Here is a 115,343-nt window from a genome sequence, read left to right as displayed (position 1 = left end):
CACCGCAGATGTTGCGGGCGGCCTGCCGGTCGACCCCCTCGTGCGCGTAAAGAATCTCCTCCTCCACCGTGCGGCGATCATCGAGGGTCTGGATGTTGGTCTGCTCGAAAAATCCCCTTGCTACGGACGGGTTGTATTGAATCTCACCGGCCCGGGGTTGCAGGCTTCCTGCCAGCAATTTCAGAAGCGTGGTTTTACCCTTACCGTTTTTGCCTATAACGCAAATGCGGTCCCCCGCATTGACCGACAGATTGAAACCGCTGATAAGGGGAACGCCCCCGTCGTAGGCAAAGGACACGTTCGTCGCCGCAAGCATGTGCTTGCCCCTGAAGGGTTCGCTGCGGAAAGAAAAATCCAGCGTGTTGATTTTGGCCAGTTTTTCTTTCTTCTCCAGCTTTTCCAAGGTCTTGATGCGCGACTGCACCAGATTGGCGAGACGCGCCTTGGCCCTGAAGCGTGAGATGAACTGCTGGATCTCCTTCTGGCGACGCTCGTCGTTGAGACGGGTCTTTTCGTAAATCTCCTCGTCCTGGGCTATCTGGGAATAATATTTGTGGGTGTCACCGGTGATTTTCCTTGCCTTTTGCCGATGGATGCCCACGGTGTGGGTGACCACTTTGTCCATGAAACCACGGTCGTGGGTAATCAGGATCAACTCGTGGGGCCAGCGTATCAGAAAACGCTCCACCCAGCGGATCGAGGTGATGTCCAGGTAATTGGTGGGTTCGTCCAGGAGCAGGAGATCGGGCTCGGCAACCAGGACCTTGGCCAGGTTCAACCGCACCTGAAAGCCGCCGGAAAACTCGTGCGGGCGGCGTTGCATGTCGTCCTGGGAAAAACCGAGCCCCGCCAGGACCTTCTCGACTTTCCAGTGGTGATCCCTTTCGGCCTCGGGAAGGCCCGTCATGCCTTCCTTCAGGACGGTATCTGCGGAAAAATCGAGCTGCTGACGGACGATGCCGATACGATAATTTTTAGGAATCGTCAGCGAACCGCCGTCGTAGGTCTCTTCGCCGGTGATGATGCGGAAAAGGGTCGTCTTGCCGTGACCGTTGCGTCCCACCAGCCCGACCCGTTCCCTGGCATTCAGCTTGAAGGCCAGGCCGTCGAAGAGGACCTGGCCGCCGAAACTCTTTTGTAAGTTCTCGATGTTGATCATAATAACGGCTGTCTTTCCTTATTTGAGCCATTGCCATCCAATCTAAGGTTGCCCGGGCATTTGCAAACGATGGGGGTGTTCACAGATGACAGCCGTTATGGAATTATACGCTTTTCCACGGGGGAGTCAATGGAGGAGAGAAATGAACCCCGGAGTTGCATAGGGTAAGCCTTTCCAGTTGATGAACCCCGTTGTGATTGAAGATTTTTCGATCAGTCTGTAAAAACCACGGCGGCCTCGAGCGGTTCGCTGAGCCTCTGCAGCCGCTCCGAAAGGTCCCTGTATCTGCGGACCAGATCCCGGCGGAAGTCCACGTGGAGGCTGTCGATCCTCTGCCGGATACGGTTCAACACCCGCTTTTTATGTCTCAGAAGCTGCACGATTTCCCGGCGCTTTTCCTGGTAGCTTCCCCTGGCCAAGGAGGAGTAGGTTTCCAAACGGGCGCACAGGTGGGCATAGGTTTCATCCAGGTAGGAAGCCACTTTCTCCGCCTCGATCATCTCGCTGGTAATGGTGTGGAAGTGGTGACCGATCACGCCGAGCCTGACCGCCTCGCTGAGAACCACACGGTTGCGGACAAGGCTCCTCGCCAGAAACTTGAGGTACTGTAAGCCGTAGGGCGACACCAGCTGGCGCGGAAGCGACGCGGCCAACCCCCTGATCTCGTCGAAGCGGATCTTCCTGGCGAACTGCGGTGTGTCCCCGATTCTGTCCAAGAGGCGGCTGCAGCGCTCAAAATAATTTTTCAGGCGCTTGTCGTATATGGTAGACAGAATCCGCCGGTACCCGTTTTTCAATTTTTTTTCATCCATGCGGGGGATGAAATTGATGGCATGACAGTGGGTGTTGTTGCCGTCGGCGGCATTCAGCAGCCGTCCCTGCGACAAGAGCCGCCGATGGAGCTCCGTCCCTGGGAGGGCGGTCAGCAGTCCAACCATGGCCTGGGGGATGCCCGTTTTCTGGATGAATTCGATCTGCCGGTCGAAGATGTCGTCCGTGTCGCTGTCGAAACCGACGATGAAACCGGCCATGACTTCCATGCCGTGACGCTGGATGGTCTCCACGGCCTCGGCCATATCCGTCTTCAGGTTCTGCTTTTTGCCGGTTTCGGCCAGACCTTCCCGCGAAGGGGTTTCGATGCCTATGAACACCTCATCGAACCCGGCGGCCCGCATGGCCTCCAACAGTTCGGGGTCAGTGGCCATGTTGATGCTCGCTTCGGTGAAAAAGCGGAAGGCAAATCCGTGTGAACGCTGCCACGTAAAAAGCGCCGGCAGCAGTTCATCGCGAACCTTTTTGCGGTTGCCGATGAAATTGTCGTCCACGATGAACACGGGGCCGCGCCAGCCCGATGCGTACAGCGTGTCCAGTTCGGATAGAACACCCGAGGGTGACTTAAGGCGCGGACGGTTACCGTAAACTTTCCAAATGTCACAGAATTCACACTTGAAAGGGCAGCCGCGGGAGTATTGAATGGCCATGGAAGCATAGGCCTTCAGCTTCAGCAGATCGAATCTGGGCACCTTTGCCGTTTTCATGGAGGGCCTGCCCGCCGGCGGATAAACCCGTTTCGCCCTACCCGTTTCCAGGGCGGCGATGATATCGGGCAGACAGTTTTCCACCTCCCCCAGCACGAAGCAATCCACGCCTTCGATCTCTTCGTGGCTGGAGGTGGGGTAGGGACCGCCCGCCACCACCGTTGTATTCAGGCGGTTACACGTCTCCACGACCCTGGCGAAGGAAGCCTTCTGGACAATCATGGCCGAAACATACACCTGATCGGCCCACAGGATATCGGCCTCTTTCAGGGGTTCGATGTTGAGATCCACCAGCTTGAGCCGGTAGTGAGCGGGAAAATAGGCCGCAATGGTAATCAGCCCAAGGGGGGGCATGGCACTCTTCTTTCCGGTGAACTGCAGGGCGTATTGAAAGCTCCAATAGGTGTTTTTAGGCACTTCGGGATAAACGAGCAGAACATTTTTCTCTTTTGCCATGGCGTAATCACTCCTGATGAGGGTCACGTTGATTTTGTTTCCTACCAGGTAAATTATTAGCCAAACCAATAGAAAAATGTACAGGGAACGTTTTGAATTTACAAAACTTTTACAATCATATATACATTTTCGAAGGTGGATTCACTGAAAACAATCGGAAGGCCTGCGCATGTTTGACCTTTGCGGGCGATGTATCAAACGCAGTCTTTGAAAATTTATTGCAGGAAAAACCCATGAATCGCAGCAGGTGGCTGTTTCACCCCATATTAATCCTGGTGTTTTCCATCCTGGCGCTGGGGACCTCGTTATTCCTCTACATCTACTGGTACATCGAAGCCAGCTCGGGCCTTAGAGCGATCGTAGAGCGATTCAACCTGGACGCGGGGCAGGTTCTCGCATCCCAGACCTGGGTGGTGATCCTCGTCCTTTCCCTCCTGGTGGGCATCATCTTCATGGGCATCTTCATCATTTTCGTCTACAACTTGAAGACCCTGCAGCTGTACCGGCTCCAACATAACTTCATCAACAACTTCACCCATGAACTGAAAACCCCGGTCACCGCCTTGAAGCTGTACCTGGAAACCTTCATCAAGCACGAGCTGTCCCGTGAGGACCAGATAAAATACATCCGGTATATGCTGAACGATGCCGGCCGGCTGTCCGATAACATCAACCGCATCCTCAACCTGGCTCAGATCGAGAGCAAGAGCTTCAGCGGCGAACTCGAACCCCATAACCTGGTCGATGTCGTCAAGCGTTTCCTGACTAAAAACGCCCACCATTTCCAGGATTACCGTGTCACCGTGTTCAACCCTTCCGGCGGGCCCTATCACTACTCCATCAATGCACCGCTGTTCGACATGTTTCTGATGAACATCCTCACCAATGCCGTCAAATACAATCAATCCGATAAACCCGAGGTCCAAATTTCTTTTGAAGCGCAGGGTAAAAAGCTGTATATTAACTTCAAGGACAACGGCATCGGCATCGAAAAAAAGGAAAGACGAAAAATATTCAGAAAATTTTACCAGATCGGCCGTGCCGACGATATGTCTGCGAAGGGCAGCGGTCTGGGGCTCTTTCTGGTTGAGCAGATTGCCAAAATTCACAAGGGCAAAATACGGGTATCCAGCCAGGGTTTGGGCAAAGGCTCGACCTTTTCCCTGATTCTGCCGCTGAAATATGCAGCATGACGGATAATACAAAAAAACGCATACTGATCGTCGAAGACGACCATCATATCGCGGAAGGGCTCAGGCTCAATCTTTCCCTGCAGGGCTACGACGTGATGACCGCCGAGAACGGCAACGCAGGCCTTAAAGCCTGGAAACACTGGCAACCCGACCTCATCGTGCTCGACATCATGCTCCCGGGGATCGACGGCCTCTCCGTACTCCGAAGCATACGCCTGGAAGATGAACGGCTTCCCATCCTCATTCTTTCCGCCAAGGCGGCAACCGATTACAAAGTCAAAGGCCTGTCGTACGGCGTGGACGACTATCTGACCAAACCCTTCAGCCTTGAGGAATTTCTGCTGCGGGTGGAGCGGCTTTTGACCCGTCTTTCCTGGTATGAAGAAAATGGAACGGGAAACACGCTCCTCAATCAGGTGGAAAGCGTTCATGTTTTCGGCAGCAACCGCATCGATTTCAACACACTGACGGCTCACAACCGCAAGGGGGAGATCCATCTGACCGAGCAGGAGGCCAAACTGCTGAAGTTGTTCGTGATGAATGAGGGGAAACCGCTCTCCCGAAAAAAACTCCTGGAAATCGGCTGGGGGTACACGCACGGTACGACAACCCGTACCGTGGACAATTTCATCGTCCGATTCAGAAAATACTTTGAAAAAAACCCTAAGAAACCGGCCCATTTTAAAAGTCTGCGGTCCATCGGGTATGTTTTCCACGCCGACCCCGAAGACCCTTGACCCAGAAGAGCGTTCCCGCCCAGGGCTGACGAACCCGAATCGAACCGGCCGCGCCCGGACCAGGCTTCCTTTTGACAAGCGGCAGACGGATGAATACGTTTTTACCGACAACCTATAGCGTTCGGAAAATTAAGGGATGGCGTTAGGCATACGGTTTGGGCTACGTTGAAGTAAACGCTTGAGGACCGCATAAAGACCATGAAAAATTCCCGCACCCAGAAGATGATTATCTACGAAAACGGAACCTTTCAACAGATAGAGCAGGCTTTTATTCTGGAAGAACCGCTGTCCATCCGCATCGAAGGCAAGCCCTATTCCGTTGTCATGCGAACCCCCGGCGATGAACTGGCACACGCCGCCGGGTTCTGCCTCGCCGAAGGACTCGTGGAAAGGCCCGAAGATTTTGCCACCCTCGGTTACTGTACGGAAGACGGCGTCAATGTGGTCACAGCCACCCTGGTGCCCGAGAGGCGCAAAAAGGTCCGCAACCTCCTGAACAGACAGGGCTTCATGAGTCAAACCAGTTGCGGCATCTGCGGCAAGGAGCTGCTGGCCGACCTGTATCAAATCGTGAAACCCGTCGGCAACACCGTTAAAATGACCATCGATCAAGCCAAGGAATGCGTACAGCGCCTCTCCGAGCACCAGGAGTTGTATGCCCTTACAGGCAGTTCCCACGCCGCCATGGTGTTCGACAGGCACGTGGAACCCATGACCTGGGCGGAAGATGTGGGGCGGCACAATGCCCTGGACAAGGCCATCGGAAAAGCGTTCATGAACAATGACCTCGCCAGCCTGCGCGTCGCCGCCATGTCATCGCGGCTCAGTTTCGAGCTTGTTCAGAAGGCCGCCCGGGCCGGCCTGGAAATCATGATCAGCATGTCGCGCCCGACGGCGCTGGCCGTGGAACTGGCCGCCAGCCTCAACATGACCCTGGCCTGTATAGGTAAAAAGAAGGGGTTCATGCTTTTCTGCGGCAGTGAGCGTTTTTCGATCCCGCACTCACTTCCTTCATACGTCACCGGCTGAGCCGGTGACGTATGAAGGAAGTTAAAACCAATCAGCGGCGTCGGCCGATCAGACCCCTTCTAAGGGCCCTTTTTCATACATCAGGCTCTGCAGGAGGTCGCTGATTTCCATGTCGTTTTTTTCTTGACAGACATTGCCACAATGTAGCAATATTCGGGACAAAATCAATAAAACAAGCGCTGGAGACATTATGGACGCTAACGAATTTTCGGTCCTCAGGAAACACCTCAAAAAAACACAAAAAGAGATCGCTCAGCTTCTAGGAACGTCTTTGAAGGCCATACACAGCTATGAGCAGGGATGGCGGAATATCCCTCCCGGTGTGGAGCGGCAGATGCTTTTCCTGCTGGCCAACAGGCGCGGCAACAAAATCCCCCGGAAATCCTGCTGGGTTGTCAATAACTGCCCCCCGAAGCATAAGGAAAAATGCCCTGCCTGGGAATTCCAGTGTGGAAAAATGTGCTGGTTCGTTTCAGGTACGATCTGCGGCGGTGAACCCGAGGAAAACTGGGAATCGAAGATGAAAAGGTGCCGCGCCTGTGATATCCTCAAAGAGATCATCGAGACCGTAGAAAGCGAATAAACTTCATAGTTGCATAAACAACATGTCAACACGTGTATAATGGATTGAGGTAAACAAATGGGGCCGCAGAAGACCGGACGCTGGAACGCCCCCGAAGCCTTCTTCTCTCCCGGTCCTTTTATTGGGTTCAACCATGAAAGCAAAAACCATGAAAATAGTATCCATCGCCGCCAGCAGGCACAAGGGTACCAGAAAAGCCACTGTCGACACCGCCGTGATCGTTCGCGATCATGGGCTTGAGGACGATGCGCATGCCGGAAACTGGCACAGACAGGTCAGTCTGCTGGCAGCCGAAAGTATCGACAAAGCGCGTCGGACGGGTCTGGATGTGACCTTTGGGGACTTTGCCGAAAACATCGCCACCACCGGCATCGACCTGCCGCATCTGCCGGTGGGAACCCGGCTGCAGCTCGGTGACACCGTCATCCTCGAAATTTCACAGATCGGAAAAGAGTGCCCTAAAAAATGCGCTATTTATTACCAGGCCGGGGATTGTATCATGCCGAGAGAAGGCGTTTTTGCCAGGGTCGTCCAGGGCGGAACGATTGCCCGTAACGACCCTATTAGAATATGCCGACAGGAAGAGACACCGACGTGCTGATAGACCGATTTTTCGAACGCGGGCAGGAGTTTCTCGGGTGCCGCTACCCCATCACATGCGGCGCCATGACCTGGATCAGCGATTACAAGCTGGTTGGCGATGTGGGGGAAGCCGGCGGGTTCGGCTTCCTGGCAGGCGGGAATACGCCGGTCGACCAGCTGGAAAAAGAGATCGAACGTCTGCACGAATACACGGACAAGCCCTTTGGCGTCAACCTGATCACGGTGTCTCCCATTTACAAGGAGCAGCTGCGCATGGTGTGCGACATGGCCTGTGACATGGTCATGTTCGCCGGTTCCATCCCCCGCGAACCGGAAATCAGGCTGGCCCAGGACGCCGGCGCCAAGGTTATCTGTTTTGCACCGACCGCTCCGCTGGCCCTCCGGCTGGTCAAAATGGGAACCGATGCCCTCATGCTGGAAGGGTCCGAGGCCGGCGGCCACATCGGTCCGGTCAGTCTGCTGGTTTTGCTTCAGCAAATCCTCTTCGAGATGGATGACGTCCCCATTTTCGCCGCCGGCGGCATAGCCACCGGAAGAATGATGGCCCACCTGTTGATGATGGGCGCCGCGGGAATCCAGATGGGCACCCGTTTTGTCATGTCTGAAGAGTGCAAAGCCCACCCGGATTTTAAAGAAAGCTTCAGGCGGGCCAAGGCGCGCGACGCTGTTGCGACCCCACAGTTCGACAGCCGGCTGCCGGTTATCCCGGTCCGAGCGCTCAAAAACAAGGGGACCGAAGCGTTCGGCAAGCTCCAGCTCGGCATCATGCAGAAACTGAAGGACAACAGCATAGACAACCGGCAAGCGCAGTATGAAGTCGAAAATTTCTGGGCGGGGGCGCTGCGCCGGGCCGCCATCGACGGCGATGTGGATGGGGGTTCCCTGATGGCCGGGCAATCCGTGGGGCTGGCCGACAGGATTCTGCCCATCAGCGGCATCATGGCTGAACTCGTCGGCGATGCAGAATCGGAACTGCAGCGTCTCAAGCAACTGCTGAATATTCCCGATGCATAGGGAGGTGCCATTTGTTTGCCGTCAACGAAATACTGGACATCGCCATCCGACTCGAAAAAAACAGCCGCAAGATATACCTCGAAGCAGCCGCCAAGACATCCGTTCCGGAAATAGAAACGGCCCTGGAATGGATTGCCGGCGAGGAATCCGCGCATGTTGACTGGTTCGAGGGCCTCAAAACGGAAGTTTCTCATCAAACGGATACACTCGCCCAGGAAAATCTGGACAGCAGTTTCCTGAATACGATTATCGGAAAAGAGGCCTTTTCGCTTGAAAATGTAGACTTTGCCGATATATGGCAGGTTTCCGAACTGATAGAGGTCTTTATCGAATCTGAAAAAGACGGGATCCTGTTTTATGAAATGCTCAAGGCGTTTGTCCTCGAAGAGGAGGCTCGCAACCTGCTGGACCGCATCATCGCCGAAGAAGACCACCACATAGAAACATTCAGGGCATTGAAGACCGCAGTTCCATCCCCATAAATACCCCCCGGTGATGCAACGGTGGCGTAACGGTGATCCGCCTGAATCCGATCTTTATAAGCTCCCCTGCTTTCTGTATAATAATAAATTATACAAATTATAATATTTATTACATTGACTTATAAAACAAGCGGTTCTATATGGCGTGCAGGCCGGCCCATACCGGATCGATTTTTTATGCTAATATTTTGATAACATTACTCATATAACTGCAAAAAACATACAACTGGAGGATCTGCAATGAACCGAGACCCAATGATCAGGAGAAAAACCTCGATCTCCTACAAAACGGAAGAAAAGACCGTCATGCGGGGATACAACCTGAGTGACCTGGCAGAGGAAGGCTACTCGTTTTACGACGCCATGTTCGTGCTCTTCCAAAACCGCATCCCGACAGAAAAGGAAGAAAAGATGCTCAAGTACGAAATGGGCGTTTTTCTCGAGCACTCCATGTCGCCGTCGGCGGTGGGCGCCATCGGGGTGAGTGCCGGCCGCCCGAATCTGCCCGTCTGCGTAGCTGCTGCAGTTTCCACCTTCGGCGGTGTCCACGGCCCGGGCGCGGCCCACGGCTACATGCTCAACAAGTATTTGAAGCGGGCCCGGGAGGAAGGTAAAACCGTAGACGAAATGGCCAAGACCCTGGTGGATGAATACATGGATGCCGGCCGCCCCGTCATGGGCATGGGCCAGCCCCAGCACATCGACAGCGACCCCAGGGCGGAACCGATCCATCTCCGGCAGGAAGAGCTGGAACTGGAAGGCGTGTATCTCGAATTTCAGCGGGCCCTGGAAAAGCACTTTCACGCCAGGCGCAAGGCCGAAGGGCGCTCCTATGTCGGCGTCAACGTCGTGGGGTCCGGCAACACGGCACTGATGGAAATCGGCTTCTCGCCCAATGCCGGGTGGTGCATCGGCAGCGTTGTGCGGGGGTTCAGCTGTGCGGCCCACGCCCTCTACAACATGAAAAAGGGACGCGCCTGGGGAGCATCCCGGAACGAACCCATGGTGCAGATGATCGACCTTTCCATGATCAAATACGTCGGTCCCGAAGACAGGATCGTTCCCAAAAAGGAAGAACAGCAGGAATACGCCAAAAAACAGAAGGAAGAGGGAGAATACAAACAATGGGTTATCTAGACAAGAAGAAAACAGACGCCCTGAACAAGGCCAAAAGGGAACGCGGGATCGGAAATCTTGGCAGCTCCAAGAATCCCTTCGACTACTATGACCGCGAGTACGGCACCGTGCCGAGAGACACCCAGAGAGCGCCTTTTCAGTGGGTTTCCGAAGTGGCCTATAAAAACGTGCACCGCATCGTCACCCGCGGGTACGACACCACCGAGATGATGGAGGAGGGCTACGGCGTCATCGAGGTTCTTTTCGTGGACTACCAGGCGCGCATCCCCACTGTCGAGGAGGGGCAGATGCTCAACTACGTCATGATCATGGCCCTGGAGGACGGGCTCTCCTCCCCGGCGGCCATCTCCAGGATAGTAGCCCGGTCCAAAACCTTCCTGACGCAGGCCTGCGGTGCTTCGATCATGGCCTTCGGACACGCCTACGGCGCCTATTCGGCCTTCGGCAATATGCTCGACAGCTATATGAAAATAGCCGTAGAACAGGATCTCTCCCTGGATGAGGCCGCCAGGATGCTGGTGGCGGACAAGCTGCATGACGAAGCCCTGGGAGTTTCGGACCTCATGCTCAAGGACCCCGCGGCCCAACGCATGATCGCCCGGGCTGAAAAACTCGGTGTGGCCGGAAAGTATATCGACTTCATCAAAGCGGTGGTCAAGGCGGCGCAGGAAGCTGCCGACACGCCGGTTGATCTGGACATGCTGGGCGCCACCGGTGCCACCATGCTGGATCTCGGCTTTACGCCCGAAGCCACCTGGGCCATCCTGGCGGTCACCCGCTCCTTTGCGGCCGGCGCCCACTATATCGAAGAGGTGGAGCGCCGGGGGACCTCACGCCTGGGCCAGCAGTTGACGCCCAAAGAGGACTATGACGGTCCTGAAGATCGACCGGTACCGCCCCTTTCCGAAAGGGCCGCCCATGCCAAGTCGTCCCTGTGCAAGACACCCGAAGAGTGGAAGGAACGTTTCGATAGCATGCAGGGCGTCAGGGGCAGCGGCTTCAGCATTGTCGAGGAGATTCAGGACCCCAGCAAAAAATCGGGTATCAAGAAAGTGGGGAAACTCTAACAGAAGGACGGAGGTAATCATGGAAGTCGTCAAACCCGTCAAGAGGAACGTACTGCTGAACCCGGGGCCGGCCACCACTAGCGACGCCGTGAAATACGCCCAGGTGGTGCCCGACATCTGTCCCCGGGAACAGGAATTCGTAGACGTCATGACCCGGGTCCGCCGCGACCTGGTGAAGGTGGTTCACGGAGATCCCGAGAAATACAGTGCCGTCATTTTTACCGGCTCCGGAACCATCGTGCAGGATGTGCTCGTGAACTCCCTGGTGCCGGAGGGCAAGAAAATCTGTGTTGTCAACAACGGTGCCTACGCGGCCAGAATGGTGGAAATTGCCGCTTACTACCACATCCCCTGCATCGACCTCAAGTTTCCCGCCACCGGTCTGCCGGATCTAACGGCCGTCGAAGAGGCCCTGGCAAAAGACAGGGACATTGCGGTCGTGGCTGCCGTTCACCACGAAACCGGCACGGGCGTCCTGAACCCCGTCGGGCAAATCGGCAGGCTGGCCCACGACAACGGCGCCGTGTTCGTGGTCGACACCATTTCCACATACGGCCTCATGCCCATAGACATCGAAAAAGAGAACATCGACTTTCTGATGTCTTCGGCCCAGAAGGGCCTGGCCGGCATGACCGGCGCATCGTGGACCGTTGGAAACATCGCCGAAATCGTAAAGTCCAAAGACTATCCGACGCGATCCTATTACTGCAACCTGTTCATGCAGTACGATTTTTTCGAACGGGTGGGTGAAATGCATTTCACCCCCCCGGTACAGACCATTTATGCGCTGCAGCAGGCCGCCAGGGAATATTTCGAGGAGGGCGAGCACGCACGCTGGGAACGGTTGACCAAGTGTTGGGAGGCGATTCACCGCGGGCTCGGGGAGATGGGCCTCAAATCGGTCATCGACCGGGAGATCCAGGGCCGCCTGGTGGTAACCGTGCAGGCTCCCGGGGACGGGCGCTTCGACTTCTTCAAGCTGCACGACTACTGCTATGAAAGGGGGTTTACCATCTATCCCGGCAAGATGTTCGGCCTGGAAACCTTCCGCCTGTGCAACCTCGGTTTGATCACCGAAAAGGACATCAGGAACTTTTTCGTGGTCGCCAAAGAAGCTTTTGAGGAAATGGGCTACGCCCTGCCGCTGAAGTAATGGTATCGGAACATGGCAATTGTCATTTTTGTGCCCTTTTTTGCCATTGTGATTTGATATTAAAACATATTTGAAAAACAGGAGAATGCATCATGGAAGACAATGTTCAAAAGATGTATGAACGTGCACGCAAGGCCTTCAAGGAGGTCGAATTCTGGCCCCAGGAAAAGGTCGACGAGATGGTCGAAGCCGTGGCATGGGAATTTCTGAAAGAAGACGTTCGCCACAAACTCGGTTACATGGCCGTGGAGGAGTCGGACATCGGCAACGCCGAAGATAAAAAGAACAAGATCAAAAACAAAACCCTGGGGACGCTTTATGACATGCGCGGCGCCAAGACCAGCGGCCTCATCGAAGAAAACAAGGCGCTGGGCATTCGCAAATACGCCAAGCCCATCGGCGTCATCGCCAACGTGGTGCCCTGCACCAACCCCGAATCGACCATCTGCTGCCTGGCCCTGAGCACGCTCAAAACCAGGAACGCCCAGATCGTGTCGCCGCACCCCAGAACCCAGAAAACATCCTACGAAACCGTGATGCATGCGCGCAAGGCCCTGGAAAAAATCGGCGCCCCCGCGGACTTGATGCAGTGCATCAAGAACACCAGCCATGCCAAAACCGCCGAGGTCATGGCCAACTGCGACTATGCCGTGGCGACCGGCGGCGCCGCCCTGGTCAAGGTGGTGTACGCCGCCGGGAAACCGGCCCAGACGGTTGGCGCCGGCAATGTGGTTTCCATTGTCGACGACAGCGCGGACCTGGAGGCTGCCGCCCACAAGATCAGGCTCTCCAAAATCGCCAACAACTCCGCTTCCTGTTCGTCCGAAAATGCCGTGGCCCTTTACGAAAGCATTTACGACGATATGCTCGAAGCCCTCAAGGCCGAAGGCGGCTACCTGTGCAGCACCGAGGAGCGCGAGACGCTGCGGAGCTACATGTGGCCGGACGGCAAGCACCTCAACCGCGACATCGTGGCCCGACCGGCCACCGTGATCGCCGAGAATGCCGGTATCGACGTACCCGCCGACACCCGCTTCCTGATGGTGATCGGTGAAAAGATCGGACCGGAGGACCGTTTCTCCGGCGAAAAAATTTCCCCGGTGCTCACCGTCTGGAAATGGTCCGATTTCGACGAAATGCTGGACCGCCTGGAAAAAATCCTCAAGTTCTCCGGCGAAGGCCACTCCGTGTCGATCCACTCGGAAAACGACGAACGCCGGGTGCAGTTGGCCCTGCGCGCCAATGTCGGCCGGGTGGTCTGCAACATGCCCCATGCCCATGCCAACAGCGGCGGATGGAACACGGGTCTGCCCACCACGGACACGCTGGGCTGCGGCACCTGGGCCGGAAACATCTTCAGCGGCAATGTCAACTGGCTCAACTTCATGAACTACACCCTGCTCTCCATCCCCAAGGAGGAGTATGTCCCCAGCGCGGAGGATCTCTGCGCCAATTACTTGAAAAAATGGGGAAATAATTGATTTTCAATGTGATGCATTGACGCTTTTAAGGACAGGGCGTTTCTAATGAAAGCCATATTGTTCGACTTCGGCCAGACCCTGGTCAACTCGGCCGACGGGTTCAAGGCCGCAGAAAAAGACGCCAAAGAAAAGCTGTATGCGGAATTAGACCCGGACGAGGTACCCTGGGATCGATTTCTCGGGGAATACCGCAAACGCCGCAAAGCCTTTCACCAGCAATCGAATTTCTCCCGGCCGGCCATCTGGCAGGCGGTCTGCGAACCGTTCGGCCTCACGCCGGACCGGGAGCGGCTGCAGGCCTGGGAAAGCGACTACTGGGAAACGGTCAAGTCCCTCACCACTCCCTTTCCCGAAACCATGACCGTTTTGGAAAAGCTGCGCGAACGCTTCCGCCTGGGGCTCGTCACCAACACCCAGGGGCAAAAAAACGCCGGCACCCACCGCCTTGCCCTCTTCCCCCGCCTGGAACGGTTTTTCGAGGTGGTGGTCGTTGCCGGCGAGGGAGGGGTGCCGCCCAAGCCCGATCCGGAACCATTCAACCAATGCCTGCAGCGAATGGACCTTGCGCCGCAAGAAACCCTCTACGTGGGCGACGACTGGCGCATCGATATCTGCGGCGCCCGGGATGCGGGCCTCCGCCCCGTCTGGCTCAAGCACCGCAGCGTCAAACGCAACTGGCCCGACGTAGAACCTTTCGAACCGACCATCACCGGCCTCGAACAGTTGTTAGACCTGCCGATAGATGACTGAAACCCATCCCGCCCCCACACATTTAGTATTTAAATTTTAGGGGACGTTCGTACCCCAAATGTATATGTTGTAATTATGTTAACCGCGCTAAATTAATTGGGCGTAAAGGTGAACTTTTGGCCGCCAATGGACGCTTCGAACATGAGGCCGCCTTTTGTGTGCACGAAAACGGCCATACCTTTGCGATAAACGGAGGGAGCCTGCTTGCCGGTGGCGGGTCCGGCGCTTACTCCGGCGGTCGTGCCCTCTGTTCCCGCCTTTGCCTGGACCCCCGCGGTGATGGCCACGGCCGACGCTGAGGCATCGAACTCGAAGTTGCCGCCGGTAAAATCATCGTACGCCCGTTTATCTTCAAAAAAGATGATTTCGCTGAAGACCTGGCCGCCCATCTGAAATCCGATGGTCGCCTTTACCAGCGAAACGCTGCCGGTAACCGTCCCCTTTCTATAAACCTGCCCTTTGCCAAAAGCGCCGCCGATACCGAAACCGCCTTTACCCACCGTTGGAAAAAGCGCATAGCCATAGGCATTTTCAAAAAACGGCTGCACGGATTCAGACGATTTAAACACATTGATTGTATCCTCATACTGGTCGGCCTTCACCGTACCCGTCAGTGCCAACAGAATAATTAACGATAACGTCGATATGAAATGTTTTTTACGCATGTATATCTCCCTTTTTCTACAATCAGCTGGATTCGTCGCTTCCGATAAGGCTCAAGAATCTACCCGCCCTTATATATCTCGTGAAAAACGGTGTGGTCAAGCACAAGGCTGCCGCCACTATATTATCGCTTAATTCAGGTAATGCCTCGTATAACGCGTAATGCCGAATTTTGACCGTTTCGCGACTTGCCAATACCGAGGCAACCTTGTATGATTTTTTTTTCGACCAACCTTAGAAACTGTCATGACAGCGATGGAGGGACGGCATGTTCGAATTGACAAAAGCACAGAAGCAGATTCAGAAGGCAGCTGCGGGATTTGCCAAAGGAGAGTTCGACAAGGAACTGGCCTATGAATATGAGAAGAACGGCAGGTTCCCGGAAAGCATCTGGAAGCAAGCCGCCGACCTGGGTTTTGTGGGTATCCACTTTCCCGAAAAATATTCCGGCGGCGGCATGGGCATGTTAGAGGCCGTTCTGGTTTCCGAAGCGTTCTGCCGCAAGGACGCGAGCATCGGCGGCGCGCTGGCCATGTCCACTTTTGGATCGGAAAGCATCCTCCGGTTCGGTTCGGATCATTTGAAGGAAACCTTTCTGCCGCCCGTTGCCGAAGGAGAAATGCTCCCAGCAGCGGCCTTTTCGGAAAGCCAGCGCGGCGGAAATTTCACATCCATCAAAACGACGGCCGACCGTAGAAAAGAGGAATGGGTCATCAGCGGATTGAAGATGAACGTGATCAACGGCCAGGGTGCCGGGTTTTATATCGTGCTTTGCCGGACCGGGGAGGAAACGGAAAATTCCGCAGATGGCATCAGTATGATCGTTGTGGAGGCCGACCGCCCCGGCATATCGACCGAAGCCGCCGGAAAAAAGCTGGGCGGGAATATGACGGCAACATCCCACGTGTCCTTCGACAACGTCGCGGTATCAGCCGACAACCTGGTGGGCGTCGCCGGGGCCGGCATTGCCCAACTGGAAACCTTCCTGTCGGAAAGCAGGGTTCTCAGCGCCGCCCAGTCCCTGGGCACGGCTCTTGGATCCCTGGACCGGGCCATGGACTACATCAAGGAACGGGTGCAGTTCCAGCGCAAACTGGCCGCTTTTCAGGTGACACAACACAAGATCGCCGACATGGCCACCAAAATCGAACTGGCCGAGCTGATCACCTACAAAGCCGCCTGGACCCGGGATCAGGGGCGCATGGACCACAAATTGAATTCCATGGCCAAATTGACGGCCGCCAGAACCGCTATGGAAGTGGGTGCGCAGTCTATCCAACTTTACGGCGGTTACGGTTATATGACCGAATACGAGGTCGAACGCTACTACAGGGAAGCCAAAGCCGCTGAGCTGCATCTGGGAGCCAGGGACGTTCAAAAGGATGTCATTGCCAGAGCAGTCATAGGTAAAATCAAATAGCAGGGGGACGCCATGAACATATTGAACTACACAGAGGATCATCACCGCTTTCGTAAAACGCTTGCCGAATTTCTCCAAAAGGAGCTCGTGCCCCAACGCGACCAGTGGGAGGAAGCGCACATCGTTCCCAAGGAAGCCTGGAAAAAGATGGGCGCAGCAGGATTTCTGGGCACCAGTGTCCCCGAAGCCTACGGAGGCCCCGGTCTGGATTTTCTTTATTCGGTCATCGTATCCGAAGAACTGGGCAAAGCGGACCTCAACGGATTGGCGGCAGGTTTGCACAGCGACATCGTCGTCCCCTACATCGTTTCCTTCGGCTCCGAGGAGCAGAAAAAAAAGTATCTGCCCGGCTGCGTTTCCGGCGACATCGTCACCGCCGTAGCCATGACCGAACCCGGCGCCGGCAGCGACGTCGCCTCCATCGAGATGACTGCCGAGCACGAGGGCGACGAGGTCGTGCTCAACGGATCCAAAACCTTCATTTCCAACGGCATCAACTGCGACCTGGTAATCGTGGCGGCTAAAGACCCGGGTGTGGAGGACCGGCACAAGGCCGTGTCCCTGTATCTCGTCGAGGACGGCACCCCCGGATTCACCAGGGGTCGCCAATTGGAAAAAATGGGGGGGTATTCCCAGGACACTGCCGAGCTCTTTTTTTCCAACTGCCGTATCCCCAAGGAGAACCTCCTGGGAGAGAAAGGCGCCGGATTTATCATGCTGATGCAGAAGCTTCAACAGGAGCGGTTGGTCTGCGCCTTCATGACGGTCATCGTTGCGGAGCTGATATTGGAAGAGGTCATCAATTACTGCCGTGCCACGGAGGTGGACGGAAAGCCTTTGGGCAAATACCAGCAGGTGCAGTTCACCATCGCGGAAATGGCCACCGAAACCAGAATGAACCGGGCCCTGCTGGATGCAACCATCAAGGGACACATGGAAGGTCGGGACGTGATCCGCGAGACCATGATGAGCAAGTATGCCAGTTCAGAAAGCCTGAATCAGATGATCGACCGGGTCTTGGACCTGTTCGGAGACTACGGCCTCCTGGAGGCCAATTTCCTGGTGAAGGTTTTCCGTGACGTGCGCGTGATCACCATCTTCGCCGGCACCACCGAAGTCATGAAAACCATCATCGCCAAATCGCTTGGGTTATAACAATACGCATGTTCTGTCGGCACAACGTGTGCCGACAGAACAGGTCTATTGCTCGGCCATGCGTTTTTCTTCGTCACGAATTTCCCGGCGCAGGAGTTTGCCCACCTTTGATTTCGGCAGCATGTCCCTGAATTCGATGTACTGCGGCACCTTGTAGGAAACCAGTGATTTGCGGCACCACTTGATCAGTTCGTAGCCGGTGATACCCTTGACATCTTCCTTGAGGACCACGAAGGCCTTGATGCGCTCGCCCACCATTTCGTCCGGCAGGCCCACCACACACGCTGCCACAACCGCGTGATGCTCCTGCAAAACCGCTTCGATTTCCGAAGCCGACACGCGGTAGCCCTTGTGTTTGATCGTGTCGACGGTCCGGTCGACGAAATAGAGATTGCCCTCCTCGTCCCTGGACACCACGTCGGCGGTCCGGTACCATGTCCGCCCCTCGAGTTCGACAAAGGCCGCCTCCGTTTCCTCGGGTTTGTTGATGTAGTGCCTGACCATGTGCTGTGACGACACCAAAAGCTCCCCGGGTTCCCCGGGTGCCACCGGCTCCAGAAGCACGGGGTCGACAACCTTGATGGCTTTGCTGGGAACGACGCGGCCGATGCTCTTGGGCGGGTTGGCCATGTCGGTGGGGCACATGGAAACACCCCCACAGGTCTCGGTGGCGCCGTATCCCTGGTAGATGGGTTTGCCGAACCTGTCCTCCCAGCGCTTGCCCACCTCGGTGGGCAGCACGTCGCCGGCACTGTACCAGTAGTCGACGGAATGCATATCATACTGGTCCAGACGGTCGTGTTCTAGAATCATCCGGTAGAGGGTGGGGACGCCGATCATGGTCTTTGCTTTGAAACGCTGGATCGATTCGAATGTGGCGTCCAGGTTGACCTTGGGTTGGACCAGCAGCGTACCGCCCACCAGCAGCGTTGCCAGACTGCACGTCTGTCCCAGGATGTGAAACAGCGGTGCGTTGGCCATGATCACGTTGTCCTCGGCCGGGAAGAGCGGCTCACTCACCCGGATCTGTTCCTCTGCGGAAGTTAAAAAGAGGTCGTGGGTGATGGGCACCCCTTTAGGATGTTTGGTCGTACCACCGGTGTAGAGAATCTCGGCTATGTCGCACCCCCTGCGTTCAGGGAGATCCAGATGGCTGCCTGAAGCGCCGGCATGGGTCCTGATGAGCTTGCCCATTTCGAAGGTGTTTTCATCGAGAATGGTTCTGCCCCGGGGCACGATATCGAAAAGGTAGCCGAAAAGGCGTTTCCAGGCCGGCAGCATCTCGGCCATGCGCGTGATGACCACCGTTTTCAATTTTGTTTCCGGCAACACCTTTTTGACGTAGCCGAAATTGGTGTCCGCACAAACGATGGCCTCGGCGTCGCTGTCGTTGGCGATGTATTCCAGATCGCTGGGCGTATAGATGGGCGTAACCGGGACGCAGACGCCGCCGGCCCGTTGAATCCCCAGCCAGGCGATCACCCACTGGATGCTGTTGGGCGCATAGATGATTACCCTCTGGCCGGAGGTAAGCCCCTCGTTCAGCATGGCGGCGGCAAAACCGTCCGCCAGTTCCCGGATGCGGCCGTAGGAGTAACGGGTACCCAGGTAGATAACCCCTGTGTGTCCGGCGCGCCTTTTGACCGTGGACATGAATCGCGTTGCTATGGTTTGGTTATCATGCATCTATCAGACCCCGAAATATGCGGCTTTGATTTCAGGATTGTTCATCAGTTCGGCCCCGGTTCCGGCGAGGGTCAGCATCCCGTTTTCCACGACATAGGCCCGGTCCACCACCGGCAGCACCGGTCTGGCGAACTGCTCACTCAACAAAACGGTGATGCCGTTTTCCCTGTTCAGCGCTACGATCGCATCCATTACGGCCTTCTGCATCATCGGGCTCAGGCCCAGCAGGGGTTCATCCAGCAGCAACAGCTCGGGTCGCACCACCAGGGCCATTCCGATGGCCAGCATCTGCTGCTCGCCGCCGCTCAGGAAACCGGCCCTGCGCTTCTGCAGCCTGGACAACGGCGGAAACATGTTGAAAACATACGCTATGGTTTCCTTAACTTCGGCCTTGGAACGCAGGTAGCCCGCTATTTTGAAATTTTCCAGGACGCTGCTCTCCGGAAAAACCGGATGCCGCTCCCGGGACAGCACGACGCCTCTTCGGACCCTATCGTCCGGCGGCATGTCGGTAATTTCCTCGCCTTTGTATGTGATGCTTCCGTAGATGGTGATGCGCTCGCCGCCCTTTCTCTTCTCCTTGATACGCATATCGATAATCAGGCCGGACACCGTATTCATCAGGGTGGTCTTACCGGCGCTGTTGGACCCGATCAGGCCCACGATCTCCCCCTCGCCCACCTCGAGACTCAACCCGTTCAGGGCCAGGGCGTTTTCGAAAAATACCATCAGGTTGTCGATGACCAGCATTGGAAACCCTTACTCGATCAAATTCATATTAGAGCGACGAAGTCGCGTTTCATAAAACCGCGGCACACGATTTTATTCGTTTTCCGTCCCCAAGTAGGCGCTCTTGACAGCCTCGTCTTCCATGACCTCCTCCGCCGGCCCATCGGCTATTTTTTCGCCGTAGTTCATGACGATCACGCGGTCGGCGATGCGAAAAAGCTCCTTGAGCCGGTGTTCGATCATGATGATGCTTTTTCCGGTCAGGCGAATCTTCTCGATGATGGGAACGATGCCGGCAACTTCGGCCAGGCTCAGTCCCGAAAATAGCTCGTCCAGGATGTACAGGTCCGGCTGCATGGCGATGGCCTTGGCGAGTTCCAGCCGCTTCAGGTACCCCTGGGGAAGGGATCCGGCGACCTTGTATGCCACCCGGGCGTCCCTCTCGAACCCCACCTCCTCCAAAAGGTCCAGAGCCACGGCGTCCCGGTCGCCGTAGCTGCCGCCGGCGAGCATCTTCATGCGGGGCGAGTACAGGGGAACGATCATGTTCTTGTAGGCCGGCAGCTGGTAGAACGGCTTGACCATCTGAAACGTCCTGGCAATCCCCATGCGCACAATCTTGTACGGCGGCAGGTTGCTGATTTTCGTCCCCTTGAAAAACACCTCGCCCGAGCTGGGCTTGACAAAACGGGTGATCAGGTTTACCAGGGTGGTCTTTCCGGAACCGTTGGGGCCGATGACACCTAAAAGCTCGCCCGGCATCAGATCGAAGCTGACCCTGTTCAGGGCGAGCACCCCTCCGAAATTCTTGCTGAGGTGGGAAACGCTGAGAATCGGTGCGGTCGTCATTCGGCCACCTCCGCCCAGCGTTCGAACTGGTGATACTTCCGCTGAATGTAGTGAAAAATGCCTTCCGGAAGGGCCACGATGAAAATAACCAGAAAGGCACCGTAAAAAACGATGCGCAGCCCGCCGAACCCGCGCAGCACCTCAGACAAGGGCACCAGGATGAAGGCACCGAAAGTGGCCCCTGCCAGCGTTCCGGGACCGCCGACCACTGCCGCCGCAATGGGCAGAATGGAATAGTCCAAAGCGAACACGGGCATGCCCACGAACATGTACACGTGCGTCATAAAGGCCCCGCAAAACGCACCGATGACCCCGGCGATAAAAAGCGATTGGGCTTTAAACCAGTAGATGTTGATGCCCGCATTGATGACCGACCGGTCATTGTCGTTGATGCCTTTGAGCACCAGGCCGTAGTCGGAATTCATCATTCTTCTGAAGCCGAAAAGGGCGCATAGCAGAACGATCACGATCAGGTAGAGTTCAACCCACTTGGAAGGCAACGGCGTCATGCCGCTCAGGCCTTCCGTGCCGCCGAAGATCTTGGTGGCCTCGACGATTCTGACCAGAATCAGCGGAATGATCAGGGTCACCATGGAAAAATAGATCCCCCTCAAGCGCAGCACCGGAAGCAAGATCACGGTGCATATCAACCCGCCCATGACGGAAGCGATGGGAATGGACAGCATGGGGGACAGACCCCAGTAGTGGTTCATGACGCCGGAGCAGTAAGCGCCGACACCGAAAAAGAGGGCCTGCCCGAGGGATACCATACCTGTCTGGGCGATAATATCCCAGCTGATGGCCAGAAGGGCGACGACGGCCACCGAAAGCAGCACCTTCTGCCAGTAGGGGTCCAGCAGTATGGGAAGCGCCATGCAAGCGACCACCGGCAGCACACGGGGTGCCGCAAGATAAAGCATTTCCCGCCAGGAGAGCAGCGCGAATATGTCCGATGATCGTACCTTGATACCCCGATCGATGCGCTCTTTGCGTTTCTTCACCGGCGCCTATATCCTTTCTTCCAATTCCTTTTGTTTTCCGAAAAGTCCCGAGGGTTTGATGACGAGAACCAACAGGATGGCCGCCAGGCTGACGATCATCGTCCAGTGGCTGCCGATGTAGGTATCCGTAAACCTTTCCGCAAATCCCACGATAAAGCTGGCGACAATGACACCACCGGTGCTGCCCAACCCCCCGATGATGCACACCGCAAGGGCTTTGATCAGTACGTCATAGCCCTCTCCGGGTGCGATGCTCCCCAAAGGGATGATAAAGAGAGCCGCCAGAGCGGCAATGCCGGCGCCGAAGGAAACGCTCAACATGGCGATCCAATCCGAGTCGATGCCGAAGGTCAAGGCCGTGCGTTCGTCCTGGGCGATCCCCCTGAAGGCCAGGCCGATGGCAGTGTGGTGGGTAAACCACCACAGGGCCATAATCAAAACGGCACTGAAACCCAATATGGCCAGACGCTGGAAATCGACGTAGGTTCCCGCGATGATGAAACTTTTATCCAGGAATACCGGAAGCGTGTACTCGAAACCAACCCAGCCGAAATAGCTGAACAGTTCCAGAATAGCCAGGCCGATGCCGAAAGTCGCAATCACTTCGGACAGAGCCTGCCCCCGCACGCGCAGCAGAACGAAGCGATAAATCAGGGCTCCGAGAAGCACATTGGCAATCACCGCCAGCGCCACGGCCACCGGGTAGGGAAAGTGGAGCAAGTTCAGCATGCCCCACAAGCCGTAGGCGGCTAAAACGTAAAAGGCCCCGTAGGCAAAATTGGCCACACCGCTGATGCCGAAAGTCAGGTTGAAACCAATGGCCATCAGGGCCAGGATGGCGGTGTTGATCAGGGCATACAAGGATGTGCCGATAAGCATGAAATAGTTCTCTCCCAATTTAAAACCCCCCGCGCTTTAAAAAGCGCGGGGGCATTTTAAATCTATTTAGCTGATTTCAAACCGGCCGGCAGCTGGATTTTGCCCTCGGCAATGGATGCCGGAAAAACAATGGTGCGTTTGCCGTCTGCCGTCCATTGAAACACCGTCGAAACACAGGTCTCTTTAGGATCGAACCCGTAGACGGCCTGATGCCCCTCGTCATACTTGACGCGGCCGATAACGCCCATGCGGTCGGTTTTCTCAAGCTCCGCCACGATTGCATCCGGGTCCAAGCTTTTGGCCCTCTCGATGGCTTCCTTCAGGATGTACACCGATTCATAGGCCGGCGCCGGACCGTGGCCGGCTTGCATCTCTTTACCGTATGTTTTCTTATACGCATCATAAAACACCTTGGAAGGCGGATACATGTCGGACGGCATGGCGCTGCCGAGCTCGAATATCGTGTTTATGGCGCCGGTAATTTTTCCGTCGAATGTTTTCCAGGCTTCGGAACCGGCCAGGGGGGAGATAAAACCGGCCAGAACCGCCGGGACCTTCATGGCGTTCCACTGTTTGACCAGCGTGCCACTCTGGGGCATATCGAAAATGGGCATGATGACCTGGGCACCCTTGGCTCTCGCTTTCATGAGGCTGGAGGAAAAATCGGATGTTCCGGTGGGAAACGCCTCCATCTCGAGCACATTCCAGCCTGCCTTGTCAAAGTACATTTTCTTGACAAACCCGGCCGTGGCCCTTGCCCAGGCAACATCCTGGTGCAGCACGTACACTTTGTCGAATCCAAATTCCTTATTGATCAGCGCCATCGTGCCGGCCAGGTATTTCACCAGGTGCACGGCATTGAGACAGGTCCGGAAGACATATTTGTATTTCTCGGGGTCTTTCTTGATTTTTGCCTCAGAGCCCGGGGACATGGCAATCGTACCCAACAACGGCACTTTGTATTTGGCGATGATGTCCATCCCCGCCATCAGGGCTTCGGAGCGAAAGGGCCCCACGAGCAGAGCCACCGGTTTTTTGGACAGGATGATTTTTTCGAGTCCCAGCAATGCCTCAGGCACCGGTACGCCGGGGGCTGCATCCCGTATATCCACTGACTCCACCGCAAACGGTCTTTTGGTGCCGCCGACATCGACACCACCCTTGGCGTTGATCTCGTCCACCGCCAGATTGACGGCCTTCAAGGCTTCCCTGCCTTCCAGAAACCCGGTTGACGTGGGAACGCCGATGACGACGGGCTCCGCGGCACCCGCACCCTGGACAGAAATCATCCCAACCGACACTGCCATTAACAAAACCAGAATCACGCTTACATACCGTTTCATGTCGTCCCTCCTTTTAATGAAAAGAAACACGCCGTTTGACGCCGGACACCGTGGTCAGTCACAGGGGGGTGAACAACCGGTGGCAAATGAATCATCCTCATTTATTGAGACAGTCATATGCTCATACGTAAACTATTTTTTCAACCCTTGAAAGAAAATTGTTTTGGGACCGGCCCATCCGGCAATAAAATGTCAAATGAAATCACCGGTCGCTCTTATTGTTGAAATTTACGTTCACCGTACATACGTTAATGAACAGTTCAGATAAATCCCGAACATTCCGGAGACAACCACGTCTTCCCGTCATCGAGACAGGCAAAGGAGAGCGAATGCAGTTGTTCAAGATAATGGCGGTTTTCATAACCATGCTTTTCCCCGTTGCCGTTTGGGGAGCGGAAATCACGGTCGTACTCGACGTCACTATCGACCCGGCCGCCGGGCACCTCTCGGGGAATGCCCACCTTTATGGCGCACCTTCCGGTCAGGTGCGGCTGGCAGTAGACAACCTGGAAAACGTCACGGTCGATGGGAATGAGGTCACACCGGCGCCCGATGATACTGTCGTGGTGGCAACGGCTGTCGGTAAATCCACCGTGATCCGCTACGAAGCGGCCTTCGACGCAGCGGTCGGGCAGCGGTCCGGCAATTACATGGATGCACGCAACGTCTTCCTGATGGCGGGTTGGTATCCGGCACCCAGGGAAATGGCGCGGTATACGCTCTCTGTGACCCTGCCGGAGGGGTTTGCAGCGGTGTCGGAAGCCGAAAGCGTGACAACCGCCTCAGCCGGAGGGCTGACCACGCACCTCTTTCGTTTCGACCACCCCCTGGACGGATTGCACCTGGCCGCGTCCGCAAATTATGTCGTCAACAAGGCCGAGCACGACGGCATTTCCATCGAGACCTATTTCTTCGAGAAGGACGCTGCCCTGGCAGACACCTACATCGACGCCACCAGGCAGTACCTCGATTTTTATAACAGCACCCTTACCCCCTATCCCTACCGGCGGTTCGCCATCGTGGAAAACATGCTGCCCACCGGTTATTCCATGCCCACCTTCACCCTGCTGGGAAAACAGGTGGTAAAGCTCCCTTTTATCGTCAAAACCTCCCTGGCCCATGAAATTGTGCACCAGTGGTTCGGCAACTACGTGTACATCGATCATAGCCAAGGCAACTGGGCCGAGGGGTTGACCACCTATCTGTCCGATTATCTCCTCGAGGAAAAAAAGGGTAGCGGCGAGGCCTACCGCAAACGGGTTCTTGTGGAATACGACGCTTACGTCCACGACGACAATGCCATGGCCGTACGCGATTTCCACTTTCGCGGGAACAAGGCGCAGGCGGCGGTCGGCTACGGCAGGGCCGCCATGTTTTTCCACGGGCTGCGCAAGCGTTACGGCGATGGCCTGTTCTTGGATGCCCTCAAAGACGTCATCCGCAGCAACCGCTTTAGGGCCGCCTCCTGGACCGACATCCGCAAATCTTTTGAAAAGAGATCCGGCGATACGCTTGCCGGCTATTTCAGCGCCTGGCTCGAACGGCCTGATATTCCCGTGCTGTCCGTATCCAAAGGCGGCGTGGAAATCAGGAACGGCGCCCCGGTACTTTCCTTTACCCTGCAGCAGCACACCGCACCTTTCCCGTTGAAGGTTCCCATTCAGGTCTACACGCAAACCGGCGTCGAGACCACGGCGGTCACCATGGACAAAAAACAGCAGGATTTCAGCCTGCGGTTGGAGGGACTGCCCGCAAAGGTCGTCCTCGATCAGGGAAATGACCTCATGCGGCGTCTCACGCCCGCGGAAATGCCCCCCGTGCTGGCTCACATCATGGGAAGTGACGAACTTGTCTTCGTAGTCGCCGCGGACAAGCTGCCCGTGTATCAACCACTCGTGCGCGCGCTGGGGAATCCGCACATCACCACGGTGGCACCCGATGCGCTCTCCTATGCCCGGCTAAAGGAACACTCGCTGGTTGTCTGCGGCCACGACAACCCCCTGGCAGCCTCCCTTTTCGGAAAAACGGCACACCCGGCGGACACCGGTTTGAGCCTGCAGGTCTTCAAGAATCCCTTCAGCCAATACAAACGGATACTCGTGGTGCACGCCGCCGGCAAAAAGGAAACCCTGGCTGTCATGAACAACCTGCACCATTACGGCCAATACAGCCGGCTGACCTTCCAAGGGGGCAGGGTCGTTGTAAAAAAAACCGATGAAAGCGCAAGCGGGATTGTAATACACCGGCAGCCTACCACCTTCGCGCTGAGGCCGGACCGGGAACCAACCTTGGGGCAGATTCTGGACCGGCTGACGGCAAGTCGCGTGGTGTACGTGGGCGAGCGGCACGATCGCCATGCCCACCATATGAACCAGCTGGAAATCATCCGTCACCTGTATGCCGCCGGGGTGGACCTGGCCGTGGGTATGGAGATGTTTCATCAGCCTTTTCAAGACGCCGTGAACAGGTACCTGGAAAACCGCACGGACGAACGCACCTTTCTGCGTGAATCCGGCTACTACCGGGAGTGGGGCTATGACTACGGCCTTTACAAACCCATCGTCGACTTTCTGAAAGAAAACCACATCCCCCTGGTGGCCCTGAACATACCCGGCGAGGTCAGCAAAAAAGTCGCCCGGGAGGGAATCGAGAGTCTGGACGACGATCAGCGGGCCTGGATACCCGCCGGCCTAGACTTTTCCAACCAGGACTACCGCAGGGATCTCAAGCAGGTATATGACCTGCACGGCCGGCAGGACGGCATTAACAACTTCGACACCTTTCTCCAGGCCCAGGTCCTCTGGGACGAAGGCATGGCGGACAGGGCGTATCGCTACCTCGAGGGGCACCCCCGGCGCACCTTGGTCGTTCTGGCCGGCAACGGTCACCTCCGGCATGGCTACGGCATTCCCCAAAGGCTTCACCGGAGGCTGGACGCACCCTTCACCGTCATTGTTCAGGACGAACCTCTGGAGGCGGGCATTGCCGACTATGTTCTCGTAACGAGCGACGTTAAAGGGAAAGAGGCACCCAAACTCGGTGTCACGGTGGCCGAAAAGGCGCAGGGGCTGACCATCACCGGCATCAGCAAAAACAGCCCCGCCGAAAAAGCGGGTCTCGAAAAGGGAGATTTGATCCGATCATTAGACGAACAGCCTGTCGAAAACCTGGCCGATCTGCGGCTGGTCCTCTTTTACTGTCAAAAGGATCAGACGACCTCTATTCAGGTTGAGAGGGGGGAACAGATGGTCGCAACGGAGATCACCCTGTTCGAATTCAATGCCTTCAGCATGCACGGGGGGAAATAGGTCTTGCCGGTGCCGAACACACACACCTGTACAGCGTCAATCGGGTTTTTCATTGTTGAACCCTTCAGCTGCCAATACCAGCCGATTGGCCGTATCATTCTATAATCGCTTCTAAATGCATGAAGGAAATAGTACCTAACGACCAAATTTAATTGTCTTCCATCAATTCACTGAATGTGCTTTCCAGGTCAGCCGCACTGATGGGAAACACGTAATCGTTGGGACTCAATTTTTCCTCGTAGAAAAACGCCGGCAAACGGTCGTCTTCATGGCTAAAGCCGGCCTTCCGGTTGAATGCCATCTCGGCCTTCAGCACCTGCATGCCCAGTGCCGCATAGGCCTGAGCATCGAATGGACGGCCCAGCAACATGCCGATCATTTTATAAAATGCCTCGCCGGCTTCACCACCGATGGCGCCCCCGGCCAGAAGACACATGCCTGTACAGTCAAGGGCGGCCATACCCACCTGTGCCTGGCGGCTGGCTTTTACCTGGGCCTGACGATCATCGTGCTCCAGCACTCCGGCCAGATACGAACCCACTAGATTGCCGGCCGTATGATCCGCCCCCATGGGCGACGTGGCATAGGTGACGCCGTTGGCAGGCATGGCCCGCGGGTCATAGGCCGCAATGCTCTGGTTCTTGACAACCGGCACACGGTGATGATTCAGGTGCCTCCCCACAGCTGCTGGGCCTTCGCCCAACACCCTGCCGAATTCGGTTCCGGATGCGATCTCCGCCATCATGTCCAGGGCGGCTCTTTTGTCGCCAAAGGCTTTATGGCCGGCATCCATGGCCACACCCATGGCCACGCCCGTGTTGATGCTGTCCAGACCGATATCATCCGCCAGAAAGTCGAGGCGGGCAATGGTGTCCAGATCATCGATGCCGGTCATACCGCCCATGGACCAGATGGTTTCATACTCCAGGGATGAGGTCATGTAGGCACCGGCTTCATCCACATATTCATTGGAGCAGTGGATGATGCACTGGGAGCAGCCCATGTGGCTGGTCTTGCCACCCCTCGCCTTAATGGTCTCCGCCATGGCCTCGCCGGTGATCTTTTCCCAGCCGTCCATGATCCCTTTGGTGGCATTGTAGCAGGGAAACCCGCCCACCGAGTTGACCGCGCCTACCAGGCCGGCGGTACCGACTTCCCGCAGGGTTTTCCCGGAGAAGGGATTTTTTTTCACCGCCGCGGCAAACACCATGGCCGCCGCCTTGAAGGCGTCGGGATCCTCCACCTTTTTTTTCACCTTTACCCGGGTATCCACAACAACAGCCTTCAACCCCTTGGCCCCCATGACGGCTCCCAGACCGCCCCGGCCGGCGGCCCTGCAGGGGCGGCCATCCACATCCGTTGTTTGAATGGAGGCGGAGGCCATCTTGAACTCACCGGCCGGGCCGATGCACATGATCCCGTTTTGATCCCCGTAAGTGTCCACGAGTTGATTCGCCAAGGCATAGGTGCGCAAGCCTTTACAACCATCAGCCGACTCAAGGGAGACATCACCGTCGGGACCGATGCGTAAAACATACAAGGCGCCTTCAGGCGCCGCACCGGTGACGACAATCGCATCGATGCCCATTTTGCCCAGGGCGGCCGCGACCGTTCCACCGGCATTGCTCTCCTTGATGCCGCCGGTCAGGGGGCTTTTGGCCCCGATGGAAATTCGGCTCGTGTTCACCAGCGGCGTACCACTCAAAAGCCCCGGGGCAAATACGAGCATATTTTCAGGTCCCAGCGGGTCGCACGCAGGCGGAACCTCATTGTTGATCATCGTGGACGTCAATCCCCTGCCGCCCAGATGCTTGTATTCGGCCGGCGTTGCCTCGACCACTGTCACCCCTTCGCTCATGTTTGCCTTTATGAACATTTAATTTCCCCCTTTCATAGTAGCGGACATCTAAAGATCACTTTTTCGGCACAATCTCTGCCTCGGTTCAAATTCAACGCCTCTACATACTTCTGTATTTCTTCAGGTTGAAACTCGAATACACTTTGTTCATGAACCAAACTCTTATTTTGAGGATGCTCGCATGTAAGCTTATGTAATCAAGTGTGCCGACGAGGTTTGAAGAAATGTTAAGCCAGGCTGCCCCCATCAACGGTGATCGTTGTACCCGTCGTAAAGGAAGCGGCAAAGGAAACGGGCGAGTCTTGGCAATCGTTTAGAAAACAGAAAGCGCTGCCCCAACACCGGACGCCTCAGTAGAGCTTGCGATACCCTAAACGGATTTCAGGGGTCAAGCCGCCACCATTTCCCTGACAGCCTTTAAGATCTTTTCCGTTGTGGGCAGAACCGTATCTTCGAGAGACGGCTCGAAGGGAACCGGAACACCGGGATTTCCCAAACGGCGGGGAGGCGCTTTGAGGTCCTGAAAAATATTTTCCGAAACCAGCGCGATGATTTCCCCCTGCATGCCGCAGGTTAGATAAGCCTCATCGACGACGAGAAGACGGCCTGTTTTTTTCACTGATTTAAGGATGGACCCTGTGTCGAGGGGTACCAGTGTGCGCGGGTCGATAACCTCGACAAAAATATTTTCTTTTGCCAGTAAATCAGCCGCTTCCAGTGCGTAGTGAACCATGACCAGGGTGGCAACAATGGTAATGTCGCTTCCCTCCCTTCTAACGGCGGATTGGCCGAAAGGGATCAAATAATCCTCGTCCTTGAATTCGTCAGGCACCGGCCAGCGGGTTCGATACAGCGCCTTGTGTTCGAAAAACAGGACGGGATTGTCGTCCCTGATGGCTGATTTCATCAAGCCCTTGGCGTCCAGGGCGGTTGACGGCAGCGCCACCTTGATACCCGGGGCGTGGGCAAACCACGAATATAGGGATTGAGAGTGCTGGGAGCCGCAGCGCTGCCCGCCCCCGCACGGAAGACGGACCACGATGGGGACACTGACCTGGCCGCCGGTCAGGTAGCGCAGCATGGCGGCCTGGTGGGTCAACTGATCGATGGCCACGGACATGAAATCCCCGAATTGAAACTCCATAATGGCGCGCATGCCTCCCAGTCCGGCCCCGATGGCGGCCCCCAGTACAGCGACTTCCGAGCAGGGCGTGTCGCGCAGACGCTCGGGTCCGAACTCCTTCACGAGGCCCGCGGTGACGCCGAAAGGCGATGCGCCGGCTATGTCTTCGCCCATCTGGAACACGTTTTCATCGCGACGCATTTCCTCCCGCATGGCTTCCTTGATGGCGCCCCTGAAATTGGGCCATTCACGCTTTTCAGGGCTTATTTTCCCTTCCGAACGAAACAGTCTTCTATCGATCATGACCAGACACCTTTCCCATGGTTACGCCCACAGATCTTCAAATGCCTCTCCCGATGCAGGCGGGGGGCTTTGTCTTGCAAACGCAACGGCCGCCTGCACCTCTTGTTTTATGCCTGCCTCCATCGCGGAAAAACTGCCGGCATCCAGCAGCCCTTCGCTCTGCAACTTGTTCCCGAAACCACGGATCGGGCATTGTTCCCAGGCGGATTCGACTTCTTCTTTAGAGCGGTATCGCTGCGGATCATGCACCAGGTGCCCGCTCAATCGATTGGTGATCGCCTCGATGAACGACGGGCCGTCTCCGGAACGCGCCCGTTTCACCGCTTTGGAAACCGTTTCGTAAACGGCGACAGGGTCGTTGCCGTCCACCCATTCACCCGGCATGCCGTATCCCGCCGCACGATCGGATATGTGGGTCGTGTTGATCTGCCGGGAAACGGGAAGCGAAATGCAGTAGCCGTTATTCTCACAGAGCATGATCAGCGGCAGGTTCCAGATGGCGGCCAGATTCGCCGTTTCGTGAACAGCGCCCTCGTTGCTGGCGCCGTCGCCGAAGAAACACAGGGAAACCCGGTCACTGCCCTTCATTTTGTGGGCCAGCGCCATGCCCCCGGCCACCGGTACCTGTCCGGCAACGATGCCGCCCATGCCCACCACGCCGCGGCTGAAGTCGGATACATGGTAGGACTTCCCCTTGTTGTAGCCCGCTTCTCGGCAGTACAACTCCGCCATGATTCTTTGGGGGTCCAGCCCCATGGCAACCTGCGGGGCCTGGCCACGATGGGTGGTGAAGACAAAGTCTCCTTTCTCCAGCGCCATGCACGCGCCTACCGACACGGCCTCCTGACCGGTACTCAGCGAAGGGGGGATACCGTCTATTTCCTCGTTTAAATAGGCGTCGCCCCATGCGTTTTCCAGGTGACGGATCATGAGCATTTTCCGCATCATCTCAATTTTCAGGTCGTTGTTGATCATCGATCGCCTCTCCTGTTGAAACGGGACCGTATTGCCGCCCTTCCAAAAAAAAGATTGCCGTTAGCAATATATGTCGATGCAAACGTCATGCCCAATTAAAGTAAATGGCAATATTCTCTTTATATCAACAGGTTGCAGATAAAATCATTTTTAACAACGGCCAATACCGCCGAAAATAACCATATATTGTTATTTATAACCATATTTGGTGATATATATATTTGACAAAAGGTCCTTTTCATGGTTGAACGGTGACGTTCAAACGTTCACGTCTGTACGTAAATATCCGCTCCCGGCACTGAAGCCGGAGAGGCTTCTATAGCGATGGCGCTTGGAAAAAATCTTCAGCCATCCTTTCTCGCTACTCTGTATCGCAACATAATGATGACGCCTGTTGTCAAAATGGGGTGACTGTGAACGCGTCCGTCATGCCGTCCAAATCTCCAAAAAATACGTATGAATTTTTCATTTCCGTCGCCGCCCTTTTCGAAGGCAGTTTTTCGATCGACTGGGTGCAGGAGCTCACCCAAAGCAAGGCGTCAGCGGTGCTTCAGGCTTTTGAAAAAGCGTCTCAGCAGGGGTTAATGCAGCGGGACCAAATCGGGTCCTTCACTTTCTCGGATTCACCCAAGCGCAGAGAATGGGCGGGTCAGTTAAAATCCTTTGAAAAAGAGAAAATGCATGGACAGATTGCCTCCATACTCACGGCTGAGCTGCCGGAAAGCGAGGCCAAGGCACTGCACATCGCAGCGCATCTCCTGCACATCCACAATGGCCTCAAAGGGTGCAAGCAGCTGATGGAAGCCGGAAATCATTACCAGTCGACATACCGAATCGAGGAAGCGATCCGGTGCTACCGCAAAATACTGGATGACCTGTCCGGTCGCTTCGAAGAAGGAACGGACCAGCTTTTTTGCGATGCCGCCATCAAATACTCGAAGCTGTCCACGGCCAAACACGACACCAAACGGGTGCTTTCCATCATCCAGGAAGCGATTATGCGCTCGAAAGCGCAGAAAAATTACCGGTACCTATCGATTCTGGAAATGCATTTTGCCAAAAACAAGTGGCTGCAGGCGCAGTACAAAAGCGCCTTGAAGCATTTCGAGCAGGCATGGACCATTGCCAGGGATTTGGATGACGAAAAAATTCTGCGTTCCGCCAAAACGTTCAACACCTTTTTTCTATACTGGCAGGGACGCTTCAAGGATGTTGTCGGCGAATACGAAAAATCCGTCTCCGATGTGGAAAAGTACCCTCAGGTGAAATTTCCCCTGCTGGCCGCCATGACCGTCGGGACTTGTTATGGGGAAATAGGGCAGGTAACCCAGGGTCTCGGCATGATCGACGCTGTCCGCAGCCTCTGTCTCGAGCGAGGGGACACCGGTATCGCAGCCCATTCCGGGACATGCATCGGGGCGATCCTGATGGATATCGGGCGTATCGACGAATCGCTGAGGCATCTTGAGCCCGCCGTGGAAGAAGCGCGAAAAGTCCACCGTGACTGGACGATGATCCAGGGTGAGCTGATGATGGCCTATGCCTATTATCTGAAGGATGAAGAGAAGCTATGCCTGGCGTACCTCCACAAATATTACCAGCACAGTCAACAGGTCAACGTATCCGTGCAGTCCTGGCCTTATCTTATGGAATTGTGCTGGGCCATGGAAAAAGGGCGGCTTGAGCCCCTCCCCGGCCTGTCGATCGAAAACGAAATCCGGAAAACCCTGGCGGGTGGAAATCTCTTTCTAAAAGGGGTCGCTTATCGCTTTAAAGCCATGCTGGAAAAAAAGACGGGAGTACCGCCCCTGAAAATTTTACAAATGCTCACCCGATCGATTGAGATGCTGGAGGCTTCGGGGCAGCGGATCGAATTGGCCAAAACGCGTTTTGAAGTGGCACGCGCCCATCTGTTGCTCGGCGATCGCAAACAAGGCCTCGAAGCGGCGGAAGCAGCTGCAAAACTTCTTTACGGCCTTAATGAATCCCTCATCCCGAATGATTTGAAACCCCTCTTGAAATCCTTTTCCCCCGATGACAACCTGCTTGAAGACATCCTTGAAATGAACCGTGGGTTGGCCGCTCTCAAAGACGGCAAGGACCGCATCCAGCACATCATGTCCACCGTAAACCGCATAACCGGTGCGGAAAGGGGGGCCATTTTTTTAGTGGAAAATGAGCCGAAAGGCCCTGCGTTATGCCTGCGGGCCTCTAAAAACTTGACTGCCGAGCAGGTGGAGCAACCGCCTTTCGAAGCGTCTTTGAAGATGATCGATGGGGTGGTTGCCAGCGGGAAAGGGCGGCTTTTGGGGCTGCCTCCCCGGAAGGAAGCCGCCGCCACGGATAAAAACGTTATCCGATCGCGAATATGTGTGCCGATCGTCGCACGCGATACTGTCATCGGTGCCCTCTATCACGACAACAGGATGCTGAACAACGCCTTTCACGCGTCTCAACTGGAACTGCTGCCCTGTTTTGCGACACTGGCCGCACTCACCCTGGAGAATATCGGCGCCGAAGAAAAAAATCACGTGTTGAACGAAAAACTCCGTGAACTGAGATGTTATTATGAAGAAAAAAATGAAGAGTGGGAAAACGCCCGATTAACGGGTTTTGTCGGTGAAAGCCCTCAAATCAAACACGTTCAGTCCCAGGTTGCTCAGGTTGCCCAGTCCGAAGCCACGGTGCTGATTCTTGGCGAGACGGGGGTCGGCAAAGAACTGGTGGCCAAAGCCATCCACATGCATTCTGCGCGTCGGCACAAGCCGTTCATCGCGGCAAACTGCGCTTCGCTTCCGGAGAGTCTGATTCACAGCGAACTGTTCGGTCACGAAAAAGGGGCTTTTACCGGCGCAAACAAACAGCGCATCGGCAGGTTTGAGAAGGCTGACCAAGGGACCCTCTTTCTGGACGAAATCGGTGACCTTCCATTGGATATACAGGTCCGGCTGCTCAGGGCTCTCGAGACCAAGGCGTTTGAAAGGGTGGGCGGAGCCGACACCATTCGCTCCGACTTTCGCCTCATAACAGCCACGAACCGCAATCTGGAAGACGCGCTCAAACAGAAGCGCTTTCGCGACGATCTCTTTTACCGCATCAACGTGTATCGCATTACCATCCCCCCCTTGAGGGAACGCAGGCAGGATATCCCGCTTCTCGTCAATCATTTCTTGAAAATCGAGTCGGCAAACAGGGGCAGGAAACTGCCTCGCATTCCCGAAAAGGAAATGCTGGTCCTGACACAATACGATTGGCCCGGCAATGTTCGTGAACTCAGCAATGTCATTCAGCGCTGGGCGATTTCAAGTGGTGACGCAGACGCGAAAATCGTATCGTTTTTGGATGCCGGCGCGGGCATGTCCACGCCCCCGCAGGCTACGATAACCTTGAAAGAAAACGAGCGCCGCCACATCCTGTGGGCCCTGGACAGAACCGGGGGGAAGATACACGGGCCGGACGGGGCGGCCAAGCTCCTGGATATCCATCCCAACACCCTTGCTTTCAGAATCAAAAAGCTGGAGATCAAGCGTCCCGCTTCCGTAAAAAAAAATCGTGCCCGACGGGTTCGATCCTGATTGTATTCCCAAAACCCGCAACCACCACCTCTACCGATTGCCACAAGCCTGTTCCGGTTGAAACTTGGCAAAAAGGCGGCGCCCGCATCGAAATATTTTTCCGACAACCACTCTGGATACCCACCGTTAAGGTAATCATCGGGAAAGGGGATCGATCCCCCCGGCATCAACCGAAGGCCGTCAACGTATCACCATATTTGGTTAGCAATAACGATATGTTGTTATTTATGGCCCCGCCGGCGATTTACGCGCATGGTTTTCATGTTTAACTATTTGAGTTAACATGATATTTTTATAAGAATGGGTCAGGCACGACATTTGCATTAATGGTAGAATACCCTAAAATCAGGAGAAAGCGGAATGAATCTACCCTTGACGCCAATACGTTTTCTGGAACGGACGCTGAAACTTTATGGGGGAAAAACCGGTGTGATCTGCGGAGAGAGACGCTTCAGCTACCACGAATTCGGCGAACGCGTCAACCGGCTTTCCAATGCCCTCACCGGGCTGGATATCGCCAAAGGCGACCGGGTGTCCTATCTCGGCTACAACTGCCACCGCCTTCTGGAAGCTTTTTTCGGCATTCCCCAGATCGGCGCTATCCTGCAACCCCTTAACATCCGTTTGCTGCCGGCCGATTTTGATTACATCCTCAATGAATCCAAACCGCGAATCCTTTTTCTCGACCGGGATTTCCTTGCCCAGATCGACTCGATCCGCTACCGGATCCCATCGGTGGAAAAATTCATCCTCTTAGGCAAAGGCGGCGACCTTCCGGACTGGATCCAAGGTACCTATGACCAACTGTTGGCCGACGCATCGCCCGAGGTTCCCTACCCGCCGGGTGCTTACCCTTTCGACGAAGACGACGTCGCCGAAATATTTTACACCTCCGGCACCACAGGCAAGCCCAAAGGTGTCATGCTGACCCACCGCAATCTCTTTATGCACGCCATGGCGCTGCTGGCTTCAGAATCCATGGACGAAACCGACATCCAGATCCACATGATACCCCTTTTCCACGTAAACGGCTGGGGTACCCCGCATTACCTGACCGCCGTGGGGGGCTGCCACGTGATGGTCCAGCGCTTCGATCCCCAGGAAACCATGGAAATCATCCAAAGGGAGAGGGTCACACGATTTTACCTCATTCCCACGATGATCAACGCGATCATGGCCGTTTCCAACTTCTCCGGCTATGACGTCTCCAGCGTCAGAAGAATTCTGGTGGGTGGCGCGCCGCCGCCCACCGGCATGATCGCACAGGTCGAAAAGGCCTTCGGCTGTCTCACCTCGACCGCTTTCGGCATGACCGAGGCCTGCCCCTTGATCGCGTGGCCCGAACTGAGTCCTTACCTGGACGAGGAAACCCGGGATTACCGCACTAAACAAACCTGGGGTTTCCCCATGGTGGGTGTGGAATTCCGAATAGTGGACGCCATGGAAAAAGACCTCCCGTGGGACGGCGAAGCCGTCGGGGAGCTTCTCGTACGGGGAGACATGGTTATGAAGGGGTACTACCACAGCCCCGAGGAGACCGCTCGTGCCCTTGCAGGGGGCTGGTATCACACGGGCGACCTCTGCGCCATCGGTCCGGACGGTTCTCTTTTCGTCAAGGACCGGCAAAAAGACATCATCATCAGCGGCGGCGAAAACATCTCTTCCCTCGAGGTCGAAGCGGTGCTATACTCCCATCCGGATATCCTGGAATGCGCCGTCATCTCAAAGCCCGATCAGAAGTGGGGTGAAATCCCCTTTGCTTTCGTGGTCCCGAAACCGCATTCACAAATCACCCCCGATGAGGTCATTGACTTTGCCAGAAAACGCCTGGCCCATTTCAAAGCACCCAAGGAAGTAAGGATCATCAGCGAGTTTCCCAGAGGAGGAACGGGAAAGATTCTTAAAGCCGTGTTACGCGAGGAGCTTCGATCGGCCTAAAACAACCTAACTTTCATAGAACTGGAGGAGGACACCATGAGAAAATGCATTTTCATAAGTCTGTTTGCAGTCCTGATGGCGCTCGCATTGACCCTGCCCGTTCAGGCGGAACAGCCCATCAAGATCGGCTTTATTCACAGTCTCAGCGGCGGCGTGGGACAGGTCTACGGTATACCCGACCAGGCCGGGGTCAAAATCGCCGTGGAAGAAATCAATGCAGCCGGTGGTATTCTGGGCCGCAAGCTGGAATTGATATCAAGGGACGACAAACTGAAACCCGAGGTCGGCGTGCGCGAAGCCAAGGACCTGATCCTGAATGAGAAGGTGGATTGGCTTCAGGGGACTGTCAGCAGTGCCGTGGCCTTGGCGATATCGGCGTACTGCCGGGGTGAAAAGGTCATTTTTGTAGACACCGTCGGCCAGTCGGCAGCACTCACGGGGGAAAAGGGGCACCGCTACGTTTTTCGCGTGTCGACCAACACCACCACCTATGCCCGCTCCACAGCCAATGGAGCGGCCAAGTTCTGGGGCGGCAAGAAGGTTTTCATCATTGGCCCCGACTATGAGTACGGCCACCGCTGCAAAAAGGACTTCATGGAGGCCTACACCAAGCTGGTTCCCGGCGCGGAAGTGGTGGGCGAATTGTGGCCCAAACTCGGCACCAAGGATTACACCCCCTACATCACCAAGATCATGGCCACCAATCCGGACTTCGTCTACTGCTCGCTCTGGGGAGGCGACGTCATCGCCTTCACCAAAACGGCCTGGCCTTTTGGCTACTTTGACAAGATCAAACACTGCGGACAGGACTGGGGCAACATGGAAGGCCTGGCCAAGATGACCAAAAGCGCCTACCCCAAGAATGTTCTAGGCGGCAGCCATTATCCCTGGTGGCAGCTCGACAATGCCAAAAGCAAGGCCTTCTACCCGAAGTTTAAAAAAGTGACCGGTATGGATGCCGGTTTGGGAGCCGTCGCAGGCTATTCGGCCGTGTATGCCATGAAGCAGGCGATCGAAAAAGCCGGCGCCATGAACACCGAAAAAGTTGTCGATGCCCTGGAGGGATCCGTGATCGACTCGCCTGTCGGGGACCTGAAGATCCGGGCCTGTGACCACCAGGCCATGTGGCCCTTCTGGATCGGTACCGTCACGTTTACGGACGAATTTCCTTGGCCCCACGTAATCAATGCCGTGGCCATCGATCCTCCGGACGACGGTTACCGCAGCTGTGAAGCGATCAGGGCAGTCCGGGGCAACTAACCCATCACCCGGTTTCCGGTCCGGCAGTAAAAGCCGGCCGGAAACCACCCTATCGGGTAGACACACAACAAGATGCACGCATGAACCTGCAAGGAATCATCATACAATTATTGAGCGGCCTGAGTGTGGGCATGGTTATCTTTCTCATTGCCGTAGGCTTGTCGCTCATCTTCGGCACGCTGAAAGTGCTTAATCTGGCCCACGCGGCCTTCTATATGCTGGGCGCCTACCTCTGCTTCTGGGTCAGCTCCCTGATCGGCCAATCCATCGGGTCCTTTTGGGTGAGCCTGCTGATCGCCCCCTTACTGGTCGCGCTGTTCGGCGGTATCGTGGAGATGTTGCTGCTGAGAAAAATTTACGACCGTGAAGTGTTGGATCAGTTTCTTCTGACCTTCGCGTTGATTTTGATCATCGGCGACCTGTGCAAGCTGGCCTGGGGCGTCGACTACCACACGGTCGACACCCCGTGGCCTTTGAATGCACCGGTTATTTTCAAAGGCCTGATCTTTCCGCGCTACAATCTCTTCATCATTTTATTCGCCCCGCTGCTCTGGGCCGGACTGTGGTCATTGATCCACAAAACGCGTCTGGGAAGCATCATTCGGGCCGTCACCCATAACCGTGAGATGGCCAGTGCCCTGGGCGTGAATGTATCCTATGTCTACACCGGCGTCTTCATGCTGGGGTGCTGGCTGGCCGGATTGGGCGGGGCCCTGGTAGCACCCATGTCCGCGGTCATGCCGGGCATGGATGCCGTCGTCCTCATCGACTGCTTCATCATCGTGGTGGTCGGGGGGCTGGGCAGCCTTTCCGGCGCCTTTCTGGGTTCCGTCATTTTCGGGCTGGTCACGGCCTTCGGGATTCTCATAGCCCCGCGTCTGGCCATTGCCTTCGGATTTATTCTGATGATCGTCGTCCTGATTATTCGACCCTGGGGCCTGATGGGAAAACCTGAATAATGGAAGATAAAAAAAGTCAAGCGGTTAAATCAAAACCAATAGCCATCGGTATGGCCTTCGCCTTGCTGGCCATCTTGCCTCAGATTTTGGGTCCGGGCGACCTGAGTCTGGTCAACGAAATGCTCATTTTAGGGGTAGCGGCCAGCGGGCTAAATCTCATGATGGGATACGCCGGCATGGTCTCCTTCGGGCCGGCGGGTCTCTACGTCGTCGGGGCGTATACCATGGCACTGCTGCTGTTTTACACGGAGCTTCCCTTCGGCATCGCCCTAGTGGCGGCACCGGTCATAGCGGGGATTGTTTCCCTGGTGGTGGGCTGGTTCTGCGTGCGGCTCACCCACGTGTATTTTTCGCTGCTGACCCTGGCCTTTTCCCAGATTATCCACACGATTATTTTCGAGTGGTACGGATTCACCAAGGGGGACGACGGCATCGTAGATATTCGCGTCCCGGGATTCATCGACTCGATTACGAATTACTACTATTTCACCCTCATAATCGCGGGCATCAGCCTGGCGCTTATCTGGATGATTGTCAAATCACCCTTCGGCAAGACCCTGCAGGCAATCAGGGAAAACCCGGACCGGACCGAATTCATCGGCATTCATGTACGGAGTTATCAACTGGCGGCCTTTGTACTGTCCGGTGTTTTCCTGGGTGTTGCCGGGGCGTTATACTGTGGCTTCAGCCACTCCGTATTCCCCGATTTCGGCGATATCATGAAATCCACGGAAATACTGGTGGTCTGCCTTCTTGGGGGCATTTACCATTTTCTGGGCCCGATGGTCGGAGCCGTTGTATACATGTTTCTGGACAAGACCATATCCAGCTACACCGAATACTGGCCACTGGTTCTGGGTGTCGTCATTGTATTGCTGGTGATCTTTCTGCGGGGCGGTATCGTCGGGTTTGTCACCGAAAAGATCGCCATGGCAAAACAGCGCAAGACAGCTGAGGCGGAAGATTATGTTTCTAGTTGAAAACCTGTCGAAGTCCTTTGGCGGCCTCAATGCGGTCAGCAACGTCTCCTTTGAGCTGAAGCAGGGGGAACTTATTTCCATCATCGGTCCCAACGGTGCAGGAAAAACCACCCTGTTCAATCTGTTGACCGGTCACATCAAACCCGACCGGGGGAAAATCACCTTCAGGGGGAAAAATATCACGGGAAAAGCGCCCCACCAAATCTGCAGACAAGGTATTGGGAGATCTTTCCAAAGAACCAACATTTTTCCCCGGCTCAGCACATTTGACAACGTGCATGTGTCCCTCATGGCCTGGCGACGGAAAAGCCGGAATATCTTTAACAGGTCCGACAAGCTATTTGGAAAGGAGACCGTCGAAATTCTTGAAAAAATAGGCCTGGAGGACAAGCAGGAAACGACTGCGGGCCTGCTGGCGCACGGAGACCAGAGACTCTTGGAAATCGGTATTGCGCTCGCCACCCACCCGAAACTCGTCCTTCTGGACGAACCCACGGCCGGCATGAGTCCGGAGGAGTCGAACAAAAGTATCAAATTGGTTCAACGCCTGGTGCGTGAACAGGATTTGACGCTTCTTTTTATCGAACACGACATGAACATCGTTTTCGACATATCCGAAAGAATCCTGGTGATGCACATGGGCACGATCATGACGGAAGGTAATCCGGAAGAAGTCAGAGCCAATGACGAGGTACAGCGGATCTACCTTGCTGAGGAACAATAATGTTATTAGAACTCAAGGGCGTCAACACCTACTACGGGATAAGCCACATTTTATTCGATGTGAGCCTTGAGATCGATCGAGGCGAGGTGGTGTGCATTCTAGGCAGAAATGGCGTGGGCAAGACCTCGACCATGCGCTGTATCATGGGGCTGAACCCGAGCCGCACAGGGGACATTCTGTTCGACGGCAAATCCATTCGCAAAAAGCGACCCTTTGAAATTGCCCGTATGGGAATCGGCTATGTGCCTGAAGAACGGGCCATCTTTCCGGACCTCACCGTGCGGGAAAACCTGGAAATGGGACTGAGCAGCGGCAGAAAAGGCCCCTGGACATTCGACAGGGTTTGCGAAATGTTCCCCATCCTGGCAAACCGGATTTCACAGGAAGGCGGCACGCTTTCGGGAGGGGAGCAGCAGATGCTCACCATTGCTCGGACCCTCATGGGAAACCCCAAGCTGCTCCTTCTGGACGAGCCATCGGAAGGACTGTCGCCCCTCATCGTCAAGGAACTGGAAGCCCAGGTGCGCACCTTGAGAGACGAAGGCATGCCCATACTGCTTTCCGAACAAAACTCAGGCTTCGTGATGAGACTCTCGGACCGGGCCTACATCCTGGAAAAAGGGACGATTCGCTGGAAGGGGGATACGGATACGCTGAACCAGAACCCGGACATTTTGCAAACCTATCTGGGCGTTTGAGGAGAAATCATGATCAAGGCGGTTTTTGTTATGCATCGCAAACCCGGACAGGATGTGGAGGAATTCCAAAATTACTGGCGCACCGCCCATGGAGATCTTGTCCGGAAGATACCGGGCCTCAGGCGCTACACGCAATGCCACACCCTGCTGTCGGGCTATGGAAGGCCGGTCCCGCCGCCCGCCGATGGGGTCGAAGAGCTCTGTTTCGATTCCCCGGCGGCCCTCGAGGCCCTGGAAACCTCTGCCGAGGGACGGTCGGCCGCCGCGGATCTGGAAACGTTTACGGATACGTCGCGGGTAATCCGCATCCTCACCGAAGAGATCGTCGTAAAGGAAGGGGCGACGCACGCCGATATGGTCAAGAATATCGAATTCGTGACGCGGAAGACCGGCATGCCGCTGGAGGCGTTCCGGAAATACTGGAAAGACGTTCACGGACCCATTGCGGCCAGGATCGAAGTGATCAGACGGTATGTCCAGTCCCGAGTCCTGATGAGCGAGTACGGGAAATCGCCGCGGCCTGCCTATGACGGTGTGGCGGAGACGTGGTTCGACAACACGGCCGCCATGCGCCACTCGGCAACGACACCTGAATATGCCGCTCACCATGCCGACATGCGCAACTTTCTCCCCGGAGCATTGCCCTTTATCATAACGAGGGCGATACATGTGATATAGAATCACTTCCAAGCAATCAGTTGAGGGAAAGCATTCACCTCACCGTTGCAGACGGTGGGTCTACCACGGCGTTGCAACGGTTGGGGTTACATTATCGAGGACACAAACCCGTCGACTTCGCTCGGGTATTTCCGTTTCTCCACTGGATCCAGAAAGGACGCCTGAAACGCATTGCGGGTATCGGCAATGGATTCGAATGGAATCGCTATACCGTTTTTGGCGGCAAGCTGCATCATCCGTTCCGGTTCGAGCGTTCCCTCGATATGGACGTGCGGTTCCGCCCTCTTCATCCCTGCCGCTGCCTGTGGCGAACAAAATCTCTATCAAAGCATCCTCCTTTTGACGGGAGGTTTGGCGTCGATTGATTCCCACCATGTTGCACCTCTTTGGGGTATGGTATGCTCCAGCCTCTTAACCCGCCGGAGTTGCTAAAAATACCATTCCTAACGGTAACACGGTAATATGAATTCGGGCTCACCGGTGAGATGCATGAAAAATTTCAGCCGCAAGGGGGATACGTCGGTAGCTGTTCAGCAGAAAACATCGGAGACGCCTCTTTTTCTTGACGGTTCGATCCGGCGGAAGGTGTTGTCATGCATAGAATAAGGCCGGTTCCCCAAAATTAAAGAATCCTGCCCCAGAGGACAAGGTTTTACATACTGGAATAAGGGGGTGTCTATAATTAGCGATCTCTGCAAACGGGAAGGGTCCTCGAAAAATCATACGCGGGTTTTCAATCCGATTGACAATACTACATTGTGGTATTATTTTTCGTCATGAAAAAATCAGCGACATACCGAAACATCGGGTTGGCAATCGCCCTCATGCTGTTGGTGCCGTTGGCTTGTCCGGCCGCCGGGGTATCATCCATTGAAAACATCAGCGCCAGTGCATCGGCCAACCTGATCGCACAAAACCGGGACAACCCCGATTTTATGATCCTGGACATCCGCACGCCCAGCGAGTTCGAGGCCGGACACATCGCCGGTGCCCGCATGCTGGACTTCTACTCTCAGTCCTTTGTCGACGATTTCAAGAAACTTGACCGCAACAAGACCTATCTCATATATTGCCGCAGCGGCAGCCGGAGCGGCCGGCTGATGCAGGCTATCGACAACCTGGGGTTTAAAAAAATATTCAACATGGAGCGCGGACTGAAGGACTGGGTCGGTCAGGGGTATGCGCTCGTCAAGCCTTGACCTCACCGTTGCAACGTTGAGGTTGATTCCATCGCGAAATCTCGCAAAAGCGAAAACATGAAAACCGGCTTTTTTCATGTTTTCGCTTTTGCATGTTTTTCTATCGCAAGGAGCGACCATGAATCTGTCCGAACAGTATGAAAAAATGAGAAGGCAGCGGGGACCCGGCTACAGACCGCACACACGCCACATCGACCGGGACGGCTGGGCCAGGTACACCAACCGGCTCTTCCTGGAGCCCAGCCCCTATCTGCTTCAGCACGCCCACAATCCGGTAGACTGGTATCCCTGGGGCGACGAGGCCTTTGAAACGGCCCGGAGAAAAAACCGGCCGGTGCTGCTCTCGGTGGGTTACTCCACCTGCCACTGGTGCCACGTCATGGAAGAGGAGTCCTTCGAGGACGAAGAGATCGCCGGGGTCATCAACGACAACTACGTCGCCATCAAGGTGGACCGGGAAGAACGGCCCGATGTGGACGCCGTCTACATGGCTGCCGTGCAGGCCTTGACGGGCGGCGGCGGCTGGCCCATGACCGTTTGGCTGACGCCCGATAAGAAGCCCTTTTACGCCGGCACCTATTTCCCCGCCAGGGACGGCGACCGCGGCGGCAGCGTCGGTTTCCTGACCCTGTTGCAAAAAATCAGCGAAAGCTTTGCCGGTCGCCGGGATATCGTGGAAAAGACGAGCGAACAGCTGACCAGCGCCGTTCGTCGCATGGTGCGCCCGGAAACCGGCAGCGGCCTGCCGGGCGACGACATCCTGCAACAGGCCGTGTACACCTTCCGGAATCGTTTCGACCACCTGGAAGGCGGCCTCCAGGGCGCGCCGAAATTTCCCAGCACCCTCTCGTCGAGACTGCTCTTCCGCTTCGAGCGCCGCAACCCGGGGGCCGGGGTGCTGGACATGGCCAGATTGTCATTGGACAAGATGGCCGACGGCGGGATATACGACCACGTCGGGGGCGGATTCCACCGCTATTCAACGGACGCCCGCTGGCTCGTTCCCCACTTTGAAAAAATGCTTTACGACAACGCCCTGTTGGTCATGGACTACATCGAAGGCTACCAGGTTTTCGGTGACGAACGCTACCGGCGTGTCGCCGGGGAAACCCTCGATTATGTGCGGCATGACATGACGTCCCCCGAAGGTGCTTTTTACGCTGCCACCGATGCGGACAGCCTCACCCCGGAAGGGCGCCGGGAGGAAGGATATTTTTTCACCTGGACCCCCGAGGAGCTGGAAGCGGTCCTGGGCAAGGAGCTCGCATCCGTGGCCAGAGCCTATTACGCCGTCGGCCCCGCCCCCAATTTCGAGGGCCGTCACATCCTGCACCGGCAGGCCTCCGTCGAAGCGGTTGCCGAACGCCTCGGCATCAGTGAAAAAAAGCTGGTCGAAGCCGTTGTGGAAATAAGGACACGGTTGAAAGCGGCAAGAGAGGTCCGGCCGTCTCCCGGCAGGGACGAGAAAGTACTGGTCGCCTGGAACGGCCTGATGATATCGGCGTTTGCCCGGGCCGGCTTCACCCTGCACCACGATGCCTATATCCGGTCGGCGGTGGACGCCGCCGGCTTCATCGTCGACCACATGCAGGTGGAGGGACGGCTCTACCGCAGCTACCAGGAGGGCCGGATTCGCCATTTAGCCTACCTGGACGACTACGCCTTTTTCACGGCATCTCTGCTGGACCTCTACGAAGCCACCGGCGACCTCGGGTGGTTTGCAAGGGCACGCGAACTTGAAAATGTTCTGGCCGAACACTATGAAGACCGGGAGGCGGGCGGTTTTTTCATGACCGGCGACAACCAGGAAACCCTGATCGCCAGGGAAAAACCCAATTTCGACGGAGCAATGCCCTCCGGCAATGCGGTCGCCGTGATGAACCTGCTGCGTCTGGCCGCCTTTACGTCGGACCCGTCCTACACCGCCAGGGCCGACAAGGCGTTCAAGTCGCTCTCCGGCCTGCTTGCCGCCAATCCCACCGGTTTTGCCGCGTTGCTGACGGCGCTGGATTTCCGCCTGGATCAGCCCAGGGAGATCATCATCGTCACCCCTGAAGGCCGGCCGGACCTGGCCGAGCCTTTTCTCGGGGTCCTGAGAAAACAGTTCACTCCCAACCGGGTATTGACCGTGGTGGAGGATGGCAAAAAGCGCAACGCCGTGGAAGCCGCCGTCCCAATTGTCCGCAACCGCCCGCTGCTGGAGGGAAAAGCGACGGCTTACGTGTGTGTAGGCAACGCCTGCAAACTACCAACCACGGATCCGAAAGCGTTTGGCGGACAACTGAAACCTTAGGACCATCTCACAAACAGTTAAAAGACAGACAGGCCAAGGTCAGGACTTTACTTGACAGCATGGTATTGCAGGCTCTCAGGGGAGACTTATTGCATTAGATAATTGGAGCCATCGCAAGTCTACTGGGAAGATGAATCATTTTCCTTTGAAATTATACAAACCCCTTCCGCTTCCAGGCGGCAAAAACCTCCTTGCATTTTGCCTCTGCCTGTTTGACAGCATCTTCCGGCCTCATTTCATTGGTGGCAGCTCGTTTGAACATGGTTGTAATCAGACCGGTACCAAAAATTTCGTCTATGGCGGCGTTGGTATGTCCGGGATAGCCCACATTGGCGGTCCAGTTTGTTACATCCCCAAGCACCGCATACTTATTAGGTGGTTCGGCCTTGACATCTTCGGCAATGAGCGTGTCGATATCTGGAACAGTGTCGGGAAAGCAAGGGAAATTGTAGAACTCATTTGCCAGAAACGCACTTCTGAAGTTACCGATATAGTCGACGAGGAACTGTTTGGCACCCTCGATATTCTCGGCAAACTTCCAGATAACATAAACGCTGATGATGTGTGCCAGACCTACGCGTCTCACAGGACCCGCGGGTGCCTTGGCCAGCCAAATTTTACCTTCAATTTCGTCATACTCCTCCTCTTTTTCTGCAGTGCGGCTGATGGAAATGGCGTTTACAACCAGAGAACCCTTGCCGTCCAGCATGAAGCTATTGTTGGAGGCGGAGTCCCAGTTCAAGACCTCGGCCGTCATCGCTTCTTCGAAAAGTGCGCGGACGAATTTAACTGCTTCCAGGGTCTGCTTAGAATTGAGAACCACATTTCCCTCTTCGTCCTGAACCGAACCTCCATGAGAGTACAAAATGGCTCTCATAGCCATGTTGGAGTCTATATCTTTGGAAAGACCAATACCGACCGGAATGCCGTATTTACGTTTTATCTTGGCACCACCGATGCGCACATCTTCCCAGGTATCGGGGTAAAAGCCTACCCCTTCCCAGAGATCCTTCCGGTAGTTAATCGGATCGGGGCCGTAGCTGTCGCAAAAGCCAAAATACTTTCCTGTCCTGGGGTTGTACGTACTTTTGAGGGCCAACGTAATCGCCTTGCCATATCTTTTTTCACATTTCCTGTAGATATCGCCGTGATCAATTACCTGTCCCTCGAAGGCTGGGGGCGGATCTACGAACATGAACAGATCGTGCCCTTCTTGTGCCTTGACTTCAGAAACCGCCTTATACTTCAAATGGGCGTAGCTTATGTGGTCCACGGAGACCTCTGTGCCATTCTTCTCTCCCCACTCCTTGACATATGTGTTGTCAAGCCAATCGTCGAAAGGGGAGACAAAGTGACTCCACTGAAGAATCTTCAGCCGCCTTTTGCCCGCGCGAACCCTTCTTGGACGGATGATGTCGTTTCCCAACCCGGTGGCAACCAATCCCGTACCAACCGTTTTTAAAAAATCTCTCCTGGATATGTTGTCTATATGCCTCCCCTGCCTCTTTTTGTTTCTTAATCGTTTCATGGGCTTATAACTCCTTGTTTTTAAATAACGGGTTGCGTTGGGGGTAAACGCTTGTCGTTATCCTCAGCCATTTCCAAGTTGGTGTAAAATGTCATAAGGCGTTTCCGGCAACCCTGCCTTTCGTAACCCATCAAGCAGGCGATCCCTGTCTTCGGAGCGCTTGTATCTGCCTGCCATGACTGGATGGCTTTCAAAATCAACGGATACGACTGGCAGGCACTCATTGAGCTTCTGAATGGCTGCTTTCGCATCTTGTTTACGACCTAGATGGGCGTAAGCGGCCGCGAGGTAAATTAGCGGGACATAGTTTACAGGATTTCGCTGAAGAGCTCTTTCAAGCACGCTAGCGGCCTTTTTGAATTGCTCACAGTTGAAGTGTGCCAACCCGAGGACAAACAGATAATAGGCGGGATAATTAGGATCGATTCGAATTGCGGTTTTGATGAAGTCGAACGCTTCTTCCGGTCTGCCTGCGTGTATCAGTGCATACGCCATATACAGGTAGCTATTGGCGTCATTGGGATCCATGGAGATGGCGCATTCCGCCTTGTTCAAGGCCTCTTTGTGTTTATGCAACCCGATCAATATTCTGGACTCGACCTGGTATACTAAAGCGGTAGGGTTCTTCATGGCTTTTTGCAAATAGGTCTGGGCTCTGATTCGCGCCCCGTACCACGGCACTCCCAGGCTCTGGTTCCAAAAATTATGGTGACTCTCCCAGTAGGTTAGCGCCAGCATGGCATAAGCCCGGCTATAGCCGGGATCCAGTTCAACGGCCTTTTTAAAGTATCTGACCGCCTCTGCGAAATCCTCCGGCGTGCGCCGCAGATAATGGGCTCGACCTTGCAGGAAGGCATCGTAAGCCGCAATGCTATCAGTATACTTGCGATCAACGGTTTCCTTTTCACCAACTGTCAGCTGTACAGCTAGAGCCGCGATGATCTTCTGGTTTATCTTGTCCTGCAGCTCGAATACATCGTCGATGTGGCCGTCATAGCGATCAGCCCAGAGGTGATGACCCGTGGTGGCGTCGACAAGTTGCGCGTTCACACGCAGCTTATCGCCCCCTCTTCTGACACTACCCTCCAGCACATATCGAACACCGAGTTCCTCCGCAACCTGCTGCACTTTGACGGGCTTTCCCTTGTAGGTGAAAACCGAATTACGGGCGATGACGAACAACCCTGAAACCTTGGAAAGATCGGTAATCAAGTCGTCTGTGATCCCGTCGCTAAAATAGTCCTGCTCGGGATCTGCTCCAACGTTCGCGAATGGAAGCACCGCAATAGATGGTTTGTCGGGTAAGGGGAAAGCCATTTTTTCAACCTTCGCAGGTTCAAAATCCGGCTTAGCCATCTTCTGATAAACTTGCCAGGCAACTGATGTGATAACAATCGCAGCAACCACGATGGTTGCCCATATCCAGTTTTTTACGACAGGTTTCGGCACATCACCGATTAACTTTCCAGCATCTTCATCAGCCATTAGGAGTTTGTATACTCTGACCGGCTTTTTAATATTCTTAACAGAATGCTCGCCAAGATACTTATATCCAAAATTTAGCTTGTCGCTAATGTGATCATATGCATTCCGTGATATGCACACGCCACCAGGTTCAGCCAAACCCTCTATTCTGGCAGCGACATTAACGCCGTTGCCATAAATACGGTCTCCATCCTGTACGACATCACCAATGTTGACCCCAATTCGAAACCTAACCTTTTTTTCCTCGACAAATTTAGAATTTTTTTGATCCAATTTTCTTTGGATTTTAACGGCACACCCAACGGCATCTACCGCACTCCTGAACTCAGCGAGGATATTATCACCGGGGTTGTCCACGACACGACCTGAATGCTCGGATATTAAATCTGAAATGATTTGCCGATATGCCTTCAAGGTCTGAATTGTGTGAACCTCATCGTCAGCCATCAGAATACTGTAGCCTTTGACATCGGCTGAAAGAATGGCACTCAGTTTACGTGTGACTTTTTCTTCAGGAGGCATGGAGATCACCTTCGTTTCAGCATTTAGAGATTAATAGAAGATGATACAAAAAAGAAAGGTGAGAACAGGTCAAGATTCTGATGAGCTCAGATTCAACTGCGGTGATTCGACTTCAAATCAGCTATGATTTAAGTGATTATTAGAAATATACATGATTTGTTAAGATGGGTCAAGAAATGGGATGTTTCAAATGTCTTGAACGGGGTGTTTTGTGTTTAATCCTGCCATGCCCTGACCGGTGATACAATGGAGGATATTCCCACTTTGGCAAAAAATGCAGATAGTGTCATACCGAAATGGCGGATCAAGTCTAGCTTACACAGTGACGATGTAGTGGATGGTCCATCCTACGATGGAAGTCCCGAAGGTGGCCCGCAATCTTTTTAGACAACCAGCGCGTCATGTTGATACGGGCTGCCATCAGGACACCACCCACACGGCCCTGTTTTCGAGTGAATCGATAATCCTGTCGCTGAAACGCCCCCTGAAGTGGGCCTCGAAAAATCCGGCGGCTTCACGGTGCCCCACGACGATGGTTCCGAAATCCCCTTTCAGCGCCACCCCGATGATCTTTTCGATGATATTGCCTCTGGTCAGAACGATTTCCCGGCTGATGTTCTCCGCGGCGATGCCGGCATCCACCAGACGCTGGGTGGCCTCGTCCATGTAGGGTTTGAACCGGCTTTCGTGGTAGGCCTGCCAGTCCTCTTCGGCAGCGTCGATATCCTGTGATTTTTCGTAAGAACGGAAAATCGTTTTGGGATACAGGCAGTGGCACAGGGTCACTGTCGGGTTGGACGCCCCAATCAAAGCGGCAACACTGCTGACGCCGCGCATGGATTCTATCGACTCGTCCAGCGCGATCAAAATCCTGCCCGGGGCCGGCTTGCCGTCCACGATCACCGACGGCATGTGTTTCACTTTGTTGGCCAGCCTTTTGGCCATGCTGCCGGCCAAAAGGTCCTTTATGCGACTCATACCCGTATTACCGATGACGATGGCGCCGTAATTCTGGTAGGTTTCCTGGATAATGTCTTTTACAACGCCGGTGCGTTTGGCACGGGTATTGACGCGAACGGCGTCCCGCCCGAAACCGGCATCAGCCAGTATCTTGAAGGCTTTTTCCTTGAACTCACCCATGACCAGCTGGCTGGTTGCCAACCAGCCCATGACCCCCACCTTCTTGGTGCGGTATAGCGGGTTTCCATTCATGTCCCAGAAAACTTCGGGAAATCCCGTGCCCACATAAAACAGGACGAATTCCGTCTGCTCGACCGGCATCATGGCACAGGCGTAGCGGATTGCTTCCAGAGCCTGGTCCGATCCGTCCACGGCCAAAAGTATTTTATTTTTGACCCTGCTTTCCACGAAGCCTCCTAAAATATGGTTGTCACCGATTACAGATCCCAGACAAATAGCGTATAAAATTCACCCCAGCATTGCAACCTTGAGGTTCGGGCATTAGCCTCTCCACTCCATGTCATCCACCGTGGTTTTGAACTCGGGCTCCACCACCTCCGGGAGTTCCTTGTCAGCTGTCTTTTCAATATCGTCCGCACTTGGCTTGCCCACGAACACCAGCCGGTGGCGTTTGCATTTTTCACAAGCCTCCAGCACTTCCAGCGGGCACTCGGCCGTGTAAGCGTCATAGTTGATGGTGGACAGGTTGTTTTCAAGCGTGAACAAGTCCGATTTTCGGGTACAGGCACCGCACCCGATGCAGCCCACCTTACAAACGGCCATGACGTCCTTGCCCTTGTCCTTGTTGGAGCAGGTCACCGCCAGCACCCGGTCGGACTTGAAGGGCGTCATCGTGATGATATTGCGCGGACAGGTCTTGGCGCAGGCGCCGCAGCCCACACATTTCTCATAATCCACCGTGGCCAGTCCGTCGACAACGTGCAGCGCATCGAAATTGCACGCCCGGGCGCAGTCACCGAACCCGAGGCATCCGTAAATGCATCCCTGGACATCCGTCACCAGATTGGCGGCCGTACATCGTTCCTCGCCGCGGTACGCGCTGCGTCCCAGGCGGTCGTCATAGTGGGCCCCGCAGTGAATAATGGGGCGAAAAGGCAGCATGGTGCCCACCTCCACGCCCATGATGCCGGCCACCGCCACGGCACAGTTCTGTCCCCCCACGGTGCACAGATTCACCGCCTCTTTTTCCAGCACGACGGCCTCGGCATATTCTCCGCACCCCACGTAACCGCACCCGCCGCAGTTGGCCCCGGGAAGCGCGTCGAGAACGGCCAACACCCTCTCGTCGACATCGACATAAAATTTTTTGTTGGCCCATCCCAGGATGCTCGTCAGCACGATGGCCATGCCGAAAAGGGTCCCGGCCGACAATCCAATGGTCACCCAGGTCATCGTGCCACCCCATGCGAGTGGTTCCCGCTATCTTCGTTCAGTCCGACTTGCATGCTTTTCATTATTCAGTGTAAATCCTGTGTGTGGTCAGTCGTCCATGAGGTTGGGAGTCAACTCAGCGGCCGTAGACACGCTTACCGACTCGCCTTCTGACCACCTGCGAACCCGATCACGGGGCACCGGTCACCGCCACCCGGATGCCGCTGTCGACCCCGGTGAACCCCATGAAGGCCATGGCCAGTATTCCCCCCACGATGAGGGTAATGGCCGTTCCCCGGAAAACCTTGGGGACATCGCACATATCGAGTTCCTCGCGTATTCCCGCCATGATTACGATGGCAATGGTGAACCCGACTCCGCCGAAAAATCCCAGGGCCAGCGCGCGCCCCAAATCCCAGGCCTCCTCCGGATTCTCAACGCCGACGATGTTGCTCATCACGGTCAGGCAGGCGAACAAAATGGCGCAGTTGGTGGTAATCAGCGGCAGGAACACACCGAAGGTCTTGTACAGCGACGGATAGAACTTGCGCACATACATCTCCACGAACTGCACCGAGGAGGCAATGGAAAATATATAAACAATGTAGGTCAGAATGGTCATATCGATAGCGGCTGCCTGCTCTGCCGGCAGGAAAAATCCCGCCACCCAGCTGGAGAGGGGTGCTCCCGGCACCAGAATGAGCGTGGTGATCGACCAGCTCAGGAATACCGCCACCGTCATGACAAAGGTGACCGCACTTCCCATGCCCACGGCCATGCCCACCTGCCTGGACACGCCGATAAAAGGGCAGATACCCACAAAATAGTAGAGTACGAAATTGTTTATCAACGCCGCGCTCAGGGAAATCAGCAGGATGTCGAACAAATAATCCATGGCCTATCCCCTCCTCTCGCTTTTACGACGGATGCTGTCGATCCAGTTGACCAGGGCCACCAGCAGGCCGAAGGTCATAAAAGCCCCGGGCGGCAGCACCATCACCACCCAGGCCGGCCAGCTGTCCGGCATCACCTGAAAACCGGCCAGCGTGCCGGTCCCCAGGATTTCCCGCACCGTGGCGATGCTGGCAAGGGCAAGCCCGAATCCGATGGATTGCCCGATGGCGTCCGCCGCGGCGGTGCCCACTGACTGCCGCGAAGCACACACTTCACAGCGGCAGATGATGATACAGTTTACGATGATCAGCGGGATGTAGGGACCCAGTGTCTTGCTCATCTGGTACATGTAGGCTGCCAGCACCCGGTCCACGACGGTGACAAAGGTAGCGATGGTCAGGGTAAAAACGACGATGCGCAGGTGCGGCTTCAACAGGTTGCGAATCAGGCTGACGATGGTGTTGGCGCACAGCAGGACGACGCCCACCGCCAGGGCCATGGTCATGGCCTGCTTCAGCCCGTTGGTCACCGCCAGTGTGGGGCAGAGCCCCAGAAACTGACGATATACCGGGTTTTCGGGCAGTATGCCCTGCACGAACCGCTCCATTGGGGTTGGAAGGTTTGCCATCATTGCGACCTTTCAGTGAGCTTCATCTGTTCGGGGGTGAGGAGGCCCCGCGTTTCCCCGATGGCCCGGTTGACGATGCCGGTCACGCTTCGCGATGAGATCGTGGCCCCGGTTATGGCATCGATAACCCCCGGCGCGGGCTCGCCGCCCTTTACCACTTTCAGGGGAGCGGCCGTCCGCTGCCCTGCAAACTGGGCCAGCCATTCGGGGGAGCTTATCTTGTTGCCCAGTCCCGGCGTTTCCGACTGCCCCAGTACGAACAGCCCGGTAATCTTGTCTCCGGCCGGATTCAGCCCCAGGAGAAGCTCGACTTTCCCGGCATACCCCTGCCCGGCGGCCTTGAGCACCCATCCTGCCAGTGCCCCTTCTGCATTCACCCGGAAAACAGGATAGTAGGTCGTGCGTTGGCCACTGGTTACCGCTATCCTCCCCGGGGCGATATCTATCGACGCTTGGTCAGGAGGGGCGCCTTGCTCCATACCGCCCCAGATCAGTTCGGGAATCTTTTCCAGGCTTTCGTTCAGCTTGTTATCGGAAATCCTGCCGCTCAGGCTGACATGCACGGCTGATAAACATGCACCGAAAATAACCGCAAGCAGCAACACCAGCCAGGCCTGGAAAAGATGTCCGCCTTTCCTCGGGGCCGGCATTTTACCGTTTTCCGATGTCTGCGCCTGCGTCACTTATGCACCTCCGAAGGGCCGTGGTATGTTCCACCGGTTGATCAGGGGCGTAAGCGCGTTCATCAGCAGTACCGCAAACATGACACCTTCGGGATAACCGGAAAACAGACGCAGCAGCATGATCACCGCGCCGATGCCGACTCCGTAAATCCACCGGCCCCTCGCGGTAAGCGGGCTCGTGACCGGATCGGTCGCAATGAAAAAAGCGCCGAACAGCAGGGACCCGCTGGCCATCTGATGCAGGACCGTCCAGTCGGACGTCAGGTTGACCAGGTTCACTATCCCGGCGAGAACCAACACGCTCGTCAAAATGCCGGCCGGTATTTCCCAGGCCGCCGCACGGCGCCAACAAAGATAGATGCCGCCCAAAAGACACGCCACCACGCTGGTTTCACCGAGAGAGCCGTTGACGCTACCCAGAACCAGTGACGCCAGCGGCATCACCATACCGGACTGCTTGAAAGCCGTCAGAGGCGTTGCCTGAGAAATAACATCCACGCTTTCACCGGGAAGAATATATCCGGAAGCCGCCATGCTGCCGGCAAAGGCGATCATCACAAACGCCCTTCCTACCATGGCCGGGTTGAAAATGTTCATGCCCAACCCGCCGAACACGATCTTGCCGATGCCGATAGCCACGATGGAGCCGATGCAGCCCACGTACCAGGGTGCCGTTGCCGGCAGGGAAAGCCCCAGAATGCAACCGGTGACGATGGCGGACAGGTCCGTCAAGGACAACTGTTTTCCCCGCATGTGGGTAAAAACGGCTTCGGCCGCAAGACACGCCGCAAGGCAGATTATCAGCTGCTTGGCTGCCAGCCACCCGAAGAAAAGAAATGCCGCTGCGGTTACGGGAACGAGGGCGATCAACACATCGCGCATCATCCCCCGGGTCGTCATGCCCATGTTCGACACGTGGGGCGACGGCGCCACGTGAATTTCCGGCGAAGCGGTGTCTGTCTTATCGATCATGGCGCTACGCTGCCTCTTTCGCCAACATGGCTTTACCGGTGCGGATAAGCTGCACCAACGGCAGGCCTGCAGGACAAATATGGGCACAGGAACCGCACTCGAAGCATGCCATAATATTATAGGTCCGTGCCACGTTCAGTTCCTGCAGGCGGGAAGCCATGGCCAGCTTGGTGGGCACCAGATTCATGGGACACACATCCACACACCGGCCGCACCGGATGCAAACCGTTTGATCCACCCGGCGGATTTCGGCGTGGGTCAGCACCGTGATGCCGCTCGTGCCTTTGGTGACGGGCATATTCAGGTTGCTGAAGGAGAAGCCCATCATGGGGCCTCCGGCCACCATCCTGGCGGCTGTTTTACGCAGGCCGCCGCAGAATTCGATCAAAGCCCCCATGGATATGCCGATGGGAACCAGCAGGTTTTTTGGCTGGGCAATGCCGCCGCCGGTGACACTGACAACCCGATGCGTCAGCGGTATACGCCGCATGACCGCCCGGGCAATGGATGTGACCGTGGCGACATTGGTCATGGCGACCCCTATATCCGAGGGAAGGCCGCCCAGAGGGACTTCGCGGTTCAGGACCGCCTTGATCAGGTGCTTTTCGCTGCCCTGTGGATATTTCGTTTTCAAGATGGCAATATTGATCCCTGCACCGGCGGCTGTCCGTCGCAGGGATGCAATGGCCTCCACCTTGTTGTCCTCGACGCCGATGTAGGCTTTCTTGGCACCCACCGCACGCAGTGCAAGCATGGCCCCGGCCACGATCGCTTCCGGCGCTTCCACCATCAACCGGTAATCCGTGGTCAGATACGGTTCGCACTCGCACCCGTTGACGATCAGCGTGTGGATGGGTTTTTTTTCATTCGGAGAGATTTTAACATGCGTGGGAAAAGCCGCACCGCCGAGTCCGACAATACCCGCGTCGTGAATGGCCGCACTGATTTTTTCCGGATCCATGGCCTGGTATGTTTTCTGGGGCCACTTGCCTCCGTACATCTGGTCCCACAGGTCCTGGCCGGAAGTCTGCTCTCCGTGGCTTCGAATGGCAATGGCCTGCACGTGCCTCCCGTTGGCCAGGGTGGCCACCTCCATTTTCTGGACGATCCCGTTCAACGGCGCATGCAGAGAAGCCGAAACAAAAGCCTCCCCCTTGCCGACCCTGTCACCGAAAAGGACCTCCTGCTTGGGCTTGACCACGGGGGTGCAGGGGCCCCCAATGTGCTGCAGCAGGGGTAAAACCACTTTTTCCGGGGTGGGTACGATCTCTATGGCGGCGTCACCGGAGAACGTTTTGCGTTCGGGAGGATGCACGCCCCGGTCGAAGGTTCCGTTGCCCGGAAACCAGCCGATCTCCTTGTTCGATTTGTAGGCCCTGCGGAACTTGGGCATCGTTAACACTCCTGGTAAAACTGGCTGATATTCGATCGTCTCGAAAAAACGTGTCAGCCTTTACCCAATGCCCCCCAAAAAAGCAAGCGTTTGTGGCGAAAATTGTCATTTTTAACCTCAGTGCTGCAAAAACCTGAGATTAAGGTGTTCCGTATGAAGCGCTTGGGGCTACATGGACCCGTAGCTGTGCAACCCGGGTAGGAAATTGACGCCGAAATAGGTAAACATCACAGCGCCGAATCCGATAATAGACAGATAGGCTATTTTCTTCCCGTACCACCCCCGCATCATGCGTGCGTGCAGCAGCGTGGCGTAGACAAACCAGGTGATCAGGGACCAGGTCTCCTTGGGGTCCCAGGACCAGTACGTGCCCCAGGCGGAATTGGCCCACACCGCACCGGTGATGATGCCCACGGAAAGAAACAGGAAACCGAACATGACCATCTGATGGGTAAGCTCGTCCAGTGCTTTCAACCCGGGAAGCCGTCCCAAAATCCCGCCCTCCCGGTCCGGCGCCCGGTGTTTGATCAGGTACATGAGGCTGATGCCGAAAGCCACGGCAAAGGACGAGTAGCCAAGAAAGCATGTCATCACATGGGCGATCAGCCAGTTGCTTTTCAGAACGGGAATCAGGGGCTGGATTTTGTCACTGGCGTGGGGCGACAGGGAAGCGTAGGCCATGGCCAGAAAAGCGATGGGGGTTGCAAAGGCACCCAACACGGGTGTTTTATAGCGAAACTCGATGAACAGGTAGATAGCTCCGATGGTCAGGGCGAAAAAGACCAGGGATTCGTACATGTTGGAAAGGGGCACATGGCCGTAGCCGATGGCATACGATTCTTTCCACCGCAGCAAAAATCCGGCGGCATTGGCAACGGCGCCGATCATGAGGGCCCATTTGGCAATCCGAGCCGGCGAAGCTTTTTTAAAGACCCAGGCCACGATATACAGCGTCGCGGCAAAACCATACGCGAACGTGACAAAGGACAATAATTGAGAGCTGTTCATCGGCTACCCCTTATTTTTTTCTGAAACACCCGGTTCATTTTTTTTGAGTTGCTCGGCGATGGCCGCCACCTTGCGCTGCATGCCGATCTTGTTTTTGTTGGCGACCCCCATGACCTCGATGCTGCTGCCGTGCTCGCTGCGCGTGACCTTTATGCAGAATTGCTGGTGCGACATGAAAAAAGTCACGAAGCACCCGACGATCATAATGACAAATCCGCTGTAAACCACCCAGACCCCCGGGTCCTTGTTCACCTCCAGTCCGGTATAGTAGCGGATATGTTCTTTTTTCGCCGGTGAAAAGGTTTCCTTTTTCTGATCGGCCACGGATATCACCACTGCGCCACGCCTCATTTTATCGAAATTTGGAAAGTGCAGCGGCAAAAGCACCTCCACCGGCGCTCCGTCCGACGGTGTCAGCACCCCTACCAGTGCCGCCCCGATGTTCTGCCCTCTGAAATCGGCCGAAGGTCTGAATTCCATCAGGGTAAAACGCCCCAACCCTTCAGGGATCTCTACCGGCTTGCCGATCTCCACCCTGCGCTTATATACCATCCCTGAGGATTTGACGGTAAAATTCAAGTGAATGTCGTCGGTGGAAAAGTCATGCCCCGGCATTTTTTCAGGCGCCATTTCCCCGTAACTGTACTGGAAGATGCTGATGCCCCGGTATCGAAGGGGGTGATTCATGATGACGTCTTTGGTCATCACCGGCTTGTCATTTTCCAGAATGGTCAAGCTGGAACGAAACTCCTTGGGAGCCCCGGTATCGTGAAAACTGACAAAGAAATCATCACAGCGAATCGTGAATCCCAACGGCTGCATGCGCCGGCTGTTTCTGATCTGAACCCGATCGACGGAATCCCCTTCGGGTATGGTGACAAACCCTTTAAAGCCGAACAGGTTGCCGATGATGGCGCCCACGATGAGCAAAATGACGCTGAAGTGTACGATATATACCCCGAACCGCGTCCAACGCCATTTTTCCGCAAAGACGAGGAAACCGTCCGTTGCCTTTTCCACCTGCGGGCGACCCATTTTTTTGGCGGCGAAGGAAGAATACGCGTTTTCCAGTTCACTCGGCGGGCGTTTTGTGGAAAAGGTTTGCTTTTCTTTAACCTTTTCAAAGCGGGTTGGGTTGAAGGTTTTCTTTTTAGGAAAAACCAGTTTCCATGTTGCCGTAAGCCGATCGATGGAGCAGACCACGACGTTGGCGATCAATAAAATCAACAGCAGCTGAAACCACCATGCATGGTACATGTCGAAAATGCCCAGCACATCGAACAGGCGGGAAAAAAACGGACCGAATTTATGAAAATAATAGTCCGGGGTGGCATTCTGTTTGATAACCGTCCCGATAACCGAGGTTGCGGCCAGGGAGAGCAGCAGGAAAACGGTCAGCTTTACCGACACGAATAATTTCCAGACCGGATGGTTGCTTTTCATGTATCTCCTCACGTTTGGAATATCTTTTCAAGATAGATATTACCTCGACCTATGTCAATTCCATAAATTCCAATATCCAAGAGATAATTTTGGCCTGCCTTGAGGGGTTGTCGAGGCTTACCCGCCTATGGCGGGGGTGCCGCCTATACTAGGTTGATACAGCTTTTTGTTGACATAAAGGGCTCGAGTGACCATTTAAATAAACAGCACCGCAACGCCAAACAGAGGAGGCCCCATGTATCTACCCAAAACATTCGAAAATTTTTCCAAGAGGTATCCCGAAATCACCGATCATTACAAAACGTTGGGCCGCATCTGCCGTGATGTAGGACCGTTGGACAACAAATCGCAGGATCTGATCAAACTCGGCATCGCCGTGGGGGTGAATTCCAGGGGTGCCGTCATGTCGGCCGTGCGCAAGGCGCTCGCATCGCAGGCGACCGAAGATGAAATTCGGCAAGCTATCCTTCTGTCTATCACCACCACCGGCTTCCCCAACATGATCGCCGCCATGGGATGGGCCCAGGAAGTGCTGGACAAACAACGGTGACGGGTGTCGGGCGTTGTGTCCTCTTGCCCGTAGCAACAGGTAGGGGGCGTATCAACATTCAGGAAGGTAGAATAGCTACTTATAAATCCGGGCCTATAGCCCAAAATAAGGCACAACGATTGCCGAGGAATAATACCGCACCGGCCGGCAGGCTTTTACCTTGTTAACGGTTATAGATTTGAAAAAATACCAAACGCTTTGCGAACGATTTATTAAAACCGCCGGTGTTTTGGAGTGAACGGCTATGCGCTGGAGTCAGGAGGCCGAACAGGCTTTAAAAAAGGTACCCTTCTTTGTTCGCAAAAAAGTTCGTACGCGGGTGGAGGCGGAGACTGCCGGGGCCGGGAAAAAGACCGTTTCCCTGGCCGACGTCAAGCGAACGCGGGAACGCTTTATGGCCGACATGGGCAAAGAGGTGAAGGGTTATCAGGTGAGCACCTGTTTTGGCGGGGCTGGATGCCCCAACCGGGTGTTGCAAACCGACCGTCTGCTGGAAAAAATCGAACGGATTTTCGAAAAAGCGGACATCCTGGCCTTTTTGAAAAACAAGGTCGGCACGGACCTGAAGTTCCACCATGAATTCAGGGTGGCCCTGGCGGAATGCCCCAATGCCTGTTCCCAGCCCCAGATCAAAGACATCGGTATTATCGGGGCGGCCGTACCGCAGGTGACCGATGAACCCTGCTCGGCCTGCCGCGCGTGTGTCGACGACTGTCCCGACGACTGCGCTGCACTGCCCGCCGAGGCCGACCGGCCGACGATCGACGTTAATGCCTGCATGCACTGCGGCAAATGTATCGCTGCCTGTCCAACCGGCACCATCGCCGAAGATAGGAGGGGGTTCAGGGTTCTTCTGGGGGGCAAACTGGGGCGGCATCCTCAACTGGCCAGGGAATTGCCCGGCATATTCGACGAAAGCGACGTACTTGCCATCGTGGATTACTGCATTAGTTTCTATAAGCGGCACAGCGAAAAAGGCCAACGATTTGCCAACCTGTTGCAACCTGCCGATTTTGAAAAATTGTCCGCTGAATTCGAAAAGGAAAGGAAAAAACCATGGAAAAGCAAGATCTAACCATACCCAATATATCCTGTGGCCACTGTGTGGCCGCCATCAAGAATGAATTGAGTGAAATGGAGGGTGTCGGCGCCGTTTCCGGAGACCCGGAATCCAAGGTCGTGCACGTGGAGTGGGACGCCCCGGCAAGCCTGGCCCTGATCAAGGAAAAACTGCAGGAAATCAATTATCCGGCAAAATAAAATCGTGTTTCACGATTTTATGAAACGCAACTACGTCGCTCCTGTTCGAAAGAACAAAATTCCTCTCCCTGCAGCAAACTGCAGGGTATTGGGGAATTTTGCCTAAATCCTGCGGATTCCGATATCGCTCTTCCACAAATAAATGCAATTTCTAGTTAAAATAATTCACTTCGCAAATTCGTAATTACAGTTTCCCGGTCTCGGCAAGTTCCTCCAGCCCCGCAGGGTCCAGCAGGTCGATACGGCCGCCCTCCACCCCTATCAACCGGCGGCCGCTCATTTTTGCCAGGATCCGGGACAGGGTTTCGGGGATGGTTCCCAGAAGACTGGCCAGTTGCCCCTTGGAAATGGGCAGGGAAACGACGTGCCCGTTCTCCTGTTCCCGCGCCAGGTAAAGGAGATAGGACGCAAGCCGGCCGGGAACCTCCTTGAGAGACAGATTCTCCACCTGGACGGTGAACTGCCGCAAACGCATGGAAAGCACCGCCAGCATATTCAGACAAAGGGATGGGTTGTTGGAAATCAACGTTATAAAGGACGTACGGGGAAAAAACAGAAGGTGGCTTTTCGAGAGGGTCTGGGCATTGGCCGGGAACCTTTTACCCGAAAACACCGGCACCTCGCCAAAGGGATTGCCCGGTCCATAAATATGCAGGATCTGCTCCTTGCCCTCCTGCGACATCTTGTAGATCTTCACCTTGCCCGCCGCCACGACGTAAAAGCCGTTTCCTTCGTCACCCTCTGAAAAAACGGTTTGCCCCTTGTTGTAAAACCTGTCCCTGGCTATCCGGCGCAGTTCTTTCAACTCCGCTTCGGACAAACCTTCGAAAATCGGAATCTGCGCTATGATTTCAAGTATTTTTTCCATAATTTTATCGCTGCGCGTTAAAATTGGATGCGGCTGCGCCGCAAAAAAAATTTTGTGGTGAATATTTTTTTGATTTAATTTTTACTATAGATATAAGCGGGTTGCATTATTTCACGCCTTATTTTCATGGTCAAGCGTTAAAAATTTTATTTGGTGTTGACTTAAGTCAAGGAAAAATTGTTCACGATCCCATAAACTGCACATCAACATCAGGCAATTGGTGCTTGAGTGCATGGATGAAAAAGCATCAAACAATAATTTTTAGCGTTAGAAATAAGGATAAACTCGGTATCACGTTTAAGGAAAAGCGTTGGCAAATTGGTAATGACCCTAAAAAAATAACTGAACGTTTCTAATGTAAAGGAGGCAACCATGTTTTGTTTTCAATGTGAGCAGACGGCAAAGGGCGAAGGGTGCACCAAAATAGGCGTTTGCGGGAAGCAGCCCGATACGGCCGCCCTGCAGGATCTTTTGATTCATGCGCTCAAAGGGCTCTCCCTCTATGCAGTGGAGGGTAGCAAGGTCGGTGTCAGGAGTAGCGAGGTCGACCGGTTTACCTGCGAAGCCATTTTTTCCACCCTGACCAACGTCAATTTCGATGCCGAACGCTTCGTCAAACTGATCAATCGAAGCGTCGAATTGAGGGAAGCGCTCAAGGTAAAAGTGGCCGCGGCAGGAGGCAAGGTCGATTTCACGGCGCCAGCCGCCGTTTTTCAGGCGGCTGCCACCAAGGACGAACTCGTCGCCCAGGGGGGAGGCGTGGGGGTCAAGGCCAATCCCGATCTCAACCCCGACATCCTTTCCTTGAGAGAACTTATCGTATACGGCATCAAGGGGCTGGCGGCCTATGCCGACCACGCCCGTATCCTCGGCCAGACGGACGATGCCATTTACGCCTTCATCTATGAAGGCCTGGCAGCCACCCTCAACGACGACATCGGTGTTGACGAACTCGTCGGGCTGGCGCTGAAATGCGGCGAGGTGAATCTCAAGGCCATGGAACTTCTGGATGCCGGCAACACGGGGACCTACGGCCATCCCGTCCCCACCAGTGTCCCCCTGGGGGCGAAGAAGGGCAAGGCCATCCTGGTCTCGGGTCACGACCTCAAGGACCTGGAAGAAGTACTGAAGCAAAGTCAGGGCAAGGGCATCAACGTGTACACCCACGGTGAGATGCTGCCCTGTCACGGTTATCCGGAGCTTAAAAAATACGACCACTTTTACGGCCATTACGGGACCGCCTGGCAGAATCAGGCCAGGGAGTTCGCCGCCTTCCCGGGGCCCATCCTGATGACCACCAACTGCATCCAGAAACCCAGAGATGAATACAAGGGCAATATCTATACGACCGGCCTGGTGGGTTGGCCCGGCGTGACGCACCTCGTCGATAAAGACTTCACCCCGCTTGTCGAAAAAGCGCTGGCCATGCCGGGGTTTGAGGAGGATGCCCCCGGTAAGTCCGTCATGGTGGGCTTTGCCCGCAATGCCGTCCTGGGCGTGGCCGACAAGGTCATCGAAGCCGTGAAAAACAAGGCTATCAGGCACTTCTTCCTGGTTGCCGGCTGCGACGGCGCCAAGCCCGGCCGCAACTACTACACCGAATTTGTCGAAAAGGTGCCCGCGGACAGTGTTGTATTGACCCTGGCCTGCGGCAAATTCCGTTTCTTCGACATGGATCTCGGGGACATCGGCGGCATTCCCAGGCTCCTGGACGTGGGCCAGTGCAACGACGCCTACTCCGCCGTGCAGATTGCGGTCGCCTTGGCCAACGCCTTCGAATGCGATGTCAACGACCTGCCGCTCTCCATGGTATTGTCATGGTATGAGCAGAAGGCCTGTGTCATCCTGCTCTCTCTGCTGCACCTGGGGATCAAGGACATCCGGCTCGGACCGAGCCTGCCGGCGTTTATTTCCCCCAACGTGCTTGACGTACTGGTTAAGAATTTCAATATTATGCCCATAACGACACCGGACGAGGATCTGAAGGCCATCCTCGGATAAAAATTGCTTCGTAATTTTTAGCAAACGCGGCTGCGCCGCTACTATAGGGATTCGAAAAACCAGGGGGGTAAGGGTTCGAAATCGGAAACCACTTGCCCCCTGGAATCCCTGGGCCCATTTTCAAGCTGCGTTGGAAAGCAAGGGAGCGGATATACCAAACACCAAATACTAAACACCAAAGGTTTCATCATGAAATGCCCAGGACAAGACAGCCGTTACTGGAAACCGGAAGCGATCTTCGATGAAAAGTGCCCCAAGTGCGGCAACAGCGTGGAGTTCTTCAAGGACGACACCGCCCGTAAATGCAGCCGATGCGGACACCGTTTCATCAATCCCAAAATGGATTTTGGCTGCGCCTCCTACTGCGAGTTCGCCGAGCAGTGCATGGGAACCCTGCCGCCGGAACTGTTGGCCGCCAAAGAAGATCTCTTGAAAGACCGCGTGGCCATCGAAATGAAGCGCTACTTCAAAGCCGACTTCAAACGGATCGGTCATGCCACCAAAGTGGCCCGCTATGCAGAGCGCATCGGAAAAAAAGAAGGCGGCAACCTGGCGGTGATATTGTGCGCCGCCTACCTCCACGACATCGGCATCCATGAAGCCGAGCGAAAGTACAACAGCACTGCCGCCCGGCACCAGGAAAAAGAAGGCCCCCCCATCGCCCGCGGAATTCTCGAAAAGCTGGGCGCCAAAGAGGAACTGATCGAAGAAGTCTGCGATATCGTCGGGCATCACCATCACCCCGGCAACGAGGAAAGCGTCAACTTCAGGGTACTTTATGATTCCGACATGATCGTAAATATTGAAACCAGTCACAAAGAAAACCCGAAATCCGACCAAAAACTGACGGAATTGATCGCCTGTGCGTTTCTGACCGAAAGCGGCAAGACGGAGGCACGGAAAGTGTTCAGGCTTTAATAGTCATGATCTGCTTGTCATAAATCACGAAAACACGAAATTCAAAAAGCACGAAATGTTAATTGTTTTTTTCGTGGTTTCCTGATGAAAATTTTTTTTGACTACTGTTTACAGAACACAATAAATTGAGGAAAACGACATGAAAGTCATGCGCAAGATAATCGAAATCGACGAAGAGCGCTGTGACGGCTGCGGGCAGTGTGTGCCCGGCTGCGCCGAAGGTGCGCTCAAAATAGTGGACGGCAAGGCCAAGGTGGTTGCCGAGATCTTCTGTGACGGCCTGGGCGCCTGCATCGGGGAGTGCCCCAATGACGCCCTGACCCTGGTGGAGCGTGAAGCCGATGAGTTTGACGAAGAGGCGGTGGAAGGACACCTGGCCGGCCTCGAAAAGAAGAAAAAAAGTGAAACGCTTGCCTGCGGCTGCCCTTCCAGCCAGGTTCAGTCTTTTGCTTCCACGGCCTGCGAGAGCGCCAACAAGCCCATGGCCATTGCCGGCCTTGAATCCGCCCTGGGCCACTGGCCGGTCCAGATCAACCTGGTGCCGCCCCACGCGCCGTTTCTAAACAACGCGGATCTGTTAGTGGTGGCGGACTGCGCCCCCCTGGCCATCCCCGATTTCCACAAGCGCTTTTTGAAAGGCAAAGCAGTCATGGTGGGATGCCCAAAATTCGACGATGTCCAGGGCTATATCGACAAATTCGCCCAAATTTTCGCCACGGCCAACATCAGGAGCATCACCACCGTGGTCATGGAGGTGCCCTGCTGCTCAGGGCTGCCCGTTATCATTACCAAAGGGCTGGAAAAGGCGGGCAAGAACATACCGCTGACCAAAGTGGTCGTCAGCACCCGCGGCAACATCCTGGAAGAAAAGGCCATTTCAACCTAAATGCCACCCGCTGCCGGCTGCGGGCGGCATTTAGGTTCAGCGCATGCGCGGCGGCAGGGCGAACACCTTTCGCAACCCCTCTTTGAGGGAAATGGCCTCCTCGGGGCAGAAGCGGGCACAGACGCCGCAGCCGATGCAGGTGTTCTCATCCGATACGGCGACACCATCATCGTTCAAGGCGATGGCATCCACGGGACACCAACCCACGCAGGTCTCGCAGCCACTGCAGGCACTGTCGTCGACAACGGCCAGATGGTAGGTGGAATTGATCATCGGCATGGTGCCGTTGCGCCACAGATTGAACGTGTCGCAGCAGTCCTTGCAGCAGTTGCAGATGCTGGTTTCCGGAGCGTTTTCCCTGGAACCCGGATGAAAGGCTTTGTGCACCAGCCCGGCCTTCTCGGCCTCCAGCATGATGTCGAAAGCCTCCTCGCGGGAAACCATCTTGGCGAATCCCTGGGCGGCCGTGTGCCGGGCGGACTTGCCGAAGGTAAAACAGTTCAACGTGGGCGCTTTTGTGGCGCAGGCGTCCCCCAAAAGTCCCCTTCGCTGGCGACAGAAACAGTGCCCCACGGCGATGTCGTCGAATTTTTCGATAATTTCCCGCACGGTCTGGCTGGGAACGATGAATTCATCCCCCGTTTCCACAGGCTGGTCCACGGGAATGGTCCTGATCGTGCCGCCGTCTTCGCCCACGCTCGACGGAACCGTCCGGTCCGTCGCCGGCGACGCCCTGAACAACGGCATTATGGTGTCATAGTTGTTCTGAATATCGTCCCTGAGGTCGCTCAAAAGCGTCTCGAAAAGCTCCGCCAGTTCGCGCTCCTCGTCGGTGCCTTCGAGCGGCACCATGAATTTGTACTCCATGACCCCCACCAGCATGAGCGGCAGCAGCCGGTAAACCATGACGCCCGAAGAACTGGGCTGGTTGAAGATCAGCCCTTTCCTGGCCAGGCTGGCGGCCAGTGCGTCCACCTTTTCCGCCGGCAGCCCGCTGGAAGCCGTCAGTTGCTCCACGCCCTGTGACGGTTTCTCACTGAATGCGCAGATGAAATCAAGCTCCTCTTCGACCGGCCCCACGACATTCTTGATGATGGCGACGGCCGTTTCACTCACCGGAAACTGGACCATGCCCTGTTTGCAGACCACTTCTGCCGCCGCCACGTACTTTTCCCTCAAACGATCTTCCACCATCTTCGTCTCCTTATACGTAGTCCCTGCCATAATATGGTTATGCTGTTCTAAATTGAGAACTGTATATGAATCACAATTGCATAAAGGACACAAAGGGTTTTGTCAACAAGGTGCCTTGCGGGAAAAGCGCCTGATTTGGCAACCAACCACTCGGGCGTTTTCTCAGCCTTGCAAATCGTAGGGCAGTTTGTTGTTCAGGCGAATGGTCGCCAGGTCGATGGCCACATCGTACACCAGGATTTCGACCCCGTTGCGGTGCGCCCGCCTGAGTTCCCGGCCGTAGGCCTGATCGATGTCGTCTGCAGGGTGAAAACGGTGCGCATCCATGCGCTGAACCAGGAAAAACATGGCCGCCCGGTACCCTTCCCGGACCAGGCGCTGCAGTTCCTTGAGGTGCTTACGCCCCCTTATGGTAACCGCATCCGGAAACCTGGCCACCCGATTTTCCACCAGCGTGCAGTTTTTGATCTCGACAAAACAGTCGGGGCCGTCCTGTTTTTCGAGCATGAGGTCGATACGGGATTTGTCACTGGTTTTTACCTCGGCAACCACCCGTTCGTATCCGCGGAGTTCCTCAACCTGCCCGTCTTCGATGGCCTTTCTAACCAGCCGGTTGGGAACCAGTGTGTTGACGCCTACCAGGGAGGCGGGCATGTCGATAATTTCCCAGGTGTATTTCAATTTGCGCTTGGGGTTGTCGTGGAAAGAGATGTAGACCGGCCTCCCGGGACGGGAACAGGCCATCATGGTTCCTGAATTGGGGCAGTGAGCCGTCACCAGGCTGCCGTCCTCCAATCGCACGTCGGCCAGAAAGCGCTTGTAACGCTTCACCAGGGTTCCCCGGAACAATCTGGGCCAGGAAAGCCCGTAGGCATCGATTCTTTTCACCGTATCCACGATCATGGGGTATTCATACCTCAGCGATTGTTGCAAGAAAACTTGTTTTAGCCTATCCTCGACCTTGAGGATAGGCTAAAACAGATTTGATCCGCCATCGCGGCGGCAGCCCGGAGAATCGTGGCAAAAGGTATCCGCCGCTCACGGATTCCAATGTTCAAGGACGCCGATTTTTTTGACAAAATCATTTCAATAATATATATGGCCATATCATGATCTTCAAAACGCTGGCAGACCGCAAGAGTCTCGAATACATTCTAAATAACCTCAAGGAGGGAATCCTGGCACATGACATCAACAGGAAAATCCTCTTCTTCAACGATGCCGCCGAGAATATCACCGGATTCAAGCGGGCGGACGTGCTCGGACGTGACTGCCACCAGGCTTTCGGCGAACCCTTTTGCGGCAATCGCTGCTCTTTTTGCGGCAACACCCCGAACCTCCAGAACATGTGCGAACACACCATCAACTTCACCACCCCCTCCGGGCAAAACCGCACCATCGAAATGTCGGTGATCATGATGAAGGATGAAGACGGTCAAGACGTTGGCGCACTGGCCACGTTACGCGACATGACCGAACTCATCGACCTCAAAATGGATTCCGGCAAACTGTTCAGTTTTTCCAATATCATCGGTCGCGACAGCAAGATGATTTCCGTTTTCCGTCAGATCCGCGATGTTACCGAATACGATTTTCCGGTGCACATTTTCGGTGAAACCGGGACCGGCAAGGAGCTCGTGGCCCACGCCATCCACAATGAAAGCCGTCGCGGAGGTGCTTCCTTCGTTCCCATCAACTGCGGCGCCCTGCCGGAAGGCCTCATCGAAAGCGAACTGTTCGGACACGTCAAAGGGGCGTTTTCCGGTGCCATCAGGGACAAAAGGGGCCGTTTTGAACTGGCGGACGGCGGCACGATATTTCTCGACGAAATATCCGAACTGCCCAAGCTCATGCAGGTAAAACTCCTGCGCTTCCTGCAGGAGGGCTCTTTCGAAAAAGTCGGCGGCGAAAAGACGACGTCCGTCAATGTAAGGGTGATCAGCGCGACCAACAAGGATATCAAAAAAGAGGTCCGTAACGGCAACTTCCGGGAAGACCTCTACTACAGGCTGAATGTCATCCCGATTACCGTCCCTCCCTTGAGAGAGAGAAAAAACGACATCCCCCTGCTTGTCGATCATTTCCTGAAACAGTTTCCAGGGGGGTCGGGCAGTGAGGTCCCGGTCTTCTCGGACGAGGCCCTGGCCACGATGATGGACTACCACTGGCCTGGAAACGTGAGGGAACTCCAGAATGCGGTCCAGTTTTCCATCGTCAGATCCCGTGGCGACATCATCAGGCCCGGTGACCTTCCCATGGAGTTGAGGGAGGTTGTCGTCGATAAACCCAGAAGAGGCCCGACCCGCAAATTGGATGCCGCCATGGTGGAGGAAGCCCTGATCAAAACCGGAGGCAACAAGGCCAAGGCCGCCAAGCTGCTGGGTGTCGGCCGCGCCACCCTGTACCGCTTTCTGGGCAGCCAGTCCCGTAATTCCTGATATTACAGGCGGCCGACGCACGCTTGAGATACCATTAACAAAATAGGGGACGTTCATAAATATATAAATAACTTGGCATCGCACCTGTAGTTATTTATATATTTATGAACGTCCCCTAAACGTCCCCTAAAAGAAGAGCGAAGACCGAATAGTGGTCCATGCGGGATAGCAGCTGACATTGAAAGAGGAGAACCATGGCCGGCAATGCCTCACCGGCCATGGTACAGTCGACGGTTATGCGGCGTCCAGCGCCCGGCGGTCGGCCATATCGATAAGCACGCGCTCCTTGCCCTTGTCGAGGCCCAGCGCCTGCCGTTTTTTATCGATGTGGGCAATCATCAGTCTCGCCATCTCGTAGGGGTCCGGGGTGAAGCCCCACTTGCCCATGCCCTGCTCTTCCAGGCCGCCGAAAAGCAGCTTGTGGAATTTGGTTTCCTCCACAATGGGAAACGTCACGCCGAATACCGTGTAAACGCCGGAAGCCACAAAATAGTGACCGATGCTGATGGCCTTTTCGCTCATCCACTCCGGTGCGGCGCCGGCCGCCGGCAGATCGGCAATGCTGTCGCCCAATCCACCCACCCGCACCATCTCCGATGCGGCGATCAGAATGCGGCTGTTGTCAACACAGGAGCCGATGCCCAGAACGGGCGGCATACCCACCGTTTCACAGACCTCCCGCAGCCCCTCTCCCGCCAGAACGGCGGCTTCCGGCGTGGTCAGCCCGGCCTTGGAAAGCGCGATCTGGGAACAGCCGGTCTGCAGCACCAGGACATCGTTCTTGATCAGCTCCTTGACCAGCTCCACATGGACATAGTCCTGTTTGACCCGGGGATTGGTGCAGCCGACCACACCGGCGACGCCCCGTATTCTTCCGTTGATGATGTTGTCGTTCAGCGGCCAGTAGGAGCCCCTGAAAGAGCCGCCCAGCATATACTTGATGTACTCGTGGGAGAATCCGTGGACCCCGACGTTTTTCTGCTTGGGGATTTCGATGACGGCGCTTCGGTTTTTGAATCTCGTAATGGCCTTGATCACGATTTCGTCCGTACAGCCGCGGGGCTCGTGTTCGTGAAATTCCACATGCTGAGCCCCTTCGATGTGGCAGCGGGGGTTGGTGGTTATCAAGGGAGTCTGGTAGCACTCGGCCACCTTGGCCAATCCCTGCTTGATGCACTGCACGTCGACGGTCATGGCGTCCACTGCTCCGGTGACCAGGATGGCTTCGGTGGACATGAAGTTGCCGGCATGCGGAATGCCGTGCCGCACCAGTACCTCGGCTCCGGAACAGCACATGCCCACCAGGTTGATGCCGTTGGCGCCGGCTTCTTTGGCGGCCGCCAGCAGCGTCGGCTCGTTCACCGAGGCAATCATGGATTCGAACAGGTTGGGCTCGTGGCCGTGAACGATGATGTTGACCTGGTCCTCCTTGAGCACTCCCATGTTGACTTCGATGCTGATGGGCGACGGCGTCCCGAAAAGAATGTCGGAAATTTCCGTGGCCACCATGGAACCGCCCCAGCCGTCCGCCAGAGCGGTCCGGCTGCACTGTTTGGTGATGTTTTCATAGTGCTGGTCCACCCCCATGTGGGTCCTGTGCATCAGTTCCATTATCTCGCGCATCGCCCCACGCGGAACAATACCGTGCTTGCGCCACATCTCAAGGGTTTTGGGGGGAACGCGTTTGGCAAAGGGAATTTCTCCCTCCACCTGGGTATAGGTGCGCTCGAGTTCGGCATACAGCTCCAGGGCGATCTCTTTTACGGATTTCCCCTCGGTCTCGATGCCCACGGACTCTGCAACCGCCTCCAGCTTGATGGTGTCCTTGATTTCATAATCGGTAATATTACCGTTGACCACCTCGCGGAACAGGTCCAGCATGCTCATGCCGTGGTCGGTATGCGCTGCGGCACCGGATGCCACCATCCTGGCAAAATTACGGGCCATGATGGTGTCGATGGTGGCCCCGCAGACCCCGACCTTGTCGTAAGGGGTTTTGGCGTTCAACCGGCAGGGGCCCATGGCGCAGTGTTTGCAGCAGGCCGAGTCCGCCCCGATCGGGCAGGCCTTCATGTTCAACGCCCGGTCAAAAGCGGTTTCGACACCGTCGCGTTTGGCCTTGAGAAGCATTTGCGCGGTTGCATCACAGGTTGTCACCTGGCTGATATCGAGTTCTTTTTTACTGGATGGTACTTTTTTCTTTTCCATTTTTTCTCCCTTCGTGGAAAGATTGTTATGGTTCAATGGAAACGTAATAAAATCTTACTATTGATATCTTAACAAGAATCATTACTAATAAAATATCAGGCGGAACTTAGGCTGTCAAGCGCTAAATTTTCATTTTACATTGATCTGTATACATGTCATACGTTGGGTGTCACTGCCGACACCAAAGTGGATGATGGCGGATCCTAAGCTGAAAACTCAGATTAGGAGGATGTAAAGACAACCACAGTGAACAGTAAGGAAAAGGATCTCTCATGGCTGAAAAAGACGTAAAACTCTACACCCTGAGCACATGCAGCCACTGCAAATCCACCAAAAGGCTGCTGTCCGAATGCACCATCGAATACGATTTCGTGGACGTGGACCTTTTGGAAGGTGAAGAACGCAAGGCCATTTTGGAGGATGTCAAAAAGGTCAATCCCAGATGCTCCTTTCCCACATTGATTATCGGGGACAAGGTGATCGTGGGATATAAGGAAAAAGAGATCAAGGAGGCATTGGGATTGTAATGGACGCTCAAGAGCTGTTCGAAAAGTTGAAAAAGGTTCAGGAGCCTAAAGGCTATTTCTTCAACAAAGACCGGGAACGGGTCTTCGACCTGCTCGAGGCCCTTTTGACCAACAAGGAGCGTTACGGCTACATGGTCTGCCCGTGCCGTCTGGCCGCCGGCGATAAAGAGGCCGACCGCGACATCATCTGCCCCTGTGTCTATCGCGAACCGGATGTGGCGGAGTTCGGCAGCTGCTACTGCAACCTGTACGTTTCGGAAGCGTGGAACCGGGGAGAAATCACCGAGGAATACGTTCCCGAACGCCGACCGCCCGAAAAAATGGCCTTTTAGTGTCTTGTCAGGAAAATTTGTCGAATTTAATCATCTCCGGTTCCACCCCCAGGCTGTCCAGCATATCCTCAATGGACTGAACCATGATGGGGGGGCCGCACAAATAGTACTCGATCTCGGTGGGATCTTCGTGGTCGGCTAAATAGTGATCGTGAAGATTCTGATGGATGTACCCGGTCATGCCCTTCCAGTTGTCCTCCGGCTGGGGGTCGGACAGGGCGACATAATAGGTGAAATTGTCAAATTTCTTTTCGAGCGCCCTGAATTCCTCCTCGAAAAAAAGTTCCTGCAGTGACCGCGCGCCGTACCAGAAAGTGAGCTTTCTTTTGGTGCCCACGGTATTGAGCTGGTGCAAGATCTGGCTGCGCAGCGGTGCCATGCCGGCTCCGCCCCCGATGAAGCACATTTCCCGTTCGGTGTCGTTGACAAAAAAATCGCCGTAGGGACCGCTCAAGGTCACCCGATCGCCTTCCTTCAGATTGAAGATGTATGACGAGCCCATCCCCGGCGGGACGGCCTTGGCCCCCGGCGGAGGAGTGGCTATCCTGACGGTGAACCGCAGAACCGATCTTTCCGACGGCGGGTTGGCCAGTGAATAGGCCCTGAATATCGGCTCCTCGTTCTTCGATTTCAATCCCCACAGGTTGAAACGGTCCCATGCCGGCCTGAATTTGGCCCCCACCCGTTTGCGCAATGCGGCAAAGGAAAGGGTGTATTCCGGAATGTCGATCTGAATGTAGGCGCCCGCATTGAAATCGAGGGTTTCGCCCGGGTCCAGCTCTATGGCCAGTTCCTTGATGAAAGTGGCCACGTTCTCGTTGGAAATAACCGTGGCGTTGTATTTTTTGACGTCCAGGATCTCCTCGGGGATCCGGATCATCAGGTCGTCTTTCACCTTGAGCTGGCAGGCCAGGTGGATGTTTTCCTGCTTTTCCTTCCTGCTGATATGCACGAGCTCCGTGGGCAGGTAGGTCTCCACCCCTTTTTCGACCCGGCACTTGCACATGCCGCAGGAACCGCCCCCCCCGCAGGCGGAAGGGATGAAAATGTCGTTGTTGGACAGGGCCTTCAACAGGGTGGTTCCCACCGGGATTTTGAGAGGTTTTTCCGCATCCTGATTGATGACCACCTGCGAGTTGCCCTTGCGAACCACCCTGGCCTCGACGAGCAGCAGCATGCCCACAAGCAGCAGGATGACCCCTGAAAAAACGATGATGGCGGCGACATAGATCATAGGGTGATCCCACTGAAAAGCATAAAACCCATTGCCATGAGGCCGGTTACGATCATGGTGATGCCGAAGCCCTGAAGGCCCTCCGGAACATCCGCATAGCGCAGTTTTATGCGGATGGCGGACATGGAGACGATGGCCAGCAGCCAGCCGGTCCCCGAGCCGACACCGAACACCAGCGACTCCGTGAAACTGTAATTGCGCTCGACCATGAAAAGGCTGGTCCCGAGAATGGCGCAGTTCACGGTGATAAGCGGCAGAAACACACCCAGGGCATTGTACAGAACCGGAGAGAACCGGTCGATGACCATCTCCACCGCCTGAACGATGCCCGCAATGACGGCAATGAAGGTGATGAATTTCAGGAAACTGAGGTCGACATCGGGCAGCCCGGCCCAGGAAAGTGCCCCGGGGGCCAGCAGGAAGCGGTAGATGATCCAGTTGACGGGAGCGGTGATGGACAGAACGAACACCACGGCGACCCCCAGCCCGATGGCCGTATCCATGTTCTTGGAGATAGCCACGAAGGAGCACATCCCCAGAAAATAGGCCAGGAGAATATTGCCCACAAAAACGGAATTTAGAAATATGCTTATAAGGTCTTCCATGAGCGCACGCTGTGGTTCATTCTTTTGACAGGGTTTTCTGCAGCCACACCAAAAGGCCGATGATGATGAAGGCGGCCGGGGCCAGCTGCATGAATCCCATGTTTTCATATCCCGCCCGGTAAACGAATTCCGGTACAATGGCCACTCCCAGAAACTTGCCCGCACCCAAGGTCTCCCGGATGAGGGCCACGGAAACCAGAACCGATCCATACCCGGCGCCGTTGCCCAGTCCGTCGAGAAAGGACAGCCCGGGCGGATTGCCCAGGGCGAAGGTTTCCGCCCGCCCCATGACGATGCAGTTGGTGATGATCAACCCCACGAATACGGACAGCTGTTTGCTGATATCGTAAAAAAAAGCCCTGAGAACCTGGTCGGCGATGATCACCAGCGTGGCGATCACGCTCAGTTCCACAATCATACGGATGTTGCGTGGAATGACCCGGCGCATGATCGATATGGCCAGGTTGGAAAACGCCAGCACAAAGGTGAGGGACAGGCCCATCACCACAGCGGTTTTCATCTGAACCGTCACCGCCAGAGCGGAGCAGATTCCCAGCATCTGCATGGAAATAGGGTTGTTCTGGATCAACGGTTCCGAAAATGTCTTGAAATGCTTCGTTTGAGTTAACTTCATTGACTCTCCCCGCATGCCGCCGACCCCTTAGGCACCCGCAGCATCTCCTTGCTGCGGAACCGGATGGAAACCGGTTCATACTCACTCAGAATCTTCTTGAGCCCCGCCGTCAGAAAGCGCCCCGTGAGGGTGGCGCCGCTGATGCCGTCCACATAGTTGATCTTTTCGGCCGCGTCCATAGCGGCGATCGCCGCCGGCTTGGCAATACCGATGGAGACGAAACGACCTTGCTGATCGACAATTTTCTTGCCTTTGAAATTTTTCTGAAACCACTCTTTTTCGATCTCGCCCCCCAACCCGGGTGTTTCGTTGTGCTGGTAAACCGTGAATCCGGACACCGTGGACCCGTCACTCTCTAAAGCCAGGTAGCCGTGAATCTTGCCCCAGAGCCCCCGGGTATTGATCGGCACCACATAGGCCACCACCTCGCCATCCCGCCGGTAGAGATATATGGGAAGCCCCTTTCCGCCCCCCGCCCCCTTTTCCATTACACGCCCTTCGGCATCCACCCGCATGCAGACGATGTTCTCGGCATACATGGCCTTGATCCCATCGTGGCTGTAAGCATGACCCTCTTCCAGAAGCCCGACGGCCTTGAGGATGTTCTTCTTGCGGTCCACCTCGATGTTTTCCTGCTGGAAAGGCCGCAAACCGCTGTAGGCCGCAGTCAGGAGAAGGCTGCAGACAAGGGCGGTGACGACGGCAAAGAAAATGGACCTGAGGTTGTCAGACATTGACCACCCTTTTTTTCAGCTTCATCTTGATTTCTAAATGATCGAACAGCGGTGAAAAAAGGTTCATGAACAATATGGCCAGCATGATGCCTTCCGGGTATGCCGGGTTGAAGATCCTTATCAGCACCGTCAGCATGCCGATAAGAAAGCCATAGACCCATTTGGATTTGTCCATACCCGGCGCCGTCACCGGATCGGTGGCCATGTAAGCGATGCCGAAAGCAAATCCGCCCATCACCAGATGGTAAAAAGGATTGAGCGTGAACCAGGCCGATGCGGTTCCCGAGGCAACGAAATTGAGGAAAAAACCCGTTGCCAGCGCCCCCAGGATCCCTCCGGCGATAATGCGGTAGCTGGCGATTCCCACGATCACCAGTAAAACCGCCCCCGCCAGGCACAAGAGCGCCGATGTCGCCCCGATGCTGCCCGGATAGTTCCCCAGGAGCAGTTTGATAAACGGATACCCGGCCGCGTCGAGAGCGGATTCGATCTTTTCCTGGGGGCCGGTGATGCCGGCAATGGCCAGGGGCGTGGCGCCGCTGACAACGTCCGCGAGGCCGGCCTTGGCCTTTTCCACGACCATCCAAACAGCGTCCCCGGACATGTTGCCGGGATAGGCAAAGAAAAGGAACGCCCTGCCGGTCAATGCCGGGTTGAGAATGTTTCTGCCGGTACCCCCGAAAACCTCCTTGCCGATCACCACCCCGAACGACATGCCCACGGCTGCCTGCCACAGCGGTATGGTCGGCGGCAGGGTAAGCGGAAAAAGCAAACCGGTAACCAGAAGCCCCTCACTGATGGGGTGCTTTCTGACCACGGCAAACAGGATCTCCCAGAAAAAGCCGACCCCGTATGAAATAATCACGAGCGGCAGGACGATCCAGATCCCTCTCAGGAATACCGCAATGGGCGCCGGGCTCAACCCCGATGCCAGGCTCGCCTGATGCCCGGCGTTGTAGACACCGAAAAGAAACGGCGGCAGCAACGCCAGGATGACAAAACTCATAAAGCGCTTGACATCCAGGCTGTCCCGCACGTGGGCATCTCTTTTGGTTGTCAGGCCTGGAATAAAAAAAAAGGATTCCGTGGCTTCAAACAGCGGGAACCATCTGGCCAGCTTACCTTCCTCCTCGAACAGGGGGCGGCTTTTTTCAAAAATGTCAGCTATCAGCTTCATATATCCTCGACCCTTGATCACCCCACCGCAGGGAAACGGCTCCCTGCGGCCGAGCGATCAGCCGATCTCTTTGTAATACCCGGCCTTTGCCGATTTCAGTGCGGCACAGATATCGATCTTTGATGGGCACACAAAGGTGCACAGGCCGCACTCTACGCAGTCCAGCAGTCCGTGTGCCAGGGAATCCTCCACCTCCCCTGCGAGCGTGCACTTCAAGGTAAACTGGGGCAGGATATCCACTGCGCAGACATCGTCACAGTAGCCGCAGTTGATACAGGCCCGCTCCTCACCGTGCATTCCGCAATCCACCGTAAAGGGCGACGTTTTGAGACTCGAGAGAAATGTCCGGGAGCGGCTGGGCTGGTGCAGCCCCGGCCGGATAAAGCCCAAAAACACCTTGTCATCGCCCTCGGGAAGGATGGTGAGGGACGTGGCGTACAAGTCCAGAAACGAGTCCTTGTCAGCCGTGTACCCTTTAAAAAGTCCGCCGACGATGTAGCGGTTGCGTCCGGATTCCCGGCTTGAATTTCCGGCAATATAGGCCAGCGGTGCCCCCATGCGCGTTTTCACGTGCAGCTGTTGCGGAGCCCGGCTGCCGCCTAGCACCACGGTTCTGTCGGTCGGATACGTTCCCGTCCCGATCAATTCGGCCAGCAGTAAAACGTCCTGCCCCTTGATGCACCAGGCCCGGTTGTCATCCGGGCTGTTTTTGATGCGATAATGCAGCACCCCGGCATCGCCGGCCGGATACGGCCCGCTCACACAGTGGGTCAGCATTCCATTCAGCCCCGCGGCAAGCGCCTCGTTCTCCTTGTGGATCGAAACCTGTACCGACGGGCATAATTTTTCAAGAATGCGGATGCCGAAAGCCAGTAAATCTTCCTTGCCCTTCAGGTAAACCGCCGGATTGGGTTGAAAAGGTTCTCGGGAATCGAGGCTCACGATGATGACCGGAGGCACCTCCTGCGGGTCCGGAATATCTCCGAAAGGAAGCTTTTTTAAAAGGCACCACAGCCCCCCCTGGAGGATGGCCTCCACCAGCTCCGTTCGCGACACCTCCGCCAGTTGCGGCTCGGAGTAGCTTGAAAATGATTCGTGCCGTTCTTCTCCGTCCAATTGCACGACCACTTTCCTGATAACCCGGCGGGGGCCGAAGGCAATCTCGGACACACGGCCGCAACCGGGGGACAAAAATCGAATGGCCGGATTGCGCTTGTCTTCGAACACCAGGGACCCGATGCGAACCCGAGTGCCCTCTTTCACCTTCAGCCTTGGTTTGACAAAAGGTATCTTTTCCGGCGTAAGCGCAACAAATTCAGGTATATCTCTCACCGATACCTGCGGCGATGGCTTCCCGGAAAGGTTTAAATCATAGCCTTTTCTATTGCGGAGGAATATCATCGGTCCATGCAGCTGCGACGAAATGATCAATTTAAAAATTTATTTCTATATGTTATACTGATTGTTTAAGACCCCGTTGGAAGTGGTGACATATTTTCTTTTTTAGCACGGAGTGGACAGAATCGAAACAATTTTTTGATTTTAATATTGAATCTTGGCCGCATTGCTGATTTAATTCAGTACTGATCGGCTTTCAACCGCATTGACAATAACTTTTCAGGAGTGTGCGATGAGTGAGACCGTAAAACAGATAAAACAGGTGTGCAAGTGCGAAAAGTGTGGCAGCGAGGCGGAAATGGTAGTGACCTGCACCCTGCCTGAAACCGACACCGCCGATGCCCCCCGAACCGCTTCCCAGAATTCGGCCCAATCCGGCCGCAAACAGCGCGTCAAGGGGATCGGCACCTGCAGCAGTTGCGGAAACGAAGCCGATATGTGGGTCGACCTGTAAAGAAAAAATAAGGCGCTTCTCCTGGCGGCCCAATGCCAAAAGGCCCCAAGAGGCGCAATGCGACGGTGACAGCAGTAGTGATGCAGTTACAGCCAAAAGAAAAAGCCCTGAGAACGACACGGCAGCGCATGGTCATCCTCGAAGAGTTGAGGAGCAGAAATGACCACCCCAGCGCGGATGAACTGTACGAGAGAGTCCGCAAGCGGCTGCCCAGAATCAGCCTGGGCACCGTCTACCGCAACCTGGAGGTGCTGTGCCAGCTTGGGGAAATTCAGAAACTCGAGCTCAGTGGGTCCCTGAAGCGCTATGATGGTGTTTGCAGCAAGCATTATCATATCCGCTGTGTTCAGTGCGATCGTGTGGACGATGCACCCATCGCACCGCTGAACCAGATCGAGGACGAGTTGTACGAGGCCACGGTTTATGAAATCATAGGCCACAATCTCGAATTTACCGGTCTTTGCCCGGAGTGTACGCGCAAAAGCCGCCAGACCGCGGTAAACGACTGACCACGCTCTTTTTTGTGCACGGGAACAACGCCCCCACTCGATCCATCGGCTTTTTTCCGAAGGGGCGGTTGCGGCGGACCCGCCGTGTGCACGCTTCCGGCAAGATGCCCCGCAAGGGCGGCCGCATTTCCTGTGAGCGGCACCTGTTTTCTTTTGTCGCATTGAACCGATGAGGTTGATACACATCTGTCTCAATACCCATAATTGTGAAACATTTTTTTGTCATCTTACACTTAAAAGGCCCGGCATCTGCACACCACTCCCCCCTGGAAACCCGTTGCAAAGGCAACATACAAAAAATATCTTAAAGAAACCCATTTTGTGGGCATTCTGGCATGGAATTTGGTAGTTGGTTATAACAAATGCTTCACTCCCAACCAGGCATGAGGTGAGAAATGGAAGAAAAAACGATCAACACTGGATTGAGGGGCGTTACGATCGCCAGCACAAAAATAAGTGATGTGGACGGGGCACTCGGCAAGCTCGTTTACCGCGGGTATCTTGTCAAGGATCTTGCAGGAAAAGTGTCCTTCGAAGAAATCGCTTATCTTCTGCTTTACGAAAAGCTGCCCGGCAAAAACGAACTCGCGGATTTCAAAAAGCGCCTGTCGGAACAAAGAGCGATCCCCGAACAACTCGTCGCTTTTCTCCAGGCAAGTCGCAAGGATGTGCTGCCCATGGATATTCTGCAGGCTTCCGTGGCCATCCTGGCACAATACGATCCGGACCTGGGCGATGAAACCCGGGATGGTTCCGTTCGCATGGCTCTCCGCATGATCGCCAAATTTGCCACCATCGTAGCAGCCTGGGACAGGATTCGCAACGGCCGGCAGCCCATAGCTCCTAATCCCGATTTGAGTCATGCCGCCAATTTCCTTTACATGCTCAAAGGCGAGGTACCGGATGAAGCGTTGGCCGGTTATTTCGACACCTGTCTTGTCCTGCATGCCGAACACTCGTTCAATGCGTCGACTTTCGCGGCCAGGGAGGTGGCCTCCACACGTGCCCACATGTACGCAGCTGTCGGGGCGGCCGTGGGCTCTCTTTCCGGAGCCCTCCACGGCGGCGCCAATACGCGGGTGATGCGGATGCTGCTCGAGATCGGTTCTGTCGACAACGTCGATGCCTATGTCCGCAAAACCCTTGAAGAAGGCGGTGTCATCATGGGACTCGGCCATGCCGTTTATCAAACCGACGATCCCCGGGCGCATATCCTGGCGCCCATGTCCAAAACCATGGGTGAACGCGTCGGTGACACACGCTGGTATGAACTTTCCAAGGCACTCGAAATCAAGGGCAAGGCCGCCTTCAAGGAAAAAAAGGGCAGGGATATCTATGTCAATGTCGACTTCTACAGCGCCTCGCTCTATTATTACATGGGCATCCCCACCGACCTCTTTACACCGGTATTCGCCGTTTCCAGGATTGCCGGATGGTGTGCCCATGTTCTGGAAGAGCAGTTCGCCGACGCAGCACCCAAACCGGCACTGTACCGGCCGGAATCGGATTATGTAGGGGAATATTGCGGGCCGGATGAGTGCGCCTTCGTGCCTATTAGCGACCGATAGCCTCCCAAACAAGGGAAACGGATGCCTGTGTTGACCGCAACATTATTTCCTAAATTGACATAGGTGTTTATAAAGACAGCATGTTGGAGGATATGAAACCATGGATATGGCAAACAATGACCCGGGAGCGTTTGACAACGCCGAAATGGAACGGGCTCAAATCGAACAGGCTCAAATCGAAAAAGCGCAGCGGGAAATAGCGCGCCTTTTCAAGGACATAAAGGAAGAAATTCCCATTTATCTTTTCGCCCAGCCCGGCGTAAACGATGTTTTTACCGATGCCGCCCGGCAGGCCATCCGCTTCTTCCGCCAGATGACCGACAAAATAACCATGCGGGAATATGATCTCGGCCATGAGCTGGCCCGTAAATGGGACATACAGGGTTCACCGACCATTCTCCTGGCGCCCGAAAAATACAATCTGAAATGGCTGGGAGCCCCCCTTGGAGAGGAGGGGCGCATATTCCTGGAGGCTCTTTTGCTGATCGGCACGGGGGAAAGCAATCTGAATCCCCAGGCACTGCAGGTCCTCCAAAGAATCGACCAACCCCGAAACGTCAAAGTGTTTGTCAGTGCCTCCTGTCCCTACTGCCCGCAACAGGCCTTGAACACCCTCAAAGCCGCCATCGAAAAACCTGGGCAGATATCCCTGGAAATCATCGACATCCAGGCCAACCCGGAACTGGCGAACCAGTACTCGGCACAATCCGTACCTCAGACCTATGCCAACGATGTGCTCATCGCCCAGGGCGCCCAATCGGAGGAGCTGTTCGTAGCCTCGCTTGACAAAATGGAGCAGCAAACCGTTTTTATTCCCGAAAGCCAGGAAAAGGAGATCCAAACCGACCTGGTCGTCATCGGCGGGGGACCGGCCGGCCTGAGCGCCGGCATCTATGCCGCCCGCAGCGGGTTGAAGACGGTCGTGGTGGAAAAAGGCGTTTTGGGAGGTCAGATTGCCCTGACCCCGGTGGTTGAAAATTACCCGGGCCTGAAGCAGGTAGGCGGTAAAACCCTGGTGGACATCATGGTCACCCATGCCTTGGAATATGTCCGCATCTTTCCCGGCGAGGAAGTGGTGGACATTCAGCCCGGTGAACCGGTTACGGTTCAGACCAGCCGTCGCAAGTTCCTCACCCGTTCCGTGTTGATGACCATGGGGGCGAGCCACCGCCACCTGGGTGTCCCCGGTGAACAGCGGCTGGGGGGCCACGGTGTCAGCTACTGCGCCACCTGCGACGGTCAGCTTTTCAAAGGGCGCAAGGTCATCATTATTGGCGGCGGCAACAGTGCCGCCACGGAAGCCCTCTACCTCAAGAATGTGGGTGTGGAGGTCACCATGGTCCACCGCAAAGACACGCTCAAAGCCCAGGAAGTACTGATCCAGAACCTCGTTCAAAACAACATCCCCATTCTTTTCAATACCGAGGTGGTGGGAATCAACGGAAGCCACAACGTTGAATCGGTCGTGCTCAAAAACAACCGGACCGGGGAGGAGTCAACGCTTGAGGTCAACGGCGTGTTCATGGCTATTGGCTATGATCCCTCCAACAGTCTGGCCGAAAAGCTCGGCATCCGACTCAGTGAAGAGGGGTACATCCAGCATGACAACTACCGCACCAACATTCCCGGCATATACGCGGCCGGAGACGTTGCCGGCGGATTCAAGCAGATCGTCACCGCCGCAGGCCAGGGGGCGGAAGCCGCCACCGTCATATTCGAAGATCTGATCGACCCCTACTGGAAATAACCGAATGGCCGCCGGGCCTTCAGAACCCGGCGGCCATTCGGTTATATGACGCGGCTTCCGCCTTCGCTGCTTTAGCTCCGCCGCGACGGGTCGCCGCTATTATACGATCGAACGTTACATTCTGGAGTAATTAGGATGGAAGCGAAAACAGTTAAAAACAGCAGCGTCATCATGCGGCACATCGTGTCCCAGCATGACGCCAACCTCGCCGGTATCATGCACGGAGGCGTTGTCATGAAGCACATTGACGACGTCGCTGGTGTCGTGGCCATCAGGCATACCGGCACCAACGTGGTGACGGCGTCCATCGACCGCCTCGATTTCCACCACCCGGTGTTCATCGGCAATATCTTGACCGTCAAGGCCAGCATCAACATGGTAGGCAAAACCTCCATGGAAATCGGCGCTAGGGTGGAAGCCGAGGATATCATCACTCGGACGGTCCGGCACACGGCATCGGCCTATCTCACCTTTGTCGCCCTGGATGAAAACAACCGGCCGGCACCGGTTCCGCCGATTGAGATACTCACCAAGGACGAAAAGAGACGCAACAGGGAAGCCATTAACAGACGCCAGGTGCGCCTGGCTGAAAAGACCAAGGAGAAACAGTGCCGCGAAGACAGTGCCAACTGTTAAAGCGCTCGATGGATAGCTTTTAACTAAAAAAGCCCTCCTGCAATACCTTGCTGGAGGGCTTTTTTGTGTCGATTAACAACTTTTTTTCTTAGTCGCCCTGCTCGGCCATGAAATCGTCGTAAATGGTCTCCAGGATCTGTTTGTGCTTGGCCTCCTCCTGGCAGAGCATCTTGAACATGTTTACGAAATCGTCACTGTCCGCCTTTTCAGACAGTTCGTTGTAAAGTTTCAGGGACTTTTCTTCACGCTTCATGGCCAGCCGCAAAATATCAGTGTAGTGCATTCCCGGTTCATACTCGACATCCACCATGTAGTCGCTGCGTTTCATATCGGGGATCCACTCAAATTTGTATTCTCCGATTTTCACCTTGTCGTTACCGAAGTTCTCCAGCAGCCGGACATGCTTTTTCTCCTCTTCGGCAAATTGCAGGAAGGTTTCTTTAGCGGCCTTGAAGGTTTCGTTCTGGCTGAGTTCCGTGTAGAATTCAACAGCCTCTTTTTCTTTGTCCAGAGCATACTCGACGATCTCTTCCACAGAATTGAAATTCATTACAACCTCCTCCTTTAAAGAATTAGTTTTAAAAATTTACGGCTCTATAAACAAAACTTTCAGCCGAGGGGGCGACCCTTCCTGCCATGACACTTATTTTTCACATTTTCATTTCCGATTCAAGCCAAATCCTTACGGGCGCCTTCAGGCAGCCTCCAGTTCCTGCTTCAGCCAGTCGCGAACTTCCCCTTCAACGGCATACACGCCTTTCAAGTTCCCATTTTTCTTTAGGTAGGCTTCTCTCAAACGCCGCGGCATTCGGAACTCCGCCAATTCTTCGGCCTCCTCGGAACTACGCCGGACAAGATAGATGACCGGCTCCTCGTTCCAGGTGTTCACAACGAAGTAGTGGGTCACATCGTCTTTAGACCGAATCACGTAGTTGCCGCGCGCCCAGTTGTTGCCCCACTCCAGGTAGAGTCTCACAGCCTCCTCGGGCGTCATATCCCAGTCGATCGAGTCCACCAGGTCCCGCTTTTTTTTGATATCATTCAGATTCATGCTAACGACCTCCCTGCTGTCGTTTTTTCTTATGCCTAAGGTATGAACCCTTGACACATCTTTCAAGGGACCATCCTGCGCTTTCTTCTATATCGGCGCCCCAGCTTGCGGCGATGCGCTTCGATTCATCGCGCTGACCGAACGCTTGTCACCCTATCATGCTAAAAACGTGCCAGAAAACATCCCAAATCCGCATGGATGCATGAAACCACTCGCTGTGCGGCATGTTGGCCCTCGCCCCGTTGCAACGGTGTTTTTTCAGCCTTCTTGCACCCTGCCGTTAAATAGTGTAGTCCAATGATACCGGTCACCCTGAATTTGAAACGGTCAAATTAGGTGAGACACTTATGTATCATTATCCGCTGACATGAGGCATAACCACCCCCCATGATCTTTAAAAAACGAAGCCAAATAGATGCCCCGGCCGAGGAAGTGTTCAAGTGGCACGAACGACCCGGCGCCCTGGAACGGCTAAGCCCGCCATGGGACCCCCTAGAAGTCATATCCAAGGGCCCGGGCATCGATACGGGTACGCGTGTGGAAATGAAGCTCAAAGCGGGCCCGCTGCCGCTGAAAATAAGGTGGGTTGCAGAACACACGCATTATGAAAAAAACCGCATGTTCCGAGACAGGCAGGCCAGGGGCCCCTTTAAAAAATGGGAGCACACCCACACCTTCCTGCCCGGAAAAGACGGCAGTTCCCTGATGGAAGACCGTGTCGATTTCGCCTTGCCGCTGTCCCCTTTTGGAAACCTTTTCGGCGGTAGCGCCGTCCGCAAAAAGCTGGCGCGTATTTTCCGTTATCGCCACGCAACGACTGCGGAGGATCTGGTGAGCCACCTCGCCAGACCTGATCAAAAGCCCCTGCACATCCTTCTGTCAGGTGCCAGCGGCCTGGTCGGCTCATCCCTGGTCCCTTTTTTCACCACGGGCGGCCACCGCATCACCCGCCTGGTGCGCCATCAACCGCGTCCGAACACGGATGAACGCTTCTGGGACCCCCGCAGCCGGGTGATTGACATCGACGCTGAGAGCGATTTCGACGTGGTGATCCATCTCTCCGGGGAAAACATCGGACAGGGAAGATGGACCCCCGAAAAAAAGAAGCGCATCGTCGAAAGCCGCAACGCCACCACCGCGCTGATCGCGGAAAGCGTAGCCAGCCTTCGAAAGCCCCCCGGCGCTTTTTTATGCGCCTCGGCCATCGGCTATTACGGGGACAGGGGCAACGACGTCATGACCGAAGCCAACGAGTGCGGCGCCGATTTCATATCCGGCGTGTGCGACGATTGGGAGCAGGCCGCCTTCCCGGCCCTTGCGAAAGGAATTCGCACCGTCTTTCTGCGCATCGGCGTTGTGTTGACCCCCATGGGCGGCGCTCTCAAGCGTCTTTTGCCCGCCTTCAAAATGGGCCTGGGGGGCAAGGTGGGGACAGGGAGGCAGTACATGAGCTGGATCGGCATGGATGACCTGATCGGGACCGTTTACCAAGCCATCAACGACGACACGCTTTCAGGACCCGTCAATCTTGTGGCCCCGAACCCGGTAACCAATCTGGAACTGACCCGCACCCTGGGCAGGGTCCTCTCACGGCCCGCCTTTTTCAGCATCCCGGCCTGGCTGATCAAGCTGGTTTTTGGGGAGATGGGCAAGGAGGTCCTTTTGTCCAGCACCAGGGTCGAGCCCGAAAAAATACTGGCAACCGGGTATCGATTCCGGCACCCGGAACTGGAGGGAGCGCTGCGGCATCTGCTCGGCAAATAATGGTTGCTGCGCAACCATTATGAATAATTAAAGAAAGGAACCTATCATGAGTCTCCGGCTGAGGCTGTTTTTGATGGTGTTGATGTTTATCGCCCTTTTGTTCGGCTTTCTGCAGCTGTTCATTCCGGGCACCACCCTGTATAATTTTGAGCGTCTGCACATTTTTCTCTTCAATCTTTGCAGCGGCGGCACCATATTGATCTATTTCTCCGAAGGCCGCACCAAGCTTTCCAAAAAAGCCTTGTCCTTCCTGATATTGTCACTGGCCTATGCGCTGCTGGCCTTCATGAATTGTTATCTGCCTGCCATGCTGGTGGCCTTTGCCATGGCAATCATCGTGGATTCGGTGAGGATCCGGAAATTCTCCCTTTTCCCGTTCAATTTTTTCCAATCGGGAGCGCCGGTCGCCGCAAAATTCCACCAGGCCTCCCTGCTGTGTCTGAGCATGGGGCTCACCATTTCGGGACTGGTAATCCTGAACAACCAATACCTGAAGCTGGTATCGCTTCAAAAGCTTACCCTGGACACCTTTTTCCTGGGGTTCTCCTTCCCGATCTCGCTGATCACCATGTCGATCATCTTTTCGTTCATGCGTCAGAAGGTTTCGCGCCTGGTACTGCGCCTGAAAAACATGGGATTCTGGAACGTCAACCTGGGCGTCATCATCTTTTTCCTTTTCATCCTGTTCGAGAAGCTCATTCCCCAGCTGGTGGTGACCACGATCCTCTTTTTTTCGGTGGTGCTGATCTACTTCATGTATAAAGACCTAAGCGACCGGGTTCAACAGAAAAGCTTTCTGACCTCAGGCATGTTTTTCCTCTGGTACACCGCCATCACCGGCATCATATACATCGCCCTGGAGTTCAGGCCCGACTATAACCACGAGCATCTGAAGTATCTGCTGCGGATGCACTCGTTCGCATCGCTTTACGGTTGGAACCTGAGCGGCCTGGCCGTCATCTGCAGAAAGGACGACTTCCCCATCAGGCTGCACTCGCAAACCGTCATCGCCGTGCACTGGTTGACGGCCATCGTGCTCGCCCCCCTGGGAACCTACTTTCGCTCCTTTGCCATCCCTGCCTTGATTGCCTACGGATATATCCTTTACATGATTCTGTTCAGCGCAGGCGTCCAAAAACCGGAGGGTGCATGAAATCCGCAGCAGCCGGATCCGGCCCCGTTGCAAAAAAGCGGACCCTGGATGCCGGCGCCATCTTTTTGCTGTTCATTCTCTGCGGCAGCTGGGGCCTGAACCAGGTGGCCATCAAGGTCACCAATCAGGCCGTTGCCCCCCTGTTGCAAAGCGGCCTTCGCTCCGCCGGTGCATCCCTTTTGATCCTCATGTGGATGCTGATGCGCCGGGAACCGCTGTGGGAAAGAGACGGCACCCTGTGGTGGGGGATTGCCGCCGGCACACTCTTTGCCATGGAGTTCCTGCTGGTGTACTGGGGCCTCGACTTTACCCTCGCTTCCCGGTCCAGTATTTTCCTGTACCTATCCCCTTTCGTGGTGGCACTGGGCGCCCAGCTGTTCATTCCCGGCGAAAACCTCAGCAGGATTCAGGTTGCCGGCCTGTGCACTGCCTTCCTTGGCATTGTACTGGCCTTTAGGGAATCCATGGGCCTGCCCTCCATGCAAATGCTCATCGGCGACAGTATGCTGGTGGGGGCGGCTGTTTTCTGGGGAGCCACCACGGTGCTGATCAAAGCATCCCCCCTGGTGAAGATCAGGCCCGGCAAAGTCCTTTTGTACCAGCTGGTCGTGTCTGCGGTTGTGCTGCTGGCCGCCTCCTGGACGAGGAACGAGCCCGGCATCACCACGTTGACGCCCTTGATTGTCGGCTCTCTTTTGTATCAGACCGTCTGGGTGGCCTTTGTCACTTACCTCGTGTGGTTCTGGTTGATTCGCACCTATCCGCCGTCGCGTCTGGCTTCCTTCACCTTCCTGACACCGCTCATGGGGGTCCTTGCCGGCGGCCTGCTCTTGAAAGATCCGATTTCACCGGTGTTGATCGTGGCCCTCCTGCTGGTCTGCGTTGGGATATACCTGGTCAACCGTTGAGGTGTGCAATGGCAGGACGATTTTCGATAGCCGCAGCATCCCATAAACAATCAGCACCGCGCCCACGGTTATATTGGCTGTCCGGAGAAGCTGTGCGGGTATTGACGCCTTGATGCTTGAAAGCAGGGAAACGGAAAGCCCGAGAAAGACGAGTGTGGCCAATCCCGCCGCAAACCCGAAGCCCGCCAGCTGCTTTTGCGTATAGCCTTTTTCGATCGCTTTGGCTGCAAACAGGCTTGTCCAGAAAACGATGGTGAGCGGGCTGGAAATTGTCAACACGAATGCAGCCGTAAAGCTTGAAATAACGTTTGATTCAACGACCGTATTCGCGATATCATGAAAATGGTCTTGGTTGGCGGATAGCATCATTGCAATGCCGAACCATACAAGTACGAAGGAGCTTGTGATTCCTGCAGCGAGCTTTATTTTAGGCTTTTCCAACAATTTTCCAACACCCAGTACCGCCAGGGTGATGAACAGATAATCCACGATTGTTACGGCAAGAACGGCAACCAGTCCGTCCGCAATCGTTTTCTGCAGAGAGATATTGAGAAGAAAAAAGAACACCGGACCGATAGCTATTTGAAGCAGTAATCCGGTAAAAAATCCATTGAGCATTATGGAGATCATGCGTTTTTCCCGACGGTACCCCTTAGCGTTGCAAGCCTGAGGGTAAAACTATCGTATTTTCGTCGCCGGCGCCATGGTTATCCCACGCTTTTTCGCCCGGTTCACTTACAAATAAAAGGCTTTTCAGGCATGAACCTTCAATTTGAAAAATTACTGGACCCGATCGGGTTAAAAATTCTTTCCCTCTTGCAGGAAAATGCCAGGACGCCTGTCAGCCGTATCGGCAGAAAGGTGGGATTGTCGGCGCCGGCGGTGTCTGAGCGGATTAAAAAACTGGAGGATGCCGGCATTATCAGGGGCTACCATGCCAGAATCGCGCCCGAGGCAGTCGGCCGGACCGTCGCCGCTTTCATCAACCTGACCACCGATCCCCGAAATTATAAATCGGTAAAGGCCCTGGCAGCCGGGATGGACCAGGTCACCGCCTGCCACCACATAAGCGGTGAGGCTTCTTTCATCATGCATGTTCAAGTGGAAGACCTGCCCGCACTCGAAGCGGTGGTTGCGCGCCTCAGCCCTTTCGGAAAAACGCAAACCGCCATCGTGCTGTCGACATCGGTGGACAAAAATGCGGCGGTGCCGCTGCCGTGATCGGATTGAAATCCCAACCATAGGACAAACGTATGTCAAAAATACTCGTTAAAAACGGCATGATCGTTGACGGTAAAGGAAAAGAGCCGTTTTACGGTCATCTTCTGGTCGAAAACGATCGCATCGCCGCCGTTGCCCACGCCGAATCCGCAGATGCCCAAGGCCTGTTGTCAAGCGAAAGCGATCAGGCGGTTGACGCCCGGGGGCTGGCGGTATCTCCCGGCTTTATCGATTGCCACTCCCACTTTGACTGGACGCTGCCGCTGCCCAATCATCAGGATATTTTATATCCGCTCATCGAGCAGGGCGTTACAACCGTGATCACCGGCAACTGCGGATTTTCACCGGCCCCTGTCAGCCCAAAAAGCATGAAGGCCCTTCAGGCGTATTCCGAGTTCCTGCTGGAAAAACCTCTCGACATCCAGTGGAAAAACATGGAGGGCTTCCTGGACCACCTGGATCGTTCCGAAGGCCTCCTGTTCAATAACGTGCAGCTTTTGGGGCACGGTGCCGTGCACATTGCCGCCTTGAACGATGTCGTCAGGCAACCCGACGGGGAAGAGATGAAGCGGATCATGGCCTTGACGCAAGAAGCCTTGGATCAGGGTGCCTTCGGTTTTTCCCTGGGTCTGATGTACCCGCCCGGATTGTTTTCACCGACGAGCGACCTGGAAAAACTGGCTGATATCGTCGCGGGAAAAGACCGCATACTGACTGTGCACAACCGTGCCCTGTCCCGCTACTCGGGTTCCTATCCCATCATTCCCTTTTTCGGAAAACCGCATAATCTCAGGGCGCTGGACGAGGTTCTTTCCATCGGCATCAAGACCGGCGTCAAAATCCAGATTTCCCATTTTATTTTTGTGGGCCGTAAAAGCTGGACCACGGTGCACAAGGCCCTGCAGATGATTGCAGAGGCGCAGGACAAGGGACTGCGGGTCATGATGGACATTTACCCTCATTTTTGCGGCAATAGTTACCTCACCGTATTTCTGCCTGCCTGGTTCACTGAAAACCTTGAGGAAAATCTGGAAAACCCCAAAGCTGTCAAACGCTTGAAACGCGAGCTCAACATGGCTAAATTTCTGCTGGGGTTCGACCTGAAAGAGATACAAATCATGGAAGCCAGGTACAAAGCCGGTGAAAAGTACAATGGCCTGAACCTGGTTGAAATAGCCGCCAGGGAACAGGTGGAACCCCTCGACGCCATGTTGAAAATCATCAAGGAAAGCGGCGGAAAAGCCCTGCAGCTGACCTGGGGGTACAGCGGCGATGACCAAAACGAATGGTTGATTGAAATAATGATGCGGCATCCTCTCTGCTTGTTTGAAACCGATACCCTGCTCATTTCCAAGGGATTTCCCAATCCCTGCTCCTACGGCGCCTTTCCAAGGATTCTGGGCAGGTTTGTCAGGGAGAAAAAAACGCTGAGCCTCGGCAAAGCCGTCGCCAAAATGAGCGGGAAAACAGCGGACTGGTTCGGTATCAGGAACCGGGGAAAAATCGAACCCGGTTGCTATGCCGACCTGGTCCTGTTTGAACCCGATACAATTGCGGACAACACAACCGTCAAAAATACGGCCCAACGGCCCGGAGGTATCCAAAAGGTGATGTCAAACGGGCAATGGGTTGTAGAAAACGGCCGGTATGTACAAGGGGTCAAACCGGGCCGAGTACTGCGATATTCACCCTGAACCGCTAACGTGTGATCGTTTAGAAAAGGCGAGGCCATGAAACTGACCAAAAATGAAATCGAAAATGCTTTGAGAAAGTGGAACAGCGCCTGGGACAACTATGATCTCGATGGCGTGATGGCGCTGTTTCACGCCGAGGTTACCTTCGAAAACTGGACCGGCGGAACCGTGCGCGGCAAGGAGGCCCTGCGCGTAGCCTGGGCCCCGTGGTTTGCCAACAACGGTGGTTTCCGCTTCATCGAGGAGGAGACCTTCATCGACGAGGACGCGCAGAAGGTCCTCTACCGGTGGCAGCTAAAATGGCCGTCGTTCGAAAAAGGGCAGGAAGGCCGGCCCGAAAAACGGCGCGGCGTGGATGTCATGCATTTCAAGGAGGGCAAGATCATCCGCAAGTTGACCTATTCGAAAACCACCGTCGATATCGACGGAAAAAGGTGCGCCCTGCATCTATGACATTTCCGGTGTCCTGGCACTCTCCGATGCCGCCCGTTTTCGTTCGAGCTCGTGCCGCGCCTGCCTCCCCGGCCGAGGTTAACCGTCTGAGTGAGGTTTGAAACTCCCCGCTGCAGGCAGCGGGGAATCTTCATCGTAAGGAATTTTACCTTTCATGATTCGCCCGCTATCGCAGTTCAAGCCCTATGCAGCTGGAGTGGCGGCCGGTCGCCGCAAAAACGTGCCCGACCCTTTGGCCAGTAAAATCCCCTTCCCGTCCCTGATCTCGACATCCCCCAAAGCCGTCTTTTTTCCGCAGTGCAGAATCGTGGCTTCAGCCACGGCGAACCCGCCCGTAAACGGTTTGATGTAATTGATTTTCATTTCGATGGTCGTGACCATCTCCCCCTTTTCCATCAGGGTCACCAGAGCCATGCTGCCGGCCGAATCCGCCAGCGCGAACAGGGCTCCACCGTGGCCGATGCCCAGGGAACTGGTCAACTTTTCGGCAAACTGCAGGCGCATGCGGGCCCACCCTTTGCCCACGTCCATGAACTCGATGCCCAACAGCTTCCAGAACGGCATCCGCTCCGGCAGCCGGTTGAGCAGCGCCGCCTTGAAATTGGCGCTGATGGTTTCATCCAGTCCCATGGCCGCCCCCTTGCGGTTGAAACTGCTCCACGGCATCCCGGCTCGAAAGGGTGACAATGGTTTTACCCTGGTGCGCATCCAGATCGGCGCAGGATACAGGGCAGCCTTGAACGGCGACAACCATTTCCACGGCCGGGTCGTCCAGGGCAAGCACCTCCACCGTCTGACCAAGCCTGCTCAGCATTTCATCCACCGCCTCTTCACGGTCAAACTCCGGATTGCAGCCGCCGCAGTACTTGATGGCGATCTTCACTTTAGAATTTATATTTCCCATCCTTAATCTCTTTGAAAACGTCGGCCGTCAACGGCGTGTACGCATCACTCCCCGGCAGCAGGACAAACAGCGGATCCGTTGCCACCGAGGGGTCGAATCCCTCTTTCTTGAGGTCGACCTTCTTGATCTTGTGGGTTGGCGTCAGGGCCAACCCGGTGTTCAAACGCAAGAATTTGGGCACGGCGTAGGAAGGCAGGGCCTGCATGAAATGGACTGCCAGCCCCTTGAAATCGAAATCTTCGGCAGGGCCCTCCGGAACGACGGCCACCATGCCCGCCTTTCCGTCCCCCCCCGGCATCGCCACGCCGTAGACGGCTGAAAGCGCGATCCGGTCAAAGCCGCCGGCAACCTTCTCGACTTCCGTGGTGGACACGTTTTCACCCTTCCAGCGGAAAGTGTCGCCCGTGCGATCCACGAACTGGATGTGGCCGTATCCGATGTCCCGAACCAGATCGCCGGTGTTGAACCAGGCATCCCCTCTGGTAAAAACATCCCGGATGATCTTCGATTCCGTGGCCTGTTTGCTCGAGTAGCCGGCAAAAGGATTGTCCGCCGATATCTCCCCCAGCAGCAGGCCCGCTTCACCTGTCCCCACCTTCCGCATGGTGCCGTCCGGCTCCCTGACGGGTTCATCCGCTTCGACATCGTATGCGACGATGCTGTAGGGAAGCGAGCAAGTTCCCTGGGTGCAGTCGAGGTTGAGCAGATTCACGAAATAAAGGTTCGACTCGGCCGCGCCGTAGATTTCGAAGACCTTTTTGATGCCGAACCGGGTTTTAAAGGCTTTCCAGATGTCTGGCCGGAGCCCGTTGCCGATGATCTTGGTCAGGGGGTGGTCGCGGTCGTCCGCCCTGGGCGGCTGGTTCATCAGGTAGCGGCACAGCTCACCGATGTAGCACCATGCCGTTGCATTATACGCGTCCACATCGCTCCAGAAGTTGCTGACGCTGAACTTGCGGCGCAGGGCCACGGCCGAACCGTTCAGAAAAACAGCCGGCCAGCTCAAGGCCAGGGCGTTGGTGTGAAAAAACGGCAGGGGCACGTACAGGGTGTCGCCCGGCCGCATGTCGAGGACGATCTTACCATTGTAATAGGCGCTTCTCACCAGCCGCCCGTGCGTGATGACAGCCGCCTTGGGCATGCCGCCGGTGGTGCCCGAAGTGAACACGTAGGCCAGGGCATCCGCGGGTTTGACCCCGGCCGTGGTTTCCGGGTTGACGGCGGGCATTTCCTCCACTGCCCCGGCAAGGTCGGTGTATCCGGCAGGCATGCCCTTTTTCCCCTTGTCCCGCAGGAAATAAAGCTGCCCCTCCGTAACTCCCAGATCGGCCCTGACCGCCTCGAAAGCGTCCAGGACCTCTTCGCCCACGATAAACGCCATAGCCGGATTCAGGGTAAGGCAGTGTCGCAGTGCATCCAGGCGCAGGTTGGTGTTGATCATGGCATTGCACACGCCAATTTTGCCCATGGCGCTGTAAACCATGAGCAGCTCCGGCCGGTTCTCCAGAAAAACCGCGGCCGTGTCCCCTTTTTTCAGCCCCCGTGAGATGAAATAGTGGGCATGGCGGTTGGCTCCTTCGTTGAACGCCTTCCAGGTGTAGTGCCCGTCGGTGGACTTGATGGCCGCATTGCCGGGGAAACGGGCGGCGGATTGCTCCAACATACCGCCCCACGATTCCCGGTTATCCACGGCGATGCTACCGATGTGCCTGGCCGTTCTGATGATTGTCGGCAGCCGCCGCAACAGGGACAGCCGCTTGCCCCAATACTGAAGGGGGGTAACGAGGTCCTGCTGGTGCTTGTTCGTATCTTCCGTCATCAAAACCCTTCTCCGTTTTTTTTGCGGGAGCACCGGTTTTTCCGGAGCAGTCTAAATGAGAGCGGCAAACGCATTGGTTATAACCGGGCCCGCAGGCGTGCTCACCCGGACGATATATCCGCCGTCGGATTTCCACCCCTCGGTTGTCAAGGTGTCCCCGGGGTATACCGGGCTTGAAAATCGAGCGTCGAATGCTTTGAGCCGCTCCGTGTCGCCGGACAAACAGCCCTCGATCACGGCGCGAGTCGCATACCCGTAACTGCACAGGCCATGCAGAATCGGCCGGTCGAACCCGGCCCTCCGGGCCGCCGCCGGATCGATGTGCAGGGGATTGAAATCCCCGTTGAGCCGGTAAAGCGCCGCCTGGGAGGCGGGCACCCTTGCGGTCACACGGAAATCCGGCCCGGCTCCCTCCGGTGGCTCGAGGCGTTCGGTCTTGGGTCCGGAATCCCCGCCGAATCCGCCCGCCCCGAGGTAGAAATTGACATACCCGGCCTCGTACAACAGTTCACCGTCTTTTGCCCGGCCGGTAACCTGAATATCGTACACCGCCGCCTTGCCCTTGTCGTAGATGTTTCTGACTTCACCCGTCTGGATCACTTCTCCTTCGGGGGGCAGCGGCTTGTGCAGCCGGATGCGCTGCTCGCCGTGCAGGAACAGCGGCCAGTCGATGTCGCCCACGTGAGGAAACGCCCGCCCCGCCAGGATCACGCAGTAGCTCGGCAGCACCTTCAATCCCCCTGGGGCACTTTCATACACCAGTGAAAGTTCCTTTTCATCGGCCCCCACGCTCAAAGCGTACAAAACCACATCCTTCCAGGTGTATGCCACCTTGACGGGGTCGTTCTTTTTTCCGATAACACTCAAATCGACCGCGGGCATACGGGCCTCCTTATATGATTAAGCGGTGACATTCGGTTTGGGTTTGAAAACCACTGCGGGCCTGGTCCGTTTCGAATAGGCAAAGCCTTCGGCTTCCCTGTGCGTGCCGTATTTCCTCTCCAGCTCCTCCAGCGGACCGGCATCCAACGCACGCACCGGGCAGGCTTCTACACAGTCGGGCAGTTTGCCGGCCTCCCACCGGTCGACACAGTAATTGCATTTTCGCATCTTGGCCCCTTTTTCGGGGCCGAACTGGGGCGCGTCGTAGGGACAGGCTTTCAGGCATTTGGCATCGCAGGCGTCGTTCCCGGCGCAGGCCTGGCTGTCCACGATGACAATGCCGTCCCCTTCCCGCTTGGTGATGGCCTTTTCGGGGCAGGCCGGCACACAAACAGGCTGAACACAGTGCCAGCAGGTGGCCACGGTATAGGCGACATAGACCTCGGGGCAGCGCCCTTTTTCGGTGGTTGCCACCCGCATCCAGTTTTCCGGACCCGCCGGGATGTCGTTCCAATCCTTGCAGGCAACCCTGCACGCATTGCACCCGGTACAACGGGTCTGGTCAAAATAAAATCCGATTTGCATGGTTTCGCTCCATTATGAAAAAACGTATCTGGTTGGAAGCACAAAGACGCAAGATTATCTCAGGATCAAACTTTTTCGGCCTCTACCAACGTCGTGTTCAGCACGGCCGCGCCGCCGCCCGAGTAGGCATCCCGCGTAAGCGTGTTGGCACAGGCTCCCCGGTCAACGCCGTTTTCGTCGGGCTGGTACCAGGCCCCCTCGAAGATGGCGATCACTCCCGGCTTGATCCTTTCGGTCACTCGCGCCGGTATGGCCACCCGGCCGCGGTCATTGAACACCTGGATCTCCTCACCGTCGGCAATGCCCCGCACCGCCGCATCCACCGGGTTGATCCAGGCCCGGTGAGACTCCACCTCTCGCAGCCATTCGACCTTGTACAACTCGGAATGTACCCGGTTTCTGGGATGGGGCGATATCAGCTGCAGGGGGTATGTTGCGGCCAGCGGGTCGAAACGGTCTTCCGGAACCCGCATGTATTTCGGAATGGGCGGGCACAGCGGATTGTCCAGGTCGGCCACCCGCTGGGAGTAGATTTCGATTTTGCCGGAGGGTGTGTCGAAGGGATGGTTTTCCGGGTCCTCGATCTGTTTTTGAAAAGCGATAATGGGCTTTTCCAATGCCACCCGCTGGATGCCGTTTTTCCGAAAGGCATCGAAGTCCGGGACCAGCTTGGCCGTTTCCGGATTTTTTTCCACGAACATGCGCAGAATGTCTTCCTCGGTAAACGGGTTGAAGTTTTCGATGCCCAGCCTTTCCGCCAGCTCTCCGGCGATGTCCAGATCGGACTTGCATTCCCCCAGGGGGTCGAGGGCCCGGTTCATGAAGGTGAAATAGGGGCCCGACGGCCAGGGCCGGGTCAGGTCGGAACGCTCTGCCGCCGAGGTCACCGGCAGCACGATGTCGGCATGACGTGCCGTCGCCGTCATGAAAAGCTCGTTCACCGCCAGAAAATCCAGCTGCTTCAAGGCCCGATGGGCCTTGTTGCTGTTGCCCGTCTGGTTGATGTAGTTGTTGCACATGGACCACATCATCTTGATGTCCGCCGGGTAGCCGCCGGCCTTGCCCTCCAGGATGGCGTCGAAAATGGTGTTGATGTGAATGCGCTTGGCCACACGCAGCCGGATGTCCAGGGTCCCCTTGACCTTGGGCCCTTCCAGTTCCACCGGGTTTTTCCCCGGCGGAATGGCCGACATGCGAAACATGTGCCCGATGGGGATGCCCATGAGACCGCCGCCCGCACTGCCGCCGGGCCGCCCCACGTTGCCGGTCATGGCGCACAGGGTGGCGGCACAACGGTTGTACTGCTCGCCCATGGCACTGCGTGCCGGCCCCTGGCAGTCCATCAGAGCGGCCGGTTTGGTTTGGGCGTAAAGCCTGGCGATCCGTTCGATGGTTTCTGCGGGAACGCCGGTTATCTCCGCCGCCCAGGCCGGGGTTTTGGCCACCCCGTCCTCCTCGCCCGTGACATAGGCCCTGAACTTGTCGAACCCCACCGTGTACCTGTCCAGGAAAAGCTGGTCGTGCAGCCCCTCTTTGATCATCACGTTGGCCATGGCCACCATCATGGCCGTGTCCGTACTGGGATATATGGGGATCCATTCGTCGGCCACCGCCGCCGCCGTGTCGTGGTAGCGGGGATCGATGGCAATCACTTTAGCACCGTTCTCCCTGGCCTTGATCAGATGGTACATGGTGTTGGTACCGGAAATCATCCGGGCCGGATCCCATCCCCAGAGAATGATCAACCTGGAATTGAGAAGGTCCTCACGACTGTTGCCGACCATGACCGAACCGTACTGCGTCAGTGAGGCCCAAACCGCGCCCTCGGAAGAGATGTTGCCGTAGTGGGTGGTAAAGCCGCCGAACTGGTTCAGCAGCCTGGTGGCGGCCAACCCCCCGTTGTGCAATCCCGCAAGGTAGCCGCCGCCGGTGGCCAGCAGTATCGAGGCATTGCCGTATTTTTCCTTGACGCTTTTCAACTTGCCGGCGAGCGTGTCCAGGGCTTCGTCCCAGGAAATCCGCTCGAAGCGTCCCTCGCCTTTTTCCCCCGCCCTTTTCAAAGGGTGCATGAGCCTTTCCGGGTGGTGGACGTACTGCCGGAAAGCCCTGCACCGGAGACAGGTTCTCAGCTCCTTGTCGGGATCGCCGATGTCGTCGCCCTCGATGCGCAGAATCCGGTTATCCTTGACGTGCAGCTTCAGGGGGCACCTGCCTCCGCAATCGAAGGTCGATGTGGTTCTGACGATGCGAACATCGTCGCCCGCGGTTGATTGATCTGCGCTGACATCCATTGTGCTATCTCCTTTTTTCGAGGCAGCTCCACATAGGTTGAGTTCCTGTTGGCACTGAAATGACCTCTATATCGACGTTTCGGAAGGGGCTGCCGGTTTTCTCTGGCTGTCGTGTGCCGCATCCCCGGAAATCCGGCGGTACAGGTAGTACAAAAAAAGGCTCATCAGTTCAACGAACTGGCCTCTTTTTTCATAGAAGTCCGGGGAATCGAGCTTTTCCGCATTGCGCTCCAGGTAGTCACGGGTGCTGGCAGCCAGATAACGCTTAATAAAATCAGATATCGGTTTCAGGTTTTGGGGGTCGTAACCATCCCTGGGGCCGAAACCCAGACGGTCCATATCCACCATCAACCGTCCGATAACCACGTTTTCATAACTGTAAACACGTTTTTCCCCGTCCGTGCAAGCAGAAATAATCCCCCATTCCTCCAGCTTGTCCAGCCAGTAGCGCCCCAGGCCCGTGGATTCCTGGAAAGCGTCCTTGCCCACAACGTCCCGGGGGAAAAATCGCTCCATAGGACGCAGGTATTCGCTCTGCACCCGAAAAGAAGCCTGTTCGGCAGGCGTCTGCCCCTTCTGTTCCTTCATTATTTTTTTAATGACCGGCAAAGGCAGAAAATAATGATCCCGCAGTTCTTTTATCAGGCGCACCTGGCGAACATAGGCATCACCGTAATCCGCTGCATTCTTACCCGTTTTTCTGGGTTTCCTGAGAAGGCCTTCACGGATATAGTGATGGATAGTTTCTTTGGAAACAGCCGTTCGCGTTGTCAATTCACTGATTTTCACGGTTCTTTACCCGGCAGCTTGAATGGGAATGCTCTTAAATTGGCTTCATACCAATAAACATTTTTTTGTGGTTTCTTACCTCTGATTATCCATCTTCGCGATCACTGTCAAGAAATAAAAATATTTTACGTCTTTTTCTATTGACAGTTAATTTTATTATATCATATAGATATCGGCGATTTCATATAGTTTATTAAACATTTTCGTATAAACATAAACATATTTAATGTTTATACCGCTAAACGGATAAAACGTAACGGGTCGGCAACCGGCCATCAATTGAAAAGGAGATTAATTCAATGGCACAAAGAGAAGCGGTAATTGTTGATGGCGTCCGTACCGCATTCGGGCGTATGGGCGGAACCTTGAAAGACATTTATTGTTCAAAACTAGGGACCATCGGTATAGACGGACTCCTCGAGAAAACCAAAATCATGGAAAAGGCACATGTGGAAAGTGTATTTCTGGGGTCAGCCACTGGATGTTCGCAGTCCGGCAACCCGGCCCGCTTCGCCATGCTGGGGTCAGCCCTCGGATACGAAACATCGGCCTCCTACGTAGAAATGCAATGCGGCAGTGCCATCGACTCCATCAACCATGCCGCCTGGAAGATTCTGGCCAATCAAGCTGACATCATCATTGCCGGCGGCATGGAATCCTACAGCCAGATGGCCATTAAATTTTCCATGGCCACACCACCATATAAGCTGATTCCGCCGATGCCGATTCCGCCGCAGCTGTCTCCGGTAGCCGAAGAGTGCATCGGCATGGGCATCACCGCGGAAAACCTGCAGGAAAAGTATGACATCCCCCGGGAAGCATCCGACGAATTTGCCTACAACAGCCAGATGCGGGCCAAGGCCGCCATGGAGGCCGGGTATTTTAAAGAAGAAATAGTACCGGTCACCATCCCGGCCACCCGTAAAACCCCGGAGGTTGTATTTGATGTTGACGAGCACCCGCGTCCCCAGTCAACATTGGAAGGAATGGCAAAACTGCCGCCGGTTTTCAAAGCGGGCGGCACGGTCACGGCCGGCAATTCTTCGGGCCAGAACGATGGCTCCGCCTTTGTACTCATGATGAGTGCCGAAAAAGCCAAGGAGCTCGGCTACGAACCCATGGCCAAATGGCTGGCTGGTGCAGATTACGGCTGCGATCCCAAAATCATGGGCATCGGACCGGCCTACGCCATGCCCCAGGCCATCGCACGCGCAGGGCTGAAGATTTCCGACATGGATGTCCTGGAGTGCAACGAGGCCTTTGCCGTACAAAACCTGGCGGTCATCAAGGAGATAGAAGAACAGACCGGCGAAAAAATCGACATGGAGAAGTGGAACCCCATGGGCGGAGCCATCGCCTTTGGCCATCCCAACGGCGCCTCCGGGGCTCGCATCGGCATGTTCGCCATGCGCCACCTGATCCGCAACAGCGGCCGTTACGGCGTGTTCGGCTCCTGCTGCGGCGGCGGACTCGGCGTAGCGACGGTCATTGAAAACCTGCAACGATAACATTGCGTCCCTTAGTGTTATTCAAATTCAAGCATGCTAACAGAATCAGGAGAATAGAAGAAAATGGCACAACAACTAGTAGACAGGCGGGATCTCGACTTTGTGATCTGGGAACAGATGCAGTCGGAGTCACTCCTAAAAAACGACCTTTACAAGGAGTTCAACAAAAAAACCTGCGACATGATCATCACCGAAGCCAGGGCGCTTGCCATCAAGGAAATGCTTCCCACGCTGGCCGAGGGCGACAAACAGGGGATTCGATTCGACAAGGGCGCGGTCAAGGTGCCCGATTGCTTTCATGATCCTTACAAGCTGATTCTGGAGGGTGAATGGCAGACCCTAGCCGTGTCGCCGGAAATGGGCGGTCAGGGAGCGCCGGGCTTTGTCAGCGCCGCCTGTTCCCAGTATTTTCTCGCCGCCAACTGGGCGCTTTTTTCATATGCCAGCATGGGCAACGGCACGGCCAAGCTGATTGACCTCTACGGCACCCCCGAACAGAAGGAAAAATACATCCCCAACATCATCGCCGGCAAATGGGGCGGCACCATGCTGCTGACCGAATCCGAGGCCGGAAGTGACGTGGGCTCCCTCGAAACCACTGCCGTTAAAAACGCGGACGGCACCTACACCCTGACCGGCAACAAGATATTCATCACCAACGGCGAGCAGGATCTAGCCGAAAACATCATTCATCCCGTGCTGGCGCGCATCGAGGGGGATCCTCCGGGGACCAAGGGCATTTCCATCTTCATCGTGCCTAAATATTTTGTCAACGACGACGGCAGCCTGGGCGAACGCAACGACATCATCTGCACCGGCGCCGAAGAAAAGCATGGCATCCACGCCAGTGCCACCTGCAGCATGGCCCTGGGCAGCAGGGGAAAATGCATCGGCTACCTTCTAGGGCAACCCCGGGAGGGAATGAAAGTGATGTTCAACATGATCAACGGCGCCCGGATGGGCGTCGGCCTGCAGGGATTGTCCTATGCCTCGGCCGCCTACCTCCTGGCCGTGAACTACGCCAGGGAGCGCATCCAGGGACGCCGGCTCGAAGACTTCAAGGATCACAGCGCACCGTCCGCGCCCATCATCGAACATCCGGATGTGCGCCGCAATCTGTTGTGGATGAAGTCCTACGTTAACGGCATGCAGAGCTTCTTCCACTACCTGTCTCTCTGCGCCACCAGGGGCGTCGTCGGAGAAACCCCGGAAGAACGGGAGAAGTACGGCGATCTTTTCGACATGCTCACGCCTTCCATCAAGGACTACCTGGCTGTCAAGGGGCATGAAGTCTGCATCCAGGCCATCCAGGTGTACGGCGGTGCCGGTTATTGCCAGGACTACCCGGTGGAACAATACGCCCGGGACTGTAAGATCGGCTCCATTTATGAAGGTACCAGCGGCATTCAGGCCATGGATATGCTGGCCCGCAAGCTCGGCCGCAAGGAGGGCCGGGTCTTCATGAGCCTGCTGGAAGAGATCAACAAAACCATTGCCGCAGCAAAGGAGTTCGAGGCGTTGGGCTCCATTGCCGAAGATGTCCGGAAAGCCGCCAACCGCCTGGCGGAACTCGCCATGATCATGGGCAAAAGGGCCATGTCACCGGAGTTTAAAGCCGCTTTCGCCCACTCCCTGCCCTTCTTGAATGTCATCGGCGACACCATCATGGCCTGGATGCTGTTGTGGCGGGCAAGCGTGGCATCGACCCAACTGGCCGGCAATGCCAAAAAGAAGGACCTCTCCTTCTACAACGGCCAAATCAAAACCGCCGAATTCTTCGCTAAAACCATTCTGCCCGAGGTGTTGGGAAAAATGGATGCCATTGCCGCCGGGTGTCCGGCAGCCCTCGAAATTGACAACGACGGCTTCGGCGGACTTTAACAAAAGCCTTGCAAAACAACTGCGCTGCAAGGCGACCATGACAGGTCGCATGGATGCACCTTTATTTACCTCAACATCGCAACCTTGAGGTTCATACGATTAAAGGAGGATTGAAAAATGAACATAGACGACATCAAAACCATTGCAGTCATCGGCGCCGGGGACATGGGGCACGGCATTGCGGAAGTCGCCCTCATTGCCGGCTACAAAGTCTTTTTGCGCGACATCAAGCAGGAATTTGTCGACAAGGGAGTCGGCCGCATCAACGCCAGCCTGGAAAAGCTGGTTTCCAAAGGCAAGGTGCCGGCGGAACACTTTGAAAAGGTAAAAAAGGAACTGATGGTTCCCGTGACGGATCTCGCGGAAGCCGTCAAGGAAGCGGATCTGGTCATCGAAGCCATTCCGGAAATCATGGACCTGAAAAAGGAAACGTTCAAGGCCATGGATGCGGCCGCACCCGCCCGCACCCTGTTCGCCTCCAACACGTCCACCATGAGAATCACCGAAATTGCGGCGGTCACCAACCGCCCCGAAAAGGTTTTGGGGCTTCACTATTTCAACCCGGCTGTCCTGATGAAGCTGGTGGAGGTAATCCGGGGGGAGCAAACGAGCGATGAAGCCGTGCAGATCGGCTACGATTTCGTGGTGAAAAACAACAAGGTGCCGGTCAAGGTGCACAAGGATGTGCCGGGGTTCATCGTCAACCGCGTACAGGCCCCTGCCGCCGTTCTGCTGGGTTGTGTCCTGGATCAGGGCAACATCGAACCCGAAGCGGTGGACGCCATTTTCAGAAACATGGGGTCGCCAATGGGGCCCTACGAAACCATGGACTACACCGGCCTGGACATCAATTTTCACGCCAGTGCCTATTTTGCCGAAGCGATCCACGAGGATTTCCGAGCCGGCAAAACCCTTGCCGCCAAGGTCAAAGCCAATGAACTGGGCAAGAAAACCGGCAAGGGGCTTTTCGATTGGTCGGCTGGCCGTCCGGAAATCGATCTGTCCAAGGCCACCGACACGTTCGACCCCATGGATCTGGCCATCGTCAACGCCAACGAAGCCACCAAAATAGTCGCCGAAGGTGCCTGTGCCCTGGAGGATGTGGACACGGCCGTCATTAACGCCACCGGCAGCCCCTTCGGCCCCATCGCCCTGATCAAGGGGTTGGAGCCCGACGACCTGGCCAAGCGGCTCGAAGGCCTGGCCGAAAAATTCGGCAAGGAGATTTTCAAGCCGACCCGGATGATCAAGGACGGCGGGTATAAATAAAATCGTGTTCCGCGATGTTATGAAACGCAACTGCGTCGCTTTTACTTGAAAGAAAATTTATAAACCACAAAGGCCGGCAACCAGAAGCAAATTCTTTGTGCCTTTTTGGTTCCTTTTTTGGCGTTAAGGAAAGACCATGGAACTTGAAAACATCAAAATAGAAAAAAAAGATCACGTCGCCATCATCACCATCGACCATCCCCCGGCAAATGCCTGGAACATGGCCACCATGCTGGATTTCGAAAAGGCCGTCGATGACGTCGAAAATGACAAAGATGTCCGCGTCGTCGTCCTCACCGGTGCCGGGGAAAAGTGCTTTTCCGCTGGTTTCGACGTGAGTGACGCCGCCAACGGCCATGTAACCGGCCCCAAGGGCCGGGAACTGTGGCGGCGCATCGACCGTTTCCCCAAACCGGTCATCGCGGCCATCAACGGTTTTGCCTTGGGCGGCGGGCTGGAATTGGCCCTGTGCTGCCAGTTCAGGATCATGGCGGACGCCCCCAAGGTAATGCTGGGACTCACCGAACTGAACCTGGGCATCATTCCCGGATGGGGCGGCACGCAGCGCCTTCCCCTAGTGGTGGGAAAAGCCAAAGCGCTGGATATGATGCTTTTCAGCAAAAAAGTCGGCGCTGAAGAAGCGCTGGAAATAGGGCTTGTCAATCAAACTTCTTCCCCTGAAAATCTGATGGCGGACGTGCTCGCATTTGCCGGCAAACTGGCTAAAAGGCCTCCCATTGCCGTTAGTTGCGTACTCAAAGCAATCGCCGCTGGATCTTACGAGGGGCTCGATGAAGGGCTGCGGGTCGAAAACGAAGGCTCTCAGATCGTCGGAAAGTCACAGGACTGTGTGGAAGGGTTTACCGCCTTTCTCGAAAAAAGAGACCCCGTCTTTACCGGCAAATAAAAATTGGCGCCCAATTTTTATACGACGCGGCTTCGCCGTTAAAACACAAGGGAATATGCTGACCCGCCGAAGGTGGCGGGCCAACATATTCCCTCCCCCGAAAGATTGGGGACGTTCATAAATATATAAATAACTTTATATTACACCTGTAGTTATTTATATATTTATGAACGTCCCCTATTTGCTTCGTGTCCTTTATGCCTTTGTGGTTTTCATTAAAATGCAAAGAACTTGACCCGCCCTTGCCGTCTGCATTATATCGATAGAATTGAAACAAACAATGAACCGGGGGGAAACAGGGTTATGACAATGTACAAGATACACCCTATCGTCATGGGCTCCAAAATCTTCGACAAAACCATGATGACCTACCAGCACGGCTACGGCCAAACCTACACCATTCCAATTTACTGCTGGTATCTCGAGGGGGGGGACAAAAGCATACTGGTGGACACCGGGGAGATGAGCCCCATCCAGTCGGCCGACAGGGAAGAATCCCTGGGCGGCCATATATACACCTTCGAGGAAGGACTGTCCCGGTGGAATCTCACGCCGGAGGGCATCGACATCATCATCCACACCCACCTGCACAACGATCACTGCGAAAATGACTACAAGTGTCCGAACGCCGCCATCTACGTGCATGCAAAGGAGCTCGAAAGCATCCACAACCCGCACCCGCTCGATTTCCGCTATCTTGAAGACTACATCGAAGACGTCGAGGAAAGCGGGCAACTGCGCGTCATCACAGAAGACACCGCCATCGTACCCGGCATACGGGTCGTGCACACACCCGCCCACACAAAAGGCGGACAGACCGTGCTTGTCGACACAGACGAAGGCACGGCCGCCATTACCGGGTTCTGCGTTATCGACGAGAATTTCAATCCGCCCGTGGAGATAAGGGCCATGGAAATGGAAGTGATCCCCCCGGGAACCCACCTCGATGTTCAGGAATCCTATGACATCGTGCTGAAGGTCAGGGAGATGGCCGACATTCTTCTGCCCCTGCACGAACCCAGGTTTGCGGCCGTAGACACGATACCGTAAAGCCAAGCAAAGAGCTATAGGAAGCCCTTTAACCACAAAGTCACAAAGATCACAAAGATTAACCATATTGATGGGAAAACAGAACCAAATAAATAATGCTTTGACACCCCAAGAACCCGACCTTTTTGTTTAACATTTAGGTCTTTTTCGAGTTTTCGAACTTTCGTGATTTCGTGATGAATGATTTTTTATCGCATCTCGTAGTTTAGAGGTATACCGTGAACACAATTGAAGACCTGAAAAAACGGCTTGCCGAACTGGAGGAGGAAATAGCGGAAACCAAGCGCCGGCTGCCGGCCCATTCCGTGAAACCGCCGGTCATGATGGACCTGCTTGCCCTGGAGGACGAGTACGACGAGGTCATGCGGCAGATAGAAGCACTCAAAAAAGGCGGCGGTAATGGGCCCTGAGGTGAAAAAGGCGGCTGTATTCGAAGAAACCTACCAAAACTACCTGAAGCAGCTCGCAGGCATTGACTGTCTGGCCAGAGCGGATGTGCTGGGCGCCAAGGTATCGGGCAATGCGTTGGCCATCGACTTTTACGGGGATACGTACAACGTTTCCGCCGCAGGCGTCACCGATGCCCGGGGAAAAAGGGCTAATTTCGCCGTGAGCGTCGTCCTCTGCAAATACATACTGGTGTGCCCGGAAGAAGTCGTGCCGGACGGCATCTGGGTGACCTACCGTGAATTCAAGGACGCCGGCCCCCTCACCGGTTACTTCAACAGCAACACCAACAAAACCATCGAAACCACCTTTTCCGGCAGGTTGGACAAGCTCGAACGCGCCTCCAGGAGACTGGGGGCAACGGCTGTCGAGGACGGGGCCGCCTACGACCTCTCATTGGCATTCAAGGCGCTGCCCCGAATCCCCGTCCTGCTGCGGTTCAACGACGGGGATGCCGAATTTCCCGCTCAGTGCTCGATCCTTTTCCGCCGATCGGCGGAGCACTACCTCGACATGGAGTCCCTGGCCATTGCCGGGACCTTTCTGACCGGCAACCTGATCAGGGAATGAACCTCAGGATCGAGATGAATGACGTGCCTGACATCTATGTCTGACTCGTTTGAATTTTAGTCATCCGGTTTGGTTTAGGACACAACACTAGTAGGTTACCACGATAGCCGCCCCAAGCACCGTGTCCGTCTTTTCCAGATCGTCGGGTATGGGGCGATGTTGATAGCGTACGCCATAAGACACCTTGAGGGAAAGGATATCGTTCAGAGCCGATACGACGGCCGCCTCCGAATTGACTTTGAAATTATCCCCGTCATCAAAGTCCTGCAGGTATTCCGACCACAGAGAAAATCTGTTTTTCTCTGTAAAAGCATATTCATATTTGCCGTAGGCGCGCCCCTCTATGAAGCTCGCGGGTTTTTCCGTCACGTAATCCTCATGGGCATAAGACAACCCGGCCTCAGCCACCAAAAAATGCCGCGGCCCAATCAGTATTTTATACCCGGCACCGGGCCCCAGGTAGTACCGTTCATCAAATCCCGCGAACTCATCCCGCAACCAACCACCTAACGCATAGCCATACCAACGTTCCGTGACCGCATAATCCGCACGCAGGTCTGTATAGTAGCGTTCGGCCGACTTATCGCCATCGGTTTCGGTGTACAACGCGCCGATGTTCCAGGTGCCCGTGAGCGCGTCCGTAAAATCGTATGTCAGCAAATTTTTAAAAGCCAGCGTACTGATATCGGTATTGCCGCCCGTTTGAACAAATAAAAACTCCGCTTCATCCTTCCATGGCTTGTCGGCAGGCTCCTCAGCAAAAGCCGTACCAACGATCATTGCCCCCAGGGCCAGTATCATACCTACAATTTTCATCATTCTCATGGTCCTCTCCCGGTTTCGATTACGGACAGATAAACGGATAGACCTCAGTTTTATGGTGGAGACGCCCTGGAGATCCATCCGCAAATGCTGCCCCTGTTCTGTTATGATTCAAATAATAATAAACACTTCTTTGAAATAATCAAAAACAAAAATAGCTGGCCGGAATGACAGTCAGGCAAATCGTGATTACGGTAAATCAAAGGTACATCGGAAAAAAGTTGTGAAAAGCGGCAAAAGCGGTTCAATAAGAGATAAAAAAATGAAAATAAACAAACTGTTAACATCCATAATGCATGCCGTGCTGTTCACGCTCGCCCTGTTTTTGGGTCAAAGGACGGCGTTTGCAGGGCAGGTGGCATTGGCGCCTCTGGATGCCGCGGCACCGCCCACCTTCGAAACCGCCTCTTTCGGATTGGGCTGATTTTGGGGTGTTGAATCCCGGTTCGGGATTGTCGAGGGAGTGATCCGGACGCGTGTGGGGTATGCCGGAGGTAAAAAGGCGGCGCCCACATACATGCGGATAGGTGACCACACGGAAACGGTGCAGGTTGATTTCGACCCCACACGCATCACCTATGCCCAGCTTCTGAATGTCGTCTGGGAAAGCCATACACCGACAGGCCGGAACACGCCGGGACAATACATGCACGCCGTCTTCTTTCACAACGACCGGCAGCGAAAAACGGCCCTGGCTTCCAAACAGGCCCTGGAGCAAAAATCCGGCCAGACAGTCACCACCAGGATCCTTCCAGTGCGAACCTTCACCATGGCTGAAGGCTACCATCAGAAATACATCCTGAAACAGCACGCCGGCCTCGTGCGTGAACTGACAGCCATCTACCCTGACCACCGTGACCTGGTGGCGTCCACCGTTGCGGCCCGTCTGAACGGCTACGCCGGGGGATACGGCACAAAGGACCAGCTGGCGCGGGAAATAGAGGCGCTGGGGTTGAGCGAGCATGGGAAAGCGCTTGTAATTAAAATGGCACGTTAAAAATCGAAACCGGCCCCGCATGACGACCGGCTGGCTGCAAACTTGTCCCGAATCCACGATAATGGGCCAAACGGTCCAAATTTTTCTTGACAAGCCGGACAGGGATATAATAATCGACGTTGTTCGTGTGAATTTGCCGGGCTATCGAAAAATTCACCACCCAACTGATCCCCAGTAGCTCAGTCGGCAGAGCAGATGGCTGTTAACCATCGGGTCCGCGGTTCAAGTCCGTGCTGGGGAGCCAAAAATAATGGCCGGGAGTCCATCCCGGCCTTTTTTTATGCGACACTGGGTCTACAACCTCCTAAGCGAATCCACCGGATGATATTGTTGCGGTAAAAGCAATGGTGTCCCGCGACGGTTGCACCAACACAACTACCCCGGCTACAAAGGCATTCATCAGCTATACCGGTTGTCATGGATATGTTCCGATACAAACGATGTCCACCATAAGAAATATTTCTTACTAATCAGTCAGGTAGCCGAATAAGATGACAACCGCTATTCAACAGATTTTCCACGGAAAATTTTATAACCAAAACAAATTTGGCTGTAGATAAAGAAATAATAGGCAGTTGATCCCATCTGTTTTCATCATAGCTTACGGACTGCAATCTAAACGCAATTAGAATAGCGTTTGGCGTAGAATCAATTTGAGGTTAATCGTTGTAAAAGGTTCAAACAACAACGGCATCCACAAGCGAACCATCAACCAGCTTTTCGGGATGTATGTGTATGACATGTCCGGTTACGCGCTCGAGCAGATTTCCAAGCACACCATGACCGACCAGCAGGCCTCGTATCTTAAAGCAATTATAGGGATCACCCCCGTCATCGACAGCGATGAATGGCATGCGGTATGGACGGAAGACGTCGAACCGCTTACCGATGTGTTTATAATGCCCAAGTAGGGATTGTGCAGGATATTGGTCTGAAACGGTAGGAAAAGCGGAAAACCCTGGCTTATCCTCTGGGGGACGCCCTTGTGAACTTTTAACCGCTCTGGGACGATCGTAAGCAACGCCGGGCGGGGCCGGATTCGGCCCCGCCTGTTTTTTTTCGGCGAACCCGCCTGCCCATTCCAATGAGCCATCATGGAAAGACATATCGGCGCAAACAGTTGGCAACGTCCGGGCCCTTTTTAGAAACAGGCCCTAATCACGCATCATCTTTTTATTGATTTTCCCGGCGTTTGTCAGTGGGATCTGATCGAGAATATGATTGTTTCCCGTTGGCTGTTGTGCCATTCACAACTAAGTTGTATATAACACAGCAATGAGCGCTGCCGACAGCCACTTGAGGTTTGCTGGCTCCGGTGGTTCTGTCGTGGTGATTGTAAGACAACGATGAAAGGACTCACCCGTGGACATGGATATGTGGAAATATTTTGGCATCACCCACACGGACCATACGATCATGAACCCGATGAGCCTGGCCAAAACCAAGGAGCTCATCGACCTCCTGCGCCTGCCTGACGGCGGGCACGTCCTGGACGTGGCTTGCGGCAAGGCCGAGTTTCTCTGCCTCATCGCGGAACGGTACGAGGTAACGGGCACGGGGATCGACCTGTCTCCCGTCACCTTCGAAGAAGCGCGAAAGAACGTCACCGCCCGGCAACTCACAGATCGTATCGACCTGTTGAACATGGATGGCGGCACGTATGAACTGGACCGGCAAAGGCGTCTGGACCTGGCCGCATGCATCGGCGCCTCCTGGGTCTATCAGGGGCACAAGCGAACGCTCGAGGCCCTGCAAACGATGGTTAGACCCGGCGGTCTCGTGCTCGTAGGGGAGCCATTCTGGAAGATTCCTCCAGATCCGGAATACCTGAAACTGACCGAACAGGAGGCCGCGTCGTACGGCTCTCACTCGAGCAACGTTCAGGCCGGCATGGACCTGGGTCTTATATTCTTGTACGCCGTCGTCTCCTCTGAGGATGATTGGGACAGGTACGAGGGGCTCCAGTGGCAAGCTGCCGAGCGGTACGTGGCAGCCCATCCCGATGATCCGGACGCGGAGGCGCTCCTCAATACCATGCGCAAGCACCGAACCGGCTACCTGCAGTGGGGGCGTGACTGCCTGGGGTGGGCCTTATACCTGTTCAGTGCACCTTAGAAGACTTACCAGCGAAGCTTGAGCTTGAGCCGCCCACCGGGTTTGCATCATCTTCTCCGGTCCCCGCATCGATATTGAATCCCGCCATACGCTAACCGGCCAGGTTGAGCCAGATGGTGAAGGTGACGGAGGACACCAGCGTGCTGGCCGAGATGGAGGCCACGGCGAAATCGGGATCGCCGCCCATCTCCTTGGCCATGACATAGGAGATGGTGGCGGCCGGCGATGCCAGCAGGATGAGGCCGGGAAGAAAGTCCCCGGCAGGCAGGCCGAAGAGCCGAAACAGAAGAAACCCCATTCCCGGCAGCAGGACCAGTTTGATGGTCATGGTCGATAGAACCGGCCGCAGTTTGATCCGGATCAATTCCAATGAGATGGACGCACCGATGATGAGCAGTGCCATGGGAAGCGCCAGACCGCTCAGGATGTCCAGGCTCCTCTTCACAACCAGGGGCACGGGAATTTCCAGCAGAGAAAAGACGATGCCGGCAAGGGCGGAGGCGATGACCGGATTGCCCGCCACCTTGCGCAGGATCAGCGTCCAGTCGTAAGCTCCCTTATTGTCCTCGGAGTTCACGGTCAGGGCGAACACGCTGAGGAGGTTCTGCAAAATCATCATGAAGCCGAGCAATATGCTGGTCTTGACGAACCCCTCCTCGCCCAGGTAGTAGAAGGCCACCGCCAAACCGATATATCCCAGGTTACCGTGGAACCCGCTCTGGATATAGGTTCCCAGCTTCCCGCCCCGCAACCCTTTCCAAGCGCCGGCCCCCCATGCCGCAGCATACCCCGCCACCACCGTACCCAGTGTCAGCGCCAGCACACTCAGGTCGAAATGCGCCTTGAGGTTTGCCCTGGCAACGGCGTTGAAAACCATGGCCGGTATGGCTATGTAGAAAACCAGGCTGTTGGCCGGTCCGATGAATTCCGCGGGAATGAACCCCCGCCGGTGAGAGCCCCATCCCAGAAGGATGATGGCGAAAATGGGTACAATCGTTGTGAGGATGTTCATCATATAATTAAACCGGCAGAAGGGTACGTTTTCGATAACGTATCCGAAATGCCTTTATTGCTATGTTTCCTTGTTTTTGACAGTTTACTTATTTGCCGGTTTAATTATTTAGGTGGCGATCGGTTTGACCTTGAGACACAGCTCATCCAGCTGGCTTTTGGAGGCTTCGGACGGCGCGCTGGTCAAAAGGCACGCGGCTCGCTGCGTCTTGGGAAAGGCGATGACGTCCCGTATGGAGGGCTGACCGCACATGAGCATCACCAACCGGTCGAACCCGAAGGCGATCCCCCCGTGCGGCGGCGCCCCGGACTCCAGGGCGGAAATCAGAAAACCGAACTTCTCTTCGTAGGTTTCCGGCGTCAATCCCAGGGCATCAAACACACGCTCCTGAACCTCCTTGCGGTGAATACGGATGCTGCCGCCGCCGATTTCAAAACCGTTCAGCACGAGGTCGTAGGCCCGCGACCGGACCGCAATGGGGTCGGATTCCAGCTTGTCGTAGTCTTCCTCCAGGGGAGCGGTGAACGGGTGGTGCAGCGCCTGGTTGCGGTTTTCCGTTTCGTCGTATTCCATCAGCGGAAAATGCGTCACCCAGACGAAATTGAAAGCATCCTGATCGATCAGACCCAGTTTAGCGCCGATGTGGTTCCTTAAGTGTCCCAGGGCCTCGTTGGTCACCTTGGGCTGGTCGGCCACGAAGAAAACCAGGTCCCCGGGCTCCATGTCGAGTCTGGTTTTCATGCGCGCCTTTTCTTCATCGCTGAAAAACTTGGTGATGGGCGACTGCCACTCGTCCTCGCGAACCTTGATCCAGGCCAGGCCCTTGGCCTTGTAAATGGCCACGAACTCGGTCAGGTCGTCGATCTCCTTGCGCGAAAAACCGCTGCAGCCCTTGGCGTTGAGCGCCTTGACCATGCCGCCCTTCTTCACCACCGACGAAAACACCTTGAAGCCCGAATTCTCGACAATATCGGAAATCTCCTTCAGCTCCAGGCCGAAACGGGTGTCCGGCTTGTCCAGCCCGTACCGGTCGACGGCCTCTTCATAGGTGAGCCGCGGAAACGGCGACGCCAGTTCGACGCCCAGGACCTCCTTGAAAAGCGAAAGGATCATGCCCTCGCCCAGATCCATGATATCGTCCTCTCCAACAAATGACATTTCGATATCGATCTGGGTGAACTCAGGCTGCCTGTCCGCCCGGAGGTCTTCATCACGGAAACAGCGCGCGATCTGATAGTACCGGTCGAAACCGGCTATCATCAAAAGCTGCTTGAATATCTGCGGCGACTGGGGCAAGGCATAAAACTGGCCCGGGTTCACGCGGCTGGGGACCAGATAGTCCCGCGCCCCCTCCGGCGTACTGCGGGTCAGGAAAGGGGTCTCCACGTCGATGAATCCCTTGTCATTCAGGTAGCGGCGCACGGCGGCGGCGGCCCTATGCCTGGTAATGATGCTTTTCTGCAGTTGCGGCCGCCTCAGGTCCAGATGCCGGTTCTGCAGCCGTATGGTTTCGGAGACATCCACGGTGTCCTCGATCTGGAACGGTGGTGTGGCCGCCCGGTTCAATATCTTGAGCTCCGTCACCAGCACTTCGATTTCCCCGGTGACCAGGTTGGGGTTGATCATGCCCTCGGGCCGCTTTTCCACCTTTCCCCGCACCCCGATGACGTACTCGCTGCGCAAGACATGCGCCTTGGCATGGACCTCGGAGTCCAACTCCGGGTTGAAAACCACCTGGGTAATGCCGTTTCGATCCCGCAGATCGATGAATATAACCCCGCCGTGGTCGCGCCTGCGCTGCACCCAGCCCATGAGCACCACTTCCCTGTCGATGTCCGCACCGCCGAGTTCGCAGCAGTGATGGGTCCTGCGCATACTTCCAAGATTATCTGACAATGGTCGCTCCTCTCATTCATTAGAAACAAATTTCTGCGATCGACAGTTCACACCGGCACGCCGCATTTTTACGGCGTTGAAATGGATGCACAGCAACCCTTTCCAATGCTTATTATCTTCGATTATTTTTTCCAAGCCTGATAAATATATCCAATTAGACGAGCCATCGGGGTGTTTATTCCGTCATACCCGCGCAGGCGGGGATCCAGAGCATTCGGCTAATCGCTTTCCGGATAGTGCTGACGCTTCACTGCGTGTCCTGCCTCCGCAGGAATGACAAAAGGCTTAAGCTAAAACTCCCCGGCCCTTGAATTAGATTGATTTACCGGATCAGCGGTATCAGTTTTTCCACCAGGTTGTCCAGCGGGACATCCACCTGCTCTCTGGTATGCATGTCGCGCAGGATGGCCGCCCCTTTCCGCCGCTCGTCTTCGCCCACGATCAGGGTGTAGCGCGCACCGCTTTTCCCGGCGCGCTTCATCTGGCTTTTCAGGCTGCGGCCCTCGAAATCCATTTCGGCCCGCATCCCCATGGCCCCCAATGCACAAAGCCACTCGAAGGCTTGAGAACCGCTTTCCTCGCCCAGCGCGGCAATGAACAGGTCCGGCTTTTTGATATAGGCGTCCCTGTCCAGGGCGGCCACTTCGGTCAAGCGGTCGAAACCGATGGCAAACCCGGTGGCCGGCATCTCCGGCCCGTCCAGCATCTTCACCAACCCGTCGTAGCGCCCCCCGCCGGCAACGGCGCTCTGAGCACCCAGGGAACGGGTCTGAATTTCGAACGTCGTCCTGGTGTAGTAGTCCAGTCCCCTGACAAGCCGTTTGTCCACCACAAAGGGTACCTTCAGAGAATCGAGCGATGCCTGTACCACATCGAAATGCTGTGCACAGGCCGGACACAGGTGGTCGATGATGGAGGGCGCTTCTTCCATGGCTTGCCTGCAATTCGGCACCTTGCAGTCCAGAACCCTCAAAGGGTTGCGGTCCTTGCGCCGCGCACAGTCCGAACAGAGCGAATCCGCGTGGGACGCTATGTACGTTTTAAGGGCGGTTTTGAAAACCGGGCGGCATTCGGGGCATCCCAGGGAATTAATGTGCGCCTCCACATCCCCGGCCGACAGCCGCTCGAACAGGGTTTTGAGCAGAAAAATCAGCTCCACGTCCGCCAGGGGCGATCCCACACCGAATATTTCCGCGTTGATCTGATAAAACTGCCGGTAACGCCCCTTCTGAGGCCTCTCCCTGCGGAACATGGGCCCGATGGTATAAAATTTTTTGACCGGGTCGTCGGCGTACATCTTGTGCTGGATGTATGACCGGCAGATGGATGCCGTGGCCTCCGGCCTCAAGGTGATCAGGTCGCCTTTGCGGTCTGGAAACGTGTACATCTCTTTTTCCACGATGTCCGTATCCTCCCCGATGCTTCTGGCGAAAAGCTCGGTTTTCTCCATGATGGGAATGCGGATCTCTTTGAATCCGAAATCCTCGAAAAGCGCCCGGGCCACTGACTCGATGTGCTGCCACACCTCGACCTCACCCGGCAATATGTCCTTGAATCCTCTGATGAGCTGTATCATCGCTGTTCCTGAATCTTTTTTTAGTTTTCAGATAAAATCAATAAACTTAGATAATTACAGGGAAACTTCAGGCGAGTCAATATGAATCGGAACATTTAGGAATATTTCGCCTAAATTGAACGATTTTAGGTTTTAACAGCTCAGGTGAAAACAGGCACCGACCCTCTCGGATGCGTGCAAGCCATTAAACCAGTCCACCGCCTTTTTATTGGGGCCCGCCATCAATTGCACACCTTTTTCCGCCAGGTGCTTCTCGAGGCCCTTTTCGGGTTTCATCCGTCCGTCGACACCCGTCCCGGCGATGATAATTTTCGGGCGCATCCCCACCAGGTCAACGATGTCACCCATCGACAGCACATGCCCCCTGCCCCGCCACCATGAATCCCGGATCCGCCCGTCCGGATAGATGATCAGGTCGGAATGGTAGGCATGCCCGTCGATCACCATGGCTCCGAAAGAAAATGAGTCGATCATGATACAGCCCCCTTTTGCAGCGCCTTTTCCACACCGGTTCGATATCCATAACACCGGGGTTTCAATTGTTCAATACCGCGAAGCTTGAATGAGCTCCCTCCATAACACCTAAATTACTACCGTATATTTTGGGAAACTTTGCAGGATTGCCTTTTATTTTTCCTTTGGCATCATGACACAAGAAAAAATTCGAACGAACCTCAAAGGAGGAAATCATGAAAAAAGCCGCTTTTTTTATCCTTGTCCTTTTCTTTGCCGCCCTCGCTTCGATGCCGTCCGCATTCGGTGGGGAAACCACCTTGCTCGGTCCCCAGCAGTATCTCAGGTTTTCAGATGCACCGGACACATATGAAAATACGTTCCGCGCCGTTCCCGGTTACGGCACCATTGTCGTGAGAAACGGAAAGAGTGACGGTGACAAACGAATCGAAGACGGCATCAGCAGTGCCTCGATCCTGGTCAATGGTATCGAAGTGTTCGGACCGGAGGATTTCAACCAAAACACCTACCTCCTTACATCCCCCCTGGAACTAAGCTGGGA

General features: G+C 55.3%; 106 protein-coding genes, 1 tRNA gene and 1 pseudogene (1 of these 108 running past the window's edge). 59 read left to right on the top strand and 49 right to left on the bottom strand.

What is annotated here, in order from left to right; translation table 11 throughout:
• Together LJE94_04130 and LJE94_04125 are read right to left on the bottom strand one after the other, a co-directional pair.
• Positions 1–1,159: the 5' portion of an ABC-F family ATP-binding cassette domain-containing protein gene (locus LJE94_04130; protein ID MCG6909298.1), read on the bottom strand. 692 nt of this gene lie to the left of the window's left edge; only the first 1,159 of its 1,851 coding nucleotides appear in the window; its start codon is at positions 1,157–1,159; the stop codon falls past the left edge of the window.
• Between the two features lie 212 nt (positions 1,160–1,371).
• Positions 1,372–3,153 (bottom strand): B12-binding domain-containing radical SAM protein, encoded by a 1,782-nt coding sequence (locus tag LJE94_04125; GenBank protein ID MCG6909297.1) that lies wholly within the window; start codon positions 3,151–3,153, stop codon positions 1,372–1,374.
• Positions 3,154–3,386: 233 nt separating this feature from the next.
• On the opposite strand from LJE94_04125, the gene LJE94_04120 reads away from it, so the two are divergent.
• From LJE94_04120 to LJE94_04065, 12 genes are all read left to right on the top strand, one after another.
• On the top strand, positions 3,387–4,346 hold the full coding sequence (locus LJE94_04120; protein ID MCG6909296.1) for a HAMP domain-containing histidine kinase: 960 nt from the start codon (positions 3,387–3,389) through the stop codon (positions 4,344–4,346).
• Complete coding sequence (locus LJE94_04115) at positions 4,343–5,083, top strand: response regulator transcription factor (GenBank protein MCG6909295.1); 741 nt, start codon at positions 4,343–4,345, stop codon at positions 5,081–5,083. Before LJE94_04120 ends, LJE94_04115 begins: the two co-directional genes overlap by 4 nt.
• Positions 5,084–5,281: 198 nt before the next feature.
• Entirely contained in the window at positions 5,282–6,112 is an 831-nt protein-coding gene (gene fdhD / locus LJE94_04110) for a formate dehydrogenase accessory sulfurtransferase FdhD (GenBank protein MCG6909294.1), read from the top strand.
• Between the two features lie 190 nt (positions 6,113–6,302).
• On the top strand, positions 6,303–6,695 hold the full coding sequence (locus tag LJE94_04105) for a transcriptional regulator (GenBank protein MCG6909293.1): 393 nt from the start codon (positions 6,303–6,305) through the stop codon (positions 6,693–6,695).
• A 133-nt stretch (positions 6,696–6,828) separates the two neighbouring features.
• A complete protein-coding gene (locus LJE94_04100; GenBank protein MCG6909292.1) occupies positions 6,829–7,296 on the top strand; it encodes an MOSC domain-containing protein in 468 nt (155 codons plus the stop codon).
• On the top strand, positions 7,290–8,312 hold the full coding sequence (locus LJE94_04095; protein MCG6909291.1) for a nitronate monooxygenase family protein: 1,023 nt from the start codon (positions 7,290–7,292) through the stop codon (positions 8,310–8,312). Before LJE94_04100 ends, LJE94_04095 begins: the two co-directional genes overlap by 7 nt.
• Before the next feature lie 11 nt (positions 8,313–8,323).
• Positions 8,324–8,794: a ferritin family protein gene (locus LJE94_04090; protein MCG6909290.1), complete on the top strand. Its 471-nt coding sequence runs from the start codon at positions 8,324–8,326 to the stop codon at positions 8,792–8,794.
• A 240-nt stretch (positions 8,795–9,034) separates the two neighbouring features.
• The gene (locus LJE94_04085; GenBank protein MCG6909289.1) at positions 9,035–9,931 is read left to right on the top strand and encodes a hypothetical protein; all 897 of its coding nucleotides are present in this window, start codon (positions 9,035–9,037) and stop codon (positions 9,929–9,931) included.
• Positions 9,919–10,998: a hypothetical protein gene (locus LJE94_04080; GenBank protein MCG6909288.1), complete on the top strand. Its 1,080-nt coding sequence runs from the start codon at positions 9,919–9,921 to the stop codon at positions 10,996–10,998. Before LJE94_04085 ends, LJE94_04080 begins: the two co-directional genes overlap by 13 nt.
• Positions 10,999–11,017: 19 nt before the next feature.
• A complete protein-coding gene (locus LJE94_04075; GenBank protein MCG6909287.1) occupies positions 11,018–12,151 on the top strand; it encodes a 2-aminoethylphosphonate aminotransferase in 1,134 nt (377 codons plus the stop codon).
• A gap of 92 nt (positions 12,152–12,243) precedes the next feature.
• Positions 12,244–13,632, top strand: a complete 1,389-nt coding sequence (locus tag LJE94_04070) for an aldehyde dehydrogenase family protein (protein MCG6909286.1) — start codon at positions 12,244–12,246, stop codon at positions 13,630–13,632.
• Positions 13,633–13,677: 45 nt separating this feature from the next.
• On the top strand, positions 13,678–14,382 hold the full coding sequence (locus tag LJE94_04065; GenBank protein MCG6909285.1) for an HAD family hydrolase: 705 nt from the start codon (positions 13,678–13,680) through the stop codon (positions 14,380–14,382).
• A gap of 92 nt (positions 14,383–14,474) precedes the next feature.
• Here the strand turns inward: LJE94_04065 and LJE94_04060 are convergent, their stop codons facing one another.
• Positions 14,475–15,047, bottom strand: a complete 573-nt coding sequence (locus tag LJE94_04060; GenBank protein MCG6909284.1) for a hypothetical protein — start codon at positions 15,045–15,047, stop codon at positions 14,475–14,477.
• 266 nt (positions 15,048–15,313) lie between these two features.
• On the opposite strand from LJE94_04060, the gene LJE94_04055 reads away from it, so the two are divergent.
• The gene (locus LJE94_04055; GenBank protein ID MCG6909283.1) at positions 15,314–16,465 is read left to right on the top strand and encodes an acyl-CoA/acyl-ACP dehydrogenase; all 1,152 of its coding nucleotides are present in this window, start codon (positions 15,314–15,316) and stop codon (positions 16,463–16,465) included.
• Between the two features lie 12 nt (positions 16,466–16,477).
• Positions 16,478–17,620: an acyl-CoA dehydrogenase family protein gene (locus LJE94_04050; GenBank protein ID MCG6909282.1), complete on the top strand. Its 1,143-nt coding sequence runs from the start codon at positions 16,478–16,480 to the stop codon at positions 17,618–17,620.
• 45 nt (positions 17,621–17,665) lie between these two features.
• Here the strand turns inward: LJE94_04050 and LJE94_04045 are convergent, their stop codons facing one another.
• The 6 genes from LJE94_04045 to LJE94_04020 all read right to left on the bottom strand — a co-directional run bounded on the left by LJE94_04045 (position 17,666) and on the right by LJE94_04020 (position 24,107).
• On the bottom strand, positions 17,666–19,306 hold the full coding sequence (locus LJE94_04045) for an acyl--CoA ligase (protein ID MCG6909281.1): 1,641 nt from the start codon (positions 19,304–19,306) through the stop codon (positions 17,666–17,668).
• Positions 19,307–19,309: 3 nt separating this feature from the next.
• Entirely contained in the window at positions 19,310–20,056 is a 747-nt protein-coding gene (locus tag LJE94_04040) for an ATP-binding cassette domain-containing protein (protein ID MCG6909280.1), read from the bottom strand.
• 72 nt (positions 20,057–20,128) lie between these two features.
• On the bottom strand, positions 20,129–20,884 hold the full coding sequence (locus tag LJE94_04035; protein MCG6909279.1) for an ABC transporter ATP-binding protein: 756 nt from the start codon (positions 20,882–20,884) through the stop codon (positions 20,129–20,131).
• On the bottom strand, positions 20,881–21,885 hold the full coding sequence (locus tag LJE94_04030; protein MCG6909278.1) for a branched-chain amino acid ABC transporter permease: 1,005 nt from the start codon (positions 21,883–21,885) through the stop codon (positions 20,881–20,883). Before LJE94_04030 ends, LJE94_04035 begins: the two co-directional genes overlap by 4 nt.
• Positions 21,886–21,891: 6 nt before the next feature.
• On the bottom strand, positions 21,892–22,764 hold the full coding sequence (locus LJE94_04025) for a branched-chain amino acid ABC transporter permease (protein ID MCG6909277.1): 873 nt from the start codon (positions 22,762–22,764) through the stop codon (positions 21,892–21,894).
• Between the two features lie 62 nt (positions 22,765–22,826).
• Positions 22,827–24,107 (bottom strand): ABC transporter substrate-binding protein, encoded by a 1,281-nt coding sequence (locus LJE94_04020; protein ID MCG6909276.1) that lies wholly within the window; start codon positions 24,105–24,107, stop codon positions 22,827–22,829.
• Between the two features lie 329 nt (positions 24,108–24,436).
• On the opposite strand from LJE94_04020, the gene LJE94_04015 reads away from it, so the two are divergent.
• Positions 24,437–27,415, top strand: coding sequence for a ChaN family lipoprotein (locus tag LJE94_04015; GenBank protein ID MCG6909275.1), 2,979 nt, complete (start codon positions 24,437–24,439; stop codon positions 27,413–27,415).
• Between the two features lie 148 nt (positions 27,416–27,563).
• Here the strand turns inward: LJE94_04015 and LJE94_04010 are convergent, their stop codons facing one another.
• From LJE94_04010 to LJE94_04000, 3 genes are all read right to left on the bottom strand, one after another.
• Positions 27,564–29,291 (bottom strand): aldehyde ferredoxin oxidoreductase, encoded by a 1,728-nt coding sequence (locus LJE94_04010; GenBank protein MCG6909274.1) that lies wholly within the window; start codon positions 29,289–29,291, stop codon positions 27,564–27,566.
• A 370-nt stretch (positions 29,292–29,661) separates the two neighbouring features.
• The gene (locus LJE94_04005) at positions 29,662–30,699 is read right to left on the bottom strand and encodes an alpha-ketoacid dehydrogenase subunit beta (protein ID MCG6909273.1); all 1,038 of its coding nucleotides are present in this window, start codon (positions 30,697–30,699) and stop codon (positions 29,662–29,664) included.
• Positions 30,700–30,720: 21 nt separating this feature from the next.
• Positions 30,721–31,674, bottom strand: coding sequence for a thiamine pyrophosphate-dependent dehydrogenase E1 component subunit alpha (locus LJE94_04000; GenBank protein MCG6909272.1), 954 nt, complete (start codon positions 31,672–31,674; stop codon positions 30,721–30,723).
• Between the two features lie 413 nt (positions 31,675–32,087).
• On the opposite strand from LJE94_04000, the gene LJE94_03995 reads away from it, so the two are divergent.
• From LJE94_03995 to LJE94_03960, 8 genes are all read left to right on the top strand, one after another.
• Positions 32,088–35,249, top strand: coding sequence for a sigma 54-interacting transcriptional regulator (locus LJE94_03995; GenBank protein ID MCG6909271.1), 3,162 nt, complete (start codon positions 32,088–32,090; stop codon positions 35,247–35,249).
• 360 nt (positions 35,250–35,609) lie between these two features.
• Positions 35,610–37,187: a long-chain-fatty-acid--CoA ligase gene (locus LJE94_03990; protein MCG6909270.1), complete on the top strand. Its 1,578-nt coding sequence runs from the start codon at positions 35,610–35,612 to the stop codon at positions 37,185–37,187.
• A 36-nt stretch (positions 37,188–37,223) separates the two neighbouring features.
• Positions 37,224–38,447, top strand: a complete 1,224-nt coding sequence (locus LJE94_03985; GenBank protein MCG6909269.1) for an ABC transporter substrate-binding protein — start codon at positions 37,224–37,226, stop codon at positions 38,445–38,447.
• Between the two features lie 80 nt (positions 38,448–38,527).
• On the top strand, positions 38,528–39,406 hold the full coding sequence (locus LJE94_03980; protein ID MCG6909268.1) for a branched-chain amino acid ABC transporter permease: 879 nt from the start codon (positions 38,528–38,530) through the stop codon (positions 39,404–39,406).
• Positions 39,406–40,386, top strand: coding sequence for a branched-chain amino acid ABC transporter permease (locus LJE94_03975; GenBank protein MCG6909267.1), 981 nt, complete (start codon positions 39,406–39,408; stop codon positions 40,384–40,386). Before LJE94_03980 ends, LJE94_03975 begins: the two co-directional genes overlap by 1 nt.
• Positions 40,373–41,110 carry an ABC transporter ATP-binding protein gene (locus LJE94_03970; protein MCG6909266.1) on the top strand — a complete coding sequence of 246 codons (738 nt, stop codon included), beginning with the start codon at positions 40,373–40,375 and terminating at the stop codon, positions 41,108–41,110. Before LJE94_03975 ends, LJE94_03970 begins: the two co-directional genes overlap by 14 nt.
• On the top strand, positions 41,110–41,808 hold the full coding sequence (locus LJE94_03965; GenBank protein MCG6909265.1) for an ABC transporter ATP-binding protein: 699 nt from the start codon (positions 41,110–41,112) through the stop codon (positions 41,806–41,808). Before LJE94_03970 ends, LJE94_03965 begins: the two co-directional genes overlap by 1 nt.
• Positions 41,809–41,817: 9 nt before the next feature.
• On the top strand, positions 41,818–42,486 hold the full coding sequence (locus tag LJE94_03960) for an EthD family reductase (GenBank protein MCG6909264.1): 669 nt from the start codon (positions 41,818–41,820) through the stop codon (positions 42,484–42,486).
• Positions 42,487–42,572: 86 nt separating this feature from the next.
• Here the strand turns inward: LJE94_03960 and LJE94_03955 are convergent, their stop codons facing one another.
• Positions 42,573–42,776 carry a hypothetical protein gene (locus LJE94_03955; GenBank protein MCG6909263.1) on the bottom strand — a complete coding sequence of 68 codons (204 nt, stop codon included), beginning with the start codon at positions 42,774–42,776 and terminating at the stop codon, positions 42,573–42,575.
• Positions 42,777–43,262: 486 nt separating this feature from the next.
• On the opposite strand from LJE94_03955, the gene LJE94_03950 reads away from it, so the two are divergent.
• Positions 43,263–43,685 (top strand): rhodanese-like domain-containing protein, encoded by a 423-nt coding sequence (locus tag LJE94_03950; protein ID MCG6909262.1) that lies wholly within the window; start codon positions 43,263–43,265, stop codon positions 43,683–43,685.
• Between the two features lie 118 nt (positions 43,686–43,803).
• Entirely contained in the window at positions 43,804–45,978 is a 2,175-nt protein-coding gene (locus LJE94_03945) for a thioredoxin domain-containing protein (GenBank protein MCG6909261.1), read from the top strand.
• A 151-nt stretch (positions 45,979–46,129) separates the two neighbouring features.
• Here the strand turns inward: LJE94_03945 and LJE94_03940 are convergent, their stop codons facing one another.
• The 11 genes from LJE94_03940 to LJE94_03890 all read right to left on the bottom strand — a co-directional run bounded on the left by LJE94_03940 (position 46,130) and on the right by LJE94_03890 (position 58,886).
• Positions 46,130–47,506: an extracellular solute-binding protein gene (locus tag LJE94_03940; protein MCG6909260.1), complete on the bottom strand. Its 1,377-nt coding sequence runs from the start codon at positions 47,504–47,506 to the stop codon at positions 46,130–46,132.
• A gap of 63 nt (positions 47,507–47,569) precedes the next feature.
• A complete protein-coding gene (locus tag LJE94_03935) occupies positions 47,570–49,513 on the bottom strand; it encodes an adenylate/guanylate cyclase domain-containing protein (GenBank protein MCG6909259.1) in 1,944 nt (647 codons plus the stop codon).
• Positions 49,514–49,933: 420 nt separating this feature from the next.
• Positions 49,934–50,881, bottom strand: a complete 948-nt coding sequence (locus tag LJE94_03930) for a universal stress protein (GenBank protein ID MCG6909258.1) — start codon at positions 50,879–50,881, stop codon at positions 49,934–49,936.
• 93 nt (positions 50,882–50,974) lie between these two features.
• Complete coding sequence (locus LJE94_03925) at positions 50,975–51,886, bottom strand: RnfABCDGE type electron transport complex subunit B (protein ID MCG6909257.1); 912 nt, start codon at positions 51,884–51,886, stop codon at positions 50,975–50,977.
• A gap of 169 nt (positions 51,887–52,055) precedes the next feature.
• Entirely contained in the window at positions 52,056–52,760 is a 705-nt protein-coding gene (locus LJE94_03920; GenBank protein MCG6909256.1) for an RnfA-Nqr electron transport subunit, read from the bottom strand.
• Between the two features lie 3 nt (positions 52,761–52,763).
• Positions 52,764–53,366: an electron transport complex subunit RsxE gene (rsxE, locus tag LJE94_03915; GenBank protein ID MCG6909255.1), complete on the bottom strand. Its 603-nt coding sequence runs from the start codon at positions 53,364–53,366 to the stop codon at positions 52,764–52,766.
• A 20-nt stretch (positions 53,367–53,386) separates the two neighbouring features.
• Positions 53,387–54,070 carry an FMN-binding protein gene (locus LJE94_03910; GenBank protein ID MCG6909254.1) on the bottom strand — a complete coding sequence of 228 codons (684 nt, stop codon included), beginning with the start codon at positions 54,068–54,070 and terminating at the stop codon, positions 53,387–53,389.
• Entirely contained in the window at positions 54,071–55,042 is a 972-nt protein-coding gene (locus LJE94_03905; GenBank protein MCG6909253.1) for an RnfABCDGE type electron transport complex subunit D, read from the bottom strand.
• Between the two features lie 4 nt (positions 55,043–55,046).
• On the bottom strand, positions 55,047–56,435 hold the full coding sequence (gene rsxC / locus LJE94_03900; protein MCG6909252.1) for an electron transport complex subunit RsxC: 1,389 nt from the start codon (positions 56,433–56,435) through the stop codon (positions 55,047–55,049).
• 168 nt (positions 56,436–56,603) lie between these two features.
• A complete protein-coding gene (gene ccsB, locus LJE94_03895) occupies positions 56,604–57,443 on the bottom strand; it encodes a c-type cytochrome biogenesis protein CcsB (protein MCG6909251.1) in 840 nt (279 codons plus the stop codon).
• A gap of 3 nt (positions 57,444–57,446) precedes the next feature.
• Positions 57,447–58,886 (bottom strand): cytochrome c biogenesis protein ResB, encoded by a 1,440-nt coding sequence (locus LJE94_03890; GenBank protein MCG6909250.1) that lies wholly within the window; start codon positions 58,884–58,886, stop codon positions 57,447–57,449.
• A gap of 235 nt (positions 58,887–59,121) precedes the next feature.
• On the opposite strand from LJE94_03890, the gene LJE94_03885 reads away from it, so the two are divergent.
• The 3 genes from LJE94_03885 to LJE94_03875 all read left to right on the top strand — a co-directional run bounded on the left by LJE94_03885 (position 59,122) and on the right by LJE94_03875 (position 60,696).
• On the top strand, positions 59,122–59,436 hold the full coding sequence (locus tag LJE94_03885; protein MCG6909249.1) for a carboxymuconolactone decarboxylase family protein: 315 nt from the start codon (positions 59,122–59,124) through the stop codon (positions 59,434–59,436).
• 244 nt (positions 59,437–59,680) lie between these two features.
• Complete coding sequence (locus tag LJE94_03880; GenBank protein MCG6909248.1) at positions 59,681–60,511, top strand: 4Fe-4S dicluster domain-containing protein; 831 nt, start codon at positions 59,681–59,683, stop codon at positions 60,509–60,511.
• Positions 60,493–60,696: a heavy-metal-associated domain-containing protein gene (locus tag LJE94_03875; GenBank protein MCG6909247.1), complete on the top strand. Its 204-nt coding sequence runs from the start codon at positions 60,493–60,495 to the stop codon at positions 60,694–60,696. Before LJE94_03880 ends, LJE94_03875 begins: the two co-directional genes overlap by 19 nt.
• Before the next feature lie 184 nt (positions 60,697–60,880).
• On the opposite strand, the gene LJE94_03870 is transcribed toward LJE94_03875, so the two are convergent.
• The gene (locus tag LJE94_03870) at positions 60,881–61,564 is read right to left on the bottom strand and encodes a Crp/Fnr family transcriptional regulator (protein ID MCG6909246.1); all 684 of its coding nucleotides are present in this window, start codon (positions 61,562–61,564) and stop codon (positions 60,881–60,883) included.
• A gap of 23 nt (positions 61,565–61,587) precedes the next feature.
• On the opposite strand from LJE94_03870, the gene LJE94_03865 reads away from it, so the two are divergent.
• The 4 genes from LJE94_03865 (at position 61,588) to LJE94_03850 (ending at position 65,369) form a co-directional block, all read left to right on the top strand.
• Positions 61,588–61,920, top strand: coding sequence for a hypothetical protein (locus tag LJE94_03865; protein MCG6909245.1), 333 nt, complete (start codon positions 61,588–61,590; stop codon positions 61,918–61,920).
• 16 nt (positions 61,921–61,936) lie between these two features.
• Positions 61,937–63,565, top strand: a complete 1,629-nt coding sequence (gene hcp, locus LJE94_03860) for a hydroxylamine reductase (protein ID MCG6909244.1) — start codon at positions 61,937–61,939, stop codon at positions 63,563–63,565.
• A gap of 189 nt (positions 63,566–63,754) precedes the next feature.
• Positions 63,755–64,483 carry an HD domain-containing protein gene (locus LJE94_03855; GenBank protein ID MCG6909243.1) on the top strand — a complete coding sequence of 243 codons (729 nt, stop codon included), beginning with the start codon at positions 63,755–63,757 and terminating at the stop codon, positions 64,481–64,483.
• A 139-nt stretch (positions 64,484–64,622) separates the two neighbouring features.
• Positions 64,623–65,369, top strand: a complete 747-nt coding sequence (locus tag LJE94_03850; protein ID MCG6909242.1) for a 4Fe-4S binding protein — start codon at positions 64,623–64,625, stop codon at positions 65,367–65,369.
• A gap of 36 nt (positions 65,370–65,405) precedes the next feature.
• On the opposite strand, the gene LJE94_03845 is transcribed toward LJE94_03850, so the two are convergent.
• Positions 65,406–66,563, bottom strand: coding sequence for a 4Fe-4S binding protein (locus tag LJE94_03845; GenBank protein ID MCG6909241.1), 1,158 nt, complete (start codon positions 66,561–66,563; stop codon positions 65,406–65,408).
• Between the two features lie 162 nt (positions 66,564–66,725).
• Entirely contained in the window at positions 66,726–67,466 is a 741-nt protein-coding gene (gene sfsA / locus LJE94_03840) for a DNA/RNA nuclease SfsA (protein ID MCG6909240.1), read from the bottom strand.
• 206 nt (positions 67,467–67,672) lie between these two features.
• On the opposite strand from sfsA, the gene LJE94_03835 reads away from it, so the two are divergent.
• On the top strand, positions 67,673–69,001 hold the full coding sequence (locus tag LJE94_03835; protein ID MCG6909239.1) for a sigma 54-interacting transcriptional regulator: 1,329 nt from the start codon (positions 67,673–67,675) through the stop codon (positions 68,999–69,001).
• Positions 69,002–69,235: 234 nt separating this feature from the next.
• Here the strand turns inward: LJE94_03835 and cooS are convergent, their stop codons facing one another.
• Positions 69,236–71,209: an anaerobic carbon-monoxide dehydrogenase catalytic subunit gene (gene cooS, locus LJE94_03830; GenBank protein ID MCG6909238.1), complete on the bottom strand. Its 1,974-nt coding sequence runs from the start codon at positions 71,207–71,209 to the stop codon at positions 69,236–69,238.
• 272 nt (positions 71,210–71,481) lie between these two features.
• Here cooS and LJE94_03825 point away from each other — a divergent pair, with 272 nt between their 5' ends.
• Both LJE94_03825 and LJE94_03820 read left to right on the top strand, forming a co-directional pair.
• Positions 71,482–71,736 carry a glutaredoxin family protein gene (locus tag LJE94_03825; GenBank protein ID MCG6909237.1) on the top strand — a complete coding sequence of 85 codons (255 nt, stop codon included), beginning with the start codon at positions 71,482–71,484 and terminating at the stop codon, positions 71,734–71,736.
• Positions 71,736–72,068, top strand: a complete 333-nt coding sequence (locus tag LJE94_03820; GenBank protein ID MCG6909236.1) for a ferredoxin:thioredoxin reductase — start codon at positions 71,736–71,738, stop codon at positions 72,066–72,068. The genes LJE94_03825 and LJE94_03820 overlap by 1 nt, the downstream gene beginning before the upstream one ends.
• Before the next feature lie 7 nt (positions 72,069–72,075).
• On the opposite strand, the gene nqrF is transcribed toward LJE94_03820, so the two are convergent.
• From nqrF to LJE94_03790, 6 genes are read right to left on the bottom strand one after another with little or no spacing between them, the layout of a single operon-like run.
• The gene (nqrF, locus tag LJE94_03815) at positions 72,076–73,302 is read right to left on the bottom strand and encodes an NADH:ubiquinone reductase (Na(+)-transporting) subunit F (GenBank protein ID MCG6909235.1); all 1,227 of its coding nucleotides are present in this window, start codon (positions 73,300–73,302) and stop codon (positions 72,076–72,078) included.
• Complete coding sequence (nqrE, locus tag LJE94_03810) at positions 73,299–73,907, bottom strand: NADH:ubiquinone reductase (Na(+)-transporting) subunit E (protein ID MCG6909234.1); 609 nt, start codon at positions 73,905–73,907, stop codon at positions 73,299–73,301. The genes nqrF and nqrE overlap by 4 nt, the downstream gene beginning before the upstream one ends.
• 16 nt (positions 73,908–73,923) lie before the next feature.
• On the bottom strand, positions 73,924–74,541 hold the full coding sequence (locus tag LJE94_03805; GenBank protein MCG6909233.1) for an NADH:ubiquinone reductase (Na(+)-transporting) subunit D: 618 nt from the start codon (positions 74,539–74,541) through the stop codon (positions 73,924–73,926).
• On the bottom strand, positions 74,538–75,275 hold the full coding sequence (locus tag LJE94_03800) for an FMN-binding protein (GenBank protein MCG6909232.1): 738 nt from the start codon (positions 75,273–75,275) through the stop codon (positions 74,538–74,540). The genes LJE94_03805 and LJE94_03800 overlap by 4 nt, the downstream gene beginning before the upstream one ends.
• Positions 75,268–76,452: an NADH:ubiquinone reductase (Na(+)-transporting) subunit B gene (locus LJE94_03795; GenBank protein MCG6909231.1), complete on the bottom strand. Its 1,185-nt coding sequence runs from the start codon at positions 76,450–76,452 to the stop codon at positions 75,268–75,270. Before LJE94_03795 ends, LJE94_03800 begins: the two co-directional genes overlap by 8 nt.
• A 57-nt stretch (positions 76,453–76,509) precedes the next feature.
• Positions 76,510–77,853, bottom strand: coding sequence for a hypothetical protein (locus tag LJE94_03790; GenBank protein MCG6909230.1), 1,344 nt, complete (start codon positions 77,851–77,853; stop codon positions 76,510–76,512).
• A gap of 229 nt (positions 77,854–78,082) precedes the next feature.
• Here LJE94_03790 and LJE94_03785 point away from each other — a divergent pair, with 229 nt between their 5' ends.
• The 5 genes from LJE94_03785 (at position 78,083) to LJE94_03765 (ending at position 82,764) form a co-directional block, all read left to right on the top strand.
• On the top strand, positions 78,083–78,304 hold the full coding sequence (locus LJE94_03785) for a hypothetical protein (GenBank protein MCG6909229.1): 222 nt from the start codon (positions 78,083–78,085) through the stop codon (positions 78,302–78,304).
• Between the two features lie 80 nt (positions 78,305–78,384).
• Positions 78,385–78,813: a transcriptional repressor gene (locus tag LJE94_03780; GenBank protein ID MCG6909228.1), complete on the top strand. Its 429-nt coding sequence runs from the start codon at positions 78,385–78,387 to the stop codon at positions 78,811–78,813.
• Positions 78,814–79,208: 395 nt separating this feature from the next.
• Positions 79,209–80,381 (top strand): citrate (Si)-synthase, encoded by a 1,173-nt coding sequence (locus LJE94_03775; protein ID MCG6909227.1) that lies wholly within the window; start codon positions 79,209–79,211, stop codon positions 80,379–80,381.
• 100 nt (positions 80,382–80,481) lie between these two features.
• The gene (locus LJE94_03770) at positions 80,482–82,128 is read left to right on the top strand and encodes an FAD-dependent oxidoreductase (protein MCG6909226.1); all 1,647 of its coding nucleotides are present in this window, start codon (positions 80,482–80,484) and stop codon (positions 82,126–82,128) included.
• Positions 82,129–82,263: 135 nt separating this feature from the next.
• Positions 82,264–82,764 (top strand): acyl-CoA thioesterase, encoded by a 501-nt coding sequence (locus LJE94_03765; protein ID MCG6909225.1) that lies wholly within the window; start codon positions 82,264–82,266, stop codon positions 82,762–82,764.
• An 88-nt stretch (positions 82,765–82,852) separates the two neighbouring features.
• On the opposite strand, the gene LJE94_03760 is transcribed toward LJE94_03765, so the two are convergent.
• Positions 82,853–83,314, bottom strand: a complete 462-nt coding sequence (locus LJE94_03760; protein ID MCG6909224.1) for a ferritin family protein — start codon at positions 83,312–83,314, stop codon at positions 82,853–82,855.
• 144 nt (positions 83,315–83,458) lie between these two features.
• Positions 83,459–83,815 carry a hypothetical protein gene (locus tag LJE94_03755; protein MCG6909223.1) on the bottom strand — a complete coding sequence of 119 codons (357 nt, stop codon included), beginning with the start codon at positions 83,813–83,815 and terminating at the stop codon, positions 83,459–83,461.
• Between the two features lie 387 nt (positions 83,816–84,202).
• Between LJE94_03755 and LJE94_03750 the strand changes: the two genes are divergently transcribed.
• Genes LJE94_03750 through LJE94_03740 form a run of 3 tightly spaced genes read left to right on the top strand, consistent with a single transcriptional unit; the run spans position 84,203 to position 87,640 of the window.
• Entirely contained in the window at positions 84,203–85,579 is a 1,377-nt protein-coding gene (locus tag LJE94_03750) for a TIGR01777 family oxidoreductase (protein MCG6909222.1), read from the top strand.
• 46 nt (positions 85,580–85,625) lie between these two features.
• Entirely contained in the window at positions 85,626–86,732 is a 1,107-nt protein-coding gene (locus LJE94_03745) for a hypothetical protein (protein ID MCG6909221.1), read from the top strand.
• Positions 86,729–87,640, top strand: a complete 912-nt coding sequence (locus LJE94_03740; protein MCG6909220.1) for a DMT family transporter — start codon at positions 86,729–86,731, stop codon at positions 87,638–87,640. The genes LJE94_03745 and LJE94_03740 overlap by 4 nt, the downstream gene beginning before the upstream one ends.
• On the opposite strand, the gene LJE94_03735 is transcribed toward LJE94_03740, so the two are convergent.
• A complete protein-coding gene (locus tag LJE94_03735; GenBank protein MCG6909219.1) occupies positions 87,578–88,258 on the bottom strand; it encodes a LysE family translocator in 681 nt (226 codons plus the stop codon). The genes LJE94_03740 and LJE94_03735 overlap by 63 nt on opposite strands.
• Positions 88,259–88,399: 141 nt before the next feature.
• Between LJE94_03735 and LJE94_03730 the strand changes: the two genes are divergently transcribed.
• The 3 genes from LJE94_03730 to LJE94_03720 are packed head-to-tail and all read left to right on the top strand — an operon-like array spanning position 88,400 to position 91,008.
• Positions 88,400–88,861 (top strand): Lrp/AsnC family transcriptional regulator, encoded by a 462-nt coding sequence (locus LJE94_03730; GenBank protein MCG6909218.1) that lies wholly within the window; start codon positions 88,400–88,402, stop codon positions 88,859–88,861.
• Positions 88,862–88,893: 32 nt separating this feature from the next.
• Positions 88,894–90,555 carry an amidohydrolase family protein gene (locus tag LJE94_03725; GenBank protein MCG6909217.1) on the top strand — a complete coding sequence of 554 codons (1,662 nt, stop codon included), beginning with the start codon at positions 88,894–88,896 and terminating at the stop codon, positions 90,553–90,555.
• A 36-nt stretch (positions 90,556–90,591) separates the two neighbouring features.
• Positions 90,592–91,008 carry a nuclear transport factor 2 family protein gene (locus tag LJE94_03720; GenBank protein ID MCG6909216.1) on the top strand — a complete coding sequence of 139 codons (417 nt, stop codon included), beginning with the start codon at positions 90,592–90,594 and terminating at the stop codon, positions 91,006–91,008.
• Positions 91,009–91,191: 183 nt separating this feature from the next.
• On the opposite strand, the gene LJE94_03715 is transcribed toward LJE94_03720, so the two are convergent.
• From LJE94_03715 to LJE94_03685, 7 genes and pseudogenes are all read right to left on the bottom strand, one after another.
• Positions 91,192–91,638: a PaaI family thioesterase gene (locus LJE94_03715; protein ID MCG6909215.1), complete on the bottom strand. Its 447-nt coding sequence runs from the start codon at positions 91,636–91,638 to the stop codon at positions 91,192–91,194.
• Positions 91,625–91,912 carry a hypothetical protein gene (locus tag LJE94_03710; protein MCG6909214.1) on the bottom strand — a complete coding sequence of 96 codons (288 nt, stop codon included), beginning with the start codon at positions 91,910–91,912 and terminating at the stop codon, positions 91,625–91,627. Before LJE94_03710 ends, LJE94_03715 begins: the two co-directional genes overlap by 14 nt.
• Positions 91,893–93,731, bottom strand: coding sequence for a long-chain-acyl-CoA synthetase (locus LJE94_03705; protein MCG6909213.1), 1,839 nt, complete (start codon positions 93,729–93,731; stop codon positions 91,893–91,895). The genes LJE94_03710 and LJE94_03705 overlap by 20 nt, the downstream gene beginning before the upstream one ends.
• A gap of 51 nt (positions 93,732–93,782) precedes the next feature.
• A complete protein-coding gene (locus tag LJE94_03700; GenBank protein ID MCG6909212.1) occupies positions 93,783–94,613 on the bottom strand; it encodes a hypothetical protein in 831 nt (276 codons plus the stop codon).
• Between the two features lie 18 nt (positions 94,614–94,631).
• Positions 94,632–95,027 (bottom strand): annotated as a pseudogene (locus tag LJE94_03695) (hypothetical protein).
• Between the two features lie 236 nt (positions 95,028–95,263).
• Positions 95,264–97,489, bottom strand: coding sequence for a molybdopterin-dependent oxidoreductase (locus LJE94_03690; protein ID MCG6909211.1), 2,226 nt, complete (start codon positions 97,487–97,489; stop codon positions 95,264–95,266).
• Between the two features lie 66 nt (positions 97,490–97,555).
• The gene (locus tag LJE94_03685; GenBank protein MCG6909210.1) at positions 97,556–98,278 is read right to left on the bottom strand and encodes a MerR family transcriptional regulator; all 723 of its coding nucleotides are present in this window, start codon (positions 98,276–98,278) and stop codon (positions 97,556–97,558) included.
• 299 nt (positions 98,279–98,577) lie between these two features.
• Between LJE94_03685 and LJE94_03680 the strand changes: the two genes are divergently transcribed.
• From LJE94_03680 to LJE94_03650, 7 genes are all read left to right on the top strand, one after another.
• Positions 98,578–99,786, top strand: a complete 1,209-nt coding sequence (locus LJE94_03680; GenBank protein ID MCG6909209.1) for a thiolase family protein — start codon at positions 98,578–98,580, stop codon at positions 99,784–99,786.
• Positions 99,787–99,849: 63 nt separating this feature from the next.
• A complete protein-coding gene (locus tag LJE94_03675) occupies positions 99,850–101,667 on the top strand; it encodes an acyl-CoA dehydrogenase (protein ID MCG6909208.1) in 1,818 nt (605 codons plus the stop codon).
• 117 nt (positions 101,668–101,784) lie between these two features.
• On the top strand, positions 101,785–102,936 hold the full coding sequence (locus LJE94_03670; protein MCG6909207.1) for a 3-hydroxyacyl-CoA dehydrogenase: 1,152 nt from the start codon (positions 101,785–101,787) through the stop codon (positions 102,934–102,936).
• 136 nt (positions 102,937–103,072) lie between these two features.
• A complete protein-coding gene (locus tag LJE94_03665) occupies positions 103,073–103,843 on the top strand; it encodes an enoyl-CoA hydratase/isomerase family protein (GenBank protein MCG6909206.1) in 771 nt (256 codons plus the stop codon).
• Positions 103,844–104,146: 303 nt separating this feature from the next.
• Positions 104,147–104,893, top strand: coding sequence for an N-acyl homoserine lactonase family protein (locus LJE94_03660; GenBank protein ID MCG6909205.1), 747 nt, complete (start codon positions 104,147–104,149; stop codon positions 104,891–104,893).
• Between the two features lie 218 nt (positions 104,894–105,111).
• A complete protein-coding gene (locus tag LJE94_03655) occupies positions 105,112–105,303 on the top strand; it encodes a histidine kinase (GenBank protein MCG6909204.1) in 192 nt (63 codons plus the stop codon).
• Positions 105,293–105,910 (top strand): DUF3786 domain-containing protein, encoded by a 618-nt coding sequence (locus LJE94_03650; protein MCG6909203.1) that lies wholly within the window; start codon positions 105,293–105,295, stop codon positions 105,908–105,910. The genes LJE94_03655 and LJE94_03650 overlap by 11 nt, the downstream gene beginning before the upstream one ends.
• Positions 105,911–105,997: 87 nt before the next feature.
• On the opposite strand, the gene LJE94_03645 is transcribed toward LJE94_03650, so the two are convergent.
• Entirely contained in the window at positions 105,998–106,735 is a 738-nt protein-coding gene (locus LJE94_03645) for a DUF481 domain-containing protein (protein MCG6909202.1), read from the bottom strand.
• Between the two features lie 259 nt (positions 106,736–106,994).
• On the opposite strand from LJE94_03645, the gene LJE94_03640 reads away from it, so the two are divergent.
• The 5 genes from LJE94_03640 (at position 106,995) to LJE94_03620 (ending at position 109,844) form a co-directional block, all read left to right on the top strand.
• Positions 106,995–107,156 (top strand): hypothetical protein, encoded by a 162-nt coding sequence (locus tag LJE94_03640; protein MCG6909201.1) that lies wholly within the window; start codon positions 106,995–106,997, stop codon positions 107,154–107,156.
• 27 nt (positions 107,157–107,183) lie between these two features.
• The gene (locus LJE94_03635) at positions 107,184–107,729 is read left to right on the top strand and encodes a peptide-methionine (S)-S-oxide reductase (GenBank protein ID MCG6909200.1); all 546 of its coding nucleotides are present in this window, start codon (positions 107,184–107,186) and stop codon (positions 107,727–107,729) included.
• Positions 107,730–107,897: 168 nt separating this feature from the next.
• A tRNA-Asn gene (locus LJE94_03630) sits at positions 107,898–107,973 on the top strand.
• 409 nt (positions 107,974–108,382) lie between these two features.
• Positions 108,383–108,640 (top strand): hypothetical protein, encoded by a 258-nt coding sequence (locus tag LJE94_03625; GenBank protein ID MCG6909199.1) that lies wholly within the window; start codon positions 108,383–108,385, stop codon positions 108,638–108,640.
• Positions 108,641–109,103: 463 nt separating this feature from the next.
• On the top strand, positions 109,104–109,844 hold the full coding sequence (locus LJE94_03620; GenBank protein ID MCG6909198.1) for a methyltransferase domain-containing protein: 741 nt from the start codon (positions 109,104–109,106) through the stop codon (positions 109,842–109,844).
• Between the two features lie 91 nt (positions 109,845–109,935).
• Here the strand turns inward: LJE94_03620 and LJE94_03615 are convergent, their stop codons facing one another.
• The 4 genes from LJE94_03615 to LJE94_03600 all read right to left on the bottom strand — a co-directional run bounded on the left by LJE94_03615 (position 109,936) and on the right by LJE94_03600 (position 114,802).
• On the bottom strand, positions 109,936–110,859 hold the full coding sequence (locus LJE94_03615) for an AEC family transporter (GenBank protein ID MCG6909197.1): 924 nt from the start codon (positions 110,857–110,859) through the stop codon (positions 109,936–109,938).
• A gap of 105 nt (positions 110,860–110,964) precedes the next feature.
• The gene (aspS, locus tag LJE94_03610; protein MCG6909196.1) at positions 110,965–112,752 is read right to left on the bottom strand and encodes an aspartate--tRNA ligase; all 1,788 of its coding nucleotides are present in this window, start codon (positions 112,750–112,752) and stop codon (positions 110,965–110,967) included.
• Positions 112,753–113,074: 322 nt separating this feature from the next.
• Positions 113,075–114,328, bottom strand: coding sequence for a histidine--tRNA ligase (gene hisS, locus LJE94_03605; GenBank protein ID MCG6909195.1), 1,254 nt, complete (start codon positions 114,326–114,328; stop codon positions 113,075–113,077).
• 132 nt (positions 114,329–114,460) lie between these two features.
• Complete coding sequence (locus tag LJE94_03600) at positions 114,461–114,802, bottom strand: MTH938/NDUFAF3 family protein (GenBank protein MCG6909194.1); 342 nt, start codon at positions 114,800–114,802, stop codon at positions 114,461–114,463.
• 215 nt (positions 114,803–115,017) lie between these two features.
• Here LJE94_03600 and LJE94_03595 point away from each other — a divergent pair.
• On the top strand, positions 115,018–115,343 hold a 326-nt coding region (locus LJE94_03595; GenBank protein ID MCG6909193.1), incomplete at its 3' end, for a hypothetical protein.

This window comes from Deltaproteobacteria bacterium (genome assembly GCA_022340465.1).
Lineage (GTDB): Bacteria > Desulfobacterota > Desulfobacteria > Desulfobacterales > B30-G6 > JAJDNW01.
This window is presented reverse-complemented; position numbering and strand designations above follow the sequence as displayed.

Coding starts and splice junctions, on each gene's coding strand:
- LJE94_04125 (MCG6909297.1), bottom strand. CDS start 3,153: ATGGCAAAAGAGAAAAATGTTCTGCTCGTTTATCCCGAAGTGCCTAAA.
- LJE94_04120 (MCG6909296.1), top strand. CDS start 3,387: ATGAATCGCAGCAGGTGGCTGTTTCACCCCATATTAATCCTGGTGTTT.
- LJE94_04115 (MCG6909295.1), top strand. CDS start 4,343: ATGACGGATAATACAAAAAAACGCATACTGATCGTCGAAGACGACCAT.
- fdhD (MCG6909294.1), top strand. CDS start 5,282: ATGAAAAATTCCCGCACCCAGAAGATGATTATCTACGAAAACGGAACC.
- LJE94_04105 (MCG6909293.1), top strand. CDS start 6,303: ATGGACGCTAACGAATTTTCGGTCCTCAGGAAACACCTCAAAAAAACA.
- LJE94_04100 (MCG6909292.1), top strand. CDS start 6,829: ATGAAAGCAAAAACCATGAAAATAGTATCCATCGCCGCCAGCAGGCAC.
- LJE94_04085 (MCG6909289.1), top strand. CDS start 9,035: ATGAACCGAGACCCAATGATCAGGAGAAAAACCTCGATCTCCTACAAA.
- LJE94_04080 (MCG6909288.1), top strand. CDS start 9,919: ATGGGTTATCTAGACAAGAAGAAAACAGACGCCCTGAACAAGGCCAAA.
- LJE94_04075 (MCG6909287.1), top strand. CDS start 11,018: ATGGAAGTCGTCAAACCCGTCAAGAGGAACGTACTGCTGAACCCGGGG.
- LJE94_04070 (MCG6909286.1), top strand. CDS start 12,244: ATGGAAGACAATGTTCAAAAGATGTATGAACGTGCACGCAAGGCCTTC.
- LJE94_04065 (MCG6909285.1), top strand. CDS start 13,678: ATGAAAGCCATATTGTTCGACTTCGGCCAGACCCTGGTCAACTCGGCC.
- LJE94_04060 (MCG6909284.1), bottom strand. CDS start 15,047: ATGCGTAAAAAACATTTCATATCGACGTTATCGTTAATTATTCTGTTG.
- LJE94_04055 (MCG6909283.1), top strand. CDS start 15,314: ATGTTCGAATTGACAAAAGCACAGAAGCAGATTCAGAAGGCAGCTGCG.
- LJE94_04050 (MCG6909282.1), top strand. CDS start 16,478: ATGAACATATTGAACTACACAGAGGATCATCACCGCTTTCGTAAAACG.
- LJE94_04045 (MCG6909281.1), bottom strand. CDS start 19,306: ATGCATGATAACCAAACCATAGCAACGCGATTCATGTCCACGGTCAAA.
- LJE94_04040 (MCG6909280.1), bottom strand. CDS start 20,056: ATGCTGGTCATCGACAACCTGATGGTATTTTTCGAAAACGCCCTGGCC.
- LJE94_04035 (MCG6909279.1), bottom strand. CDS start 20,884: ATGACGACCGCACCGATTCTCAGCGTTTCCCACCTCAGCAAGAATTTC.
- LJE94_04025 (MCG6909277.1), bottom strand. CDS start 22,764: ATGCTTATCGGCACATCCTTGTATGCCCTGATCAACACCGCCATCCTG.
- LJE94_04020 (MCG6909276.1), bottom strand. CDS start 24,107: ATGAAACGGTATGTAAGCGTGATTCTGGTTTTGTTAATGGCAGTGTCG.
- LJE94_04015 (MCG6909275.1), top strand. CDS start 24,437: ATGCAGTTGTTCAAGATAATGGCGGTTTTCATAACCATGCTTTTCCCC.
- LJE94_04010 (MCG6909274.1), bottom strand. CDS start 29,291: ATGTTCATAAAGGCAAACATGAGCGAAGGGGTGACAGTGGTCGAGGCA.
- LJE94_04005 (MCG6909273.1), bottom strand. CDS start 30,699: ATGATCGATAGAAGACTGTTTCGTTCGGAAGGGAAAATAAGCCCTGAA.
- LJE94_04000 (MCG6909272.1), bottom strand. CDS start 31,674: ATGATCAACAACGACCTGAAAATTGAGATGATGCGGAAAATGCTCATG.
- LJE94_03990 (MCG6909270.1), top strand. CDS start 35,610: ATGAATCTACCCTTGACGCCAATACGTTTTCTGGAACGGACGCTGAAA.
- LJE94_03985 (MCG6909269.1), top strand. CDS start 37,224: ATGAGAAAATGCATTTTCATAAGTCTGTTTGCAGTCCTGATGGCGCTC.
- LJE94_03980 (MCG6909268.1), top strand. CDS start 38,528: ATGAACCTGCAAGGAATCATCATACAATTATTGAGCGGCCTGAGTGTG.
- LJE94_03975 (MCG6909267.1), top strand. CDS start 39,406: ATGGAAGATAAAAAAAGTCAAGCGGTTAAATCAAAACCAATAGCCATC.
- LJE94_03970 (MCG6909266.1), top strand. CDS start 40,373: ATGTTTCTAGTTGAAAACCTGTCGAAGTCCTTTGGCGGCCTCAATGCG.
- LJE94_03965 (MCG6909265.1), top strand. CDS start 41,110: ATGTTATTAGAACTCAAGGGCGTCAACACCTACTACGGGATAAGCCAC.
- LJE94_03960 (MCG6909264.1), top strand. CDS start 41,818: ATGATCAAGGCGGTTTTTGTTATGCATCGCAAACCCGGACAGGATGTG.
- LJE94_03955 (MCG6909263.1), bottom strand. CDS start 42,776: ATGAAGAGGGCGGAACCGCACGTCCATATCGAGGGAACGCTCGAACCG.
- LJE94_03950 (MCG6909262.1), top strand. CDS start 43,263: ATGAAAAAATCAGCGACATACCGAAACATCGGGTTGGCAATCGCCCTC.
- LJE94_03945 (MCG6909261.1), top strand. CDS start 43,804: ATGAATCTGTCCGAACAGTATGAAAAAATGAGAAGGCAGCGGGGACCC.
- LJE94_03940 (MCG6909260.1), bottom strand. CDS start 47,506: ATGAAACGATTAAGAAACAAAAAGAGGCAGGGGAGGCATATAGACAAC.
- LJE94_03935 (MCG6909259.1), bottom strand. CDS start 49,513: ATGCCTCCTGAAGAAAAAGTCACACGTAAACTGAGTGCCATTCTTTCA.
- LJE94_03925 (MCG6909257.1), bottom strand. CDS start 51,886: ATGACCTGGGTGACCATTGGATTGTCGGCCGGGACCCTTTTCGGCATG.
- LJE94_03920 (MCG6909256.1), bottom strand. CDS start 52,760: ATGGATTATTTGTTCGACATCCTGCTGATTTCCCTGAGCGCGGCGTTG.
- rsxE (MCG6909255.1), bottom strand. CDS start 53,366: ATGGAGCGGTTCGTGCAGGGCATACTGCCCGAAAACCCGGTATATCGT.
- LJE94_03905 (MCG6909253.1), bottom strand. CDS start 55,042: ATGATCGATAAGACAGACACCGCTTCGCCGGAAATTCACGTGGCGCCG.
- rsxC (MCG6909252.1), bottom strand. CDS start 56,435: ATGCCCAAGTTCCGCAGGGCCTACAAATCGAACAAGGAGATCGGCTGG.
- ccsB (MCG6909251.1), bottom strand. CDS start 57,443: ATGAACAGCTCTCAATTATTGTCCTTTGTCACGTTCGCGTATGGTTTT.
- LJE94_03890 (MCG6909250.1), bottom strand. CDS start 58,886: ATGAAAAGCAACCATCCGGTCTGGAAATTATTCGTGTCGGTAAAGCTG.
- LJE94_03885 (MCG6909249.1), top strand. CDS start 59,122: ATGTATCTACCCAAAACATTCGAAAATTTTTCCAAGAGGTATCCCGAA.
- LJE94_03880 (MCG6909248.1), top strand. CDS start 59,681: ATGCGCTGGAGTCAGGAGGCCGAACAGGCTTTAAAAAAGGTACCCTTC.
- LJE94_03875 (MCG6909247.1), top strand. CDS start 60,493: ATGGAAAAGCAAGATCTAACCATACCCAATATATCCTGTGGCCACTGT.
- LJE94_03870 (MCG6909246.1), bottom strand. CDS start 61,564: ATGGAAAAAATACTTGAAATCATAGCGCAGATTCCGATTTTCGAAGGT.
- hcp (MCG6909244.1), top strand. CDS start 61,937: ATGTTTTGTTTTCAATGTGAGCAGACGGCAAAGGGCGAAGGGTGCACC.
- LJE94_03855 (MCG6909243.1), top strand. CDS start 63,755: ATGAAATGCCCAGGACAAGACAGCCGTTACTGGAAACCGGAAGCGATC.
- LJE94_03850 (MCG6909242.1), top strand. CDS start 64,623: ATGAAAGTCATGCGCAAGATAATCGAAATCGACGAAGAGCGCTGTGAC.
- LJE94_03845 (MCG6909241.1), bottom strand. CDS start 66,563: ATGGTGGAAGATCGTTTGAGGGAAAAGTACGTGGCGGCGGCAGAAGTG.
- sfsA (MCG6909240.1), bottom strand. CDS start 67,466: ATGATCGTGGATACGGTGAAAAGAATCGATGCCTACGGGCTTTCCTGG.
- LJE94_03835 (MCG6909239.1), top strand. CDS start 67,673: ATGATCTTCAAAACGCTGGCAGACCGCAAGAGTCTCGAATACATTCTA.
- cooS (MCG6909238.1), bottom strand. CDS start 71,209: ATGGAAAAGAAAAAAGTACCATCCAGTAAAAAAGAACTCGATATCAGC.
- LJE94_03825 (MCG6909237.1), top strand. CDS start 71,482: ATGGCTGAAAAAGACGTAAAACTCTACACCCTGAGCACATGCAGCCAC.
- LJE94_03820 (MCG6909236.1), top strand. CDS start 71,736: ATGGACGCTCAAGAGCTGTTCGAAAAGTTGAAAAAGGTTCAGGAGCCT.
- nqrF (MCG6909235.1), bottom strand. CDS start 73,302: ATGATCTATGTCGCCGCCATCATCGTTTTTTCAGGGGTCATCCTGCTG.
- nqrE (MCG6909234.1), bottom strand. CDS start 73,907: ATGGAAGACCTTATAAGCATATTTCTAAATTCCGTTTTTGTGGGCAAT.
- LJE94_03805 (MCG6909233.1), bottom strand. CDS start 74,541: ATGAAGTTAACTCAAACGAAGCATTTCAAGACATTTTCGGAACCGTTG.
- LJE94_03800 (MCG6909232.1), bottom strand. CDS start 75,275: ATGTCTGACAACCTCAGGTCCATTTTCTTTGCCGTCGTCACCGCCCTT.
- LJE94_03795 (MCG6909231.1), bottom strand. CDS start 76,452: ATGAAGCTGATAGCTGACATTTTTGAAAAAAGCCGCCCCCTGTTCGAG.
- LJE94_03790 (MCG6909230.1), bottom strand. CDS start 77,853: ATGATATTCCTCCGCAATAGAAAAGGCTATGATTTAAACCTTTCCGGG.
- LJE94_03785 (MCG6909229.1), top strand. CDS start 78,083: ATGAGTGAGACCGTAAAACAGATAAAACAGGTGTGCAAGTGCGAAAAG.
- LJE94_03780 (MCG6909228.1), top strand. CDS start 78,385: ATGCAGTTACAGCCAAAAGAAAAAGCCCTGAGAACGACACGGCAGCGC.
- LJE94_03775 (MCG6909227.1), top strand. CDS start 79,209: ATGGAAGAAAAAACGATCAACACTGGATTGAGGGGCGTTACGATCGCC.
- LJE94_03770 (MCG6909226.1), top strand. CDS start 80,482: ATGGATATGGCAAACAATGACCCGGGAGCGTTTGACAACGCCGAAATG.
- LJE94_03765 (MCG6909225.1), top strand. CDS start 82,264: ATGGAAGCGAAAACAGTTAAAAACAGCAGCGTCATCATGCGGCACATC.
- LJE94_03760 (MCG6909224.1), bottom strand. CDS start 83,314: ATGAATTTCAATTCTGTGGAAGAGATCGTCGAGTATGCTCTGGACAAA.
- LJE94_03755 (MCG6909223.1), bottom strand. CDS start 83,815: ATGAATCTGAATGATATCAAAAAAAAGCGGGACCTGGTGGACTCGATC.
- LJE94_03750 (MCG6909222.1), top strand. CDS start 84,203: ATGATCTTTAAAAAACGAAGCCAAATAGATGCCCCGGCCGAGGAAGTG.
- LJE94_03745 (MCG6909221.1), top strand. CDS start 85,626: ATGAGTCTCCGGCTGAGGCTGTTTTTGATGGTGTTGATGTTTATCGCC.
- LJE94_03740 (MCG6909220.1), top strand. CDS start 86,729: ATGAAATCCGCAGCAGCCGGATCCGGCCCCGTTGCAAAAAAGCGGACC.
- LJE94_03735 (MCG6909219.1), bottom strand. CDS start 88,258: ATGCTCAATGGATTTTTTACCGGATTACTGCTTCAAATAGCTATCGGT.
- LJE94_03730 (MCG6909218.1), top strand. CDS start 88,400: ATGAACCTTCAATTTGAAAAATTACTGGACCCGATCGGGTTAAAAATT.
- LJE94_03725 (MCG6909217.1), top strand. CDS start 88,894: ATGTCAAAAATACTCGTTAAAAACGGCATGATCGTTGACGGTAAAGGA.
- LJE94_03720 (MCG6909216.1), top strand. CDS start 90,592: ATGAAACTGACCAAAAATGAAATCGAAAATGCTTTGAGAAAGTGGAAC.
- LJE94_03715 (MCG6909215.1), bottom strand. CDS start 91,638: ATGGGACTGGATGAAACCATCAGCGCCAATTTCAAGGCGGCGCTGCTC.
- LJE94_03710 (MCG6909214.1), bottom strand. CDS start 91,912: ATGGGAAATATAAATTCTAAAGTGAAGATCGCCATCAAGTACTGCGGC.
- LJE94_03705 (MCG6909213.1), bottom strand. CDS start 93,731: ATGACGGAAGATACGAACAAGCACCAGCAGGACCTCGTTACCCCCCTT.
- LJE94_03700 (MCG6909212.1), bottom strand. CDS start 94,613: ATGCCCGCGGTCGATTTGAGTGTTATCGGAAAAAAGAACGACCCCGTC.
- LJE94_03690 (MCG6909211.1), bottom strand. CDS start 97,489: ATGGATGTCAGCGCAGATCAATCAACCGCGGGCGACGATGTTCGCATC.
- LJE94_03680 (MCG6909209.1), top strand. CDS start 98,578: ATGGCACAAAGAGAAGCGGTAATTGTTGATGGCGTCCGTACCGCATTC.
- LJE94_03675 (MCG6909208.1), top strand. CDS start 99,850: ATGGCACAACAACTAGTAGACAGGCGGGATCTCGACTTTGTGATCTGG.
- LJE94_03670 (MCG6909207.1), top strand. CDS start 101,785: ATGAACATAGACGACATCAAAACCATTGCAGTCATCGGCGCCGGGGAC.
- LJE94_03665 (MCG6909206.1), top strand. CDS start 103,073: ATGGAACTTGAAAACATCAAAATAGAAAAAAAAGATCACGTCGCCATC.
- LJE94_03660 (MCG6909205.1), top strand. CDS start 104,147: ATGACAATGTACAAGATACACCCTATCGTCATGGGCTCCAAAATCTTC.
- LJE94_03650 (MCG6909203.1), top strand. CDS start 105,293: ATGGGCCCTGAGGTGAAAAAGGCGGCTGTATTCGAAGAAACCTACCAA.
- LJE94_03645 (MCG6909202.1), bottom strand. CDS start 106,735: ATGAGAATGATGAAAATTGTAGGTATGATACTGGCCCTGGGGGCAATG.
- LJE94_03640 (MCG6909201.1), top strand. CDS start 106,995: ATGAAAATAAACAAACTGTTAACATCCATAATGCATGCCGTGCTGTTC.
- LJE94_03620 (MCG6909198.1), top strand. CDS start 109,104: ATGTGGAAATATTTTGGCATCACCCACACGGACCATACGATCATGAAC.
- LJE94_03615 (MCG6909197.1), bottom strand. CDS start 110,859: ATGATGAACATCCTCACAACGATTGTACCCATTTTCGCCATCATCCTT.
- hisS (MCG6909195.1), bottom strand. CDS start 114,328: ATGATACAGCTCATCAGAGGATTCAAGGACATATTGCCGGGTGAGGTC.
- LJE94_03600 (MCG6909194.1), bottom strand. CDS start 114,802: ATGATCGACTCATTTTCTTTCGGAGCCATGGTGATCGACGGGCATGCC.